The sequence below is a fragment of the Streptomyces cacaoi genome (assembly GCF_006539165.1).
Classification (GTDB): Bacteria; Actinomycetota; Actinomycetes; order Streptomycetales; family Streptomycetaceae; genus Streptomyces; species Streptomyces cacaoi.
The window spans coordinates 57672-167284 of record NZ_BJMM01000017.1 but is presented as its reverse complement, the minus strand read 5'-3'; the positions used below and the strand labels follow the sequence as shown (position 1 = coordinate 167284).

Sequence of the window (109613 nt, the reverse complement as noted above, 5' to 3'; positions counted from 1 at the left end):
ACACGAGCATCTGTCGCTGACCCGCATCACCGCACAGTCCGGCATCCCCCAGGGAGCGCGGCTGTTCGAGAGCGTCCTGGTCTTCGAGAACTACCCCGTCGACGACGAACTCGCCGCCCGGCACGGGCTGTCGCTCACCGAGGCACAGGCCAGGGAACAGGGCGGCAACTATCCGCTGTCGCTGACTGCCTACACCGGCGGCCGGCTCGTCGGGGAGAGCGGCCCCGGGGTCTCGCTGCGCATGGCCTACGACCGGGCGCACTTCCGCGACGCCACCGCGCACGCCGTCGCGGCCCGGCTCGCCTTCCTGCTCGACTCGCTGATCAGCACCGACACCCTGGGGCGGATCCCGCTCGTCACGGCCGAGGAGCGCACCGCCGTCCTCGCCGCCGGGGACGGCACCGGCCCGGGGACGGCGCGCACCAGCAGTCTGCCCGCGCTCTTCGCCGAGCAGGCCGCGCGCCGGCCCGAGGCGCCCGCCGTCGTCTCCGGCACGACACAGCTCACCTACGGGGAGCTGGACGCGCGGGCCAACGGGCTCGCGCACACGCTGCGTGCCCGCGGCACCCGCCCCGGCACGGTCGTCGGTGTGTGCCTGCCGCGCGGTGTGGAGTGGCTGGTGGCGCTGCTCGCCGTCACCAAGGCGCACGGCACCTATCTGCCGCTCGACCCGGCGCTGCCGGCGGACCGGCTGGCATTCATGGCCCGGGACGCCGGCGCCGCCCTGACCCTAGTGGCCGACTCCCCGGCCGCGCCCGGCAGTTCGAGCACCCCGGACGCCTCACAAGCCTCAAAAGCTTCGGACGCCTCACAAGCCTCAAAAGCTTCGGACTCCTCGGACGCCTCCGCAGACCTGGACGGCCGGGACGGTCCGGACGGCCCGGACGGCGACGGCGGTGCGGGGCGCGCCTTCGTCCCGGACGGCGCGCTCGGCATCTCCGCGCTGCTGGAGGCGAGCACCCCCTGCGCCGAACCGCCCCTGCCGGCCGACGCGGTGCCCGCCGACGCCGCCGCGTACGTGATCTACACCTCCGGCTCCACCGGCACCCCGAAGGGCGTCGTCGTCCCGCACCGGGGCCTGCGCAATCTGGGCGCCGCGCACCGGGAGGCCATGGGCCTGGACGAGGACTCCCGGGTGCTCCAGAGCGTGTCCATGGGCTTCGACGTGGCCATGGGCGACCTCGTCAACGTCTTCAGCGCCGGTGCCGTCCTCGTGCTCGCCGGACACGAGCCGGCCGTCGGCGAACCGCTCGCCCGGCTCCTGGACGAGCAGCGCATCACCCACGCCATGCTGCCGCTGGCCGCGCTGACCACCCTGCCCGGCACCGCGTCGCTGCCCGCCCTGCGCACCCTCGTCTCCGGCGGCGAGGCCATGCCCGAGGAGGTCCAGGCCCGCTGGGCACACGGGCGCAGACTGCTCAACGCCTACGGGCCGACCGAGACGACCGTCGCCGCCACCCTCAGCGATCCGCTGCCCGCCGCCGGCACCCCGCCGATCGGCCGCCCGGTCACCGGCGCCCGCACCTACGTCCTGGACGGCTGGCTGCGCCCGGTGCCGGCCGGGGTCGCCGGGGAGCTGTACGTCTCCGGGCCCGGTGTGGCCCGGGGCTACGCGGGCCGCCCGGCACAGACCGCCGCCGCCTTCGTCGCCGACCCGTTCACCGGCGGGCGCATGTACCGCACCGGGGACCTGGTGCGGCAACGGGACGACGGCCAGCTGGAGTTCCTCGGCCGCGCCGACGACCAGGTGAAGGTGCGCGGCTTCCGGATCGAGCTGGGCGAGGTCGAGACGGCGCTCGCCCGGCACCCCGGTGTCGCCCAGGCGACCGCGCTCGTCCGCGAGGACCAGCCGGGCACCCGGCGGCTCGTCGGCTATGTCACCCGCGGCGCCGCACCCTCGGCGGCGCCCCTGCCGGATGGTGCGTCGGCCGCGGGCGGTGACCCGGGCGGTGGCCCGGCCGGGGAACGCTCCGGGGAGCGGGCCGCCGAGCCGACCCCGGCCGGGCTGCGGGCCTTCGTGGCGCGCTCGCTGCCGGAGTACATGGTGCCCGCCGTCTGCGTGGTGCTCGACGCGTTCCCGCTCACGCCGAACGGCAAGGTCGACCGCCGTGCCCTGCCCGCGCCGGACCTGAGCGCCCTCACCGAGGAGTACGTGGCGCCCGCGACCGACGCCGAACGGGCCGTCGCGGACGCCTTCGCGGAGGTGCTCGGGCTCGAACGGGTCGGTGTGCACGACGACTTCTTCGCGCTCGGCGGCGACTCGCTGCTGACCATTCAGGCCGTCTCGCGGCTGCGCAGGGCCGGCTACGAGGCCACCGTGCGCACCGTGTTCGACACGCCCGTCGTCGGCCGGCTCGCCGAGCGGATCGGCACCGCCGCCGGCACGGCCACCGGCGACCCGGTGCTGCCCGTCCCGCGGGACGGCTCGGGGCTGCCGCTGTCCGCGGCGCAGCGCAGGCTGTGGTTCGCCGCCGAACTCGACCCGCACAGCACCGAGTACAACTCCGGCGGCGCCCTGCTGCTGCGCGGCCGGATCGACCTTCCGGCACTGCGCTCCGCGCTGGACGCCCTCGTCGCCCGGCACGAGCCGCTGCGCACCACCTTCGGCGAAGCCGACGGCACGCACCCAGCCGACGCAGCCGACCCAGCCGACGCAGCCGACGCGGTCCGCGGAACGGACGGAGCCGAGGGCACCGGCGCTGCCGACGGCGTCGAGGGCGAGGCCGTGCAGCGTATCCATCCGCCGGCGCCCGTCACCCTGAAGGTCCTGGAGTGCACCCGCGAGGACCTCGACCGGCGGGTGCGCCAGGAGCTGGGCCGCGTCTTCGACCTGCGCACGGGCCCGCTGCTGCGGCCCACCCTCATCCGGCTCGCGCCCGAGGAGCACGTGCTGGTCCTGGCGATGCACCACATCGTCACCGACGGCTGGTCGATGGGCCTGGTCATGCGTGAGCTGGACCGGCTGTACCGGGGGGCCGAACTCCCGCCGCTCACCGTGCAGTACGCCGACTACGCCGTCTGGCAGCACGACCGGCTCACCCCGGAGGCGCTGGATCCCGGCCTCGACTACTGGCGCACCCGGCTGTCCGGCGCGCCCGTGCTGGAGCTGCCCACCGACCGGCCCCGCCCGGCCCGGCGCACCTGGGCCGGCGCCGCCGAGGAGTTCCGGCTGCCCGCCGAGGTGGTGGAACGGTTCACCGCGGTGTGCCGGGAGCGCGGCGCCACCCTGTTCATGGGCCTGGTGGCGGCCGTGCAGCTGGTGTTCTCGCGCTGGAGCGGGCAGCGGGACGTCGTCGTCGGCACCGTCACCTCCGGGCGGTCCCGCGCCGAACTGGAGTCCATGATCGGGTTCTTCGTCAACACGGTCGCGCTGCGCACCCGTATCGACGAGGACGGCACCGTGGCCGGGCTGCTCGACGACGTGCGGGAGACCGTGCTCGGTGCCTTCGCGCACGAGGACGTGCCCTTCGACCGGGTCGTCGACGCCGTCGTCGCCGAGCGCGACCCCAGCCGCAGCCCCCTCGTGCAGGCCGTCGTCAGCATGGAGCCCACCCCCGAGCCGCTCGGGACGCCCGGCGGGCTCACCTGGCAGGACCAGCCGTTCGAGATCGACACCGCCCAGTTCGAGCTGGCCGTCGACTTCGCCGAACGCGACGGCGCCCTCACCGGCATCGTCAACTACAACACCGACCTGTTCGAGGCACGCACCGTCCGGCAGCTCATCGGGCATCTGACCGTCGCGCTCGACCGGATGAGCCGGCCCGAACAGCGGCTCGGCGACCTGCGGTTGCTGACCGACGCCGAGGAACAGCGCATCCTGCACGAGTGGAACAACACCGGCCTCGGCCTCGGCGGGGAGCTGCTGCCGGAGCTGTTCACCACGCAGGCCGGGCTCACCCCGGACGCCGTCGCCCTCGTCGACGGCGCCACCCGGCTGACGTTCGCCGAACTCGACCGCGCCGCCAACCGCATGGCGCACCGGCTGCGCTTCCACGGCGTCGGCCCCGACAGCGTCGTCGGCATCAGCGGAGCACGCGGAGCCGACGTGGTGATCGCCCTGCTGGGCACGCTCAAGGCCGGCGGGGCCTGTATGCCCATCGACCCGGGCTACCCGGATGAGCGCGTCCGGCACATGCTGACCGACTCCGGCGCGGTGCTCGTCCTCGCCCAGGACGCACTGACGGAACGGTTCACCGCGTTCGGCGACGTCGCCGTGCTCGGCATGAGCCCCATGAGCTACGAGGTGCTCCAGGAGTGGCCGGAGCACGCGCTGCGCTCCCCGCTGCACCCGGAGAACCTCGCCTACGTCATCTACACCTCCGGCTCCACCGGCCTGCCCAAGGGCACCCTGGTGCGGCACGGCGCCTTCATGAACCTCTTCGCCCACCACCAGGAGCGGATGTTCGAACCCACCTCGGGCGGGCGGCAGATGCGGATGGCGCAGACGGCTTCGATCTCCTTCGACGCCTCCTGCGTCGCCCTGCTGTGGATGGTCGCCGGGCACCAGCTGCACGCCGTCGACCACGACACCCACGTCGACCTCGCCGCCTTCCGCGGCTATCTGCGCGAGCACCGCATCGACGTCATCGACGAGGCCCCCACCTATCTGCGCGAACTCATCGCCGACGGGCTCCTGGACGACGAGGTGCACGCGCCCGGCGTCGTCGTCTTCGGCGGCGAGGCCGTCGACGGCCACATCTGGGAGACCCTGCGCTCCCACCCCGATCTGTACGCCTACAACCTGTACGGGCCGACCGAGTGCACCTGTGACTCGCTCACCTGGACCGCCCAGGGCAGCGACCGCCCCGTCATCGGCCGGCCCGTCACCAACGCCCGCGCCTACGTGCTCGACCAGCGGCTGCGGCCGGTGCCCGCCGGCGTCGCGGGCGAGCTGTACATCGAGGGCGCCGGGCTGGCCCGCGGCTACGTCGGCAAGCCCGGGTTGACCGCGAGCCGCTTCGTCGCCAGCCCGTTCACCGGCACCCGGATGTACCGCTCCGGCGACCTCGTGCGGTGGCGGCACGACGGCACCGTCGAGTTCCTCGGCCGCGGCGACGACCAGGTGAAGGTGCGCGGCTTCCGGATCGAGCTGGGCGAGATCGAGACCGTGCTCGCCCGCAGCGAGCAGGTCGCCCAGACCGTCGTCCTCGCCCGCGAGGACCGGCCCGGTGTCAAGCGCCTCGTCGCCTACGTCGTGCCGCACCCCGGCGCCGGGGACGACGGCGTCGACGTGGCCGCGCTGCGTGCCTACGCCGCGCGGGCGCTGCCCGACTACATGGTGCCGTCCGCGTGGGTCGTCCTGGAGAGCCTGCCGCTCAACCAGAGCGGCAAGGTCGACCGCGGAAAGCTGCCGGCGCCCGACCCCGCCGACGGCGGCACCGGCGCCGGGCACACACCGCCGCGCACCGCGGCGGAGCGGGCCGTGGCCGCCGTCTGGGCCGAGGTGCTCGGCCTCGAACAGGTCGGTGCGCACGACAGCTTCTTCGACCTGGGCGGCGACTCCATCCTCAGCACCCGGGTCGTCTCCCGGATGCGCGCGGCCGGGTTCACCGTCACGGTGCGCGATCTGTTCGACGCGCCCACCGTCGCCGGTCTCGCCGCCGCCACCGGCGACGGCCCGCTCCCGGAGGCCCCCGCGGAACCGGTCGTCACCCCGGCGCCCCGCGACGGCGACCTGCCGCTGTCCTACGCACAGCAGCGGCTCTGGTTCGCCGACCGGTTCGAGCCCGGCAGCACCGAGTACAACTCCGGCACCGCGCTCAACCTGCGCGGCCCGCTGGACGCGGCGCGGCTGCGCGAGGCGCTCACCGCGCTGGTCGCCCGGCACGAGTCGCTGCGCACCACGTTCGGCGCCGTCGACGGCCGGGGCGTACAGCTCGTCCACCCGCCCGCGCCCGTCGCCCTGCCCACCGAGGACTGCCCCCGCACGGAGCTGGACGCCCGGGTACGCGCCCTGTTCGCCGCGCCGTTCGACCTGACGGCGGGACCCCTGCTGCGCCCCACGCTGCTGCGCGTCACCGACGACGGCCCCGCACACGGGGTCGCGCACGGGGCCGGGGACGGACCGGTGCCCGACGGCGTGTCCGCGTCCGACGGCGCGTCCGCGTCCGACGGCGCGTCCGCGTCCGCATCCGACGAGCAGGCGCGGGAGCGGGAGCAGGCGCACGGGCAGTCGTCCGGGGACGAGCACGTGCTCGTCCTGGCGATGCACCACATCGTCACCGACGGCTGGTCGATCGGCCTGATCACCCGGGAGCTGGCCGCCCTCTACGAGGGCACCCCGCTCGACCCGCCGCCCGTCCAGTACGCCGACTACGCCGTCTGGCAGCGCACCCACCTCACGGGCCCGGCCCTCGACGAGGGCCTCGACCACTGGCGCGAGCGGCTCGCCGGCGCGCCCGTCCTCGATCTGCCCACCGACCGGCCCCGCCCCGCCGAGCGCACCACGGCGGGCGGCGGGCTCCAGCTCACCGTGCCCGCCGCCGCGCTGGAACGGCTCGACCGGGTCTGCCGGCAGCAGGGCGCCACGCTGTTCATGGGGCTCACCGCCGCCGTGCAGCTCCTGCTGTCCCGCTGGACCGGGCAGCAGGACGTGGTCCTCGGCACCGTCACCTCCGGCCGCCGCCAGGCCGAACTCGAAGGCGTGGTCGGCTTCTTCGTCAACACGCTCGCGCTGCGCACCCGGATCGACGAGGACGCCACCGGCACCGCCCTGCTGGCCGCCGTGCGCGCCACCGTCGTCGACGCCTTCGCCCACGACGAGGTGCCCTTCGACCGCGTCGTCGACGCCGTCGTCACCGAACGCGACCCCAGCCGCAGCCCCCTCGTCCAGGCCGTCATCAGCTACGAGAACGCCGAGGAGGCGCCCGCCGGCGCCGACGGGCTGACCTGGCGCGACCACCCGCTCACCGCCTACACCTCGCAGTTCGACCTCCGCGTCGACTTCGGCACCGTCGACGGCGAGATGCAGGCTCATCTCATCTACAACTCCGACCTGTTCGACGAGTCCACCATCCGGCGCATGTCCGGCCATCTGCTGACGCTCATCGACGCGCTCGGCCGGACCCCCGAGCGTCCGCTGGCCGGCATCGACCTGCTCTCCGACGAGGAGCGCCGGGAGCTGATCGGCCCGCCGGAGACCGGCACCGGCATCGAACAGATCTCACTGCCCGCGCTGTTCGAACAGCAGGTGTCCCGCCGCCCGCTCGCGCCCGCCGTCGTCACCGACGAGGGCACCTGGTCCTATGCCGAGATCAACGGCCGGGCCAACGCCCTCGCCCACCGGCTGCTCGCCGAGGGCGTCGCCCGCGAACACGTCGTCGGCGTGTGCCTGCCGCGCGGCGTCGACTGGCTCGTCTCCCTGCTCGCCGTCGTCAAGACCGGCGCCGTCTATCTGCCGCTCGACCCCGACTACCCGGCCGACCGGCGTGCGTTCATGCTCACCGACGCCGGAGCCCGGCTCGTCGTCACCGACGCCGCGCACGAGGCCCTGCTGCCCACCGACCGGGTGCGCACCCTCACCGTCGACGGCCCGCACCGGTCGCGCCGCCCCGGCGGCCGCACCCTGCCGGGACCGGCCGGGCCGGACAGCGGCGCCTACCTGATCTACACCTCCGGCTCCACCGGCCTGCCCAAGGGCGTCCTCGTGCCGCACCGTGGCCTGGCCGCGCTGCTGCACACCATCGACGCGCTCGGCATCGAACCCGGCTCCCGCGTCGTGCAGAGCCTCTCGTCCAACTTCGACCCGTCCGTCTTCGAGGTCATGATGGCCTGGCGGCCCGGCGCCGCCCTCGTCCTGCCCCGGCCCGGACGCCTCGTCGGCGACGACCTCGCCGAGGTGCTCAACCGGCACGACGTGGCGCACGCCATCATCCCGCCCGCCGCGCTGTCCGCCGTCGGCGACGCCGAACTCCCCGGGCTGCGCGGCCTGATCGTCGGCGGGGAGGCGCTGCCGCCCGAGCTCGTCGCCCGCTGGGCCGGCGGTCGCGCCATGTACAACGCGTACGGGCCGACCGAGTCCACCATCGCCGCCACCATCAGCGCGCCCCTCGACCCCGACCGCGGCAGCACCCCGCCGCCCATCGGCCACGCCGTGCCCGGCACCCGCACGTTCGTGCTGGACGCCCGGCTGCGGCCGGTGCCCGTCGGCGTCGCCGGGGAGCTGTACCTCGCCGGTGAGGGCCTGGCCCGCGGCTATCTGGGCCGCCCCTCGCTGACCGCGGGCCGCTTCGTGGCCTGCCCGTTCGGCGGCGGCCGGATGTACCGCACCGGTGACGTGGTGCGCCGGCTGCCCGACGGCCAGCTCGACTTCCTCGGCCGCGTCGACGACCAGGTCAAGATCCGCGGCTTCCGTATCGAACTCGGCGAGATCGAGCAGGCGCTGCTGGCCCACCCGGACGTCGAACAGGCCGTCGTCGTGGTCCGCGAGGACCGCCCCGGCGTCAAGCAGCTCGTCGGCTACCTCGTCCCCGAGGACGGCCGCACGCCCGGCGCCGACGCGCTGCGCGACCACATCGGCCGGACCCTGCCCGACTACATGGTGCCCTCGGCGTGGGTCACCCTGGACACCGTCCCGCTGACGAACAACGGCAAGGTCGACCGCAAGGCGCTCCCGGCCCCCGACCCGGCCGGTGACGGCGGCCCCGGCGAGGGCGGGCACACGCCCCCGCGCACCCCGCGGGAGCGGGTGCTCGCCACCGTGTGGGCCCAGGTCCTCGGCCTCGAACAGGTCGGCGTGCACGACAACTTCTTCGAGCTGGGCGGCGACTCGATCCTCAGCATCCAGGTCGTCTCCCGCGCCCGCGAGGCCGGACTGACCGTCTCGCCCCGCGACCTGTTCGCCGCGCCCACCGTCGCCGCGCTCGCCGAACTCGCCGCCGACGACACCGACACGGCCGGCGCCGACGACGCACCCGCCGCCGAAGGGCCCGTCACCGGCGCGGTGGCCCTCACCCCCATCCAGCGCTGGTTCTTCGACACCCACGCGACGGCACCGCACCGCTTCACCATGTCCGCCTACGCCGAACTCGCCGAACGCCCCGACCCCGACACCCTCCGCGGGGCCGTCGCCGACCTCGTCGACCACCACGACATGCTCCGCGCGCGCTACACCCGCGCGACCGCGGACGGGGGCGCCGGCACGGCATCCGACGCGGCGGCCGACGCCGGGTCCGCTGCCTGGCAGCAGCACATCGACCCGCCCGGCACCCGGACACCCGACCTCGCCTGGCACGAGGTGACCGGAGCCACCGCCGACGACCGCGAGGCCGCCGTCGCACGCGAACTCGCCGCCGCACACGCCGGGTTCGACCTGGCCACCGGGCCGCTGCTGAAGGTCCTCGTTTTCGACCAGGGCGAGCGGCAGCCCGTCCGGCTGGCGCTCGTCACCCACCACCTCGTCACCGACGTCGTCTCCTGGGGCATCCTCCTCGGCGACCTCGCCCGCGCCTACCAGCGCCGCGCGGCAGGCGAACCCGCCGGGCTCGGCCCCCGCACCACCTCCTTCCAGGAGTGGGCGGGGCAGCTCGCCGGGCTGGCCGAACAGGGCCGCTTCGACACCGAGATCCCCTACTGGCAGCAGGCCGAACAGGCACCCCGCCTGCCCGGCTCCGGCTCGCCCGCCAACACCGTCGCCTCCGAACAGACCGTCTCCGCCCGCCTGGAGCCGGAGGAGACCCGCACCCTCCTGACGACGGTGCCCGGCCTGTTCCGGGCCCGCGCCAACGAGGTCGTGCTCGCCGCCGTCGGCCGCGCACTGGCCGACTGGACCGGACGGGAACGGGTCGCCGTCTCCCTCGAAGGGCACGGACGCGAGGAGGCTTCGGCCGGAGCCGACGGCACCGATCTCTCCCGCACCGTCGGCTGGTTCACCACCCTGTACCCGCTGGCCTGGGACGTCCCCGCCGACACCGACTGGCGCCGCACCGTCACCGCCGCCAAACGGGCACTGCGCGCCGTCCCCCACAAGGGCCTCGGCTACGGCGTCCTGCGCCACCTGCGCGCCGACTCGCCGCTGACCGGGAACGTGCCCGACGTGAGCTTCAACTACGTCGGCCGCGCCGACGGCTTCGACCCCGGCTTCTACAGCCGCGTCCTGGACGACCCGTCCCGCACCCAGGGCAGCCGGGGCGAGCGCACCCATGTGCTCGACATCGTCTGCGGCGTCCAGGACGACCGCCTCACCCTCGGCCTGTCCTTCTCGACGGCCCTGCACACCACAGAGGAGATCCAGCGCCTCACCCACACCATCCGCAACCACCTCCGCGCGGTGTGCGGCCTGGTGTGAGCCTGTCCCCGGACCTCACCCTCGGCCGGGAGACGACGGTCCGTACGCCACATCCGGGCGCCGGTTGCGCGCAACTGCCGGCCGGCGCCGCCCGGAATCGGCAATCTCGCGCAAACCCGCGCCGGTGCGGCCCGAACCGCTGCATGCTGACCGTCCGACCGCGAGCGGAGGAGATGCCACCATGGCACTGGAGTTCATCGGCACCACCTCGAAGGACGGCGACTGCCCCACGCTGTACCGGGACACGGACACCGGGCACATCGTGGTGCAGGGCGACAGGCTCACCGATCCGGCACACCTCGCCCAACTGCGCGACGTGAAGCCGTCGGAGACTGAGAGTCGAAGCTCAGAATGAGAGTGTGAACCCCAACCTGATAGTGCACTTGACAGCGCGAACCCATAGATGAGAGGGATGGGGTCACCTTCGGGGGTGCTCACGTGTCGCCACGGCGATTAGCGCTGGTCACGGCTCCGCGGACGGGCGAGGCGTTCGAGTCGTGGGTGGGCCGGATGGCCCGCGTGAACCGGTGTCCGCCGGCCGAGGTCGCGACCATGATGGGGCTTGGCCTGCGGGGGGCTTCCGCGGATGTGCGGCCTCCCTTGTTCGGCGTGCGCTCCGACGACGTGGTCCGGCGAACGGTTTTCGCGGCGACGGGGGTGCCCGATGAGCGGGTGGACGCGATGCACCTGTCCGTCTTCGAGGGGGTCCGTTGAGTGTGCCAGCGGTGCTCGCGGCGGGACGGGCGCGGCGGCCGTCTGCGGGGCAGGAGTGGGCGGCGGTACATGGAAGCCGGGCGTGTCCGTGCTGTCTGCTGGTGTCGGGTGGGGTGTGGCAGCTGTGGTGGAAGCTGTCGTGTGCGGCGGTGTGCCCCGAGCACCGGGTGGCGCTGCTGGATCGTTGTCCGTCGTGTGGCTGGGTGCTGCGGTGGGGTGGGGATCGGCCTCGGGTCGTGTCGGCGCAGTGGGTCAGGCCGCCGACCTGCTGTGCGAACTCCGTTCGCGGGAGGCCGTGCTCGCAGTGGCTGCCCGCAGTTCGTGTCAGCCGGGCGGATGGCAGAACAGTCGAGGCGCGGCGGCGGTGGCTGGACGTCGCGTGCGGGCGGGTGCGTCCGGGGCTGGGGGCGTGGAGGCGGCGGCGGGTGAGTGGTTGGCGGCGTTTCGCGCGTGTGTGATCTTGTTGCGGCTGGGGCTGCCAAGGGTTCTGGGGCGTCTGCCGGGTGTGCCTGGCTGGTGTGCCCAGGTTCTGCTGGAGGAGCGTGTCGAGCGTGGGGTGCATGGTGGCCGGTTCGGGTGGGGGTCCGGCGTCGGCCGGGGCGGCAACAGGGGCAGCCGTGGCAGCCGCCCTGCTCCGGACTCAGATGGAACTGGTGGGTGCTGAAACTCGCGCTGCCCGGCAGCCCAAGGGCCCGCAGGGCCGCCGCCCGCGACACCCGCAGACTCGCCGCGACCGTGTCGACCCAGCTGACGAACGCCTCCCCCGGAAACGGGGCCGGAACCACCCCGAGCCGCCGGACCGGCTCCTCCTCAGCCAGAGCCCGGCCCTCCCCGCCCCTCTTCCCCGGCCGCGCTCTCCGCGAGGGGGCGCGCCGGTTTCTCCCCCTGGCGGGGCAGCCACGTCACACGGAAGTCCGGATGCCCCGCTTAGGGCAGCAGCAGGCACCGTACGGCGTACCTCGGAGACCTGCCCTCGCGTGTACGGGCAGCGGTGGCCGCGCAGGCGTCCAGAATCAGCCGCTGGGCCTCGATCCGCTGCCGGAGCAGATCGTCGTCCTCTCGCCCAGGCGCTGTTTTCATGGAGGCGCGCGTCGAGGAACCTCAGGCACGGCTCGGTGAAGGCGTCCGGCCCGGTGTGTTCGCGGGACCGCGCCCGACGGGTGAACGTCTGGGCGTGCCGCGGGCAGTAGGTGTCCCAGCCGTCGGTGTCGCCCAGCACGACGCCGTGCCCGGCCGGCACCCAGGCGGAGCAGCCGCTGTGACGGCAGCGGCCGCCGAACCGGTTCGCGGCCAGTTCGACCTCGCCCCGCTGCCCGGACTGCCTGGCGCCCCAGTTCGGCCGTGCGTGTCCGCTTCCGCCCGTCTCGCCATCGGCGGTGTCGGGGCCGGCCTCGGTGGCGATCTTCACGGCGGCGGCCACGAGCAGAGGGCGGTACCGCTCGCCGCTTCCGCCGGGCGCGAGATAGCGGTCCCAGGCCCGGTGGACCGCCTCGTCGGTCGCGGGCAGCCGAAGGGGCCGTACCGGCGACCATGCGTCCTGCATCGAGCGGTATAGCGCCCCGAGGACGTCCCGTGTCTCCTCTGGCGTCGTGGCGTGCGGGTCGTCGAACAGGTGGTCGATGTGCCGCTGGCAGGCGAGGCGCGAGGCGTCGCGGACCGGCTTGCCCCGCATGCGGCGGATGTCGCGCCCGCATGGCTGTGCCGGCGTACGCAGCCCGAGGCCCCGGGACAGATTCAGGACTGCGGATTCCCCGGCCACCCCCGGTGCAGGGGGCGGAACCGCAGCCGGAGCACTGCGAGATCAGGTAGCTCTGGTGCCGTACGCACGCGAACGACCAGATGAGCCGCCATTTCAGGAGCCAGCGGCCACCGTTCTCCCGCAGACACGACGGACAGGCGTTGGAGTGCTTGGGCAGCACGGTCCGCTGCCGGTACCGCCACGCGGCCCAGGCCCCGTACTCCTTCACCTCGTCCAGCGGCAGCGGCTCCAGCGCACTGCCCGCGTAGTGGGCGAGCGTCATGCTCCGCAGCCGCTGCCCCGTCACCCCGGTGCTCTGGCTCACCGCACGCACGACCGGGTCACTGACGCGGTAGCCGAACACAGCCGACACAGTGCTTGCACTGATCAGGCCCGCCATGCGCAGCGCCTCGGTCCGGGAGACCTGGTTGAGCCGCGCGAGCGCGTCCCCCCCCCCAGCTCAGCAGAGACTCACCGGGACGGGGATCGGGTACGAGCGCGAGTCGGCGTGGACTCATGTCCCAGGCTCCCTCCGGGGCATCGCGTATTCGAGCAGACGGCCCGGAGTGAGACGGCGACTGGGTCGACTGGGATACCCGAAGTGAGATCTGTCAGGTGACGAATAGCCGCGCATGGGCGTTGCGGACCAGGTCGGTGAAGCCATCCGGGTCCTGCAGCGGGAAGAGATGGCCGCCGGGGGCGTGTGCGAGGTGGGCGGGTGTGCTGGCGCCGCGAACGACCCTGAGGAATGCCTGTTCCTCCAGGCGGAAGAGAAGGTCACAGCGCCCGTTGACGAACCAAGTTGGAGTCCGCAGTCGGGCGACCAGGCTCAGGAAGTCCACGCGGCGCAGCTCCTGGACAGCCTCACCGAAGGCGTGCCGGGCGAAGCCGCCGGCGATGACGGCCTCGGCGCACTCGGGGGTGGCGTGGCGGCGGAAGAGGCGGGCGTTCACCGCGGCACTGTGCTCCTCGCTGCGGCGCTCGTCGATGCGTGCGGCGGCGGTGTAGGCGAGCGCCTTCCAGCCGCGCGCCCGCGCGGTCGAGCCGCACACCAGCAGTCCGCGCACGTGGTCGGGGTGGGCCGCCGCGTGGGCCATGGCCACGAAGCCGCCCAGGGACATGCCGACGACCAGGGGCCGTCGGCCCGTCGCCGTGTGTGCCTCGGTGACCACGGCGTCGAGTGCGTCGACGGCCGCGGCGAGCGTGAACGTCCTGCCGTGCAGGGTGCCGTGGCCGGGCAGGTCCGGGGCGCTCACCCGGAAGTCGGGCGCGAGCCGCCGGGCATGCGGGAGCCACATGGACGAGGACACGCGGATGCCGTGCACCATCACCACGGCGGCGGCCGTCTCACGACTGTCGAAAACGCGCAGTCCCGGCAGGCTCATGCCACACTCCGCACGGCGGCCGCCTGCTGCGCGGAAAGCCGTGCTGTGGCGCGCCGGAGCAGCGCTGTCCCCCGGTCGAGTTGCTCACAGGCGCCGACGTACTGGGGAGCCTCCAGTGAGCGTGCGGCCCGCTCGGTCAGGAAGCAGCCGGGGACGACGGCGGTCGCGCCCATGGAACGGAGGACCGTGCGCAGGGCTTCGTGGAGCAGCGTGCCGTGGCTGACCATGTGCCCGGTCGCCAGCGGCAGAACGGCCTTGCCCACGAGGCCGCGCCGGGGCAGCACATCGAGGAAGGCCTTGAGCAGGCCGGAGTACGAGGCCTTGTACAGGGGGGTGGCGATGACGACGCCGTCGGCCGCGGCGAGCAGTTGTGCCGCCGCGGTCAGCCGGGGATGATCGGCGTCGCCGTGCAGCAGGGCGCCGGCGGGCAGGTCCCGCACGGCGAGGTGACGGGTCTCGTGGCCGTCGCCCGCCAGGCGGGGCACGACCTGGGTGAACAGGACGTGTTCGATGCAGGAGTCCGGCAAGGTACTGCCGGAGACGGTCAGAAACGTGGCCATGGCAGGTCTCACCTCACGACGACGGACGGGGGAGCGGCTCCGGTGCGGGGTGCTCTGCGGTGCGGAGCGTCAGTTCGTGCTCGTGGGCGCGCCGGTAGCCGCGCCGGTCGTAGAAGTGCGAGCCCAGCAGCCCCAGCAGGACGGAGCCGAGCGCGTACGCTCCCAGGACCAGCCACGCGGTGGTCACCTGTGAGGCGTCACTGCCGTAGAACAGCAGGGACCGGATGCCTTCGACGACATGGCGGGCCGGCAGGAGCTGTCCGAGCGCGTCCGGGCCGGCTGGCAGGGCCTCGGGCGGGATGGCTCCGCCCGAAAGAGGAATGCCGATCAGGGTGACCACGAGGAGGGCGAGGATCTGGCCGGGGGCGCCGAGCACCGCGAATAGGGCGAGGGTCAGCAGCGTGACGGCGGCGCAGGCAAGGCCGCAGAAGACCACCAGCCGGCCGGGGGCCTGGGCGCCGAAATCGATGCTGACGAGGCCCACCTCGGTGACCACCGCTCCGGCGGCGAACCCCATGACGGCGCCGATGACCGCCTTGGCGAGGAACGTCGAGGAGCGGGCGATCCCGACGACCGGCTTCAGCAGCCGGCGGGGGCCGATCTCCAGGGGCAGGTAGCCGAGCCGAGCATCGACGAGCATGGTCAGCAGGCTGGCCGGCAGGAGCCCGGAGATGAGCAGTGCGACGGCGAGATAGAGCGGGATGGTGCCCCCGGAGGACGCCGAGCCGGCGTCCAGGGGCTGCTGCTGCGCCGTGACCTGGACGGGGTCGTGGAGGAGGGCGAGGAAGCCGGGGGTGGCGGCCGCGCTCTGGGGCTGAGCGCCGACGCGGGTGGGGTCGGCGGCACGGCCTGTGGTGGCCGTGGGGCCGGCGGTGGCCTTCTGCGCCGTCTTGGCGCGGGCGATGAGCTGGGAGCCCAACTGGGTGGAGGCCTTCGCCGCGGTCTTGCGCACGGCCTTGTCCGCCATCGAGGCCGCCATGCCGCCCACTCCCCGGTGGGTCAGTACGGTCAGCGCGGGACGTTCGGCGGAGCTGCCCGCGGTCAGCAGGGAGAGCGACTTCTCAGTGAAGTCGCGGGGGACGTCCAGTGCGGCGTAGGCGTCCTGGTCGGCCAACGCCCGCTCGGCGTCCGCCCGCTCGGCCACGACGGTCCACTCCACCCGGTCGTCCCGCGCGGCGGCACGGGTGATGCCCCGCACCAGCTGCGCCCCGAGGTCGACCTTCGTGCCGTCCGCCGCCATGACGCCCTCGTCCTCGGAGACGAGGATCAGGGGCAGCCGGTGCAGATGGCCCTCGGGGTCGGTGGCCGGGACCAGATAGCTGAAAGTGCTCAGGGCGGCCAGCACACAGCCCACCACCACGACCAGCCAGGCGCGTGGCTGCTTCCAGACGTTGCTGGCTCGCACGGCGGCATCCTCTTTTGTGTTCGGGTTTGTCGTCATCACTGCGTCACCGCACCGCCGTCGCACGGTCGGCCGGCTGGGTGAGTCCCAGCCGGCCGCGCAGCGTACGGCGGACGCGCTCGGCCCGCGGCGGCAGCACTCCGCGCTCACGCAGCAGGGGCAGCATCACTCGGGCGAAGATCTCCAGCGAGGCGGGCCCCGCGGGGAAGTCCAGCAGCAGGCCGTGCGGTCGCTCGGTGCGGATCAGCTTCTCCAGGAGGCCGGTGCTGTCCTCGGCGCGCGCGGACGGCGTCGGGGGCAGGGTCACGGGCATCAGACGCGGCAGGGGCGCGCCGCTGTCCTCGACGGCCACGTGCCAGTCGGCGGCCGACGGCGACCACGAGGTCAGGACGATCGGGTGCTGCTCCGGGGTGCCCTCGAAGCTCTGCCGTACGGCCGCCAGGTACGCCTCGGCGTCCGGCGTACCGGCATCGTTCAGCAGGAGCCCGGCGCGGCCCTCGGAGACGAGGTCGAGCGTGGCAAGCTCACGGGCAAGGTGATCCGGTGCGCAGGAGGCCGGGGATACCTCGGCGACCAGGCCGAGTGCGACGGTACGGGCGGCGACGTCCGCGAGGACGCCGACGGGCTCGACGGTGGGCCGGCCCGCAGGGTCGCTCCCGCGGACGACGAGCGCGTCGACGCCGGCCCGGTCCGCGGTGACCGCGGCGTCGGCCAGCGCCCTGAGGCTCGCGCGTGCGGGCCGGTCCGGCGCCACCGTGGCGGACAGGGCCGCGAACAGCCGTACGGCAGAAGGGTGTCGCTCAGGCATGGACGCCTCCCGGGGCGGGTGTGGGGTCCGGCAGGCCGAGGGTGCCGCGCAGGTCCCGGCCGTCGTAGGCGTTCGGGAACAGGCCGCGGCGCCACAGTTCGGGGACGACGTGGTCGACGAAGTCGACGAGCGGGCCGGCCTGCCCGGGGAAGGAGAGCAGGAAGCCGTCGGCCGCACGCTCCTCGTACCAGTGCTGCATGCGGTCCGCGAGGTTCGCGGGGGTGGCCCCCCTCGACGGCGTCAGCACCGGCCAGATCAGTACGTGCTCGGGGTTCCGGGCCGCCGCGCGGACGCCGTCCGCGAGTTCGGCGTAGCGGCGGCGGGCCGAGGGCAGGTCGTGCGGGGAGGTGAGGACGACATCGGCGTACCGGGTGGTGAAGGTGTCCCCAGCGGTGGGGTCGTCGGTACGGAAGAGCACCGGCTGCCGCTGTACGGGCGGTGCCATGCCGGGCATGCCGTCACGATGGGCGGCGTCCCACAGTCGCAGCGTCTCGTCTACGGCCGTCCCCTCCGGACCCGTGATGTGCCAGCCGGCCCGGCCCGACGAGAGGACGTCCAGCGAGACGTGTCGACGGGCCAGTCGGTGCGGGTCCCAGCCGCTCGGCGAACCGGGCGCGACGAGCCCGATGTGTTCGGTGGCCCCCGACAGTCCGGACAGCAGGGTCACCGGGTCCGGCGCGTCGGGCGCGCGTGGTCCCGGGGCGAGGAGCGCGTCGACGCGGCCTCGCTCCAGCTCCATGGCCAGGAACTCCTGGAACGGATAGTCGAGTCGGCCGGGCAGCAGGACGCCCAGCGTCAGACGCCCAGGCGGTGCGTGCAGCATGGCGGTGCCCCCTCGTTCAGCTCGTCTCGTACATGTCGTGGGCCGGGGTGGTGACCGGCGTGCGTCCCGCGGCGACGGACCGCACGAGTTCGCCCAGGAAGCGGGGCACACTGTCGCTCTGCCAGGGGAAGAAGTGATCCCCGGGCAGCACCCTGAGGCCTCCCCACAGCCGCGCGTGCCGCTGCCAGCCGACCACCTCGTGCGGCGGGTGGACCGGGTCCTGGCCCCCGGCGAGCGCGTACAGCGGGACGGGAACCTCGCGGACTTCCGTCCGCCGGGCACGGGCCAGCAGACGGAAGTCCGCCTGGAGCGGGCGCAGCACCAGCGCCCGCATCCCGGGATCGGCAAGCACGGGGGAGGGAGTGGAACCCAGGCCTGCCACATGGTCCACGAGTGCCTCGGGATCCTCGGCGAGGGCGCGACTGGCCGCCGAGTCGAGGAGGTCGGGCGGGCCCATCGCGGAGACGACGAGCACCTGCGGGGGAGTCCCCAGCCGGTCCAGCGCGACGCACAGCCCGTACGCCAGCAGGCCGCCCATGCTGTGCCCGAACACCACCAGCGGGGCCGACGGGTCGCCGAGCCGCGGCAGCAGATCCGCGACGACGTCCTCTGCGCGGTCCAGGGGCCGTTCGGGCAGTCGGCGGCCGTGCCCGGGCAGTTCCGGGGCGATCAGCTCGCCGCCCTCGGGCAGGGCGGACGCCCAGGGCCGGTAGACGTCGGCGCTGCCACCGGCGTAAGGCAGGCAGACGAGTCGGACGGTCGGATTCATGCGGTTCCCCCTGGGCCCTGAGCCGGACGCACGCACACCGCCTTCACAGCAATTGCAACGCAACGGTGCGTTGCAATTCTAGGGGTCGGATAAGATAGACGCAACACAACGTTGCGTTGGCTTCTTGGGGCCAGTGTGGAGGCACAGTGGTAGACAGCGTTACGGCCCAGGAGCGGGCCGGTGAGCGGAGTGGCCCTCGCCGCAAGGAGGAGATCTTCGCGGCCAGTCTGGAGCTGCTGGCCGGGCAGGGCTACGACGCCTTCACCGTCGAAGGGGTGGCCCAGCGGTCCGGCGTCAACAAGACCACCATCTACCGCTGGTGGCCGTCCAAGTCCGAGCTCCTGCGCGACGCCCTGCTGCAGTCCGGGACGCTCGCCTTCGATCTGCCCGACACCGGGAGCCTGACCGGTGACCTGACCGAACTGGCCGGCCGGGTCGAGGGGTTGCTCGCCGAGCCGGAGACGCGGGCGGTGGTGGAGGCGGCGCTGGTGGGCGCCGTACGCCATCCGGCCATGCGCGAGCTGGTGACCCAGTTCCTGGAGGACCGGCTCGGGCGCCACCAGCCGCTGTTCACCCGGGCCGTGGAGCGGGGCGAGCTGCCCGCCGACCTCGATCCGGCCTTGCTGGTCGACGCGGTGGCCGGCGCCCTGTGGATCCGGCTGCTGGTACGGCGAAGGCCGCTGTCGGACGACTTCACCGGGCAGCTGGTCGCGCTGCTCGCCGACGGGATCAGCGCGGCGCGGGAGCGGGCCGGGCGACGGCGCGGGTGACCTCGTCGAGGTGCGCGAGGACCTCGCGGTAGGAGCGGCCGGCGCCGACCTCGTAGTAGGGCAGGCCGATCTCGGCGCAGTACTCCATGACCAGCGGCCGGCAGCGACGCAGATGCGGCCGGGGCATGGTGGGGAACAGATGGTGCTCGATCTGGTAATTGAGGCCGCCGTAGAAGAAGTCGTGCAGGCGGGAGCTCAGGATGTTGCGGGAGGTCAGCACCTGGCGGGCGAGCCAGTCGGGTTCCTCGCCGTCGTGCACCGGCATGCCCTTGTGGTTGGGGGCGAAGACGCAGCCCAGGTAGACGCCGAACAGGCCCTGGTGCACCACTACGAACAGCACGGCCGACAGCGGGGAGAGGGTGGTGAGAACCACGGTGCCATAGGCGATCGCGTGCACCGCGAGCAGGGCGAGTTCCAGTCGCGGGCGGCGCACCACCCCGCGTCGGATGGCGATGACCGAGCCGATGCGCAGGCCGAGCGACTCCAGGCACAACAGCGGGAAGAACAGGCGGGCCTGGTGGCGGATAACGAAGGCCCGCAGGCGGGAGACGCCTTCGGCCTGGCGCGGAGAGAAGGCGACCACCCGACGCAGGATGTCCGGGTCGAGGTCCAGGTGGTTGGGGTGGTTGTGGTGGCGGGTGTGGTGGTTCATCCACCAGCCGTAGCTGAAGCCGAGGGCGAGATTGCCGTGCAGCAGCCCGAGGATCTCCATGGCCCGCCTGCTGTGGGTGACCTGGGCGTGGCCCACGTCGTGGCCGAGCAGTCCGGTCTGGCCGTAGGCGAAGGCGAGCAGGGCGGCGCAGGCGAGCTGCCACCAGGAGTCGCCGACCAAGGCGAAAACGGTCCAGGAGCCGGCCAGCAGGGCCGTGTTCGTGGCGAACTTGGCCGCGTAGTAGCCCCGACAGGGGGTGAGCAGGCCGGCGGTGCGTATGCGCTCCTTCAGCGGTGTGAAGGACCGTGCGTCCGTCGTGAGGTTCATGAGCCGCGCTGCCTCTCTGTCGGTCTGTCGGTCGGCCAGGCCGCGAGGGCCTGCTGCAGCCGGCGCAGCGTGGTGCGCATGCCGGCCCGGTTGGCGGCCGCGCGAGCCTCGGGCCGGGTGCCGGTGAACGCCAGGCCGAGCAGTTCCGTGACGCGAGCCCCGGGACCGCTCCGCAGGTCCTGCCAGTACTCGGTGACGCGCGTCCCCTCGCCGTCCGGCTCCAGCCGGTAGCCCCACAGGGCCACAGGCAGGCCGAAGGTGCTGACCCGGAACGCGAACTCGTAGGGCGCGTCAGCCACGGTGACTCTGCAGGTCGTGAACCACACCAGAGGGCCCTTGCGGTTGAACCCCACGAATCCGGTCCCCTCGCGCGCCGTCGTGCCGCGATGCCATACGTAGAAGCATTCCGGGCTCCACTTTCCCATGTTCTGAAGACGGGAGAGGGCCGCGTAGACCTTCGTACGGGGCGCGTTGACGACGATGCTCTCCTGCACTTTCCACAGGCGTTCCACAGGGTTCTCCCGGGTGGATTCTGAATTTCACTCAAGGAAAAGGCGGGCCGGGCTGGACCCGGCGGACTGTAGCGGCATACCGGCCGGTAATGCAATGATTCAAGCGGACCTCCCGACTCCCCTTCACCCGGGTAACTGAAACCCTAACCATTCACCAGGAGGTCACTTGACGCGATCGGGTCGTGACCGCAGTTTAGAACGAGTCGGATCGTTCAGAGTTTCGGTCCAGGTGGCCGCTATCTGGCCATTCTTGCACGTCAGAGACGTATCCGCGGGGGGCGGTGCGTCCGGGTCGGCGCGTGTTGACCTGTGATGCGTTCCCTCGTGGTCGAACCAGGGGGATACATGAACAAGATCGCCAACGCGGTCGGCAATGCGCTCTGTGACATCGCGTCCGTCCTTCAGTTTCTCTGGAACAGCTGGGACCGCGCCGGCCGATGAGCGAATTCCGTGCCGAGTGCGCGGAACTCGATCCAGGACCTCCCTCTCATGCGCCCGAAGGGTCGGCAACGGTGCCGCCGCGGGAACTCACGACCGTGTTCGGAATCCTCCACATGGTTGTCCGAGAGGTGGAATTGAACATTCCGCGACCGAGTTTGTCCATGCCTTCCTGCGGCCTTCGAAAAGGTGGATTAGAGTGAGTCTTCTCATACAGAAATGCGCCTCCTACACACGGGCCCGCGACGCCAGGAACGCCGGCCTCTACCCCTACTTCCTCAACTTCGACGCGCGGGACGCGGGCGTCGCCCGCATGGCCGGCGGGCGTGAGGTCGTCATGTGCGGCTCCAACGACTACCTGGGGCTCAGCACCGACCCACGGGTCGTCGCGGCCGCCGCCGAGGCCTCGGCCCGGTACGGCGCCGGGTGCACCGGCTCGCGCTTCCTCAACGGCAACCTCGACCTGCACGACCGCCTGGAGCGGGAGCTCGCCGACTTCTTCGGCAAGCCCGCCGCGCTGGTGCTGACCACCGGTTACCAGGCCAACCTCGGGGCCATTGCCGGGCTGTGCGGACCGGGCGACCTGATCCTCATCGACAAGGAGGCCCACGCTTCCCTGATCGACGCCGCCCGGCTCAGCCGCGCCAAGATCCAGTGGTTCGCGCACAACGACACCGCCGACCTCGCCGACGAGCTGCGGCGCACCGGTCACCGCGGCGGGGTGCTCGTCGTGGTCGACGGTGTCTACAGCATGGAGGGCGATCTGTGCCCGCTGCCCGACCTCGCTGACCTCTGCGAGGAGTTCGGCGCCACCCTCCTCGTCGATGACGCCCATGGCGCCGGTGTGCTCGACAAGGGGCGCGGCACCTGCTCCCACTTCGGTCTCACCGACGAGGTCCCGCTGATCACGCTCACCTTCTCCAAGGCCTTCGGCTCCATCGGCGGTGCGGTTCTGGGCGACGAGGAGGTCATCGACTACCTCCGCCACAACGCACGCGCGCTGATGTTCTCCGCGAGCGCCAGTCCCGCCAACACCGCCGCCGCGCTGGAGTCCCTCCTCATCCTGCGCGACGAGCCCTGGCGGTGCACGGCGGTCGCCGACAACGCCGCGTACATGCGCCGCGAGCTGACCGCGCTGGGCTACCGGGTCGGGGCCAGCGCCACCCCCATCGTGCCCGTGGACACCGGCGACGACCTGGCCACGCTGCACGCGTGGAACCTGCTGATCGAAGAGGGGGTGTACGTCAACGCCGTGCTGCCCCCGGCCGCCTCACCCCGGCTGCGCACCAGCTACACGGCCGTGCAGACGCGGGAACACCTCGACCGCGCGGTGGCCGGCTTCGCGGCGGTGCGGGAGCGGGTGCTGGGGTTGTCCGTGGCGGCCTGAGGGTGTTCGGCGGGGATGAGCTTGTCCCGCAGGCCGGGTCTGCTCACCGGAGCTGGTTCTCACCTGCTGCGGCTGGGGCTGCTTGCCGGGGCCCGTTGCGCCCGCTGAGGCCAGGTGTGCCTGTCGCGGGCCGTCCTGGCCTGCCAGGGCTGGGCGTGTCCTCCATGGCTGTCCGCCCTCCGCGGCCCGAACCGCTTGGACGGCTGCCCCACACACAACCGCAGTGGCCGCGCGCCCCAAGCGCCCGCACAGCCTGACCGCCACCACAACTGTTCCGCCCACAACAATTCCGGTGCCTGAGACCGAGTTGCGTGTCAGGACTTGTCCACCCGTAAGCCGAGTTGCGTGCCGTGACTCGTCCGCCCGTAACCCAAGTTGTGTACCGCAACCAATCCGGCCCGCCACTCCGGATCGCACGCCACAAGCGTCCCGTCAACCACAGCCTTCCAACCGCCACGACTGGGAGTCACCGCCATGCCCACCGCCCTCGTCACCGGAGCCACCGCCGGACTGGGCAGCGCCTTCGCCCGTCACCTCGCGGCGCGGGGCTACGACCTCACTCTCGTGGCACGTTCCGAGACCGCTCTCAAGGAACGTGCCGAAGACTTGCGTGAGCAGGGAGTCGACGTCGAGACCATCCCGGCCGACCTGACCACTGACGAGGGCTGCGGCGCGGTCACCGAGTGCCTCAGGGCCGCGCCCGCCGTCGATCTGCTCGTCAACAACGCGGGCATCGGCTACGAACGGCCCTTCCTCGCCACCGGCATCGCCGCCGAGGAGCGCCTGCTCGACCTCAACGTCCGCGCCGTCCTGCGGCTGACGGACGCCGCCCTGACCGTGATGACCGAGCGCCGCGCCGGAGCCATCCTCAACGTGGCCAGCGTCGCCGGCCTCGGCCCGGCCTGGCTCAGCTCCACCTACCCGGCCAGCAAGGCGTGGATCATCGCCTTCACCGAGTCCCTCGCCTCCTCGCACCGGGTCACATCGGCCGGGGTGCGCATGACGGCCCTGCTCCCCGGTTACACCCGGACGGAGTTCCACCAGCGCGCGGGCATCCCCACCAGCTTCCCGCCGCCCTGGTTGTGGCTGAGCGCCGACGACGTGGTCCGTACCGCCCTGGAGGACCTCGAGAAGGGCAGGGTCGTCAGCATCCCCAGCCTCCGCTACAAGATCGCCGCGTGGGGCCTGCGTCATGTGCCGCGCAGCCTCGCGCGCGCCGTCGCCTGGGACATCAGCAAGCCGGCTCACTGACCGGCCCGCGAATAACTCAACGACGAAGAGACGGACGAAGAGAGAGACCCGCATGACTGAGTGCCGCTCGGCACGGCCGGCCACTCCGGCGCAGCTGAAGCTCTACACCCATACCCAGCTCTTCACCAACAACGCGGCCTTCAACCTCGCCGGCGCCTACCGGATCACCGGCGACGTCGACATCGACCGGCTGCGCATCGCCCTCGCCCGGCTCGGCCGTGGTATCCGCGCCCTCAACACCGTCTTCGAACAACAGGGCGGGCAGGTCCTCGCCGTACACCGGCCCGGACCCGAGCCCTGTGCCGAGGACATCCCGCTGGTCAGGCTCAGTGGTGACCAGCGCGAGGAAGTCGCCCGGCGCCTGGCCGAGCGCGCCGACACCCCGCTGCCGCCGGACGCCCCCGAGCAGTACCACTTCACGCTCTACCAGGACGACCACGCCGTCTATGCGGCCCTGCTGTTCTCGCACATCGTTCTGGACGGCTACTCCTACTTCAACTTCGTCGCGGAGCTGGAGCGCCTGTACGCCGACCCGGACGCCGAACTCTCCCCGGCCACCCAGGACGACCCCTCCGACCTGGTCGCCCCTCTCCCGCCGCGCCCCGACGCGGTGGCCTTCTTCCGCAAGCATCTGGAGCACCTCACCACCTTCGGCGACGACCGTCTCCAGGGCCGCCGCGCCCCCGACGGAGGCCTGCTCGGCGAGGAGCGGCGTCTGCGTCTGGACGCCGCCGCCAGCGACTACATCCGGCAGCAGGCCAAGGACCTCGGATGCACGCCCTTCTCCTACTTCCTCGCCGCCTACCTGGTGGCCTACGCCCGCTGCACCGGCGGTCGCCAGCTGGTCACCGGGCTGCCGCTGGCGGGCCGTCGCGGACTGCGCCAGAAGCAGGCGTACGGCTACTTCGTGAACACTCTCCCTCTGGCCGTTGACCTCACCGAGCACGACACCTTCGCCGACCTGTGCCGCTCCGTGCAGGCCACGACGACCGGCATGCTGCGCCACCAGAACTTCGACCTCGCCGCCGCGGCCCGCGAGGTCTGCCCCCGGGCCGTCGGCGGCATCCTCAGCACCGACAGCACCTTCACCTACTACAAGGAGCCCCTCCAGCTGCGCCTGGCGGGCTGCGAGGTGGAGTGGCTCATCCAGCCCCGGCGACTGGTCAAGTACCCGCTGTCCATGAACGTGGAGGACTTCGGTTCCTCCTTCACCGTCAACGTCGAGTGCTCGCACGAGCAGTGGGCCACCGACCCGCTGTCCGTGATGCGCACCGTCCTCGACAGCGTCCAGGATGATCCCGGCATCGCCGTCACCGACATCCCGGCTCTCTCGCCGCAGGCCGAGGCCGAGCTCGACTACCTGGCCAACCCGCACACGGCCCGCCCGGCGTACGCGGTCGACCGGTCGCTGGACGCCTGGTTCACCAAGATCGCACGCCAGCTCCCCGGCCGCACGGCCGTCACCGCGGGCGACGACCGGCTGACGTACGCTGAACTCGACGAGCTGTCCGACCGGATCGCCGCCCGGCTCGTCCGGGAGGTGCCCGGACCGCACGTCGGCATCGCCATGCGCCGGGGCACCGCGCTGATCGCCGCGATCCTCGGTGTCCTCAAGGCCCGCAAGGCCTACGTACCGCTGGATCCGGGCTCGCCCGCCGCGCGCATCGAACAGATCCTGCACAGCTTCCCCGACGGCCTGCCCGTCATCGAGGACGAGGCGCGCTGGCAGGACCTCGGCACCACGTCCCTCCACGCCGGCGACCTCCTCGCCCCCGGCCCCGCCGGCCCCGTGCCGCAGCAGCCGGCGGATCCGGACGCCGACGCGTACGTCATCTTCACCTCCGGATCCACCAGCCGCCCCAAGGGCGTCCAGGTGGCCCACCGCAACGTGATGCGGCTGATGCGCTCGACCGAGGAGCACTTCGGCTTCGGGCCGTGTGATGTGTGGAGCCTGTTCCACTCATACGCCTTCGACTTCTCCGTCTGGGAGATCTTCGGCGCGCTGCTGTACGGCGGACGCCTGGCCGTCGTCCCCGAGACCGTCGCCAAGTCGCCCGACTCCTTCCGCGACTTCCTCGTACGGGAGCAGGTCACCGTCCTCAACCAGACGCCGTCCGCCTTCGGCCAGCTCCTGAAGGTGCTGCGCCCCGAGGACCGTGACGCCCTCGCCCTGCGGTACGTCGTCTTCGGCGGCGAGGCGCTGCGGTACGCCGCCCTGCAGCCCTGGTTCGAGCTCATGGGGCGCCGCGCCCGCCTGATCAACATGTACGGCATCACCGAGACGACCGTGCACGTCACCTACCATCCGGTCACCGAGCAGGACGCACAGTACGAGACTGCCTCCGCCATCGGACGGCCGCTGTCCGACCTGACGGTGCGCGTCGTCGACGAGGACGGACACCTGTGCCCGCCGTGCGTGCCCGGGGAGATGATCATCGGCGGCGCCGGTGTCACCCGCGGCTACCTGGCCCGCCCCGACCTGACGGCCGAGCGCTACCCGGTGCACGACGGCGCGGTCGTCTACCGCTCCGGGGACCTCGGCCTGGTCCGCCCCGACGGCACCCTGGTGCATCTCGGGCGCATCGACAAGCAGGTCCAACTGCGGGGTTTCCGCATCGAGTTGGGCGAGGTCGAATCGGCGCTGCTGTCGCTGCCCGGCGCCCAGGAGTGCGTGGTGCGTCTCGACGAACGGGACGCGGACCATCCCGCGCTCGTCGCCTTCCTCGCTGGCCGCGGGCTGCCCGGCGACGCAGAGGTGCGCTCCGTACTGCGCCGGCTGCTGCCGCCGTACATGATGCCGTCGCGCATCGTCCGGGTGGACGCGCTGCCGCTGACCGTCAACGGCAAGGTCGATGACGGGGCCCTGCCCTGGCCGCCGTCGGCCACCGACGCCGTGCCGCGGCCGGCGGCGGACTCCGTGTCCACCGCCGAATCCGCCTCCATCCCCGACTCCGCCTCCACCGTCGACGCTGTCGAGGACGTCTGGCGCAGCGTGCTGCCGGCGGCGAGGTTCGGGCCCGACGACAACTTCTTCGACATCGGCGGCTCGTCCATGCACGTCGTCGAGGTGCACCGGCGGCTGCAGGAGCGGCTCGGTGTCGACGGCCTGGAAATGATCGAGCTCTTCACGCACACCACCACGCGGCAGCTCGCCGCCCACATAGACGACATACGAGGGACCACTCATGCCTGACCAGCCCGATCCGCTCACCGGACCGCTTACCGGCCCGATCGCCGTCGTCGGCATGGCCGGCCGGTTCCCGGGCGCCGCGAGCGTGCCCGAACTGTGGGAGCTGCTCCTGTCCGGACGCGAGGCCGTACGGCGCTTCTCCACCGAGGAGATGGCGGCCGCCGGAGTAAGCCCGGCGGACGTGGACGCACCCACTCGCGTGCCCTACGGCGCCGACCTCGCCGACGCCGACCTGTTCGACGCGGACTTCTTCGGCGTCACTCCGCGCGACGCCCGCCGGATGGACCCGCAGCACCGGGTGTTCCTCACCTGCGCCTGGGAGGCCGCCGAGGACGCGGGCCTGGTCACCGGGCGCGGGGCGAACGTGGCCGTGTACGCGGCCGGGAGCCTGTCCACGTACCTGCTCTTCAACGTCCTGCGCTCGGCCGAGCACGCGGACGGCGCGCTGACCTACCCCGTCCTGCTCGGCAACGACAAGGACTTCCTCGCCACCCGCGTCGCCTACAAGCTCGGCCTGCGCGGCCCCGCGATGACCGTGCAGACAGCCTGCTCCAGCTCCCTGACCGCGGTGCACCTGGCTTGCCGGGCCCTGAACGACGGCGAGGTGGATGCGGCGCTCGCGGGGGGCGTGAGCATCTCCTTCCCGCAGACCGCCGGTTACGACTACCAGGAGGGAGGCATCCTCTCCCGCGACGGGCACTGCCGGGTCTTCGACGCGGAGTCGTCCGGCACGATCAAGGGCAACGGTTGCGGGGTCGTCGTCCTCAAGCGGCTGCCCGATGCCCGCCGTGACGGCGACCGGGTCTACGCCGTCATCCGCGGCAGCGCCCTCAACAACGACGGCTCGGCCAAGATCGGCTTCACCGCCCCGGGCACGGCTGGGCAGCAGGCAGTCATCCGCAGGGCGATCGAGGTCTCCGGGGTCCCGATCGGCGACATCGGCTACATCGAGACCCACGGCACCGGTACGGCGGTCGGCGACCCGCTGGAGCTGAGCTCGCTCGCCGCCGCGCACCGCGCCGCCGGCACGCCCGCCGAGGGCGCCCTCATCGGCAGCCTCAAGGCCAACCTCGGGCACCTGGACGCTGCCGCGGGGGTCACCGGACTGATCAAGGCCGCGCTCGTGCTGCACCACCAGACGGTGCCGCCGCAGATCAACATCGGCGAGCCGAACCCGTTCTTGCAGCTGGACCGCCTGCCGTACGAGGTGCCGCGCGCCGCGGTCCACTTCGACGCCGAGCCGCTGCGGGCCGCCGCGGTGAGCTCGTTCGGGATCGGGGGGACGAACGCGCACTGTGTCCTGGCCCAGGCGCCGGCCGCCCCGCTCGCCGATGAGGACCACGCGGCGACGCCGTACCCGGTCGTCCTCTCCGCACGCGACGCCGCCGCCCTCACCGACCTCGCCCGCCGACTGCGCGTCCACTTCGACGATCACCCCGGGATCCGGCTCGTGGACCTCGCGTACACCCTGTTCGCAGGCCGTACCCGGCACCCGGTGGCGCACACGTTCATCGCCGAGGACCTCGACGAAGTGCGGGCGGGACTCGACGCGCTGATCGCCGACGGGGCCAACGGCCGACTCCCGGACGGCGACGTGGCGTTCCCCCTCGCCTGCAAGATCTCCCTGCCGGGCCACCCCCTGCGCCCCCAGCGCCACTGGATCGAGCCGGACACCCCCCGGCCGGTCCCGCGGCAGCCGACCACCGAGCGGCGGCCGGGCGCACCGGTGCCGGTCTCCGTCACCACCGCGACGGAGACCGGCACCGACGACGGCCTGCTGGAGCAGGTCACCGCCGTACTGGAAGAGCACCTGGGGGTCCGCGGGATCGCCCCGGACGACGACTACCACGACCTCGGCGGGGACTCGCTGCTCGCCGTCGAGATCGTCAGCGTCTTCCGGAACCGTTTCGGCATCACCCTGGACCTCGATGCCTTCGGCGCCCTGCGCACCCCGAGCCGGATGGCCGAAGCCGTGCGCGCCGCCCGGGCCGGGGAACCGGCCGGACGCGGACTGGTCACGGTCCGCGAGGGCGACGGCGCACCCCTGTTCCTGGTGCACCCCGCGGGCGGCACCAACCTGCTGTACGTCAGGCTCGCCGAGGCCTCGCACTCCACCGTCCCGCTGACCGCGCTGTCCTTCCCCGCCGCCGAGGCCGGCCCGCGGCCCGCGACCCTGCGCGACCTCGCCGCCCTGTACGTCGAGCGGGTCCGGTCGGTGCAGCCCCACGGCCCCTACCGGCTCGGCGGCTACTCCTTCGGCGGCAACGTCGCTTTCGAAATGGCCGTTCAGCTCCAGGCCGTCGGCGAACGGGTCGAACCGGTGCTGATGCTCGACACCCACGTGCCCGAAAGCTACGTCGGCGGACGCCTGAGCCCCGGGGAGTTCCACGCGGCGTTCGACGTGCTGTCCGAACAGACCTCCCTGATGCGCGGCGTCGACGTCGGTGTCCTGCGGGAGGAGGGGTTCCTGACTATCTGGCAGGCCAACCACGACATGCTCAAGACCTACTACCCCGACCGCCCCTTCGACGGCGACGTCCTGCTGCTGCAGGCGGAGGAGCCCGAGCCGGAGGAACTGCTCGACGCCCTGCGCATCAACGTGCGCGACAAGTCGCTGTGGCAGGACCACATCACCGGACGGCTGCGCGTGCAGAAGGTCCCCGGCCACCACTTCACGATGTTCGAGGACGGCGAGCGGATCACCGCGCTGGCCGCCGCCTTCGACGACGCCGTCGCCCGGTACGGGAAGCGGTGAGGCCGTGCTCAGCTACGGCTCCTACATCGGCGGCACCGAACAGCCCGGGCATCAGTGGATCTACACCCTGCGCGCCTCCGCCATGCTGGACGACTTCTTCGGCGCCATCCGCCTCAAGCGTGGCCTGGAGCGGGGCCGCGTCCCGCTCGACGAGGCCGGTACCGACGTCGTCGGCCGGTGCGCCACCGCCGACGCCGACGACATGAACGTCGCCCTGGAACTCGCGGCCGGCGCCGCGCGGACCTGGGCGGCGGCGCCCCTGGAACGCCGCATGCGGGTCGTGGAAGAGTTCCACGACCTGGTGCGCACCCACCACGACACCCTCGTCGACCTGATGATCGCCGAGGGACACCCGAGGGCCCTGGCCCGCTGGGAGGCGGCCGGCATGCTCGCCAACACCGGCGCCGCCACCCGGTCCTTCCTCGCCGGACAGATGCGGTACACCGCGTACGACGGCCCACGCACCCTCCAGGTCCGCCGGGTCGCCGACGGGGTGGTCTGCCTCAACCCGCCGCAGAACGCCACCGTCGCCAACGCCCTGCTCGGCATCTGGGCGCTCGCGGCCGGCAACGCCCTCGTCGTCCGCGCGCCCCGCAGCGCGCCCCTCGGCGTGATGTACGCGCTGCGCGAGCTGATCGCCCCCGCCCTCGAACGGGCGGGGGCCCCCGCGGCCGCCCTGTCGGTGCTGTGCTCCGACGCCCGCGGCACCCTCGACCAGTGGCTCGCCAGCCCCCTGGTCGACGACATCATGTACTTCGGCAACAGCGAGCAGGGCATCGCCTTCGGCGCCGAGTGCGTCGCCCGCGGCAAGAAGCCCGTCCTCGAACTCGCGGGCAACGACATCTGCGTCGTCTGGCACGACGCCGACCTCGACCTCGCCGCCGAAGCCCTCGCCGAGGCCTTCTACGGCTCCGGGCAGATCTGCATGGTGCCCAACTGTGCCGTCGTCCACCCCCGCATCGCCGACGAGCTCCTCGCCCGGCTGCGGGAGCGGGCCTCCGCGATCAGGCCCGGCCCCCCGGAGGCACCCGACGCGCTGCTGTCGCCCGTCCTGCGCCCCGACAAGTTCTACGACGTCCTCGGCCAGGCCACCGAGACCGGCGCCGAGCTGGTGTGCGGCGGCCGCCGCCTGGATGTGCGCGGGCGGCCCGACGACACCCGGGGGCTCTTCCTGGAGCCCACGGTGCTGCGCGTGAACGGCCTGAAGACGGCGCGCAACCTGGACGCCGTACGCCATGAGACGTTCTTCCCACTACTGCCCGTGGCCGTGCCCGAGGAAGCCGACGACGCCGAACTCCTCGTGGCCGTCGCCGACTTCATCAACACCAACGAGTACGGGCTGCGCAACTCGCTGTGGTCCGGCAGCGAGCGGACTGTCGACGCCTTCCTGCGCCTGATCCGCAACGGCGGGCTGCTCAAGGTCAACGACTCCCACATCGGCTTCCTGCCCCTGCTGCCCACCCACGGCGGCACCGGACTGACCGGCGGCCCGGGCGGCGAGGCCAACTACCCGATCCTGCGCACCTCCCACCTGCAGGGAGTCAGCGTGGCCCGCGGAGTGCGGCCCGGCGCGGCCGTCTTCGCACAGGCCGGGCCGGACGACATCGACGTACAGGAGGTGTCCGCGTAATGCGCGGCATGGACAGCGCACGCGAGACATGCGAGAAGTTCCTGCCGGGGCTCACCGAGGCCCTGGCCGAAGTGCCCCTCATGGGACTCGAGTCGTCCGGCAGCCCCGGCCCGGAGCTCTTCCGCCGGCACGCCGGACCGGGCCTGCTCGTGCCCACGCCGTACGGCGGAGCGGGCGCGAGCGCGCTTCAGGCGGCACGGGTGTCCCGGGCGCTGGGCACCCTGTCGCCCTCCCTCGGCGTGGCCACCGCGATGCACAACTTCTCCATGGCGAGCCTCGTCGCACTGGTCGCCTCCGCCGATGCGAGCGGCCTGGAGTGGCTGGTCATCGAGGGCATCGCCCGCGACCGGCTGCTGGTCAGCTCCGCGTTCGCCGAGGGCCGCAGCGGGGCGGGCGTCCTCGACTCGGGCGTGCTCGCGGTGCCCGTCGAGGGCGGCTACCTGGTCAGCGGCAGCAAGAAGCCGTGCAGCCTGTCGGCGTCGATGAACCTCATCACCGCGAGCGTCGCCCTGCCCGGCGAGAACGGCAGCACCGAACTCGGCGTGGCCCTGGTGCCCGCCGACTCCCCGGGCATCTCCCGCCGCCCCTTCTGGCAGTCCCCCTTCCTGGCCGGTGCCGAGAGCGACGAGGTCGTCCTGGAGGAGGTGCGCATCCCTCAGGAGCTGATGCTGCGTCCTCAGGTCGAGCTGGGCACCGGCCTCGACACCCTGCAGACCGTCGGGTTCGTGTGGTTCGAGCTGCTGGTCACCAGCGTCTACACCGGTGCCGTGGCCCGGCTCGCCGAGAGTGCCCTGCGCACCGGCAAGGGCAGCGCCACCGACCGGGCAGCGCTGCTGACCGAGGTGGAGGCGGCGATCGGCCTTGCGGAGAACGTGGCCCGGATCGTCGACGAGCACGCGGTCGGCAACGACGAGCTCGCAACCGTCCTCACTGCCCGCTACGCAGTGCAGGAACTCCTCGTCTCCGCGGCCGACCGAGCCGCCGAACTGCTGGGCGGTCTGGCCTTCGCCACCACGCCCGACGTCGGCCACCTGCTGGCCGTCAGCCGTGCCCTGGCCTTCCACCCGCCCTCGCGTGGGGCCACCGCCCAGGCGCTGGTCGATCACCACGACGGCGCACCCCTGCGGGTGCGGTGATGGCGAGGACCGAAGGCCGGGAGATCGCCCGCTTCTACAAGCGGCACCTCAGCCGTGGGCGTGGAAAGCTCGGCGAAATGTTCGGCGGACAGGTCGAGGTCGCCTCCGCCGGTTCCTTGGTGCGCACCGAAGACGGGCGTGAATACCTCAACTGCGGCGGCTACGGCGTCTTCCTCGCCGGCGCCTGCCACCCGCGGATCGTCGCCGCCGTGGAGCAGCAGCTGCGCACCCACCCGTTGGCGACCCGGCTGCTGCTGGAGCCGCGGGCCGCGCACGCGGCGGCCGCCCTGACCCGGGTGGCGCCCGCGGGACTGGAGCGCGTGCACTTCACCAACTCCGGTGCCGAGGCCGTGGAGACGGCCCTGAAGCTGGCCCGCAGCCGCGGCCACCGGCGCATCGTGTCGACCTCGGGTGGCTTCCACGGCAAGACCCTCGGCGCCCTGTCCGCCACCGGGAAACCGCTCTACCGCGATCCCTTCACCCCCCTGCTGCCGGACACCACGCATGTGCCCTACGGCGATGCGGACGCACTGCGCGAGACGCTGGGCGCCGACGCCTCCGATGCCGTCGTGATCGTGGAGCCCGTGCAGAGCGAGGCGGGCGTCCTGGTACCTCCCGAGGGCTACCTCAAGGAGGTGGCGGCGGCCTGCACCGCCTCCGGCGCCTTCTTCGTCCTGGATGAGGTGATGACCGGCCTCGGCCGGCTCGGCGAGTGGTGGGGAGCCGACCGCGAGGACGTCACCCCCGACGTACTGCTCGTCGGCAAGGCGCTCAGCGGCGGCGTGGTCCCCGTGGCCGCGGCCGTCGCCACCGCCGAGGCCTTCGCCGCCTTCGACCGTGACCCGTTCCTGCACACGTCCACCTTCTCCACCGCACCCCTGGCCATGGCCGCCGCCGAGGCCGCGATCGGCGTCATCGCGGACGAGGGGCTCGTCAAGCGCGCTGCCGTCCTCGGCGGGCGCATCCTGACAGCGCTCAGGGCCACCGTGGCCCGCCACTGCCCGCACCTGGTGCGTGAGGTCCGTGGCCTCGGCCTGCTCATCGGCATCGAGTTCGACGAGGCGGGCCTGGCAGGAGAGTTCCTGCTGGAGCTCCTCGCCCATGGCGTGATCGCCAATCACTCCCTCAACGCGCACACCGTCGTACGTCTCACCCCGCCGGCAGTGCTCGACGAGCCCGAACTGGACCACCTGGACGACGCGCTCGACGGCGCCTTCCACGCGCTGGCCCAGCGCTTCCCGGCCGCCTAGTCCAGCAGCCCGCACCGAAAGGATTCCCACCCCATGCGTTCGGTGGAACTGCTCTACGGCGACACCCGCCTGTCCCCTCACGCAGCCTACGAGCGGGTGCGCGACTTCGCCCGCTACCCGGACCTCGTCGACACGGTCCGCTCCGTCACCGTCCACCCGGCCACGTCCGGCTCGCCCGTCCTCAGCGACTGGGAGGTCGACTTCCGCAACGGCGTCCTCGCGTGGAGCGAGGAGGACGTCTTCGACGACCGGGCCCTGTCCATCGTCTTCCGCCAGACCGAGGGGGATTTCGAGTCCTTCGACGGCCGGTGGGACATCACGGCCGGGCCGCACGGCAGCGCACTGGTCCGGTTCACCGCGACGTTCGACTTCGGACTGCCAAGCCTCGCCGGCATCGTCGACCCCGTCGCCGAACGCGTCCTGCGCGAGACGATCGAGCACATCCTGCGCACCCTGCTCGCCGACGACGCCGGCGGCGTTCACCGGCCGGTCGACGCCTGCGGAAGGGCCGCGTGATGGACGCCGACAACCGCTTCGAGACGCCCACCACCTTCGGGCTGCTGCGGGCCGAGTACTGCGCCGGCCTGGCCCTGAGCGCGGGCCTGTTCCTGTGGCACCTCGACGAGGTGCGCTGGCCGGTCGCCCTCGCCCTGTTCGCGTACATCGACGTCATCGGCTACCTGCCCGGCGCCCTGGCCCACCGCCGCGCGGCCGGGGGCGAGATCCCGCGCGTGTACTACGTCCTCTACAACGCCACGCACAGCTGGCTCACCGCGGGAGCGGTCGTCGCCCTGTGGGCCTGGCTGGTGCGCCCGGAATGGGCCCTGCTCGCGGTCCCCATCCACCTGTGCGGCGACCGCGGGCTGCTCGGCAACTTCCTCAAGCCCTTCGCCGTGGCCTTCGAACCCGAGCCGCACCCCGCCTTCGTACGTCTGGAGCACGACATCAAGCACCCTGTGTCGCCCACGAGTTCACACGACGCACGGCCCACTCGGGCGGCGCCGTGAGCGCCCCGGCCGAGGTGGCGTCCGCGTTCGACGTCCTCAGGGAGTACGCCGACCACCCCAGCGCGTTGCTCGCGGTCAACGCCGGCACCCGCCACTACCGCAGCGACACGGTGCCCGGGATCGTCGCCCACCGGCCCGGCCGCCGCCACCACATCCAGTTCGCCGCCCCCTTCGCCCCGCCGTCCGCCCGCGGCGATCTGCTCGACGACTATCTGCGACACCTGGGTCGGGGCACTGTGCTGACGGCCGTCCAACTCCGCCAGGAGGACCTGTCGCTGTACGCCCGGCGGGGCTTCGCGGTGAACCAGATCGGCAGTTCGTACGGCATCGACCTGGGCCGTTTCACGCTCCGCGGCAAACCCCTGGCCAAGGTCCGCCAGAACGTCTCCCGCGCCCGCCGTGAGGGAGTGACGGTCGTGGAGGCGGGCCCCGACGACCTCTCTGACCAGCGGTCCCTGGACGACATCGACCGGGCCTGGCTGAGGGCCAAGGGCCGGCACGTCAAAGAGCTGTCGTTCCTGATCGGCGAGCGCGGGGGCCCGGGAGGGCCGTTGCGCCGCACCTTCCTCGCCCGACGGCACGGGAGCACCGTCGCCTACATCACCTACTCGCCCGTCTGGGGCAGCCGCCCGGGATGGCTGTACGACCTCACCCGCCGCTCACCGCAGACGCCGGTCGGCACGATCGAACTGATCAACCTGACGGCGCTGACCGCATTCGCCGACGAGGGCGCGGGCTGGCTGCACCTCGGCCTGACCCCGTTCGCCGGACTCCACCAGGACCTCGAACCGCCCACAGTCTCCCCGCTGTTGACACGGGCGCTGCAGCAGGTGGCCCGACGCGGTGCGGCGCTGTACCCCGCCCGCACCCAGGAGGCCTTCAAGCTCAAGTGGGCTCCGCATGTGATCGAGCCCGAGTACGTGGCTTTCCAGGACCGGGTCCGGATGGGGGCCGTATGGCATCTGCTGCGGGCGATCAGCGCCGTATGAACCCCACGGCTCACCGAAACGGACTCCCAGCACGAAATGAGGATCACATCATGACCCAGCTCCCCGCGGTGCCCGTCGAGGCCGACTGGGATGCCGCTCCGGGCGTCCTGGAGGGTGCCCGCAGCCTGGAACTCACCCCCGCCACCTGCAATCTGCCGTACTGGATCGAGCACGTGGCCGGTTCCATGCTGCGTCGGCTGGCGGACGGCACGGTGCGAGCGGACGCCCCGGCCGAGGCGGTCACCCGCCCCGGCCCGCTGCACGACGCCCTCGTCGACGAGTTCACGTTCCGCACTCTGGCCGAGGAGAAGGCAGCCCGTGCGCTGTCCTTCCTTGTCTTCCACGCGCCGGACAACGACTGCCTGGAGTTCTTCTCCACGCAGCTCTTCGACGAGGCCCGGCACGCGCGCGTCTTCAGGGAGCACCTCCTCAAGGCAGGAGTACCGGCCGACGGAGTCGCGGGGGCGATCGCCCGAACCGCGGCCTCCTCGGGAGCGGCCGTCCTGGACCCGCTGGAGGAGTTCGGCCTGCACGTCCTGCGCGACCAGGGGGACTTCTACGGCGGTGTGCTCGTGCTGACGGTCCTGGTGGAGGGCGTCCTCGCGCCCGCGGCAGAACTGAGCGAGCGCAAGTGGAAGCTGCTCGACCCTTCCGCGGCCCTCGTCGAACGGGGTGCCAACATGGACGAGATCCGCCATCTCGCCGTGGGCAGCGCCGTCATCCGCGACCACCTCACCCGCCATCCGGACCAGCGGCCCCGCCTCCTGTCCCTCATCCAGGAGGGCCGCCACCTCTGGGAGAAACTGCCCATGGCCGAGGTGCTCTTCCGCCGCGAGTCCCTGTACCAGGAAGGCCTCGCCGAACACGGCCACCTGCTCGGCGACTACGAGATCTGGCCGGGCCGCCGCCTGGTGGACACCGGCGTCCAGGAGCGGATGGAGGCAGCGGAACGGTGGTCCCGCGAGACGCAGGAGGCACGGTTGACGTACATGCTGCTCGACGGGGCGCTGTGATGCGCGCTCCGAGGGAGGGCGAGGCCTTGTCGGAGGTGTGGCGGATTCCGTTGACGGGGGCTTCGAGCGGGGCGGCCCAGGAGACCGCACCAGCCCGTTTGCCGGAGGGCGCGCAGGAAACGCCCCCGCCCACGCTCTCGGCGCGCGTCAGTACCCCCGTCGGTCCGCCGCGCGCGGTAATCGTGATCTGGCCAGCACTCGGCGTGGACGCCTCCTACTACGACCCGTTCCGCGAACGTCTGGTGGCCCTGGGCATCGCCGCGGTCGCAGTCGACCTGCGGGGCCAGGGCGCGAGCGGCCCCCCGCCCGGGCGGGGCACGCGCTACGGCTACCACGAGCTGGCCTGCCGCGACTGGCCAGCGGTCCTCGACGCCGTACGCCGGCGCTTCGGCCCCGGCATGCCGCTCTACCCTCTCGGCCACAGCATCGGCGGCCAGGTCAGCGTTCTGCACCTGGCCCGCGAGCCCAAGTCGGTGGACGGCCTGCTCCTCGTCGCGGCCGGCTCGGTGGACTTTCGCGGCTTCCGCGGCACGGCCCGATACCGGGTGCTGGCGTCTACTCAACTCGTCGCCCTGATCTCCGCCCTCTGGGGATTCTGGCCGGGTCACAGGCTCGGCTTCGGCGGCCGCCAGCCGGCCCGGCTGATGCGCGACTGGGCCCGGATCTGCCGCACCGGCCGCCTTGCGCCCGCCGGAGCCGGCTTCGACTACGAGGCACATCTCGGCGAGGTCACCCTGCCGGTGCTTGCGGTTTCGGTGGCCGGCGACCACCTCGCGCCCGAGGGCGCGGTCGATCGGCTGTGCGGGAGCCTCCCGGCGGCCGATGTGACCCGCTGGCACTACCGACCCGACGGCGGGGACCGGGTGGATCATGTCCGGTGGGCCCGCTGCGGCGCGGCGATCGCCGAACGGATCTCCGGTTGGCTCGCGGAGAGGGAAGCCACGGCTCGTTGACCTTCGTGGCTGGAGCGGGACTGCCCGCAACAGGCGCTTCCGAGGCCTTCATGACCTCGAATCGTCGTGAAGGCCTTGTGACGGTTCGTTTTTCAAGCTTGTGGGATGGCTCAAGATCTTTCATCATGCAGGAACGAGACGGATCGTTCTGGGCGTCCGTCGCAACGGTGCACGCCGCGGCGATGCACGATCGGAGAAATCATCAACTCATGGGACAAAAGAGAATCCTCTCTCCCGTGTCGGATGAGCGAGGTCAGCGTATGCGGGACCTGGAGGCACGTGAGCGCATCCTCTCGACGACGCTGCGGATGCTCGGAGCCCTCGGCTATTCGCGGCTGTCGATCGGTGGCATTGCGCAGGAGGCCGCGGTCGGCAAAGCGACGATCTATCGATCGTGGGCCAACAAGGCGGCTCTGGTCCTCGACGCCGTACGCGTCCAATTGCCGGAGGTGCCCGTCGCCGACATCGGCGACAGCAAGGAGGAAATCGTCGCTGTGGCCGAGACGCTCGCGGAGATCTACGGTTCGCCCAAGGTCAGACTGGTCCTGCCGGCACTCGTCTCGGACGCGGCGGCCGACCCCGACCTCGGTCGGCGCCTGCGCGAAGAACTCATCGAGCAGCGCAAGAAGCAGTCGGTTGTGGTGCTCGACCGCGCGGTCGAGCGCGGCGCCCTTCCACAGGACACAGACATCTCCGCAGTGTTGGACATGTGGGCCGGACTGATGCTATTTCGCAGCCTGTTCTACAGCGTCAGCCTTGACAAGCAATCTGTACGCAATCTGGTAAGTGCGACGCTGGCCTCCCCACCGCGCACCACCTCCGGAGACCAACCGCCTGCCGGCTGAGGCGCTTCCTCACTCACTCCTGCTCAGTGCTCGTCTGCGGTCCTGGTGCGGTACGTGACCTGCCAGTACGTGGATGAGCGCGCGGCGGCCACCGACTTCGACCCGGTGGCCATCGAATTGCCGACGGCGCCGCCGCCCGGCAGCGCAACCACCGTGGCCTTGCGCGTTCTCACTCTGAGCCGGGCATGCCGGCCGCGGCCACGTCGGGCTATTCACCGCCGACAACGCCAAGACGATGGCTCTGATGCGACGGCTGCTCCGCCAGCACGGCCACGGTCCTCTGGCCGCAAGTGTCAAGAGCCGGTACAGCAGGACCATGCACGAGCAGCAGCTACCCAACGGCTGCGTTCACTGCGACGCGCTGGAGGGCAACTTTCCGTCCAGGCGAGGCACTGAGCCCGTCGCCCCCAGCGGCGCGGACGGGCTGGGCATGTTGCCGACTGCCGCCTGCCCGGTACTGGAGTGGCAGGCCATCGTCCACGACAACAGCGTTGGCGTAAGGGCCATCTGAGACTGCCGCACCACCGCCGGACGTCACCTCAACGGGCGGGCTAGGGATCCCCTCAAGGTCATTGGGCTCCGCGGTGGCCTCCAGCTTCGGCGTGATCCAAGAGTCCGCCCTTACGGGTGATGACCTGCACGCCGTCCGCGCGCGAGGCCGAGCGCCAGTCGAGACCTGCGGTCACGCGCTCCTTCAGAGCCGCGCCGAACGCCCTCGGGATCAAAGGCCGTCGAACCGCCGCGCAGTGCACGGCGCGGTCACCTCCGCGGGGCTGAGTCGAGATCACGCCAGCTTGAAACAGCGCACGCGCAGTGAGAAATCCCTGGTCAGCCCCACTCTCATCTCCCATGCCCCGGAATGACCTCGATCAGATGTGCATCAAATCAACAGTGGCCAGGTCAGATGGTGTGTCAAGTCTCATCTTCAGCGGCGGCTCTCGGAGACCTGCGTGGTCGTCCCCGCCGAACTGCTCGCCCGCTTCGCGCCCAAGGAGTAGACAGCGTGTCCGACCTGCTCTCGGGGCCGGCCATCACCGCCTTCTTCAGGGACGGCTTCGCACGCACCGCATGGCGGTGGGAGACCCGCCGCGCGTACGGCGTCCCTCACGAGACCGAGGACTTCCGGCGCTTCCTGCGCGGTGAGCCGGCCGTACCCGACCCGGAACGCCCCTGGCTGGCGACCATGCGCGCGCTCCGCGACGAAGGCAAGTCGGTGGGCCGCGTCCGCGTGCTCGACGACCCGCCGACCGACTATCAGCGGTGGCTCCTGGAGGACGTGCTCGACAGCGTCGAGGCGGGGGAGGACATCCGGTACCTCACCAGAGCCGACGCCGAGGGACTCGGGGTGTCCATGCGGGACTTCTGGCTCTTCGACTCCCGGGTCGTCGGTGTCTTCCACTTCGACGGAGACGTGTCCCTCGGCATGGAACTTCGCGAGGACGCCGGAGTAGCGGCCGCCGCCCGGCACATCCGCTCCCTCGCGGTGCCCCGTGCGCGGCCTGCCGCCGACACGGTGCGACAGGTACGTTCCTCCATGTGAGCACGGACTTTCAGGCCGCCCGTATCGCCCTCGGCGCGCGGATGAGGGAACTGCGCGTCGAGGCCGGACTGAACGGCCGGGGGATCGCCGCACGGCTGGGCTGGCAGGCGTCGAAGGTCAGCCGTCTGGAGAACGGCAAGCAGACCCCCGGCGCCCGGGACCTCGCCGAGTGGGCGCAGGCGGTCGGCCGCCCGGACACCCTGCCGGAGCTGAAAGGACGCCTCCGGGGGATGGAGACGAGGTATCGCACCTGGCGGCGGCAGCTGGCGGCCGGACACCTGCCGCGGCAGGAGGCAGGCATCGCCGAGACGCAGCGCACTCGTGTCGTACGGGGCTTCGAGGCGTCGGTGATTCCGGGCATGTTCCAGACCGCGGACTACGCACGCGGAGTGCTGTCCCGGTACGCCGACTTCCGCACCACACCGCGAGACACCGAGGCCGCCGTCAACGCCCGTATCCGCCGGCAGGAGGCCCTGTACCGGCCAGGGCGTGAGTTCCGCATGCTCGTCTGGGAGGGCGCCTTCTACGTTCTGCTCTGCCCCCGGGAGGTACTGGCCGCCCAGCTCGACCGCCTGATCTCCCTGCTGGGCCTCGCCAACGTGTCCCTCGGCGTGGTGCCGTTCGGCGCCCCGCTGACGATCGCGCCCGGCGACGGATTCTCCATCTACGACGAGCGTCTGGTCGTCTCCGAGACGTGGAACCTGGAGATGTGGCTGGAGGAGTCCGACGACATCGCGTTCTTCTCCAAGGTGTGGGCCGCCATGGACGAGGCGGCCGTCTACGGGCACCGGGCCCACCGGCTGATCGCGAGGGCGCGAGCGGCCCTCGATCACGCATAGCCACAACGCGTGACAACGTGGCGCACCGCGAGCGCAATCCCCCGCAACGCGCCGGACGCGTGGCGGCGCGCCTCCCTACGGTGCTGCGCATGGTGACGAACAACCCCCGCGAGGCGACGCCTTGCCCCGCTCACGGGCCCGGCGCCCGCCGCCGGCAGGCCCCCGGCCCGAAGGAGCTTCCCCATGTCCGGTGACGCGGGAGGCCCGCCCGTCGGCCGCGGCTGGTGCGTCGACTGCGAGCGGTACGTGGGCGACGCGATGGCCGTCGCCTACGCGCAGGGCAACTCCGGGCCCGGCAAGGTACTGGAAGCCTGTATCGCCCACGCCCGCGAGTACGCCGCGCTCTGGTTCGCCCCGCAGTGGCTCAAGGACGACATCGCCGCCCTCGACACCGCGGGAACCGCGCCGGACGCCGACCCGCGGGACCCGGCGTGACCCGGGCGGCACCGCACGGCTGCACCTAGCTCGAGCTGTCCGTCCGCTGCACGGCCGTGAGCGCGCGGACGACGAAGACCCCGGCCACGGCAGCGCCGACGAGGACCGCGTCGGCCGCCAGCAGGAACTGCGGGTCCGAGTAGGCGCGCACCATGACCTCGTCCGTGGTGCCGGTGTACATCAGCCCCACCCCGCTCAGCAGCCCCACGACCCACAGCCCCCACCACCAGTTCACCGAGCGCGGCAGCCGCTTCCCCGGTGCGCTGCGCTGGTGGATGTCGACGACGACCCCGCGCGGCACCCAGAGATTGATGATCGGCACGACCCAGCCGAGGTAGACCCACGGCAGGGAGTAGCGCGGAGGTTTTCCCGAGAGCGCCTGGGCGTTGTCCCGTATGCGCAGCAGCCACGCGAGGAACGCGACCGCGCACAGCAGCGTCACCGCGTCGCCCACGTCGGTGACGAAGTGGTAGGAGTTCTCCAGATCGGTCAACGGGCGGTGCCGGCCGCCGCCTTGGTGCGGCGGCCCGGAAGCCGGCTGCCCCGTCACGGCGAGCCGGATGTGCCAGACGGCCCGGAGCACCCATGCGGCGCCCGCCAGGACGAGGCCGGCGATCGCGAACCGAGCCGCTCCCCGGACCGGCTGCAAAGCCGCTGCCTGCGCTTCGTCATCACTCATCCGGGCATCCTGCCGCACGACGCTCTCCCGACGCCAAGCGGTGCCTTCGACGGGAGAGAGGGCCGGGGCCGTTCTCTTCCCACCCCGCCGCAGCCGCACCGTCGAACTCGATTGCGAGCGCGACCAGTTGGTGCTCACGGCTCCTCGGCGGGCGCGGGCGGTGGGGGACGGGGGCCTGGCCGGACGCTGTGCGAGGGTGTCTCCGCACGGGGCCGGCCGGGTGCCGGTGCGGGCCGGAGGTCGTCGGGACGGGACGGAGAGGGTGCCATGGTGCTGTCGCGGGAGGGGGAGGGAGCCGTGGTGGCGTCGCCGGGCGGTGACGCGGCCGCGGTGGTGCCGCGGATCGGGGTCGTCGTGGTGACGATGGGGGACCGCCCGCGGGAGGTGGAGGCGTTGCTCGCCTCCGTGGAGAGGTAGGACGTGGCCCCGGCCAGGGTCGTCCTGGTCGGCAGCGGGACGCCGCTCGCGGACGTGCCGCACGCGGTGACGAAGGTCCCGCTGGCCGAGAACCCGGGTTGCCCGGGAGCCCGCAACGAGGGGCTGCGGCTGCTGTGCGACTCGGGCGAGGTGGATGTCGTCGTGGAGCTGGACGACGACGGGCTGCTGATCGCCGACGATGTGTTCCGCCGGGTGCGGGAGCTGTACGCGGCCGATCCGGCCCTGAGCATCGTCTCGTTCCGGATCGCCGACGAGGAGGGCGTCACCCAGCGCAGGCACGTGCCGCGGCTGCGGGCCGGCGATCCGATGCGCGGCGGTCTCGTGACGACCTTTCTCGGGGGCGGTCACGCGTTGTCCGTCCCGATGCTCCGGGAGACCGGGCTGTGGCCGGCCGCGTTCTTCTTCGGGCACGAGGAGACCGACCTCGCCTGGCGGGCCCTGGACGGCGGGTGGCGGGTCCTGTACGAGCCGGGGCTCGTCCTCCGGCATCCGCGGACGTCCCCCGCGCGGCACGCCGTCTTCTACCGGTACACCGCGCGCAACCGGGTCTGGCTGGCCCGCCGTCGGCTGCCGGCGCCGCTCGTGCCGGTCTATCTCGGGGTGTGGGCGGTGCTCACGGCGGTGCGGGCCCGTTCGCTGTCCGGGCTGCGGGCGTGGTGCGGCGGCTTCCGCGAGGGGCTGCGTACCTCGTGCGGGCCGCGTCGGCCGATGCGCTGGGCCACGGTGTGGCGGATGGCGCGGCTGGGGCGGCCGCCCGTGCTGTGAGGTGTCACCGGTGGGGCGTTCGCCGGGCTCGGGGGCCGGTGCGGGTGCACATGTGGTGGGGCCCGGGTGAGGGTGTGGAGCGGCCCGTGGTGTCGCACGGGTCGGTGCGCACCACGGGCCGGCGCACGAGGAGCCGACGGTCAACTCCCTTGAAGGCCGCGGGAGTTGTCCTCGTGCCGGGGCCGAGGTTACGGGCCGGCGCGGGGGTGCGCACGCCCCTGGGCTGCCCCTCGGACGGTGGAGCCTGCTCCACTTTCAGAAGTGAATCCTGCGTACTTCCCGGTGCGTTGGCGGGTGGGTAGCTTTTTCTCATCGGACGACGCCAGGAGGTCACCGCAATGCTCGCCACCACCGAAGCCACCCCGAAGGTCGACGGCCCCAGCACCGCTTCTCCCTACGCGCTGGAGATGGACGCCGTCTCGGTGCGCCACGGCGACGGCCCCGCGGCCGTCGACGCGCTCAGCGAGGTGACGATCGGGTTCGCCCGCGGCAGCGTCACCGCGATCATCGGTGCGCCCGGCGCGGGCAAGAGCACGCTGGTCGAGTGTGCGACGGGGGTCCGGGAGCCCACCGGGGGCTGGGTCGGGACGCACGACGCCGTCGTCACGGCCGACCCGGCGGAGTGGGCCGCGCTGCCGCCCGCCGACCCGGCGCGCGCCGAACTCCTCGTCGCCGACGACCTGATGGCCGCCGAGCACCTGTACGCGATGCTCGGCGCCCAGGGCGACGGCCGCACGGTGGTGGTCACCACCTCCTCGCCCGCCGTGGCGGCCGCGGCGGATGTGGCGCTGTTCCTGGTCGGCGGCCGGCTGGTGGACGCGGCCTGCGGCATGTCGGCGCAGGAGATCGGCGCCCAGCTGGAGAGCCTGACGCACGAGCTGACCGTTCCGCTCCAGATGTCGCTGAGCGCCTGAGACCCGGCGGACGGACGCCCGGAGGACGGACGCCCGGCGCCGGACCCCTCAGCTCGTGGCGGTCAGCTGGAGGTGGGGGATGTGCGGGCGCTGGTGGCCGTCGAGCAGGGCGGCGCCCAGCGGGGTCAGCGAGTGCAGTGCGGTGTTGAGCCGCCGCTGGGTGGTGATGAGCCCGGCGCTGCGCAGGACGTTGGTGTGCTGGCTGGCGGAGGCGGCGGAGATACCGATGCGGCGGCCGAGTTCGGTGGTGGTGCACGCGTCGGTGAGGCTCTTCATGATGGCCGCCCGGGTGCGTCCGACGAGCGGGCCGAGCGAGTCGGCACCGCTGCGCGGGACCAGCACCGAGGACAGCGGCGAGGACGCCGGGTCGACGGCGACCGGGTAGGCGAGCACGGGCGGACGGTTCTCGTCGGCTCCGGCGATGAGCACGGGACCGTCGACGAGGAACAGCGAAGGGGCGAGCAGCAGCCCGGTGCCCTGCGGTGAGACGTCGTAGCGCCGGTGCCCGGGGATCTCCAGGACGCCGGAGCGCCAGCGCACCGAGGGGTGCAGCGTGGAGAGCAGCGCCTCGATGCCGCCGCTGAGGACGCGGCGGCCACGGGCGGCGCAGTCCGCCTCCAGACAGGCGTGTATCCGCTCCCAGTAGGGCGCGATGGCGACCTTGTGGAATTCCTCCAGCATTCCGGCGATGTTCTGCCGCCTGCTGTCCAGCGGACGAATTCCCTTCCCGGGTGCGGAATGCGCACCGGCGGGGCTCTCGACCATGTGCAGGAGATCGGGAACCGGACGTATCGTGCGGGCCAGTGTCAGCAGGCTCCGGGCGCGCCGGCTGAGCCGGTTCGTCGTCCGCTGCCGCCAGGAGTCGAATTTCTCTCCCCCGCCGTTGCGGGCCAGGAGTTCCAGCGCGAACAGGGTTTCCGAGAGCGGTTGTTCGGGAACCCTTACCACCGTGCGCGCCAGGTCCTGGCCAGTAAAGTGCACGCGATGCATAGCGAATGCACACTCCCCGTGAATGTAATGCTCGCTCGTTGCTCGTTCGTCTTGCTGAACTGTTGCTGCACGGGGGAGGGGGCGGGCCGGACGCTGCCGCCGTGCCGGAGGGGGCCGGCGCGGCCGTGGTGCCGGTTCAGTGCGGCGAACCGGCGCCTGTCGTCCGAGGTCGCGGGTGGAACGGGCAGCGCCACCCGGCGTCCGTGGTGGAGCCGGAGTACTGGCGCGCTTCGGAGGCGTCGCCGAACTCGGCCAGATTGGGATTGATCGACTGCTGGAGCCGTTCCTCGCGCTCGCGGATGCGCCGTTGCAGGCCGTAGTAGACGCCGCTGCGCTTCAGGCGGTCGAACTGGTGGTGCGAGTTGAAGGCGAGGGCCGGCTGCGGATAGCGCCGCGAGATCCGGGACGCGTCGGCGTGCATTCCGACCACGAAGAACGGGTGGCCGGCGACGCTGAAGGCGAAGTGCGGTGATTCCGGGTCGCTCTCGACACCCTGGGCCCAGGCGTGTCCGCGCGCCACGTCGAGGTCATGCAGAGCGTTCAGCTGCTGCCACAGCAGCGCCTCGAACGCTTCCTCGTCGATGCCGTGCGGCCCCTCGAAGGTGACGACGAGGGACGCGAAGTTCTCCGTGGGGGACAGGTCCCGGGCGACGAATTCGGTGACGGCCGTGTGCAGTTCGGCCGTGGTCGCCGCGTTTCCCATGGTGCCGAGCGCGACACGCTTCAGCGTTTTCCTGCGTACCGCGGCCTTTGCGGCCAGGCACGAGAAAGTGTCCCCCGTTATCCAGTTCTCCAGAGGCCCGCGGTCCGGGCTCGACATGTTTTCCCCCTAGCTGGAAATGCATTACGTAGGTGTACATGCACCTCCTCCCCGTGCAGCGTCAACAACCTTAAGCAGCGGCTTCAATGTTGGCAATGTGAATCTTTCGGGTCCGGAACTGTGAATTCCTCCGCCGGTTGTCCGTGAGGAATTCATGCCGGAACCCTGTGGAATGCACGGCTCCGTGGGGGCGCGCGGGGCGTCGTCGACGGCGCCCGGAGGCATCCGGGGCGTCCGCGCAGCGCGTTGAGGTGCGCGGGAGGTGCGGTGGAGGCGTGCGGGAGGTGTGGTGGAGGGCTGCCGGAGCGCGGCCCGGAGCACCGGAGCGGCCGTGCGCCGCGCACGCTCCTCGCGCGGGCCCGGCGGCCGGACGTCAACGCGGGCCTGTTACAAGGCCGTTGAACTGATCCCCGCGGTGGCCGAGAGGCCGTTCGCACCGGTCAGCGCCGTGTTTCGGCCGCAACTGAAAGTCATGGCGCCTGGTGGACGCGCCCGCTTAGCGTCCGACGGCAGGACGGCGGCGCCACCCCCGAACGGCAGCCGAGCCGTCGTCCCCGGCGGTCCGCCCGGACGCCGGTCCTTCCCGTGCAGCAGCAGCTCAGCACCGCACCACGGCCCCGGGCGGCACCACCGCAGCAACCGCACTCTCCAGCAGCAACCGCACCAGCACCGCGACAGCGCCCGCGTCGGCACCGGGCCACCGGGCCACGGAACCGCGCGGGGCACCGGGTGGGGTACCGGGCCGCCGCGCCGCACCGGGGCGCGCCCGTCCGCTCGCACCGCCTGCACTGCCCGCACCGGCCGTGCGCCGCACGTGTCCGTACGGCACGCGCCGGCCGCGGGTCCGACCGCCCGGCCGCCCGTGCCGGTCCGCCGAGGAAGGCAACATGACCCACCGAACCTCCGACGACGTCGGGCGGCCGCCGGCCGGGCCCGAGCGCCCCGGCGCCCCCGGCACCCCGGACACCCCGGGCACCCCGGACACCCCGGACACGATGCCCCGCACACCGGCCGAAGAACCGGGCCCGCACGCCGCGTCCGGCCCGGGCTCCGGACCCGGCTCCGGCACCGCGTCCGGCCAGGGCCCCGGCTTCGGCGCCGCCTCCGGCTCCGACGCCGCGTCCGGCCAAGGCTCCCGTGCCCCATCCGGCTCCGGCTCCGGGGCCGCCTCCGCGTCCGTGCCGACCGCCGAGCATCTGACCGTGCCCGACCGCGCCACCGCCGCTTCCCTGGCCCGCCGTTACGACATCGTCCCCGTCTACCAGGAGTTCCTGGACGACACGCTCGGCCCGGTCACCGCCTTCGCGCAGCTGTGCGGCGACGACGGGCCGGGCTTCCTGCTGGAGTCGGTGCCCGTCTCCGGCGGCGTGGCCCGCTACTCCTACGTCGGGCACCGTCCCGAGCCGCTGGGGATGCCGGACAGTGACCCGCTCGCCGCGCTGGAGCCCTATCTGGCCGCCGACGAGGCGCCGGTGCACGGGCTGCCCCCGTTCCACGGCGGCGTCGTCGGCTACGTCGGCTACGAGGCGGTCCGGCACTTCGAGCGGCTGCCCGTCGCCGACGGGGTCTTCCCCGGTGCCGCGGGCACGCCGGAGCGCCCCGGGCTGCCGGAGTCGGCGTTCCTCGCCGTCGACGACCTCGTCGTCTTCGACCACGCGACCCGCCGGGTGCAGCTCGTCACCCTGCACCGGCCCGCGCAGGAGAGGTACGACGCGGCGCTGGAGCGGCTCGCGCTGCTCGGCGAACGGCTGCGTGCCGCCCGGCCGTCCGGGTTCACCGGGCTGCCGCTGGAGCGCGCCGGCACGACGGCCGGCACCCTCCCCGAGGGCTGGACACCGAACATGACCCGGGAGGAGTTCTGCGCGAAGGTGGAGCGGGCCCGCGAGTACATCGCGGCGGGCGACGCCTTCCAGATCGTCCTCAGCCAGCGGTTCAGCAGGCCGCTGGCCGCCCGGCCGCAGGACCTGTACCGGCATCTGCGGGCGACCAACCCGTCGCCGTACATGTACCACCTGAGCCTGGGCGGCGGGCGGCACATCATCGGCGCCTCGCCCGAGCTGCTGGTGCGCACCGAGGGCGGCCGGGTGGAGACCCGTCCGCTGGCGGGCACCCGGCCGCGGCACCCCGACCCGGAGCAGGACGCGCGGCTGGAGCGCGAACTCCTCGCCGACGACAAGGAACGTGCCGAGCACGTCATGCTCGTCGACCTGGGGCGCAACGACATCGGCCGGGTCACCGAGACCGGCTCGGTCGAGGTGGAGCAGCTGATGAAGGTGGAGCGCTTCTCCCATGTGATGCACCTGTCCTCCACCGTCTCGGGCCGGCTGGCCGAGGGCCGCACGGCGATGGACGCGCTGCGCTCGGCGTTCCCCGCCGGCACCCTGTCCGGCGCTCCGAAGATCCGCGCCATGGAGATCATCGCCGAGCTGGAACCGCAGCAGCGCGGCGTCTACGGCGGTGCGATCGGCTGCGCGGGCTTCGACGGGCCCGCGGACTTCGCGATCGGGCTGCGCACCATGGTCGTCGCCGACGGGCAGGTGCACCTCCAGGCCGGCGCGGGCGTCGTCGCGGACTCCGACCCGGAGGCCGAGTACCGCGAGACGCTGCACAAGGCCGGCGCGATGATCACCGCCGTCCACCGGGCGGAGGCACAGGCATGAGCCCCTTCACCGCCTGCTTCCGGCCCCGCGTCGCGGTCGTCGACAACTACGACTCCTTCACCTACAACCTGGTGCACCACCTCGGCGAGGCCGGCGGCGCGCCCACGGTCTTCCGCAACGACGCCGTCAGCTGCGCCGAACTGGCCGCCTACGACGCGCTGGTGATCTCGCCCGGGCCGTGCACACCCGCCGAGGCGGGCGTCAGCACCGAGGCGGTGCGCGAGCTGAGCGGCCATATGCCGGTGCTGGGGGTGTGCCTGGGACACCAGTGCATCGCCGCCGCCTACGGGGGAGAGGTGGTGCGCACCGCGCCCATGCACGGCAAGACGTCCGCCGTGCACCACGACGGCGGCGGGATCCTCGCCGGGCTGCCCGACCCGTTCACCGCCACCCGCTACCACTCGCTGACCGTCGCCGAGGACCGGCTGCCCGCCGAGCTGGTGCCGGCGGCGCACGCGGACGACGGCACCCTGATGGCGCTGCGGCACCGCGAACACCCCACGTTCGGCGTGCAGTTCCACCCGGAGTCGGTCTTCAGCCCCGAGGGCAAGCAGCTGATCGCGAACTTCCTGGAGTGCGGCGATGATTGACCTGCTCAAGACCGTGGTGCGGCGCCCGCTCACGCAGGACGAGGCGGCGGCCGCGATGCGCGTCATCATGCGCGGGGACGCGACCGGCGCACAGATCGCCGGGTTCGCGCTCGCCGTGACGGTGCGCGGCGTCACCGCCGACGACCTGGCCGGAATGGCCCTGGCGGCCCAGGAGTTCGCCACACCGGTACCGCTGCGCCCCGCGGACACCGCGAGCGCGGACGGTACCGGCGGCGCCGACGGGCCCGATCTGCTGGACACCTGCGGCACCGGCGGCGACGGCCTGAACACCTTCAACATCTCCACGGCGTCCGCGATCGTCGCCGCCGCCTGCGGCGTGCCCGTCGCCAAGCACGGCAACCGCAGCGCCTCCTCGTCCTGCGGCAGCGCCGACGTCCTCGAAGAGCTGGGCGTCCGCATCGACCTGGGGCCCGCGCAGGCCGCCGCCTGCCTGCGCACCGCCGGCATCACCTTCCTGTTCGCACCGGTCTTCCACCCGGCGTTCAGGCACACGGCCGGGCCGCGCCGCGAACTGGGCGTGCGCACCGTCTTCAACCTGCTCGGCCCGCTGTGCAACCCCTCCGGCGCCCGGCTGCGCACCCTCGGCGTGCCCGATCCGGAACTCGTCGAGCCGATGACACGGGTGCTGGACCGGCTCGGGGTGCGGCGCGCCATGGTCTTCCACAGCGAGGACGGCATGGACGAACTGAGCACCACGGCGCCCGCGCTCGTCGCCGAGCTGCGCGACGGCGAGTGCACCACCCACCGCTTCGACCCGGCCTCCACCGGGCTGCGCCCGGCCACCCCCGCCGATCTGGCGGGCGGCGACCGCGCGGTGAACGCCGCCGTCATCCGCCGCCTGCTGGACGGCGGGACGGGCCCGGCCCGGGACATCGTGCTGCTGAACGCGGCGGCGGCGCTCCGGGTGGCCGACGCGGCCGGCGACTGGCCCGAGGCGCTCGGGCTGGCCGCCGCCGCGCTCGACGACGGCGCGGCCGGTGCGCTGCTGGAGCGCTGGTCGAAGACGTCCTGGCAGGAAGCGGCCCGCACGGAGGTTCCCGCATGAGCACCGCCGACATCCTTCGCACCCTCGTCGCACAGGCCGAGGCGCAGACCGCGCGCCGCCGTGCCGAACGCCCCGAGGCGGAGCTGGAGGCGCGGGCCGCCGCCGCGCCGCCGCCCCGCGACCTCTTCGCGGCGCTGCGCGCGCCGGGCCTGTCCGTCATCGCCGAGATGAAGCCCCGGAGCCCCTCGAAGGGCCCGCTGACCGACGACTACCGGCCCGCGGAGCGCGCCCGCGCCTACGCGGCCGGCGGCGCGGCGGCGCTGTCCGTCCTCACCCACGAGGAGGGCTTCGGCGGCCGGCCCGAGCACCTGGCCGTGGCCAGGTCGGCGGCGCCGCTGCCCGTGCTGCGCAAGGACTTCGTCGTCGACGAGTACCAGGTGCTGGAGGCCCGTGCCCTGGGGGCGGACGCGCTGCTGCTGATCGTCGCCGCGCTCGACCCGCAGCGTCTTGCCGAACTCCTCAAGTACGCCGAGGAGTTGGGCATGCAGGCGCTGGTGGAGGTGCACGACGCCGAGGAGACCGAAGCGGCCCTGGCGGCCGGCGCGGCCGTCGTCGGCGTCAACCACCGCGACCTGCGGGACTTCTCCCTCGACCGCACCCTCTCCGCACGGCTGCGCGGCCGGGTGGACGGCGACCGGGTGCTCGTCGGCGAGAGCGGCATCGGCTCGGGCGAGGACGCCCGCGCCCTGGAAGCAGCCGGAATCGACGCTGTCCTGGTGGGGGAGCTGCTCATGCGCTCCGCTGACCCCGCCGCCACGATCGAGGAACTGAGAGGACGACGGTGAGCGGCACACACCCCACCACGGTTCACGCCCCTGCCCGCACCCCGGAGCCCACCGCCTGGAGCCCCGGCTCCTGGCGCGCCCGCCCCGCGGCCCAGCAGCCCGAGTGGCCCGACCCCGAGCAGCTCGCCCGGGTGGAGAACACCCTCGCGCTCCAGCCTCCGCTGGTGCTGCCCGCCGAGATCATGGAGCTGCGCGGCGCCCTCGGCGACGTCGCCCGCGGCAGGGGCTTCCTGCTCCAGGCCGGGGACTGCGCCGAGCGCTTCAGCTCCTGCACGGAGGACGGCGTCCGCAGCAAGCTGCGCGTCATCCTCCAGGTCGCCATCCTGCTCACGTACGGGGCGGGGCTGCCCGTCGTCAAGGTCGGCCGGATCGGCGGCCAGTTCGGCAAGCCGCGCAGCAAGCCCACCGAGACGGTCGACGGCGTCGAACTTCCCGCCTTCCGCGGGGACATCGTCAACGCGCCGGAGTTCACCGCCGAGGCCCGCCGCCCGGACGCCGACCGGCTGCTGCGCGCCTACCACCACTCCTCGGCAGCGGTGAACGTGCTGCGCGCCCTCACCCACGGCGGCTTCGCCGACCTCGACCAGGCGCACGCCTGGAACCAGGAGTTCGTCCGCCGCAGCGCCGCGGGCCGCCGCTACGAGAAGACCGCCGACGAGATCACCTGGGCGCTGAAGTTCATGGCCGCCTGCGGTGTCGACGTCCGCTCGCAGACGGAGCTGCACCAGATCCAGCTCTACACCTCGCACGAGGCGCTGCTGCCGCACTACGAGCAGGCCCTCACCCGCTTCGACGAGCAGCGCCGCGCCTGGTTCGACACCAGCGCGCACATGGTGTGGATCGGCGACCGCACCCGCCAGCCGGACGGCGCCCACGTCGAGCTGCTGTCGGGTATCGGCAACCCGGTGGGGCTCAAGGTCGGCCCCGGCACCACCCCGGCGGACCTGCGCGAGCTGTGCGAGCGCCTCGACCCGCAGCGCGCACCGGGCCGTCTGGTGCTCATCGCCCGGCTCGGCGCGGGCAAGGCGGCCGAACTGCTGCCGCCGCTGCTGCGTGCCGTGCGGGACGCGGGGCACGAGCCGGTGTGGGCCTGCGACCCGATGCACGGCAACACCTTCGTCTCGGAGAGCGGCTACAAGACGCGGCGGCTGACCGACATCACCGCCGAGGTCGCCGAGTTCTTCGCCGTCCACCGGCAGGAGGGCACGCACCCGGGCGGTATCCATCTGGAGTTGACCGGCGACGACGTCACCGAGTGCCTCGGCGGCGATCTCGCCGAGGTCCTCGACGACCAGCTCTCCAGCCGCTACGAGACCGCCTGCGATCCGCGGCTGAACGCCGTCCAGTCCATCGAACTGGCCTTCCGTGTGGCCGAGTTCCTGCGCGGACACCACGGCGCCTGACGCCCGGGGCCCCGGGGCGGCCGTCCGCCGCCCGGGACGCGAACTGCGTCATTCGTCCCAGGCTGAAGTTCCTTGTTCCGCCACGGGGCCCCTTGACACGATCCCGACCGCCCACTCACAGCACCGAAAGGGACCCTCATGCCGCTAGCGATCGAGGCCGAGGGGCTGGTGAAACGGTTCAAGGACACGACGGCGCTGCGCGACGTCCACCTGGCCGTTCCCGCCGGCACCGTGCACGGGGTTCTCGGACCGAACGGAGCCGGAAAGACCACCGCGGTCCGCATCCTGGCGACGCTGCTCACCCCCGACGCGGGCCGCGCCCGGGTGGGCGGCCACGACCTGCTGAAGGACCCGGTGACGGTCCGCCGCTCCATCGGCCTCACCGGCCAGTACGCGGCGCTCGACGAGGAGCTGAGCGCGCTGGAGAACCTGGCGCTCATCGGCCGCCTGATGAAGCTGTCGTCGGGCCGGGCCCGGGCCCGCGCGAAGGAACTGCTGGGCAACTTCGGCCTGACCGACGCCATGGAACGGCCCGTCAAGACGTACTCGGGCGGTATGCGCCGCCGCGCCGACCTCGCCGCCAGCCTCGTCGGCCGGCCCTCGGTGCTCTACCTGGACGAGCCGACCACCGGCCTGGACCCGCACAGCCGCAACGAGGTGTGGGACACGGTGCGCGGCCTGGTCGCGCAGGGCGTCACGGTGCTGCTGACCACCCAGTACCTGGAGGAGGCCGACCAGCTCGCGGACCGCATCACCGTCTTCAACCACGGCACCGTCGTCGCCGAGGGCAGGCCCGACGAGCTGAAGCGCCGCGCCGGCGGGCAGACCCTCCAGGTGCGGCCCACCCGGCGCGAGCACGTCGACACGGTGGCGCAGATCCTGCTGGGCCTCACCGGCCACATACCCGCCCGCGACGAGGACAGCGGCCGGCTGACCGTGCCGCTCCTCGACCCGATGGTGATGTCGGCCCTCGTGCAGCACCTCGCCGAGGCGGGCGTCGCCTTCGACGAACTGGGGCTGCGCCTGCCCACGATGGACGAGACGTTCCTCGCCATCACCAGCCCCGGGGGCCGCCGCGCCCCCCTGGAGGAGACGTTGGGGGGACGGCCGGCATGACGATGCCCGCGATGCAGACCCCGCCTCAGCCGGCACCGCCGCAGCAGCCGCTCGCACAGGGCACGCAGCGGCGCCGCATCGGCCCGCTGGAGGCCGTCGGACAGGCGTTCAGCCTGGCCTCGCGCAACACCATCAAGCTGAAGAAGAACCCCGACACCCTCGTCGACGTGACCTTCCAGCCGCTGCTGATGCTGTTCATGTTCACGTTCCTGTTCAGCGGCGCCATCGCCGACGGGGACCGCAACGGCTACCTCCAGGACCTGGTGCCGGGACTGCTGGTGTTCTGCCCGCTGTTCCTGACGATCGGCACCGGCGTGGCGCTGTGCACCGACATCCAGAAGGGCTTCTTCGACCGGCTGCGCAGCCTGCCCATCGCCCGCTCGGCACCGCTGGCCGGCATGGTCATCGGCGATGTCGTGCGCTATGTGCTGTCCATCGCGATCGTCCTCGGTGTGAGCACCCTCATCGGCTTCCGCATCCAGACGAACCCGTTCGAGGTGCTGCTGGCCGTCGCCCTGATGATCGTCTTCGGGCTGTGCCTGTGCTGGATGTCGATCTTCGCGGGCATCATGATCCCCACCCCGGCGGCCGTGCCCGGCATCCTGGTGTGCGCCGTGATGCCGCTCAGCTTCGGCAGCAACATCTTCGCCCCGGCCGAGACCATGCCCGGCTGGCTCCAGGCGTGGGTGAACCTCAACCCGGTGACGCTGATGACGGACGTCAACCGCGAACTCCTGCTCGGCAAGGGCGATCTGTCGTCCCTGCCCGGCGCCCTGGCCTGGATGGCGGGCTTCCTCGTCGTCTTCTTCCCGCTGACGATGCGCGCCTACCGGCGCCGCCTGGGCAACTAGCCCGCGCCCGTCCGGCACCCGCGCCCCGGCCCGCCCGGCCGGGGCGCCGTCGTGTGCGCGCCCTCGTGCGCACCCTCGTGTGTCGCCGGGTGTGCTGCCGGTCGGCCCAGCCCCCTGGCGCGTTCGGACCATCCCCGCGCACGGGGCGGTTTGCCCCGCGGCGCGACGGGGACTGAGGACTGCGGTCTTCGAGGAGGGCGACCGCATGAGGCGTGCAGGGCCGCGGAAACGCAGGGACATCAGAAGGCAGGCGCTGGGCCGGGCGGCCGAGCGGGGGTTCGGCGCGCTGGACGACAGACTGCCGGCGGCGGCGGGCGGCCGGGCCCTGCTGCGCAAGGCGTTCCCCTCGCACTGGTCGTTCCTGCTGGGCGAGTTGGCCCTCTACAGCTTCGTCGTGCTGCTGCTGACCGGCGTCTATCTGACGCTGTTCTTCGACCCGGACATGGAACAGCTGCGCTACAGCGGCCCCTACGAGCCGCTGCGCGGACAGCCGATGTCGACGGCGTACGCCTCCACGCTGGAGATCAGTTTCGAGGTGCGCGGCGGGCTGCTGGTGCGGCAGGTCCACCACTGGGCGGCGCTGGTGTTCCTCACCGCGATCGGTGTGCACATGCTGCGGATCTTCTTCACCGGCGCGTTCCGCAAGCCCCGCGACATCAACTGGCTGATCGGCCTGACGCTGTTCCTGCTCGCCCTGGTGGAGGGCTTCACCGGCTACTCGCTCCCCGACGATCTGCTGTCCGGGACGGGGCTGCGCATCGCGCAGGGCATCATGCTCTCCCTGCCCGTCATCGGTACCTACGTGGCGATGTTCGTCTTCGGCGGCGAGTACCCGGGCCACGAGATCATCGAGCGGCTCTACCCGGTGCACATCCTGCTGCTGCCGGGCCTGCTGCTGGCCCTCGTCGCCGTGCATCTGATCCTCGTCGTCGTCCTCCAGCACACCCAGTGGCGCGGGCCGGGACGCAGCAACCGGAACGTGGTGGGGCACGCGATGGTCCCGCAGTTCGCCGCCCGCTCCACGGGGCTGTTCTTCATGGTGGCCGGGCTGCTGGGCGTGCTCGGCGCCGTCGCCCAGGTCAACCCGGTGTGGAACTACGGCCCCTACACACCCGAGCAGGTCTCCACCGCCTCCCAGCCGGACTGGTACGTGGGCTTCCTGGAGGGCTCCCTGCGGCTGATGCCGCCCTTCGAGACGACGCTGTGGGGCCACACCCTCATGTGGAACGTCCTGGTGCCGGCGGTGATCCTGCCCGCGCTGCTGGTCGGGCTGCTGTACGCCTACCCGTTCTTCGAGCGGTGGGTGACGGGCGCGGACGACCGGTTCGAGACGGCCCACCTGTGCGACCGGCCGCGGAACCGGCCGGTGCGCACCGGACTGGGCGTCGCCGGCCTCACCTTCTACGGGGTGCTGCTGGCCGCCGGCGGCAACGACGTGCTGGCCCACACCTTCGACGTCTCCCTCAACGGGCTCACCTGGGCCTTCCGCGGGCTGCTGGTGCTCGGCCCCCCGGCCGCCTTCCTGCTGACGAAGCACCTGTGCCTGGCGCTCCAGAAGCGGGACGCGCTCCACCTGGCCGAGGGCCGGGAGACCGGGCAGGTCCGCCAGTCCGTCGAGGGCACCATGACGCCCGGACACCGCCCGCTGCCCCCGGAGGAGCGCTGGACCCTCGCGGCCCAGCGCTTCCCCCGCCCGCTGGTGCCCGGCCCGGAGGGCCCGTACGGGCGCCGCGAGCGGCTCCGGGTGGCGCTCAGCCGCTGGTACTACCGTCACTCGCCGCCGCGGGAGTGGCAGACCGCGATCGGCCACCAGCGGCGGCCGGGACCCGAGGGCGCCGAGGACGGGCAGGGCGCCGGGGGGCCGGGAGCGGCGGCCGAGCAGGGCACGGGGGAGGGGGCGGGCGCCGTCACTCCTCGTCCCCCGCGTACTGGAAGGCGAAGCCGGACACCCCGGCGCCGGTGACGCCCACCCCGATGAGGAACAGCCACAGCCCGATGACGACGCCGGAGGCGGTCACCGCCACGCCGAGCGCCGTCAGCGCGGGAAAGGCGCTGGAGGCCGGGAAGAAGCCCAACCGGCCGCCGCGCTCGCGCACCTGACCGTCCCGGCGGTCCTCGGGCCGCCGGCCGCCGCGCCGGTACTGCACCGTCAGGAAGAACGACACCAGCGAGGCCATGAGGAACGCGATGAGCAGCGCCGAGGTGCCGGCCGGGTCCTCCCCGTAGACCGCGTAGGGCACGGTGACGGCGGCGAAGAACGCGGCGACCCCGCCGAACACGACCGCTTCCGCCCTCATGACGACCTCCGCTCCGCCGCGTCCGCCGCGCCTGCCGTGCCCGCTCCGTCCCCGGTGCCCGCGGTGCCCGCCGTTTCCCCGGTGTCCGCGGTGCCAGGCGTGTCGCGCGGCCCGGACGGCAGGGGCACCGGCCGTTCCTCGTCGGCCTCGGGGTGGTTGATCCAGAACGCGGGGGAGTCGGAGCGGATGCGCGGCAGGGCCAGGAAGTTGTGCCGGGGCGGCGGGCAGGAGGTCGCCCACTCCAGGGAGCGGCCGAAGCCCCACGGATCCTCGACGCCGACCTTGGACGCGTGCGTCGTCGTCCACCACACGTTGTAGAGGAACACCAGCGTCGAGACGCCCAGCAGCAGCGCCCCGAGGGAGGAGATGCTGTTGAGGGCGGTGAACCCGTCGGCGGGCAGGTAGTCGGCGTAGCGGCGGGGCATGCCCTCGGCGCCGAGCCAGTGCTGCACCAGGAACGTCACCTGGAAGCCGATCAGCGTGAGCCAGAAGTGCGCCTTGCCCAGCCGTTCGTTCAGCAGCCGGCCGGTCAGCTTCGGCCACCAGAAGTAGAAGCCGCCGAACATGGCGAACACGACGGTGCCGAACAGCACGTAGTGCAGGTGGGCGACGATGAAGTAGCTGTCGGTGACGTGGAAGTCGAGCGGCGGCGAGGCGATCAGCACCCCGCTGAGCCCGCCGAGCAGAAAGGTGACGAGGAAGCCGATCGCCCACAGCATCGGCGTCTCGAAGCTGAGGGAGCCCTTCCACATGGTGCCGATCCAGTTGAAGAACTTCACCCCGGTCGGCACCGCGATCAGGAACGACATCAGCGAGAAGAACGGCAGCAGGACGGCCCCGGTGGCGAACATGTGGTGCGCCCACACCACGGCGGACAGCACGGTGATCACCGCGGTGGCGCCGACCAGCCCGATGTAGCCGAACAGCGGCTTCCGGCTGAAGACCGGCAGGATCTCGCTGACGACGCCGAAGAACGGCAGCGCCACGATGTAGACCTCCGGGTGCCCGAAGAACCAGAACAGGTGCTGCCACAGCACGGCGCCGCCGTTGGCCGGGTCGTAGACGTGGGCGCCGAACTTGCGGTCCGCCTCCAGCGCGAGGAGCGCGGCCGAGAGCACGGGGAAGGCCAGCAGCGCCAGGATGGAGGTGAACAGCACGTTCCAGGTGAACAGCGGCATCCGGAACATCGTCATGCCCGGCGCACGCAGACAGAGGATGGTCGCGATGAAGTTGACCGAGCCGAGGATGGTGCTCAGCCCGGCCACGACCAGCCCCATCGTCCACAGGTCGCCGCCGATGCCCGGGGAGAAGACGGGCCCGTTCAGCGGCGCGTAGGCGAACCAGCCGAAGTCGGCGGCGCCGCCCGGGGTGAGGAATCCGCTGACGACCATCAGCCCGCCCAGCAGGTACACCCAGTAGGTGAAGGCGTTCAGCCGGGGGAAGGCCACATCGGGCGCGCCGATCTGGAGCGGCATGACGGCGTTGGCGAATCCGGCGAACAGCGGGGTGGCGAACAGCAGCATCATGATGGTGCCGTGCACGGTGAACAGCTGGTTGTACTGCTCCTGGGAGATCAGCTGCATCCCCGGCTGCGCCAGTTCGGCACGCATCATCAGTGCCATCAGCCCGGCGCCCAGGAAGAAGCAGAAGGCCGTCACGAGGTACAGGTTCCCGATCACCTTGTGATCGGTCGTCGTCAGCCATCGCAGCACCATCACTGCCTCCACCCACGCGCACGGCCGTCCCGGTCCAGCGACAGGGGTAGCCGCGACCCGGCCCCCGGAAACCGGATCGGTGTGCCGTCAGCCCGCCGCGCGACGCGCCCGCACGCCGCGCCCGCCGGGCCGACGGCCGGTCACCACCCGGCGCGCGGGCAGGTTTCCGGGAGGTTACGCCACCCCGGGGCGCGCTACGGACCGCCTCCACCAGCCGCTCCGTGCGGCCCCGGGCGTGCTCCGCCACCCTCCCTCCGCCTCGTTGAATCCCGTATGACGGAACTCTTGTTCCGCTTTCCCGGGGTGCTCTACCGTCGTCCCGCCCCGCGCGGCTGACCTCGTACGGGTGCCACCGGCGCGCCGCCGGGCGGCCCACCGCCGCACCGGCGCACACGGAGCGCGCCGACCCGATCTGTTGCCGGGCGGAGGAGACGGGCGAGGCGAGATGACGAGCGCACCAGACGAGGCAGCAGCCGGCGCCGAGGAGCGCGGACGCACCCGGCGGGACGCCACCGGGGACACACCCCGGCCGGACGACGGCGGACCGGACGCCGGTCGGCAGGACTTCGGCCGGCCGGGCGCCGCTCCGGGCCCCGCGGCGGACACCCAAGATGGTGCCGCGGACACGGACGGCGCCGCGCCATCAGGCAGCGGCCACGGCCCCGGCGGCGGCCAGGGCGGCAGCGGCGGCCATGGCCCCGGCAGCAGCGGCACCGACGACCGCACCGACGACCGCACGGACGACGGAACCGGCCCGGGCAGCGGCGGCGGCCAAGACGGCAGCGGCCCCGGCGTCGGGCCCGACGCCGGCCACGGGCAGGGCCCCGGCCCCCGCTTCGGCCGGCGGGGCTTCCTCGCCGGCGTGGGCATCCCCGCGGCGGGTGGCGCGCTGGCCTGGGGAGCCGCGGGCCCGGACGCGTGGGCCGCCGGCCGGGGCGACGGCCGGGGCGAAGGGCCGTCCGGCGGCCGTGAAGGCGGGCCGCAGCCACGGCACTTCGAGGGCAAGCGGCAGCTCCTGGTGCCCGAGGTGGTGCTGCTGCCCAAGGGGCCGGTGCGCGAGCACGCGGTCCTCGTCGAGGACGGCCGCTTCCACACCGTCGGCCCCGCCCGGCAGTTGACGCGCGCCCACCCGGGGCTGCACCCGGTACGCCTGGAGCGGCATCTGCTGATGCCGGGCTTCGTCGACGCGCACACCCACCTCGTGCAGAGCTTCGGCAAGGCCCGCACCTTCGGGCAGCCCTCGGAGATCTTCAAGACGATCTGGGAGCCGCTGGAACACGCCCTGGACGAGGAGAGCGCCTATCTGTCGGCGAAACTGACGGTCCTCCAGGCGCTGCGCGGCGGCTTCACGACGCTCGCGGACGCCGGGAGCCGCGCCCCGGTGGACTCCTCCGTACTGGCCCGGGCCACCCAGGAGGCGGGCATCCGCTGTGTGCTCTCCAAGGTGGTGTCCGACGGCAAGGGCGGCCCGGAGCATCTGCACAGGTGGGACGGGCACCGGCTGGTGCACCCCTCCCTGGCGGTCCCCGTCCCGGAGGACGCCACGGACCGGGTGCTGAAGAGGACCGCCGACCTGTGCGCCGAGGCGAAGGCGCCCTTCCAGATCCACCTCAACGAGCATCTGGCGTCCGTGGAACGCTCCCTCAAGAGCGTCGACCGGCGACCCCTCGCCCATCTGCACCACGTCGGCGCGCTCGGCCCGCACACGCTCGCCGCGCACACCACCCTGCTGACCCCGGACGAGATGCGGATGCTGGCCGACACCGGCGCCGCCGTCAGCTACAACCCCGTGGCCAGCGCCTGGAAGGGCAACGCCGTCGCGCAGGCCACGATGATGGCCGCCTGGCGGATCCGCTTCGGCCTGGGCACCGACAGCACCCGCGGGGACGGCTTCCGGCTGCTGGACGCCGCGGAGTCCGCGCAGCGGCTGACCTCGGGGCTGGCGACGGGCGACTCCTCGTGCGGCACGGGACGGCTGTGGGTGTCAGCGGCCACCGCGGGCGGCGCCGACGCCGTCGGTCTCGGCGCCCGCACCGGGGAGATCGCCGAGGGGAAGGCCGCCGACTACCTCCTGGTCGACCTCGACGTCCCCGAACTCACCCCCACCTTCGACCTGGACTGGGAACTCGTCCGCCTGGCGGGCAAGGACCAGCTCACCGCCGTGGTCGTCGACGGCCGGCTGCGCCTGTGGAAGGGCCGGCCCGCCGGCTGGGACGCCGACGCCCTCGTCCGGCGCGTCACCGAGGTCGCCCCGGAGGTCTTCCGCCGCGCCGGCATCGACCGCGTCACCCCGCGCGGGCTGTGAGCATGCCCCCCGCCGGGGAATGATCGTTGCCCCTGGCAAGGTTACTGACGGGGGATGAGGAGCCGATGGGTCCGTATCCCCCGCAGGCATGCTCAAGCACGAACAGGCAAGCGCGAAGAAGGAACATGAACGACGTCACCGACAGCGAGAACTACACCGTCCCGGTTCTGCGAGAGCTCTCGGCGAGAGGCGAGCGTGACGTGCTCGTCATGGGGGAGCGGAGAATCAGCGGTACCGAGGCCGTGGACACGGTTCTGCGCTGTGCCGCCGCCCTGCGGGAGAGCGGAGTGGCGGAAGGCGACGGCGTGGCGCTCTTCGTGGAGAACTCCCCGGAGGCGGTGCTGCTGCAACTGGCCGTCCACTTCGCGGGCTGCCGGCTGGTGTTCGTGCCGCCCGAGCCCGGCAACAGCGAGCTGGAGGCGCTGCTGCGGCGCGCCGATGTCGCCATGCTGCTGTTCGACCCGGTCTTCGAGGACCGCGTCCGGTGGATCACCGACCGGATGGACGTGCCCCGCCTCCACGGCATCGGCCCGTCCGCCCTCGCGCCCGACTTCCTGACGGCGGCGTCCGGCACCGCGCTCCTCCCGGAGGGCGGGGCCGCCGACGGCCGCCATCTCGCGACGCTGCTCTACACCGGCGGCACCACCGGGGTACCGAAGCTGGTCGTCCACCGCAGCGGCTACTACGGCCTGTACGCCGAGGCCGCCGCCACGTTCGCGGAAGATGCCGAGGACCCGGACGGCGCCGCGATGCTGGTGTGCACGCTGGTGACCCACAGCAGCGGCCACAGCGCCTTCCTGGTCGGCTTCCTGACCGGTCAGACGGTCGTGCTGCTGCGCACGTTCGACGCGGACGCGGCCGTCCGTGCGCTGGAGCGCGAACGCATCACCGGCGCCGTCCTCGTGACACCCATGCTGTACGAACTCCTCGACCACCCCGACTGCCTCCCCGGCCGCTTCCCCGCGCTGTCGAGGATCACCTACGCGGGCGCCGCCGCCTCCCCGGCCCGGCTCCGGCAGGCCCTCGCCTGCTTCGGCCCGGTGCTGCACCAGATCTACGGCGCTTCGGAGAACGGGCTGGTCACCCAGCTCCTCCCCGAGGAACACGACCTGGACCGGCCCGGGCTGCTGGCCAGTTGCGGCCGCCCGGCACCCGGGGTCGAGGTCGAACTGCGGGACGAGGAGGGCAAGCCGGTGCCCGAGGGCCGGCCCGGCGAGCTGTACGTGCGCAGCCACACGGTCATGGAGGGCTACTGGAAGGACCCGGCCCGCACCGCCGAAGTGCTCGACGACGAGGGCTGGTTCCGCAGCGGGGACATCGCCCGCCGTGACGAGGACGGCTATCTGTACCTGGTCGACCGGGCCCGCGACATCATCGTGACGGGCCGCACCGCCGACAACGTCTACTCCCGGCTGCTCGACGACTTCCTCACCGAACAGCCCGGCATCAAGGAGGCCGCCGCCATCGGCCTGCCCGGCGCCGACGACAGGGAGACGGTGCACGTCGTCCTCGTCCCCCGGGACCCGGCCGAGGAGCCGGATCTGCCGCGGCTGACCCGGGACATCGTCGACGCGCTGGGCGAGCTGTACACGCCCGCCTCCTACTCGGTCACGGGTTCCCTCCCGCGAACCGCCGTCGGCAAGACCGACAAGAAGGCACTCCGCACGGCCCTCCTGACGGCCGGTTCGTAACCCCGGCGGGCCGGGGCAGCACCGGAGGCAGTACCGGAGACAGGGGGCCGCGGCCGGCCGCGCCGCGGCTCCCCCCTCCGGGTCCGGTGCCGATTCGCACAGGTAACGGCCCGCACAGGTGGCTGAGTTCGCCCGGCGGGACGCCGGATAGGCTGCGGCCGTAGTGATCATCCGGGCCGCGGGGCCGCAGCCGTTGGTCCGGGCCGCGCGAGCAGTTGTCAGGGGAGAGATTCACATGGCCACGCCGTCGTCCCACCCCCGGGGCCAGACCGATGCCTTCGGGCCGGGTGGTCTCCGCCGCCTCCACGGGCCCGAGTGGGAGTCGGACCCCATGCAGATCTTCGACGAGCTGCGCAAGGAGCACGGAGCGGTCGCGCCCGTGCTCATGCCCGGGGATCTGCCCGCGTGGCTGGTGCTGGGGCACCGGGAGAATCAGAAGGTCGCCGGCACGCCGTCCGTCTTCTCCCGGGACTCCCGCCACTGGACGGCGATGCGGGACGGGCTGGTGACCCCCGAGCACCCGCTGTTCCCGCTGACGTACTGGCAGCCGCTGGTCGTCTTCGCCGACGGCGAGGAGCACGCGCGGCTGCGCAGGGCCATCACGGAGAGCCTCGCCCGCTTCGAGGCACGCGGCATCCGGCGCATCGTCGAACGCCACGCGAAGGACGCCATCGACGCCTTCGTGGCGGACGGCGAGGTCGACCTCGTCGAGCAGTACGCGAACATCATCCCGCTGAAGACCGTCACCACCCTGTTCGGTATGGAGGGCGACTACAACGAGCCGCTCGTCCACGCGGCACGCGACATGATCTCCGGCTCGGCCACCGCGGCCAAGTCCGGCGAGTTCGTCACCCGGGCCCTCGACGAGCTGGTGCAGCGCAAGAAGTACCGGCGCGGTGGCGACCTGCCCTCCGTGATGTTCGACCACGGGCTGACGGAGGTCGAGGTACGCGAACAGCTGCGGCTGCTGATGAGCGCCTCCAACGAGCCGACGGCGCAGCTCATCTGCGACTCGATCGCGGAGTTCTTCGGCCACCCCGCCCTGCGCGGCAGGCTGTCCGGCGGGCATCTGACCCTGCCGGAGGCCATGCACGAGGTGCTGTGGAACAAGCCGCCCATGATGATCAACATCGGCCGCTGGGTGACCGGGGACACCGAACTGGCGGGCCAGCGGCTCCGGGCCGGCGACATGATGCTGCTGGGCCTCGCGGCGGGGAACTTCGACCCGGCGGCACGGGAACTCCAGTGCCCGGTGCGGGGCAACCGCTCGCATCTGGCGTTCAGCGTCGGCCCGCACGAGTGCCCGGGCTCCACCATCGGCATGGGCATCGCCGAGACCGCGATCGACGCCCTCCAGACGCACCTTCCCGGGCTGCGGCTGACCCTGCGGCCGGACGAACTGCCGCGCCGCGCCTCGCTGATGATCAACAAGGTGGTCCGGATGCCCGCCGTCTTCGAGTCGGCACCCCGCCCCCGCCCGCAGACCGCCGGCCCGCTCCCCTCGGTGACCACCTCCACCGCCCCCGCCGTGCCCTGAGCCGGTGTGCCGCCGGTGCGCCGCCCGGTGCGCCGCGCCCCGCGCCGGGCGCCGGGGGAGCGGGACCGGCAGCCGCGGCGCGCCTCCAGAAGGTCACTGAGGGTGGCTGTGCGGATCCACCCGGTGCTGAGCTGGGCCGATGCCCCTGCCTCTTCGTGACAGCCCATTCACCGCGAGCGTCCACCCGTGGTGTGATCATGATCGGCCGTATGCGAAAGACCGTGCGAGACGTGCGGCGGATGGCAAGGAGGAGTGCTGTGGGTTGGATGCAGGAGGTGCCGAGCGCGCCGGGCCGGTGGCCGCTGCTGGGACATGCGGTGCCGATGGCACGCGACCCGCTCGCGTTCCTGCTGTCCCTGGCCGAGACGGGCGACCTCGTACGGATCGGCTTCGGCGGTCTCCAGGTGCTCGTCGTGACCAGCGTCGACGTGGGCCGCGAGGTGCTCACCTGGTCCGGCCGGCAGGTCACCAAGGGGCGGCTGTTCGACAACATGCTGCCGCTGGTCGGCGACGGCCTGGCCACCGCCGACCGGGAGACCCACCGCCGCCACCGGCGGATCATCCAGCCGCAGTTCAGCGAGAAGCACCTGGCCCGCTACGCGGAGACCATGACCCAGCAGGCCGAGCGGTTCACCTCGTCCCTGCGTGAGGGCCAACGGCTGGACGTCGGCAAGGAGATGAGCGAATACGCCATCAACACGCTCGTCGCCACCATGTTCGCCCGGGACCCCGACCCGCGCGCGGTGCAGACCGTACGGGAATCGGTGGGCGTCGTCCTCGACACCATGCTCGTCCGGGCCGTGATGCCCCCGTGGGCCGACCGGCTCCCCATCTCCCCCAACCGCCGCTTCCTCGCCGCGTCCCGCCGCATCCGCGCACACATCGAGGAGCTGATCGAGGCCACACCGCGCACCGGCCTCGAAGACGGCGGCGACCTGGTGTCCACCCTGCTCGCCGCGCGCGACAGCGAGACCGGGGACGGCCTCACCGACGCCGAGGTCCGCGACGAACTCGCCACGATCCTGTTCGCCGGCACCGAGACCACCGGCACCACCATGGCCTGGGCCCTGCACGAGATGGCCACCCATCCGGAGGTCCAGGAGAAGGTCCTGGCCGAACTCCACTCCGTGCTGGGCGAACCGCGGCCGGTCACCTACCAGGACACGCTCCAACTGCCCTACCTGCGCAGCGTCCTGGAGGAGACACTGCGCCTGCACGGCGTGACGCTCCTGATGCGCCGCACCCTGGAACCGATCCAGCTGCGCGGCGTGGAGATACCCGCCGACACCGAGATCGCCTTCAGCCTCTACGCCCTGCACCGCGACCGGCGGCTGTTCGGCGACGACGCCGAGGAGTTCAACCCCGAGCGGGGACACGACCCCAGGAAGAACGTCCCGTTCGGCGCCGGCACCCGCAAGTGCATCGGCAACGACTTCTCCTGGACGGAAGCGATGATCACCCTCGCGACCCTCCTCCCCCGCTGGGAACTGACCCCGGCCCCCGGCTACGCCCCCCGCGAGGCCCTCTCGGCCATGCCCCGCCCCGCGGGCAAGTTCACCATGCAGGTCCGCCCCCGAACCCGGCCGTGACCTCTGCCGCCGGCCCGACCGAAACCCTCGCCCGGGCCGGCGGCGGGTCCCGCCGAGCTCCCGGCCGGCCCCGTGCCGTCCCCCGAGGTCAGCCGGCCCCGCCGGCCCCCGCCCCCGGCGCGGCCCCCGGCGTGCCCTCCGCCGGGACGACGCCCTCGACCATCCGCAACCCCCGGGCCGTGTCCACGTATTCGCGGGCCCGGTGGATCAGGCCGTCGCGGAGTTCGAAGACGAAGCAGAAGTCGTTGGTGTAGGGGCGGCCGTCGGCGAAGGTCGCGGTCATGGTCAGTTCGGTGACGACCCGGTCGCCGTCGGCGTGGATCGCGTGGACGGTCACGCCGACGTCCCGTGTGTACAGGCGGGGGAAGTCCTCGGCGAAGAAGGCCACGACGGCTTCCCTGCCGACCATGTGGTGGGTGCCTCCGAGCACGGCGACGCTCGGATTGTCCGGATACGAGAGCCATTCGGCGTCCTCGGTGAGGACCGCGGCGATCTGCTCGCGATCGTGGCCGGCGAACGCCGTGAAGGCCCTTTCGACGATGCGGCTGCTCGGAGAACTCATGAACACAGGCTCGCCGTGGGCCCGTTCGCGCGTCTTGGAGAAATGTCGCGGCCGGCCCTCTTCCTAGAATGGGCCGATGCGATCCCTTGCGCGCGAGGGCGGGGCGGTGGCCAGGTGGGACGTCGCGAGGGCGGCGCGGCCCGGCCGGTGCGCCGGTGCCGGACTGGCCGGGTTCCGGGATCTCGGCACGGGCCCGGTCGCGGTGGGGCTCGTCCCACGGCCGGCCGTCACGCTGGTCGTGGAGTTCGGCGACGGACCGTTCTCCGTCGTCGACGGGTCCGGCCGGCAGCACCGCGGAAGCCTCGCCGCCGGGCTCGTCCCTCCCGGTGGGGCCCGGCTGCGGGGCGAGGGCGTCACCTGCGTCGAGGTGCATCTGCCGCCGCCGACCGCCTTCCGGGTGCTGGGCATCCGCCCGGCCGAGCTGGCCGGCGGCGTCGTCCCCCTCGACGCTCTGTGGGGCCGGGACCTCGCGCGGCTCCGGGAACAGCTGTGGGCCGCACCGTCGTGGCGGGAGCGGTTCGCGCTGACGGACGCCGTGCTGAGCGACCGGAGCGGAACGGGCCCTTCGGCCGATCCGGAGGTGGCCCGGGCGTGGCACCGGATCGTCGCCGCCCGGGGCCGGATCCGGATCGGCGAACTGGCGGCCGAGGTCGGGTGGAGCCGGGGCCGGCTGTGGTCGGGGTTCCGGTCGCAGATCGGCCTGACACCCAAGCGCGCCGCGATGCTGGTCCGCTTCCGGTACGCGGCGCACCGGCTGGTCGCGGGCGCGAGCGCGGCCGCTGTCGCGGCGGAGTGCGGCTACGTCGACCAGTCCCCTCTCCACCACGAGACGGTGGCGTTCACCGGACTGACCCCGGCGGCGCTGGCCGGCGACCCCGGCGTGACGGTGGACGACACCGGCTGGACGGACCCGCGGCCCGGCGGCCGGTGAACTCCGTTGCATGGCCAGCCCGGCGGCCCGGCGGCTCGGCGGCCCGGTGGCCCGGCGGACTCCGAGGCCCGCTGGCCCGTGGGTGCTGGGCCCCGTGCAGCCGTCGCCCGGGCTACCGTCTGCACCTCTCCGTGGCCAGGACGCCGCCCGCCTCCCCGCGCACCCGCACCGTGACGTCCCCGGTGCGCACGGAACGCATGGCTCCGGCGGCGTCGGCGGCCGTGCACACCAGTTGGCGCAGGGCCGCGCGGCCCAGGTCGCCGTCGGACGGCACGGTCACCTCGACCGGGCCGTGGGCAGGGGAGGTGACGTGCGGGGCGCGGGTGCGGTGCGGGAGGAAGCTCACCAGGCCGCGGGCGCGTTCGGCACCGGTGGGGCCCTCGGTGAGCAGCTCCATGGCGGCCCGTGCCTGCTGTGCGTCGCCCGCGCGCGCGTCCGAGCGCGAGACGCGTTCGAGGCCGGTGGCGGAGTAGAAGTACACATGGATCGCGGCCACGTCACGGCTGTCGGGACGCGTCAGTCCGCTCGCCGGGGAGCCGGCCGGTGCGGGCCCGCTGTCGTCGATGCCGCACCCGGTCAGCGGCGCCAGGGGCAGCGCGAGCAGCAGCAGCGGCGCGAGCCGTGCGGGCAGGGCGGCGCGTCCGGTGACGGTCACGGGGACTCCGGGGTGCGGTGCAGAGGGAGGTCCAGGGTGAACTGTGCGCCGCCGCCCGGCGCTTCGGCCGCGGTGAGGGTGCCGTCGTGGAGGCGCGCGTTCTCGGCGGCGATGGCCAGGCCCAGACCGCTGCCCTCGCTGCGGGCGCGGGCCGCGTCGCCCTTGGTGAAGCGGTCGAAGACGTGCGGCAGCACGTCCGGGGGGATGCCGGGCCCGCCGTCGGTGACGGTGAGGACGAGCCGGCCGCCCTCGCCGCGGGCCCGGATGTGCACGGGAACGGAGGGCCCGCCGTGCCGCAGCGCGTTGCCGACGAGGTTGGCGAGCACGACGTCGATGCGGCGCGGGTCGAGGCTCGCGCGCAGCCCCTCGGGGACGTCGGTTCCGACGCGGTCTTGCCAGTGGCGCAACGCGAGCGTCTTACGGACGAGTTCGCCGACGTCGACCTCGTCCCGGTGCAGGACGGCGGCGCCCGCGTCGAACCGGGAGATCTCCATGAGGTCGTCGACCATGCGGGTCAGCCGCCGCGTCTCGTCGGCGACGAGGCCGAGCGCCTCGGCGGTCTCCGGCTCCAGCCGGCCGGCGGCGGCCTCCTCGTCCAGCACCCCGGTCACGGCGGTCATGGCGGCGAGGGGGGTGCGCAGCTCGTGCGACACGTCCGCGGCGAAGCGGCGGGCCCTGGCCTCCATGGCGCGCCGGGTGTCGGCGTCGGCCTGGAGGGTGGCGGCCATGCCGTTGAACGTGCGCCCGAGGTCGGCGAGTTCGTCGTTGCCGGACACGTCGATACGGGTGTCCAGGGCGCCTGCGGCCATCTTCTCGGAGGCCGAGCGCAGCCGCCGCACCGGGCGCAGCACGCTGCGTGCCGCGAAGAGCGCGGGGACGGCGGAGAGCAGGACGACCGGCAGCGCACCGGTGCGCGCCGCGTCGACGAGCGAGGACACGTCCTGTTCCTCGGAGGCGAGCGAGAACGAGGCGTAGACGACGAGCCCGGAGCGGCGGGACGGCTCGTCCGCTGTCATGACGGGGAGTGCGAGGGCCAGCCACGGGTCGTCGCCCCGGTGGAAGCGCTGCACGACCGCGGTGCGGGCCGTGGCGCCCGCCTTGCGGAACCCGGCGGGCAGCGGGACGGGACGGCCCGTGGCCGGGACCAGGGGCCCGTCGCGGTAGGAGGCGGAGGTGTGCCAGGCGCGCGAGCCGCCGGACCGGTCCAGCTGGAGCACGAGGGACCGCAGTTCGCGCCGGTCCGGCCGGGCGGGCAGATCCGGTGCGAGCGAGGCGAGTTGGCCACGCAGATCGCGTACGGCGCTGTCCTGCGCGCGGTCCAGGATGGCGCTGCGTGCCTGCCGGAAGGTGAGCGCGGCGGCGGCGAGTGCGCTGAGCGCGGACACCAGGAGGAACACGACGACCAGCCGGGTGCGCAGGCCCCGGGAGAAGAGCCGGCGGCGCAGCCCCCGCAGGGGAAGCCGCCGTCGCAGGCCCCCGGCCAGGAACCGGCGTCGCGCGTCCCCCCGGAGGAGCCGGCCGCTCACAGCGGGCCGAAGCGGTAGCCGAAGCCGCGCACGGTCTGGATGTAGCGCGGCTTGCGCTGGTCGTCCTCGATCCTGGCGCGCAGCCGCATGACGCACGCGTCCACGAGCCGGGCGTCACCGTAGTAGCTGTGCTCCCACACGTACTCCAGGAGCTGCTGCCGGCTGAAGGTCTGCCCCGGCGACGCGGACAGGAACAGCAGCAGCTTCAACTCGGACGGCGCGAGGGAGAGTTCGGCGCCGTGCTTGGAGACCCGCAGCCCCTGCCGGTCGATGCGCAGATCACCGGCGACGGTGCACGCCTCCACCGCACCGGTGGCGGACTGGGACGGCGCGACCCGGCGCAGCACCGCGCGCATCCGGGCCTCGATCAGCTCGCCGCTCGCCGGTTTGACGACGTAGTCGTCCGCCCCGGCCTCCAGCCCCACGACGACGTCCATGTCGTCACCGCGCGCGGAGAGGATCACGATCGGCACCTGGCTGACCTCCCGCACCCGCCGGCACACCTCCAGGCCGCTCATACCGGGCAGCATCAGATCGAGCAGGACGATCTCCGGGGCGAAGGACGCGAGCGCCTCCAGCCCGTCCTCGCCCGTGCTGACCGCTTCGGTCTCGTGGCCGCGGCGGCGCAGCCCCAGCGTGACCCCGTGGCGTACGGCCGGGTCGTCCTCGATCAGCAGAACGCGTGTCATGGCGCGGCCTTCTCCTCCTGCTCCTGGTCCTCTGTGCCCTGCTCACCCTGCCCGATCCGGCCCGCCGACCCGCCGTCCCTCCGGTCGCCGTGGCCCCTGGGGCCGCTGCCCGCGGTCCGCTCCGGGGCCCCGAGAGGCGCGGCGGTCCCCGTCTCGTCACAGCGGACGGGCCACGGGGCTCCGGGGATCCCCGACTCGTGGATCCGTACGACCACATCCAGCGGGTCCTTCCCGCCGGGCACGCCCGGTGCGTTGGCCGCCGTGCACACCAGCTGGCTCACCGCCACCCTCGGCAGCTCCGCCACGAGCCACGGCAGATGCAGATCGACGGCGCCGGCCGTCGCCTCGGCCCGCACCCGGCCCCTCGGCAGCCTGCTGACCAGGCCGCGCGCCCGCTCGGCGCGGCTGGGACCCGCCAGCAGCTCGTCCATCGCCGTCTGTGCCCCGGCGTGCGGCGGCGCCGTCCTGGCCACGGGCCAGATGCCGTTCCGGGTGAGGTAGTACAGCCGCAGCGGCGGCGGTCCGCCCGCTGCCCGGGCGCCCCGGGCCGGCTCACCGGCCGCCGCCGGACCGGTGTCGGCGATCCCGCAGCCCGTGAGCCCCACCAGCCCCACCGCCACGAGCAGCCCGGCAACCACCCGGCCCAGCCCCGGGACACGCCCCCGCACACCACCCATCCCGACGCCACCCCTTCCTCGCTCCGACTTCCTCACTCCGACGCCTTCCGCACCGTCCGCACCGTCCGCACCGTCCGCGCCGCCTCGTCTTCTGTGCCGTCCGCACCGGCCTCGCCTTGCGCGCCGTCCGCCCCCTCAGCGCCTTGCGTGCTTTCCGCTCCTGCCTCGCCTTGCGTGATCTTCCCGCACCACCCGAGCCTGCCCCACCGGCCCACTTCCGCCGGGCGAACCTGCCCTGCTGGCCCACGCCTGCCGGACGAACCCGCCCCGCTGGACGGTCGGGCTCCCCATGGTTTGGCTGCCGCTTCCGGAACGGCCCGACCCCCTCCAGCCGAGGCATCGCCCCCGGCCGACCCCACCCACCGCTCGGACCGTGCCAACCGCCCCTACCCCGCGGCCAGTTCTCCGACGTCCACCGTCCCGGCCCCCATCGGCGGCTGCGGCAGGGCCGCCCACACCCCGACGGTCACGGCGACCGCGGCGGCGAGGGCGATCAGCCCCCGGCGGCCGGTCGTCCAGGGCGTCCGGTACCGCACCGGGTCCTCCACCAGGAGCTTCGTCGCCTGTGCGGCGGCGAGCGACACCGCCACCACGAGCGCCGTACGGCCCCACCCGCCGAGGCCCGGCACCTCCGGCAGCAGCAGAAGGACGGGCCAGTGCCACAGGTAGAGGCTGTACGACAGTTCGCCGAGCCGGCGGGGCAGGGCGCTGCCGAGGAGGGTGCCGGCGCGGCCTTCCGGTGCGGCGGCGAGCAGGGAGATCAGCACCGCGCAGGCCGCCGCGTGCACGAAGAGTCCGCCCTGGAAGAGCCCCGGCGCGTGCTCCCCGTCGGTGCGCACCCAGGCGATGCCGAGCCCCCCGGCCAGCGCCGCGCACACCGCACCGGACAGCGGCCCGGGCACCCGGGCGGCCAGCGACCGCACCGGCGCGGTGGCGGCGAGCGCGCCGAGCAGCAGGGCGAACGCCCGGGTGTCGGTCCCCTCGTAGGCCCGGGTGGTGTCCACGGCCTGGCCGAGGTCGAGCATGAGGAACAGCGAGCCGAGCGCACCCGCGGCGGCGAGCACGGCGACACGGGCGTGCCCGCGGCGCCCGCGCCCGACGACGGCGACGACCAGCGGCCACACGAGATAGAACTGCCACTCGACCGCGATGCTCCACAGGTGGGTGAGGACCCGGGTGCCGGAGGCGTTCCAGTAGCCGATCTGCTCGGTGATGTAGTGCCAGTTGACGGCCTGCGCGGCGGCCCACGGGGCGTCCTCGCGGGCGAACCGCAGCATCGACGGCCTGCCGGACGCCCAGGTCAGTACGAGGGTCACGGTGCCCACGACGGCCAGCGCCGGCAGCAGCCGGCGTGCCCGGCGGGCCCAGAAGGCCACCGGTGCGATGCGGCCCGTGTCCGCCACCTCCCGCAGCAGCAGGCCGGTGATCAGGAACCCGGACAGCACGAAGAACAGGTCGACACCCAGGAATCCGCCGCCCAGATGCCCGGCGTGGAAGAGCAGCACGGCCAGGACGGCGAACCCGCGCAGCCCGTCGAGCGGCGCGAGATGGGCACGGGCCGCCGCCGTGGGGGAGCGGCGCCGGGCGCGGCCCCGGGCCCGGCGGCGGTCACGGGAGACGGGGGCGGGAGCGGTGGCGGGGGAGACAGGCACGGCGGTCCTCGCGCGCTTCACTCGCAGCCGAGCTTCGCGTACCGCTCGTTCCCGGTCCACGAGCCGTCGGCCCACTTCTCGGGCGGAGCCGGGGTGAACCCGTACGCGCTGCCGAGCCGCTTGGTGAACCACTGGGCGAAGGCGGCGGAGCCCTGCTGGCACGAGTGGATGCCGTCCTTGGAGCGCTGTGCCTTCGCCGCGGACGCGTCGGTGCCCCACAGCGCGGAGGCGTCGAGGAGCCGGACGTGGTCGCCGCCCTTCGCGGCGGCCCGCGCGGCGGCCCGGGGCGCGCTCTCGATCGCGTCCTCGTGCTGTCGGTAGAAGTCGTCGATGGTGAACGGGGGCGCCGTGACGAGGACGAGATCGGCGCCGGCGTCCCGTGCGGTCCGGGCGAGCTTCTCGTACGCCGCCTGCTGCTGCCGGGGGCTGCCCCAGTCGTAGGTGGTGATCTGGTAGGCGATCACATCGGGGTGGAAGTCCCGGATCTGCTCGGCCAGCCGCTTGTGCGTGTTGGCCGCGATCTTCTTGGCCATCCGGTCGCCCTCGACGACCGTGCCGCCGCCGTCGGAGGACGCGTCCTGGAACCGCACGCCGCCGGCCTTGAGCGCCGCCGCCAGCGGCGGTGCCTCGGCGGCGGCTATGGAGTCCCCGAGCCACAGCACCTTCTTGCCGGTGTCCTGCGGCCCCTTCGCGGCGGTGTGCGCCCCGGACTTCGCGGCCCCCGCGTCACCGGTGCCGCAGCCGGCGAGGGCCGCGGCGGCCAGACCGGCTGCCGCCAGCAGGAGGGGGACGGTCGCCCGGCGGCGGCGCCGAGGGGCGGAATGCGGCGGATGGGAGGTGTTGTCGGTGTTCATGCCCTCAGCGAACCAGCCCCGTCGGCCGGTCGGCCGCGCCGTCATCGCTTGCTCACATGATGGGGAACGTCCCGTCATCCACGGTGGGGAACGTCCCGTCATCCACCACGGCCGGACGACCGCGCCCGCCCCCTGGCCAGGCCGCCAGGGGGCGGGCCCGGCCAGCCGGTCGGGTCCGGGCCGGGAGGCCCGGGGCGCCCGGAAGCCGGGGGCGAGGGAGCGTGGTCAGGCCCGCGCGGAGGCCGAGGGGGCGTCGAGGTGGCGTGCGCGGTGGTGCCCCAGTGCCTTGTTCAGCCGTCCCGCCAGCCGTGTGACCGCGCTGCGGGGCAGGAACCGGGCGGTCCAGGTGGTGACCCGCATGAGCGGGCGGCCGGGGTAGGCGTTGACGGCGCCCTTGGCGTAGGCGTCGAGGGTCCGCGCGGCGACGCGTGCGGGCGGGTCGGCGAGTGCGGGGTTCATCGTGACGGTGGTGTCGTCGAAGAACCCGGTGGCGGTGGCCCCGGGGTGGGCCGCCATGACCCGCACCCCGCTCCCGCGCAGCTCTGCGGCGAACGCCTCGGTGAACGACAGCACGAACGCCTTCGAGGCGGCATAGGTCGCCTGGTACGGCATGGGCTGGAACGCCGCCGTGGACGCGATGTTGACGATGCCGCCGCTGCCCCGCGCGGCCATGCGGCCACCGAGCACATGGGACAGCCGCATCAGCGCGACGACGTTCAGCTCGACCGAGGCGACGTGCCGCTCCACCGCGGAGTCCAGGAACGGTCCGACGGCGCCCGCTCCCGCGTTGTTGATCAGCAGGTCGACGGCGTGCCCCCGCCGGTCCAGCTCGGCGACCAGCCGGGGCACCCCGTCGTCGGCGGAGAGGTCGAGCGCCAGGGTGTCGACCTCGACGCCGTGCTCCGCGCGGATCTCTTCGGCGATCCGCTCCAGCGCCTCGCCGGAGCGTGCCACGAGCACCAAGTGGGCCCCGCGCCGGGCCAGTTCGCGTGCGTACGCCTCTCCGATGCCTTTCGAGGCTCCCGTGACCAGAGCGGTGATGCCGGACCAGACGCCCATGTGTGTTCCTTTCCGTGCGTCGGGCCGCCGCGCGGACGTGCCGGAGCACCGACGTCGACTGTCTACTTACTTCGACTCTCGAACTACGGCAGGACCGTAACAGCTTCGACCCTCGAAGCACAGTGCTAGCCTTCCGCCATGAACGACCAGCCGCTGGAAGCGGTGGTGCGCGCCAACCACGAGCTGTTCATGCGCACCGCCGACCGCCTCGCCCGCCCGCTGGAGGAACTGGGGCTCACCCACGCGACGGCTCAGGCGCTGTGGGCGATCGACCCGGACGGGCCGCCGCCGTCCATGAAGACGCTGGCGGCGCGGCTGTTCTGCAACGCGCCCAACCTCAACTTCGTCGTCAACCAGCTGATCGGCCGCGGCCTGGTGGAGCGCGGCACGGACCCCGCCGACCGGCGCGTCCGTGTGGCCGTACTGACCGAACAGGGCCGTCAGGTCCGCCGACGCGTCGTCGAACTGACGCTCACCCGGACCCCGTTCGCCGACTGCGAGGCCGAGGACCTGGAGCGCCTCGCCGCGATCCTGCGACGGGTGTCCGAGCGGGCGGACTGAACGGTCCCGGCGCCCGCGAGCTCCATGGCCGCGGCGCGTGGACCCGCCCGCGAGTCCCACGGCCACGGCGCATGGACCGCCGCAGGCCCACGGTGCGGCCGACCCCGGATCGCGGCGCGCGCACCGGTCGATTGCGGCCGGAGCGGCGTCGGGCGGCCCCTCGCGGGTTTGCGCGTTACTCAGCCGAGGAATGAATTACCTATGCGAGTAACGAATGAAGCCGGCGAGGTGAACAGTACGACGAGCGGCGCGACGAGCCGGAAGACGAGCGGCGGCACGGGCGGCGCGGCGGAGGACGCGGCGGGCGGCGCGGCGGCGGACGGGGCGTCCCCGGCGGCGTCCGCACGCTCGCTCGCCGCCAGTGCACGACGGGCACAGATCGTGGAAGCGGCCATCGAGACCCTGGCCGAGAGCGGCTACGCACAGACGTCGTTCACCCGGATCAAGGAGCGGGCAGGCATCTCCAGCACCCGGCTCATCTCCTACCACTTCGGCACGAAGGGGGAGTTGATGGACGCCGTGCTCGAAGAGGTCGGACTCCGCGCACACCGGGCCATCACCCGGCGCGCCGAGGGCCGGACGACGGCGCTGGACGCGCTCACGGCCCGGATCGAGGCCCAACTGGAGTGGGCGGCCCGACACCCGTCCGCCGTACGCGCGATGACGGAGATCTGCCGGAACGAACGCGACGCGGACGGCACGTTGCGTCACGGAACGGAGGTCACGGAACGGGCCAACGTCGACGCGCTGGAGCCGATCCTGCGCGCCGGCCAGGAGAACGGGGAGTTCCGCCCCTTCGACACCGGCCTGATGGCCCTCACCCTGAAGTCCGCCATCGACGCGGCGATCGTCCGTATGGCACGCCCGCCACGCCTCACCCTGGCCGAGTGCGTCCGCGAACTGACCACCCTCGCCCGGGCCGTCACCAGGCGGGAACCGTGACCGCCCCCGCCCCCGCCCCGCGCCCCGGCGGCCGTCGCCTCCTGCTCCAGCTGCTCGTCGACGTGGCCGCACCCGTCGCCCTCTTCTACGTGCTGCGCGACCTGGGCGCGAGCACGTTCGCCGCGCTGCTGGCCGGCGCCGTGCTGCCCGTGGTGGCCGCCGGGCTGTACTGGCTGCGCGACCGCCGGCTGGAGGGGATGGCGGCGTTCATGGCCGGGGTGATGCTGGCGGGCATGCTGGTCTCGCTGATCAGCGGCGGCACCCGGTTCATGCTGGCCAGGGACGGCTGGGTGACGGCCGTGGCCGGCCTGTTCTTCCTCGGCTCGACCGCCGCGCGCCGCCCCCTGGCCTACCTGGGCGCCCGCCCCCTGCTGGAGGGCCGCTTCCGCTCCGACGGCACCCCGTGGGAGACCCTGTGGCAGACCGAACCGGCCTTCCGCCGCATCTGGCGCGTCTCCACCGTGATCTGGGGCCTGGCCCTCCTCGCCGACGCCGCGGCCCGCATCGCCCTGTCCTACACCCTCCCCCTCGACACCGTCCCGGCCCTCACCGGCCTCCTCTGGCCCGCCACGCTGATCCTCCTGCAACTGGTGAACGGCATCTACTACCGAGCAGCGGGCCTGTGGCACCTGACGTCGGGCCGGGGACGGCACACGGCGGAGACGGCCCGGGCCGTGCGGGGGTGAGCGCGGGGGCCGGCGGAGTTTCCTCGCCCACGCGGGGGTGGAGCCCTCTTCCGCCCGCGCACACGGCCGGTTGTCCAGCTCCCCGCGTAAGGGGGGCTTCAGTGCTGGCGCCCGCTGAACGACGAAGCTGAGCGAGACGCACAAGTGCCCGCACCGGCGAACCCCTTGCGGGTCCGGCACCTTCTGTGAGCAGTGGGGATGACCTCACTGTGTCAGCGTCGACCCGCTTGCCGAAAACACGTGGGTGCCGATGTCAGTGGGGCCGCTACCCGCGGGCCGTAGCCCTTCCGCGCAGCGCCGCGAGCCACACATGTTCAGCGTGCACCGGGTTTTCTGGAGTGTGCTGGAGAAGACCAGGGTCGAGCAGGCAGGCGGGAGGGTGAATGCCTCGGCTCGGTCGCCCATCGTCCAGGCCTCGGTGAGATCGTCCGCGTGGCCCGCTGCGCACTGGTAACCGTTCCGTCGGTCGCGTCACCAACACGCAGCGGGCGCGGAGTTCCTCGCAAGGGGCGACTGACAGGCTGCGCAGCTCCACTTCCGTAGGCCGCCGTCCCCGAGGGGTCATCTCGTCCGCTTCAGGAGCGGCAATGAGGGATCCGCTCCTTTACTGACCGGCGTCATCGTCCTGATCGGTGGCATGTGGCAAGGGGAGAAGCGCGGGCCCCGGCTCAGGGGCGCGGGTCCGCCGCGCGCAGCAGGTCGACCAGGCCCTGAATCGCGGCCACGTCCTCATCGCTCACCGGGTCGATCTGGAATGCCTCGTGGAAGTGCATGAGCGGGTTGCGGATGCGTTCGCGGACGTCGGCAAGCCGGGTAAGGAACACCCAGCGGTCGATGTTCCACACCATGCGCTGCCAGCGGTCGTCGTCGTCGAGGAGCTTCTCGTACTGCGAGACGAGCAGGGCGCCCGCCGTGATGGTGTCGTGCTTGTGCAGGTTCCGCGATGCGATCCCCCGCGCGTACAGGTGCAGGTCGTCCGAGGAGAAGACCTCATCAACCCGTCGGCGCAGCCTGCGTTCCACCTCCTTCAGGAGCGTGTACGGGCGCATCTCCTGCCCGAACCGGTCCGTGACATCGGACGTCGTCACGATCCCGGTCAGCGTGCCGTCGGCCTCGCCGGCGAAGACGTAACCGGTCTCCGAGATATAGCCGACCCAGTCCAGGAGCGGATCGCGGAGCCCCGCCGTGCGCGCCGTGTGGTCCATGGCGTCGGTGATTGTCGGGTCCGTGCTGGACAGGTAGGCGGTGCCGATCGTCTTCCAGCTCACCGCACCGAGGCAGCGGTTTGCGTCGTCGACCACAGGCAGCTGGCTGAGATCGTCCACCACCATCCGGGACATGGCGAGAGACAGGCTGTCGTCCAGGGCGACAGTCACGATCCCGCCCTTGGCCGAGGGGATGGCGCCGAGGTTGAGGGTGAGGGGCTGCGGCTCCTCAACGTTTTCGAGCGTGCGGTATTGCAGCGCGTCCCGCGAACTCTGGGGAGTTTCCGGCGTGCTGCCGACTGACAGCACCTCGATCGTCGTATCGAGGGAGCCTTCCGTGAACGGCGGCGATGTGGAGAGACCGAACTGGGCGAGGTCGCTCCGGATGAGGGCGAGAACCGCAGCGTTGCGGCTGCTGGCGTCCCATACGCCGATGAACTGTCGGATCGTCATCATCACGGACTCGCCGGACCGGAGACGTTCGGCGAGGTCGGCGGGGCCTTTCAACTCCCTGATGGCCTCGTCTTCTTCGCTACTGCCTGGATCTTCGCCCTCCTGCGCGAGCGACTCGAGCCGCGAGGCGGCGTCGAACCTGCTGAGCTCGCACACGGTGAGCAGGGACCCGAGGGTGGCGCGCAGGTCGGGGCGGATCGCTTGGCGGGACACGTCCGTGCGCAGCCAGTCCACCGCCCGTGTGTGACCGAGGACGGGGGACCCGTCAGCACGAAAGACATAGGGCCCGGTGATCCGGCCGAGGGCGACCTTGCCGTTCTTCAGCGGGACGACGGCCAGGTCGCCTTCGCTCATCTCGTACAGGAAGCGCCACAGTTGGCCGGTCCAGTTGCCGATCAGGGAGGCGTTCTCGTGCGGATAGGTTCGCAGGACGCGCGTTCGGAGCCTGTCCCTGTTAGGGCAATCGCTGATGTCGCCCAGTTCCGACCAGCCCAGGATGAGCAGCTTGTCATTGAGGAAGCCTTGCTCGTACGCGCCATCCTTGCCCGCCCGGGTGAGCCATGCCCTCGTCATGCCGTCCTCTCATCGATCCGTCGTCGACGTCTGTAAACGTAGTCAAGCGACGTGAATCCCCATGTCGGCCGTTCGTCCTGCTGCCGGAGCCGTGCCCGACCTGGTATCCGCCCCGGGGAGAGGACGCGCTGTGCCCAGGCCGTCCGCCGCGTCCCGGTCACATACCACGGGCGCCGAACCCACCGTCCCACACCCGCTGAACGGGGCCCGCAGCACTTCGAACCTGCCACATCCTACGAAGCCCGTGAGGGATGCAGAGGTCCGAGGACGTGGAGCGGCAGAAGGAGCACCGGGGTGCCGGGGTCGTGGTGCTGATGCGCTACACGCTGCGGCTGCTGACGGCACAGCAGTTCAGCGCGCCGCCTCACTGGTTCTGCGCGGCGGAGGTGCTGCAAGGAGGCGTACGAGGGTGCTGACGGCCGCGCGCCCGATCCCCGGTGGGCCGCCACGCCGTTCCGAATCGGGCTGTGGGTGGGCAGCAAGGTCTCGCCCAGCAAGTTCGGGGAGGGGGCCGACCAGGTCGGCTCGGCGCGGGGCAGCGCCGTTGGGGCGGCACGCGCGAACGTCGTGCAGGTGACCACCTGCCCCTGGTGCGGCGAGGAGCTGCGACCCGACCGGGTCGTGGTGGACGATCCGGTCCGGCGCCGCGTCCTGCTCTACCGCCCGCGCGGTGAGGGCACCGGGGCCTGCCCGTTATCGCGCCGCAAGGCCGACGGCGAGGGCATCCCGATGCTGACGGTGGACGAGGAGATCTACCGGCTGCTGCCGAGCCTGCTGATCGTCACCGTCGACAAGTTCGCGCCGCTGCCGTGGTACGGCCAGGCCGGCCTGCTTTTCGGCCGCACCACCCAGTGGTGCTCCCGGCACGGATACCGGCACGATGACCTCGACAAGCAGCACGCTTGCGGCAATTGGCACAAGGCGCGGGGCAGCCGGGGCAAGGATGTGTCGGAAGCGGCTCCCCGACTCCGTCCGTCGGACCTGATCATCCAGGACGAGCTGCATCTGATCTCCGGCGCGCTCGGCACCACCGTCGGACACTTCGAGGCGGCCGTCGACCAGTTGTGCACGCGGACATGGAAGGACGAGGACGGCGCGGAGCACCAGGCTGGCCCGAAGATCGTCGCGTCCCGCCACCACCAAGCACGCCGCCGACCAGGTGCGCGGCGTCTTCGGCCGCAAGGTCGCCGTCTTCCCGCCCCATGGGGCCGGGGCGGAGGGCGCTCCCCGCACGCGCGAGGTTGGTCCCGCGCGCATGGCGTGGTCTGGTGTGCCGCCTGCGCAGGTGGCCGGGTGGGCCGGGGCAGTGTCCCAGTCCTGCTCGCGATCTGGGCTCGATGCGTCTCGGGGCAGTTCGAGGAACTGAAGTCGAGGCTCCTGGCCCGAGCTGTCGTGTTGGAGGACGGCCAGGACATGTCCCGGGCCCGGGAGAACTTCGACACGTAGGCGAAACGGCCACCTGCCGGGCCCCGGTGACAGCCGGACAGCGCCGGGCCGTCCTTCGGTCGCCGAGGGAGGGCGCCGGTGCTTTTCCATGCCCGCGCACCGGCCTCCGACCAGCAAAAAGCCCTCCCGGAGGAGGGCGGTCGGTGGCGCCCCCGGCAGGAGCCACCCGCAAGGGCTGGTCGTGATGCAGCCGCCGGGGCCTGCGGGGATTCGCTTGTCGTGACGGCGTCGATGTGTCTTCCGAAGACTCGCGTTGGTTGACACCGCGAGTCCCTGCTGGAGGACTCATGTTGAGCTGAACGACCCTTGGCAGGGCACCACTCAGACGGGAACGAAGCGGATAGAGGAGCGCTTGGGGCGCTCGTTGCGTTGAGGGGACCTATAACCTGGGACGGTTGCAGGTCAGGTGCCCGCATAGCTGTTTGCGCAGTAGCGTCTGCGGCATGGGTGGCCCCGTACCCAGGGCCTCCAGCGCAAGACGTCGGCAGTCGACCACCGCAGGGGCGTGACGTCGGGCACCCTCACCCCTAACCTGGGAAGCTTGAGGCGAGCTCGCCGCTGACCTGGTCAGCGGCTGGGTATTTCGCTACGCTCCCAAACGGGTAGGTCCCGCCGCTGGGTGCGACGGGACTCTCGTGGTGACTGTCAGTCTCCTTGGCTGCCAAACCGTATTAGGGGGCTGGCGGTCACACTGTCCAGTTCCGTAACCAGTTCAGGACGCGTACGAGCTGGTATACGGCGTTGCTCACCACGGCGACGGTGGAAGCGATCTTGCGAAGCTTCTTCCGTCGCGGTTCGGGCGGCGGCTTCGGACTGTTCTCGTTGTTCTCGGGCACGGACATCACCCCCTTCCAGGGGGCTGACGGGCCAACGGAGCCCCAGCGTCGGAGGCCGCTTGTGGCGGTTCCGGGCAGGACGGGGCACCTGTGAGGAGCGCTCCGGGTACTAGCCTCCACCAAGGCGTTACGGACTGTACGCATGTCCTGGCCAAGGCTGCAACCTACCCCGCACGTGTAGCGGGATACACGATAGACTTCTCGCGAGCGGGGGCGACGAGAAGACAGCGAGGTGTGCATTGCCGCGCATACTGAGGCTCGGGGAGTTGGCTGATGTCACACCGAGTCCTTCCAGTGATCAGTTCGAGGGGCTGGGCGAGGGGCTTAGCGGTACGCCGGTGATCTCCCCTGCGGATATCGTCGATCAGAAGATCGCGGAGCGATCGCTGCTGCGGGCCTTGGGCGATGTGCCGGACGCCTTGGAGCGGTTTCGGGTTACCCCGGGTGATGTGGTCATGGTCCGCCAGGGTGCGGTAGGGCGTATTGCCTTGGTGACGGAGCGCTCGCGCGGCTGGCTCTACCACTTTGCCTGTATGCGTATCCGCCCGCGCCATGAGCTGGTGGAACCTGGCTACCTGGCTGCCTATCTGTCGCACCCGAAGGTGCTTGACCAGCTCCTCGCTCGTGCCAACGTAGGGACCGTCGTCACTGTCACGGCCCATACAGTCGAGGATCTGCCGGTGGCAGTGCCGCCGCTGGCCGAGCAGCGGCTGCTGGCCGGTGCGCTGGCCGAGGTGGATACACAGATGGACAACCACCGTCAGTCTTTGGCGCGACTGCAGGCCCTGCGCCCGGCACTGATCACGCACCTGCTCGGCGGCGAGGTCCCCGGAGAACGCCTGCCCATACCGACCGCCCCGCCGGGAACGGAACGGCGCACGGCGCGAGGGCCGCGCCCAAGGAAATTGTCGTAGACCGCCCCTAACCTTGAGGCGGTCAGGCCAGACACCCGTCCGACGCGGCGCCCGCCGTGCACAGCGCGAGGTGGCTTGAAGAACAAGGAGAGACGTTCGTGGCTCAGCTCACGTTGCCGCAGTTGGAGAGGCACCTGTATGCCGCTGCGGACATCCTGCGCGGCAAGATGGACGCTGCGCAGTACCAGGACTACATCTTTGGGATGCTGTTCCTGAAGCGCGCCTCGGATCAGTTCGACGTGGCGCGGGACGGCGTCGTTGAGCGGTTCATGGACTTGGGCTTGGAGCGAGCCGAGGCGGAGCGACGGGCCGAGTCCCCGTCGGCGTACCGCTCGCACGAGTTCTTCGTTCCTGAGGTCTCGCGCTGGAAGACGATCAAAAAGGCGTCGCGCTCCGACCCGGCAGAGGCGCTGAACGTCGCCTTGGGCGGTCTGGAAAACGAGAACCGGGCGCTGGATGGTGTGCTCGGCTACATCGACTTCAAGCGTGGCTCGGGCAACACCAAGCTGAGTAAGCCTGTCCTCCAAGCGCTGGTCGATCACTTCGACCAGTATCGGCTGAGCAATGACGACTTCGAGTTCCCCGACTTGCTCGGCTACGCATACGAGTACCTGATCGGCGAGTTCGCTGACGAAGGCGGCAAGAAGGGAGGGCAGTTCTACACTCCCCGCTCCGTCATCCGCATGATGAACCAGCTCGTACAGCCTCGCGAAGGCATGTCCGTTTACGACCCCTGCTGCGGCTCAGGCGGCATGTTGATCCTCGCCAAGGAGTATGTGCAAGAGCACGGCGGGGACGCTGCCCACGTCTCCGTCTTCGGGCAGGAAGACAATGGAAGCGCATGGGCCATGGCCCGCATGAACCTTCTCCTGCACGAGGTCGCCGACGGTGACATTCGGCACGGCGACACTCTTGCTGACCCCAAGCACACCACTTCCAGTGGCGAGCTTATGCGCTTCGATCGGATCCTCACCAACCCACCCTTTGCGCAGAACTACCGCCGTAAGGACATGCAGCACTCAGAGCGGATGGGCTACGGCTGGTGCCCCGAGTCGGGCAAGAAGGCCGACCTGATGTTCATCCAGCACGTGCTGGCTGTCCTCAAGTCCGACGGTATCGCTGCCTCGGTCATGCCGCACGGCGTCCTCTTCCGCGGGGGCGAAGAGCAGAAGATCCGCCGCCAGATCATCGAGGACCGGCGGCTGGAGGCAGTCATCGGGGTCGGGCCCAACGTCTTCTACGGTACCGGCATCCCAGCCTGCATCCTCGTCCTGCGCGGCCGCGACGGCACACCCCGAGACCGCCGGGACGGTGTGCTGTTCATCAACGCGGACCGTGAGGTCACCGCTGGCCGCGCCCAGAACCTCCTTGAAGCCCAGCACGCCGAAAAGATTGTCTCGGCATACCGGGATTGGCGGAACATCGAGAACTTCGCACGCGTCGTGCCCTTCGAAGAGCTGGAGAAGAACGACTACAACCTCAACATCCGCCGCTACGTCGACAACACTCCGCCCCCCGAGCCGCAGGACGTCCGTGCACATCTGTACGGCGGCGTTCCGAAGAGCGAGGTCCGCGACCGAGCCCGACAGTTCCGCGCGTTCGGTATCGACCCCGGAAGCCAACTTTTCCGCGAGCGGAATGAGGACTACTACGACTTTCCCGAGGAAGGCTGTGAGGCCGTCGCCGACCGGATTCCCGCTCTCGCCGCAGGACGAGAGGCTGAACTCGGCGCTGCATTCGACGCATGGTGGAAGGAGCACCGAGGCCGACTCGACGAGCTCCCCAAACATCAGCAGCTCGCCGACACCCGTGCCGAACTTCTCGATACCTTCGCCCAGGCCCTGGAACCACTGAAGGTCCTGGACAAGTACCAGCTCGCCGGCACCGTGGCCGCCTGGTGGTTCGACTCCCGCAACGACCTGCGTAGCCTGGCCCTTACCGGCTTCCCCGGCGTCATCGACCGTTGGGTCACCAGCATCGAATCCGCCTTCGCCGAACCGCCAGAGGGCGCCGATGCTAAGACCAGAGCCCGCATCCGAGCCGCCCAGCGCAAAGCCCGTGAACACCGCCTTGTTCCTGAGCTGATCCCTGCCTACGTGGAGCGGCTGGAGGCGGCGGAGGCGCTCGTCGCGGAACTCGACGCTCAGGTCAAGGCGGGCTCCCCGCCGAAGAAGATCAAGGGCGCAGATGGGGATGAGGAGGAAGAACCCGACCTGAGCGGCGTGCTGCCGCCCAAGGAACTCGCCAAGCTGAAGAAGCAGCTTACCGCCGCCAAGAAGGACCTCATGGCGGTCAAGGCCGGCTTCCTCACCGAGCTGCGCGAAGCCGCCGAAAAGCTAACCGCTGACCAGGCCCAGCACATCGTCCTCGGCTTCCTGAAATTGGACCTTCGCGCTCGCATGGAGCGCTTCGTTGCCACTGACCGCCGCGCCATGATCGATGCCTACCGCAACTGGGGGGACAAATACGCCGTCACGTTGCAGGACCTGGAACGGGAGCGGGAAGCGTCCGCGAAGCGACTGCGGGGGTACCTGGAGGAGCTGGGCTATGCGTGACGGTTGGCGCCGGGTGGCACTGGGAGACATTCTGAAGCTGCGCTCGGAACGCACGCATCATGTTTCCACTCTCCTGTCTGTCACGGCGGACCGTGGGGTTATTCGACAGAGCGAGAGTGGCAGACGTGATTCGTCGAGTGCAGACAAAAGTCTGTACCTGGACGTGCACCCAGGAGACATCGTGTACAACACGATGCGGATGTGGCAGGGCGTATCGGGAGTAGCAGGCGAAGCTGGAATTGTGAGCCCAGCATACACAGTGTGTTGTCCTGAAGGTGAAATTCATGCCCCCTTCATAAGCTACTTGCTTAAGACTCCACGCTTGGTGAGCCAATTCTATCGTAACTCGCAAGGGCTCGTGAGCGACACTTGGAACCTTCGGTATCACGAGTTCAGTTCCATTGAAATCATGCTGCCCCCGCTTGAGGAGCAGCGGCGCATCGCCGAGATCCTCGATGACGTAGACGAACAACTGGCGATTTCTCGTGCGGTGCTCGCGAAAGAGGAGAGACTTCAGTGGGCGGCACTCCGGGAGCGCCTAACCGTCCCGGCGCTGGGAGCTGGCGAGCTAGGCGCCTACCAACGCAATGATGGGTATCCTCGCTGGGTTAAGATCGCGGATGTATGTCGCGTCTCCTCGGGCCTGACGCCCGCGCGGGCTGAGGGAGATCTCTACTACGCGGAGTCCGGAATTCCTTGGGTTAAGACTCTCGATCTTAACGAGGGACTTCTTAGGGCGACCAGCGAATCTGTAACAGACATCGCTGTCAGAACTTTCGGGATGCGAGTTTACGCACCCGGAACTGTATTGGTTGCCATGTACGGAGGATGGGCCCAGATCGGTCGTACCGGACTCCTCGGTAAATCGGCAGTGATCAATCAAGCAATCTCAGCTTTGGAAGTGAAGGGCGGGAAAGAGGTAGATCCCTGGTACCTCGTTGTTGCCCTCCAGTCTCTCAGGGGGGCTTGGAGGCGTGTTGGTATCAGTACTCGAAAAGACGCCAACATTACAAAGAGTGACGTCGAGGAGTTCATGATTCCGTTGCCGTCGTATCCGGATCAGGCGATGCTGGCCAGTGTCGCAGCAGGTTTTCGGAACAGGGCTGAGCGTGCGCGGTCTGCTATCGAAAAGCTTGAGCAGTTCAAGAAGTCGCTTCTTGGTCAGTTGGTTGGCTGCGAAGTTTAGGGATCCTTGGGTTTCCGGTAACAGTGGGAAGTTCGGAAACGTCTGTGTCGCTTTGTGAGTGCGGAGGGCAGCATCGTGGCCGAGTCCGGTCCTGAGTGCACGTTTGTCGAGAAGCCGCTGATCGCGCAGCTGACCAGCGGGGACATGGGGTGGAGACATGTGCGCGGGACGACTGGTATTGAGTTGCAGCCGCCAGGGGCGCCCTCGTATGTCAGGCGCGGCTACGACGACGCCATGCTCGAAGGGATCTTGCGGGCGAAACTCGTCGAGCTGAACCGGCGGCCGGATGGCAGGCCGTGGGTGGATGAGGCGCGAGCGGATCAAGCAGTGTCGGCGCTGACACGGGGTGCGGTAGAGGCCGGTGGCGGGCTGGTGGCGGCGAACGAGGCCGCTACCCAGCATCTGCTCGATGGTGTGGACGTTCCGGGGTTCGAGGACTGGGACGGGGGCCGCAACCAGACGGTGCGGTTCATCGACTGGCAGCACCCGGAGCGGAATGACTTCCTCGCCGTCTCGCAGTTCCGCATGACGGTCCCGGGCAGCGGCGGCGAGACGATCACCCCAGACCTGGTGCTGTTCGTGAACGGTATCCCGCTGGTCGTCATCGAGGGCAAGAAGCCCACTGCTATGGGCGGCAACATATACAATGCGGTCGAGCAACTCCAGCGCTACGCGAACCGACGGGAGTCCGCCGTCCCGGAAGGTAGCGAACGGCTTTTCCGCACCGTGCAGTTGACGGTGGCTACCACCGGGGACCGGGCACGACTCGGCACCTTCACCGCGCGCCGGCAGGACTACGTGGTGTGGCGGGACCCATACCCGCTCGTTGCCAAGGACGTTGCCGCGCGCAGTTACGTTCCCGAGGATCGGAGCGCGGCTGCCCAGAAGGTGCTGGCGGCCGGAGTTTTGCATCCGCACCGGCTGTTGGACATCGTGCGGAACTTCGTGCTCTTCCGGGATGTGGAGGTTGCCGAAGGGCGGACGGCTCGGGTGAAGATCGGGCCGCGGTATCAGCAGTACCGGGCTGTCGCCAAGGCTGTCGCGCGGTTGCAGCGCGGTGAGACGAAGGCGGTGCACGGCAAGGACGACAAGCGGGGCGGGATCGTCTGGCATACCCAGGGCTCGGGCAAGTCGCTGACGATGGTCTTCCTGGTGCGCAAGCTGCGTTCCACGCCGGGCCTTGAGCACCTGAAGGTGGTCGTGGTTACCGACCGTAAACAGCTCCAGAAGCAATTGTCGGAGACGGCAACCCTGACCGGGGAGAAGCCGGACACGGTCACCCGGGCCGATCAGGTGCCTGCGGTGCTTGCCCGGCACGGTGCCGGCCTGGTCTTCGTGATGATCCAGAAGCAGCAGGACGCGGAGAAGACTCGTGCGGAGCGTGCCAAGTCAGCGGCGAAGAAGAAGGCCGCGGGTTGGGGGCTCGTCAATGAAAGCGAGGACATTGTGATCCTCGTGGACGAGGCGCACCGTTCGCACAGCTCCGGCCTCCACGACAACCTGACGGAATCGCTGCCGAACGCGGCACGGATTGGTTTCACCGGCACACCGATCCTAATGAATCGCCGGAAGCTGACAGAGACCACCTTCGGGGAGTTCATTGACAAGTACCGCATCGCGGACGCCGAGGAGGACGGTGCGATCGTCCCCATCTATTACGAGGGACATATCGCCAGAGGCGCGGTCGAGGACGGCGCTGCGCTGGACGAGGCGATGGAGGAGCAGTTCGATGAACTGACCGACGAGCAGTACGAGCAACTCCAGAAGCGCTACGCCACCTCTACCGCAGTTCTCAGCGCAGACGACATGATTCGCCGTAAGGCCCGCCACATGCTGCGCCACTACGTGCAGAGCGTGCTCCCGGAGGGATTCAAGGCACAGGTCGTCGCGCACTCCCGGGGCATCGCTGTGGGCTACCGCGAGGCGCTCCAAGCCGCGCGGAACGAGCTCGTGGCCGAGGTGGAGGCACTTTCGGAAGAGCGACTTCAGCGACTACTGGAGAAGAAGCCTGAGGAGCTCAAACCGAAGCAGAAGACATTGGTGGCCGCGCACGAGAACCTACGCCTGCTGAAGGCCATCGACTTCGTGCCCGTCATCTCCGAGGGGCAGAACGACCGCTCGGCCTTGAAGGAGTGGACGAAGGAGTCGACGCACAGGAAGGCGGAGAAGTCCTTCCTCAGCCCCTTCCCAGACCCTGATCAGCTGGATGGCACCCGTCGCCCGGTCGCATTCCTCATCGTGCGAACCATGCTACTGACCGGGTTCGACGCCCCGATCGAGCAGGTCATGTACCTGGACCGGCGGATGAAGGAGGCCGAACTCCTCCAGGCTGTCGCCCGCGTCAACCGCACTGCCGACGGCAAGAGTGCCGGGCTGGTGGTGGACTACGCAGGAGTCGCCACCGCCCTCAAAGAAGCGATGGACCAGTACGCCGCCGACGAGCGCGAAGGCAAGCCCATCGATTTCGAGGCCGAGGAACACAAGCTGGAGACCCAGTGCACGGCACTGCGCCAGCACTTCGACCTCCGCCGCGACCTCACTAACCCCGACGACATCGTGGCCGTCAACCGCCTGGTGGACTCGCTGGAGGACGACCAGCGCCGGATCACCTTCCGGGCTCTGCTTCGCGACTTCCTGGAAACCTACACCGTCGTCACCCCTCGAGAGTCGGCCCGCCCGTACGCGAAGGCAGCACGTCTGTTCACCTTCGTCGCGCAGCTGGCCCGGCAGCGTTTCAATGAGGACGACGGCTTCGACCCAGCCGCGTACGGCAAGAAGGTCCGGGAGCTCATCAACCAGCACGTACGGTCGCTCGGGGTGGACAAGATGATCGAGCCCACTCGGCTCACCTCCGACGACTTCGAGACCAAGGTTCACCAGCTTCCCGGCAGTCGTGCGAAGGCATCCATGATGCGGCACGCGCTTCGCAACCACATCGACCTGAACTTCGGCAAGAACCCCGCCGCCTATGCAGCGCTGCGCAAGCGGGTGGAAGAGATCCTTAAGAAGCACGCCGACGACTGGGATGCCCAGCTGGCTGCCTTCCAGCGCCTCTTCGAGGAAGTCAAGGAAACGGAGAGCGGCGCGGGCTCGAACTTGCCCGATGACGTGCGCAGTCTCACCCCGCTGGAACAGGCCCTGTATCAGCAACTCACCAGTGCGCTGACCGACGGGGTGATCGGTGACGAGATACGCGGTGCCTTTGTCGCCCTCGCCCAGAAGGTGCACGACCTGGCATCGCACTACAGCGCCAAGCCCGACTTCTGGACCAACCCCGCCGCCCAGCACGACTTCCGTACTGAGATCTGGATGGAGGCCGTGGCCTGCCCTCACACCCGTGAGAAAGCCGACCCTCTTGCCGACGCACTCCGCGATATCGTCCACCACAACCGCAAGGATGTCGGCCGCCACCGTGCCTGAGGTGCCCTACACGGTGGCCGAGAACGACAGCCCGCTGCACCTCGGCGGGCTGATCATCCACTTGGTCCCCGCCTCGGGGCGAACCGGCGTCCGGGTCACCGTAGAACGCGACGCCCGCATCATCGCTCGGGTTCCCGCAGATGCCGACCGCGACAAGCTTGCTGCCCTGATCCGTACACGACTGGCCTGGCTCTACACCAAAGTCAATGCCCGCCGAGTCGAAGCAGCCGAACGACCCCGACGACGGTTTCTCGATGGCGAAGGCTTCTGGTACCTCGGCCGCAACCATCGGCTCAAACTCATCGACGACCCTGCAGCTTCCCCTGTCGCGCTGAAGGCCGGACGTCTCCACTTGCGCCGCGACCACCGAGACACGGCTGCCCCAGCCCTTGTCTCCTGGTACGTCGTGCGAGGGCGAGCCTGGCTGCCCCACCGCGTCCACTCCTGGGCCCGGCGCATGGACGTGCCGGACGCCGAGCTGAATGTCCGTCCCCTCGGCTACCGCTGGGGTTCCTGCTCGCGCCGGGGCACAGTCAATGTCCACTGGGCCACAATGCAATTGCCTGCCCGGCTGATTGACTACGTTCTTGTCCACGAGCTTGCCCATCTCGACCATCCTCATCACACTTCCGGGTTCTGGCGTGCCGTCGGCAGGGTCATGACCGACTACGAACGTCTCCGGGCCGAACTCGACGAGTGGGGCGCTGGCATCTGGCTGCCCGACGAGAGCTGAGCAGACGGAAATCCCCCGGCGATCGGGTCAGCCCTGGAGGCGCGGGATGAGCACTCACAGAGGACGGTTCTCCCGGCGCGGTGCCAGTCCCGACAGACGTACTGTGAATCCGCGGAGAGAACCTCACAGCCGGAGGACGCATGCGAAGAGAGGCGCGGCTTCCGACGTAACGGTCACGAAACGGATGTTTGCGTAGAGGCTGCGGACAGCAATGAGGCAACCGAGGGACTACAGGGGTGAAGGCGGACATACGGCAAGGTAGCGCTTAGCCTCAAATACCGTTGGCGGGGCCGACCAACGATTGCCCAGCCTTATGCGACGCACAGTTCTCGGCGATCGAAGCTGAGGCCCCGGCGGCAGGAGAGTGTATGCCGATGCAGATGACGCTCTTTCGTCAGCTCGTCCACGAGCGTGGCTGGACGACGGTGGAGACCTTCGCCGTGCACTTCGCCAGAGCTGCTCGGGAGCTCGCGGAGCAGGCGAAGGAACCCCGGTTGGCGAGCGTCAGCGTAGCTCGCCGCAGCTTCGACCGCTGGGTGGCCGGGAGCCTGAAGACGATGCCACAGCGGGACACGCGGAGAGTCCTGGAGCATCTGTTCCAGATCCCTGCCGCGCGGCTCTTTGCTCCGCTCGACGGCGACCCGTCGGCGGACTCCACCATCCCGCGCCAGGAATCGGTTGATTCCCCGGCGCCCATGGCCCCGCCACCAGCCCCCTTCCACCAGGGTTTCGACTCTCCGTTCGAGGTTGCCACCCAGGCTCAGAACTTAGCCCGCTCCAATGCCGACAGCGCGCTCCTGAGCCAGGTGAAGGCTTCGCTCGACAGCATCGTCGGCCGGTACGAAGCTCTCGGGCCTCAGCACTTGGTCGGAGAGACCCGGCTGCTGCGAACCATGCTGCACACCTTGCTGGGTGGGCAGCAGCCGCCCCGAGTGCGAGCCGAGCTGTTCGGGCTGGCAGGACGTGCCTCGGGCCTCTTGGCCTACATGGCGGTCAACGCCGGCGCGGGACTGCAGGTGGCGGAGGCGTACTGCGGAGAAACCGAGACCCTCGCGCGAGAAGTCGGAGACACCCGCCTGCAGATGTGGGCTGCTGGCACGCGGTCGCTCGGCTTGTACTACCACCGGCACTATGCGGACGCGGACGCCGCAGCAGCAGCGGGTATTGCTCTGGCTCCCAACAGCGGGCAGGCCATTCGCCTGCTTGCCAACGGGCGAGCGCGCGCCCAAGCGCGCTTGGGGGACAGAAGCGGTGCGGAGAAGTCGATCGGGCGGGCGCTGGAGCTCTCCGACCGTCAGCCCTCGCTTCCTGCGGGTCTCACTCCCTGCATCGCTTTCACTGAGTACAGCCCAGCCCGCACACTGGCCAACGTGATCACTGCCAGGCTCTCCCTCAACGACACACGCGACGTGTTGTCGTGCGCCGAGGAGATCGAGGGGCTGGTCGAGCAGTCGGATTCCGAATGGAGTCGTGCCCTGGTGCGCCTCGACGTCGCCACAGCGCTCCTCCAACAACAGCGGCCCGAGGTGGAGCACTCCATGGAGCTCGGCCGCAGCGCTCTGCGGGCAGGCACTACCGCGCCGATCAAATCGGTGTGGCAGCGTGCGAATGAGCTGTACGAACGCGCCCAACACTGGCACACCGAATCCGCGGTAGGGGACTATGCCGATGAACTGCGAGCGTGGCGCTCCAAGCCCCAAGCTGAACTGGTCGTCTCCGGGCCGGGCGGGGCGTCCGTGCCAGAGAAGTGAGGAGACACGTGACAACACTGTTGGAGGCCGACCCAAGGGCATTCCCTTCCAGCCCGCCGGCCGATCTGGACGACCATGAGCTGATCGTCAAGAACGACTGGCACGCCTTCGCTGCCTTGGAGCGAATGACCGACCACTGGGCCCGTCCTGGTTGGTCCGATGACAGCCGGGCGTACTACTGGATGCTCACGTTCTCCGACTGCCCGCGCTTGCTCAGCCATGCCCAACGCTGCCAGAACGAACTGGCCGACCTGGGCATGGACCCGGTGCCAGACGATGGCCTACACGTGACCATGGTGCGTATAGGGGACACCTCACAGGTCACCAACGACCAACTGCACCGTCTCACCGACTTGGCGGCACAGCTTCCCCTCGCACCGTTTCGCATTCGCGCGACTCCCCTTGCCGGCTCCCGGGGCGCGATCCGCTACTCGCTCTCACCCTGGATGGCGCTGATACGCCTGCACGCAGCCCTGAGCGCGATCGGCCGCCAGACGGGCGTTCCCGGAGGGAAGCCCACCGCCGCCTTCCGGCCACACCTCGGTATCCAGTACAACAACCGCGACCGACCCGCAGCGCCTGTGATCGCCAGCGTTGCGCACTTGCGTACACTCCCGCCCGTGCATCTCGACATCACCTCGGTCGACCTAGTTGAACTGCGCCGGGCGAAGGGACAGCAGCGGGCCTACCGATGGGATGTGCAGCGGACGGTCCCACTGGGCCACCACCACAGCCCTGCCGGTCAGGGAGGCGGCGTGCCCTTCCTGTCGGCGGGGGAGTAGTAGGCCTGGGGCTGTTTCCCCAGTGCCCAGCATTCTGACGATCGCGCGGACAGCGTGCGGATACCGTGCCGATGGTCGTCCCGCCTCTGTCCGGATGGCGGGGACCACCGAATGTGAGAGACCCATGACCGAGTCCCTCGGCCTCGCGCAAGCGCAACCGGCGACTCCGTAGGACGTTGCGGTTCGTGGTCACGTGGCCCTACTGGGCAGGACGAATACGGCAATCACGGCCTTGCCGATCTCGACTCGCTTGACCCTCCAGGCTGTGGCGCACTGCGCAACGATGAACAGGCCATGGCCGGTCTCGGGCAGCGAATACACGTCGATGCCGTCGAGCCCGAGCTTGTCCTGACTGACGAGTGGGGCGGATGGCGCTGAGGGGATGACCGTGGTGTCAGTTCCTCGATCGGTGACCTCGATTATGGCCCCGTGTTCGTAGACGCCGAGTGCGAGAGACACTGCGCCTCCGGCATGGCGAACAGCGTTACCCACGATTTCGTCAGTGACCAGAACGGCGTCGTCGACCCGGCCCTTCTGAGCCCGGCCGTTCAGCACTTCCCGTACTGCTCGCCGGGCCAGCGATTCGGGTGCGGCGAGGTGGCTGAGGTTGAACTGGCGAGTGTCGACCAGCCTCCCCAGGGCCGGCTCCTCGATCAGCTTGGTTGTCGGAGTCATTTCTCGTATCTCCATGTCGATACGCCTGTGGCGCGGGTCGTGAGACCGACCCGGCCGCCACTGTCTCCGGATCACCGGTGGCACCGGTACGCCAGAGCGCTGCCGCATTGAGGTCATCTCCGGGAGCTGGCATGCGACAGCACGGTCTCTCACAAACCGCCCACCCCCGGCCGGGGCCGTGTTGCTCCTCCCGTAGATGAGTCGCTGTTCCGCGATGAAAGTGGCTCCGCATCGAAGTGGCGCAGTTATGGCTGCGCTTTGGCGTACCGATGCCGTCGGATCGCGGCCATGGTGGGGGTCTCCAGGGGGCTGATGCGGCACGTGCGGCGCGTAGCCGCCCCCTCAAGGGGGACGTCCTGGCTAGCGTCGCAGCCAACCGGTGGGCCAACAGGCCCGCTTGATCGTCCAGTTGCCACCGAAAGAACTGAAGGTACCTCTTCCATGACAGATGTGACCGTGGACCCCGACGAGGCCGCACAGCTCCGCACCGAGATCATCGACCAGTTGCGGGGCGAGGACTGGATCACCTCCCCTGAGGTCGAGACGGTGATGAAGAAGGTGCCCCGCGAGCGGTTCTGTCCCGCGGACACCCCGCTGGAGAAGGTCTACGACCCGTACTCGGCAGTGTTCACCAAGGTCGACGAGCACGGCGTCCAGCTCAGCAGTGTCTCCGCGCCGCAGATCCAGGCGCTGATGTTGGAGCAGGCCGAAGTGCGTCGCGGCATGAGCGTCCTGGAGATCGGCTCGGGCGGCCTCAATGCTGCGTACCTGGCCGAGCTCGTCGGCCCCGGCGGCGAGGTGACGACCGTCGACATCGACCCAGAGGTCACCGGTCGTGCAGCGCGACTCCTCGCCGAGAACGGCTACGGCCAGGTGCGTGTCGTCACTGCCGACGCGGCCGAGCCGATCCCGGACCTTGGCAAGGTCGACGTCATCATGGTCACCGCAGGGGCCTGGGACATCCCGCCTGCCTGGACGGGCCAGCTCAAGCCCGGCGGTCGCCTCGTGGTGCCGTTGCGTATGCGGGGCCTGACCCGCTCGATCGCTTTCACTCTCGTCGGCGATCACCTGGAGTCGGAGTCCGCAACAATCTGCGGCTTCGTCCCGATGCAGGGCTCCACCGGGCATCAGGAGCAGCTACTCCTGGTCAATGGCACGCCAGAGATCGGGCTGCGCTTCGATGACGGACTGCCGGCCGAGCCCAGCAAGCTCGACAACGCCGTGACGATGCCGCGCTACGAGATGTGGACCGGCGTGACCATCGGTCTCCGGGAACTGCTGGACACGCTCCAGATGCACTTGGCCATCTCACTGCCCGGCTTCTGCATCATGGCCGTCGACGAGGACCTGGACACCGGCATCGTCGCCCCGGTGAACAAGGGCTACGCGCTCGCGGCCGTCGAAGACGACACCTTCGCCTACCTCGTCACCCGCCGCACGGAGGACAACAAGCACGTCGAGTACGGCGTGCATGCCCTGGGCCCCCACGCGCAGCAGTTCGCCGAGAAGATCGCCGACCACCTGCGCGACTGGGAGGCCAACCGGCGCGGAGGACCCAGCCCGGTCATCCGTGTCCATCCGGCCGACACCCCTGATGACCAGATCGGCGGAGACCAGGTCATCGACAAGGTCCACAGCCGGATCTCCCTCTCCTGGCCCGCGGCGTGACCGTCGCCTGCCAGGCCGTCCCGCACAGCATCGAACAAGGAGAGTGATTGATATGAGCCCCACCGCTGCGCTGGCCGAGAGGCCGCGGGTCGTCGCTGAGGACGACTTCGCCCCGTTGGACGTCAAGGTGGTAGTCGCCACCCATCCGATCGGCAAGCTCATGTGCTCCACGGGGGATGGCTGCGGAAGCACCTGCTCAGGTGGCTCGTCCGCCTGCAGCTCCTTCATCGAGGACCCGGCCTGATTCATCGCCGGTGGAGCGGGGGGCGTCGAACGGCGGTGTTCGGCGCCCCCTCGCCCGCCTCAGTTTTCATGACCTGCCGGAAGGAAGGAGCGCCCATGGCCCACACCCTCAGGTACCAATGGACGGGCACAGCCATGCTCCGTGCCACTACAACACCGAGCCCCGCCGATGTGCCGCACGCCCTCGACCTGGACGACGCGGCGACCACCCGTGCCTGGCTCGTGGAGATCTGGGCGCGGCCCGACGTACGCAACGCCCTGTTCGCCGCCAGCCCGGTGCTCACCCGATCTGTCGAGAACATCGTCCGCGGCCGGGCCACGTCGACTCGGCAGATTCGCCGGGCCGCTCTGTCCGTCGTGTCCTATCTCCTGCGCTGGCAACGACGGCCGACGCCCTTCGGTCTGTTCGCCGGCACAGCTCCACTCACCCTCGGAACGACAACCCACGTGCATTGGGGCGCCGAGCACCGGGTGCACCTACGGGCCGACGGCGAGTGGATCAGTGACGTCATCCGGGGCCTGGAGCAGCACCCCGAACTCCTCGAACGTCTCTCGCTGGTCGCCAACAACACCGCCCAGGTCCGAGGTGATCGGCTCACCGCGCCCGGCCCGCCCGCTGACGGTCACGCTCGTCTCATGGCTCCCGTCGAGATATCCATGCGGCTGTCCCGACCGGTCAACGCAGCAATGCGTGCCGCTCGCACTCCGATTCGCTATCAGGACCTACGCGATCGCCTGACCACCATGTTTCCGGCCGGGGCGGGTGGGGAGATCGACCAGGTTCTGCGGGAACTCATCGCACAGAACCTCCTGATCACCAGCCTGCGCCCGCCCATGACGGCCCCTGACGCGCTGGATCATGTGTGCACCGAGCTCAAGAAGGCCGACGCACATTCCTTCCCTGACATCGATGCGCAGGCGCGCGACCTGTACGAGCTACGCGACGACCTTGCCGCGCACGCCGAGCCGGCAGCCAGCACCGATCTGCGCACCATGACCGCCCGGATGGCCGCCCACTCGACCGTCGCCCCCGCCCCGATGCTCGTGGACACCGTCCTGGACTGCGACGCGCAGCTCCCTGCGGCGGTCGTCGCCGAAGCGCAGAAGGCCGTCGAGGTCCTGCATCGCGTCAGCCCGCTGCCCTACGGCTATCAACAGTGGCGCGACTACCATCGCCGCTTCCGTGCCCAGTACGGCGTGGGCGCAGCCGTGCCCGTCCTCGACCTTGTTGCCGACAGCGGCCTGGGCTGGCCCGCCGAATACGTCGGCGCCGAGCGGGGCAAGCCCCCCACACCCGTCACCGAATGCGACGCGCTGATCCTCAAGCTCCTCCAGCGGATGCACATGGAAGGCCGGAGCGAACTTGTCCTCGACGACGCCACGATCACCGAACTCGCGCAGGCCGCCGGAACCGACGAACCTCTATACGGAGATCGCAGCGAAATCGCGTTCGAGGTCCACTCACCCTCCACTCGTGCCCTGGCCAGCGGTGCGTTCAGTCTCGAAATCACCGGCGTTCCCCGCTCTGGCAGCAGCATGCTCGGCCGCTTCGCGCACCTGATGCCCGCCGAGCAACGGTGTCTGCTCGCGGATTCCTACACGGCACGCACCGACGCTGTCACTGCGCAGCTCTCCTTCGGACCGCGCCGACGCCGCAACGAGAATGTGGCGCGCACCGACCAGCTCCTTCCGTACGTGATCCCGCTCGCCGAGCACCCCGCAGAGAAGGGTGAGCCGATCGATCTGGAGGACATCGCTGTCACTGCGGATGCCCGCAATCTGCACCTCGTACAGCTCTCCACCGGTCGCCCGATCGACGTACGGGTGACGCACGCGCTGGAGGCGGGCATCCAGACCCCGCCCCTGGCTCGGTTCCTCTCCGAGGTCGCAGGCGCCCGACGCGCGGTCTACAAGAAGTTCGACTTCGGCGCAGCCGCCCACCTGCCGTATCTGCCGCGTGTCCGCTACGGCCGCACCACCTTGACCTCGGCTCGCTGGCTGCTCAACGCCAAGGACCTGCCCGGCCGACGGGCTCCATACGAGAAGTGGGAGGCGGCATTCGCCGCATGGCGCGTACGCCTGAACGTCCCGAACCGCGTCTCCTTGACCGAGTTCGACCAGCGGCTCCCCGTCGACCTCGATCACCCTGTGCAGCGCCGCCTCGTTCGCGCCCGACTCCACGACGTCCGCGAACTGGAACTGCGCGAGGTCGCTGACGACGGCCAGTACGGCTGGATCGGCCGGGCCCACGAGATCCTGCTCGCTTTCATACGGATAGCACCCGCGGCCTCCAGTACACCGCTTCCTTCGCTCCGAGCTCACCAGCCCACTCCGCCTGTGCAGCTCCCCGGTGAGGGCGAGGTGTTGCGGATGCATCTGCACACCCACCCCAACCGGTACGACGAAATCCTGGACCGGCAACTACCGCGCCTGTTTGCTGCACTCGACCAGCCGATGTGGTGGTTCACCCGACACCGGGAACTCGCCCGCCCAGAGGCCGGACAACATCTCGCCCTCACTCTGCACCTCACTGGCGACTACGGGGCAGCGGCCGCCGCAGTGAACGGCTGGGCGACCGACCTTCACCACCAGCGCCTGCTGTCCAGCCTCACCTTCGAGCCCTACCGGCCCCAGACCGGCCGATACGGGATGGGGCAGGCAATGGACGCCGCGCACCGCGTGTTCGCCGCCGACTCCACCGCAGCCCTCGCGCAGATCCGGCTTACATCCAGCTACGACATCGCACCCCAGTCGCTCACCGCTGTGAGTCTCGTCGACATCGCCGCGCATCTGCTCACGTCCCGAGACGACGCATGGACCTGGTTGATCGAACGCACTCCGGCCCACGGGCGACCCGACCGGACGTTGAGGGAACAAGCCATCCAGCTCTACGACGCTGAACAGCAAACGCTCGCTCTTCAGGGCGGCGCAGAGATCGTCGAGGCATGGGAACAGCGCGCCAGAGTCCTCACCGCATACCGCCAGGCCCTTATCGAGACGGAGCACGACCCGACGACGGTCCTGCGGTCGCTGCTCCACCACCATCAGGTGCGCGCGCTCGGGGTCGGACCCACTGCGGAAGCCGCCACCCTTCACCTCGCCCGCACCATCGCCCTGCGTCACCGGCCGATCCGGGTTGAACGATGACGACGGAGCTTGAACAGGCCCAGGCCCTCACGCAGGAGTTCGCCGCGCACCTGGCGCAGCACGCCGCACCACCCGAGGACGAACCTTGGGCTGAGCAGTCCCTCGCCGAGGGCGCCGCCGGCATCGCCCTGTTCCACATCGAGTACGCCGCGCAAGGCCGATCACCCTGGTCGCCCGCGCACCGCTGGATCGCTCAGGCTGCAGCCAGGGACATCAGCGCAGCCGACACCACCGGCCTCTACCTCGGTGCCCCGGCCCTCGCCTTCGTCCTGAACACCGTCCCCGACACCGTGCGACATCTCTACCAGGACGCTTACTCCGCCCTGCACGACAACGTCATCGCCCTGGCGCACCGCCGCGCCGACGCCGCTCTCGCCCGGCTGCATCGCGGCACCCTGGCAACCTTCGGCGAATACGACACCTTCTTCGGGCTCACCGGGATCGGCGCCTACCTGCTGGGCAGCGCTCCCGACAGCAGCGCGATGGAACGCGTTCTCAGCTACCTTGTCGCGCTGACCCGTCCCCTCGACAACAACCATCCCACTCCTGGCTGGTGGGTAGACCATGATCCTCACCGCGAACACACCATGCCGGGCGGACACGGAAACCTGGGCGCAGCGCACGGCATCACAGGCCCACTACTGCTGCTGGCCCAAGCCGAGCGCCACGGCGTCCGCGTCGAGGGGCAGGCGGGCGCGATCCGTGCGATCTGCGACCACCTCGACACTTGGCGGCTGGAGGGCGAAGCAGGCCCGTGGTGGCCCGAACCCCTCACGCTCGCCGATCTCGAATCCGGCCGCTCCCACCAGCGTGCACCCGGCCGGCCGAGCTGGTGCTATGGCACGCCCGGCATTGCGCGAGCTGGGCAGCTCGCCGGTATCGCACTGAACGACCCGGCACTCCAGCTCACCTACGAGGACGCATTGCACCAGTGCCTCAGCGACCCCGGGCAACTCGCCCAGATCTCCGACACGACCCTGTGCCACGGCTGGGCGGGCCTGTACCAAACGGTCTTCCGGGCAGCCCGCGACGCCCGTACACCCCATCTGGCTGCCCTCCTCCCGGCTCTCCGCAAGGACCTGATTACCCACGCCCGCCCGTCGGTGGCCAAGGGACTCGGCCTCCTGGAGGGCGATGCCGGATGCGCTTTGGCCCTCACAACGGTCTCCGCCGACCGGACACCAACCACTGGATGGGACGCATGTCTGCTGATCAACTGACGCCTGTGGCCTGGCCCCCGACCCCTGGGCCGGTGGGCCGTGCTGTCCTCGATGTCATCGCCGGGCAGTCCGTCGACGATGTCGCGCAGAAGGCGGGCATGGAGCCCATAGCACTCGCCGACGCGGTCGAGGTCTTCGAACGGGCCGGGCACACTGCACTCGCACGCCAAGAGCTGCTGCGCACGAGTTGGTGGCAGTTCTACGTCGAGTTCCCCGACTGGGCGCACGCCGAGCAGACAGCAGCCACGCACATCGCACCCTTACTCGCCTGCATGGAAAAGCGCGGTGTGATCTCGCTGTGGTGGTTCATCCGAAAGCACCCCTGCTGGCGCCTGCGTCTTTACGGCGGCCCGGAGTCCCAGGTGCGCATGGAACTCGGTGCCCAACTGGACGAGCTGGTCGAGGTCGGTCACCTCAGCCGCTGGCGGCCGGGCATCTACGAGCCGGAGACTGCCGCCTTCGGTGGCGCTGCCGGCATGCTCAACGCGCACCACCTCTTCACAGCCGACAGCCGTCACATCCTGTCGCTCGGCGGCCGCACCGACGTGCCCCTCGGCCGCCGTGAACTGTCCGTGCTCCTGTGTGCGGTCATGATGGAGGCCGCGGGCCTGGAGTGGCAGGAACAAGGAGACGTCTGGGACCGCGTCATCAACGAAGAGCACCGCTCCACCACGGGAAAGGTGCTCGAAGACCGCCTTGAGGGAATGACCCGGCAGATCCGGCAACTCCTGGTCAGCGACACCAGCCCGGACGGTCCAGTATTTGGCAAGGGAGCCCCTCTACACCGGGTTTCCGAATGGGCCGCGGCCTTCCGGCGCACGGGAAACGCACTCAAGGAAGGCGTAACGGCAGGCGTTCTCGATCGAGGCATCCGCCGAGTCTTGGCCTACCACGTCATCTTCCACTGGAACCGGATCGGACTGTCCCTCGGCGCTCAGAGCGCTCTCGCGCTCGCGGCCCGCAATGCGATCCTTGACCCGCCTCCGGACGCAGCCGAGAGGTCGTACGAGCTGTGACCTGCTCGCTGCCTGAGGACCCCCAGGGCTTCAGAGCAGGTCAAGGCTGACCAGGGCTGTTCTGGACGAATGCCGAGCCAGCTTGTCACCCGTTCGGTGGGTTGCAATTCCGCTCTTGCGCCGCTCGACGGTGTCGTCGTCGTGACCTGATTGGCGATTTGCCGGAGGTGCGCGATGCCGCCCTTGACCCTAACTGTCTGTCTGCTGATCTCCTTCGTTGCACTGGGAGGTGCACCATTCGCCTACGGGCCCGTGCGGACCTGTTTGGAGCCCGGCCCCGGTAGGCATCGCCGCGGTGGCGGTCGTCACGCCGCTCGCTGGAGGGCACGGTGAGTGCCCCGGCCCGCGCGGGACGCGGCGTGGTCGTCTATCGCTGGGCCGAGGACACGCGACTCCCTGCTGCGGGAGCGCGCCTCGCGCTGGGGAGAACCCTCGCTCACCTCGGCGTTGAAGAAGAGACGCGGGAGGATGCACAACTCGTGGTGTCGGAGTTGGTGGCCAACGCGAGTGAGCATGCCTGCGGGCCGTACGAGGTGCGGCTTCAGCGCATCCTGTCCGAGTGGGTCTGTGAGGTCGAGGACGGTGACCCTGAGTTGCCCCAGCTTCCGCAGTTGCCGCTCAACCCCCTCTTTTCGCCGGAGGAGGGGAGTCGTGGCGGTGGCCTGGACTCGCTGTTGAGCTTGCTCGGAGAGCGGGGCCGAGGGTTGCAGGTGGTTCATCAGCTGACTGGCGGTGGGTGGGGGTTTTGCCGGACAAGGGAAACGAAGGTTGCTTGGTTCGTAGTCGGTGCTGTCGCGCCTTGAGCTGAGTCGGGGTGGTAAGTGGTGGTATCGCGCTCACCGCCCTGAAAACCCCAACCGTGCAGGCGTGGTTCAGCAACGGGCGCTTTTCGCGAGCTGCCACGAGGACCGAATAGGTTGCGAGGCGGATGTCGGCCGGGCTACCTGGGCCCTGCACTGGGCTCAGCGGCGCTGGCGAGGACGGTCAGGGCTGGTTCCTGGAGTCTGTTTGCAGATGGGGGTGCAAGCAATGGCGACAGGTTGACGGCCACTATTCACTGCTCTCGATACTGCTGGCGCCTCCCGCGTCGAGACGGTGATCGCATCGGGGGTCGATCCGGGTGTCGTCCTTGGAAACGACGTCCCTCGCTGCCTCATATGTGCAGGTCAGAAGCCCAACGAGCCACCTTTGAGCGAGCCCGACTGTATATATCGGTGCAGACAAGCATCCCGATCTCCGGGTACGGCGTGCGGGCGCGGGCCCCACGTGCCATGGCGATGCGCGTCCCAGGTTGCCCGGTATCGGCCACGTGCCAGTGCTTCGTACCCCGCCTTCGAACCGGTCCTTCCAGGGTCCCCCTGCGGGCGAGGTCGCCGCCGAACCGTGCCTGGGCCAGGGGTCCCGGGCGACGACGCCGTACGCCATGTCGGTGACGGGGACAGCGGTTTGCAGAGCCGCAGCGCCTGAGCCAGCGCGTCCAGAATCCGGGCCGATGTCGCGTCCCCCGGCCTGCTCCAACCGCGTGTAGTAGTCGACCGACGTAGGGGCGAGGTCCTCCACCTCTTCGCGGCGCGGCAGCACGGTGCCCGCGGACGCTGTCGCGAAGCGGTACCCGGGAAGTACGGTCAGAGAGAAGGCGCCGACGGTCAGGTACCCCGGGGGTTCTGCAAGGCAGGAGTCTGGAAACTGCCTCAACCAGCTCAAGCTTGAGGTAAACCTGCACGGAGAGCCGCTGTCGCACGCTGTATAGGGGGAGATGTGACCGACACCGCTCAGCCACCGGGCCAGCCCACCGGTGTGCCTGCAGCGACAGACGCGGCGGCTTCCACTGCCGCTCAGAGCGCGCAGCCTGATGACTGCTCCGTTGACTCCAACGCCGCTGCACGGCGAGCCGCGTTCGGGAAGCTCGGTCTGTGGTTTGTCTGTGCGGTGGTGTTTGCTCTGGCGCCCACGGTTGCTCGTTACTTGAGCGAGCAGTCGCTGAAGAACCAGCCAAGCACCAGCTTCTACGAGTTGGCCAATAACGCAGATTTGTACGTCGTTTGTATCGGCCTTACGGCTGGCGCGCTGGGGCAGGCTTTCATGAGGAAGGGAAGAGGGCTGAGCCCGGCGCTCATCGCGTGGAGTCTTTTCAACATGCTGGTGTTGTTCTTTACTAGTTGGATGGCTGCTGCCAGTGACCTCCCCGGTGTGGACGAAGAGATCGTGGGTCGCAACTCACTCTTGTTTTTGCTAGCGACTGTCATTAGCACGGGTACCAGTACCTATCTCGCAGAGCTGGAGACGTCATGAATGTCGCCTCGTCTGGTGTTGAGACAGTTTCCAGCGTCTTCTCGGTGGCTGCTCTGGTCATTTCTTCGGTGGGCGCTGTCGTCACCGTGCTTGCGAGACGTTTGGGCGGGCGAGCGGGGAACAGTTTGGCCCAGCGGTGGTTTCGCACCGTCCTGAAATTCAAGGTCGAGAGAGACCGACACACTCCAGGGTCGCCTGATTGACCACAACTGGCCGGCACTCGCAGATGTTTGCGAGAGGCGACAGATGACGAATAGCAGGTGACACCTTCGAACGGCTAGGAAGCGTCCCTGACGACTGCTGGTTTGGGTCGGGCCGCGTCTCCACGAGCGATCGCTGAAGATCCGTCCTATGGCCGATCAGTTCGAGCTTCCCGGGACATCCCCGCCCTCAATGACGAGGACGTTGCCGAGACGCTGGAGGGCGCCGTCGAGCTCCGCGGTGGCTGCCGGTGTCGAGTCGATCCGCATCAAGCAGGCCGCCCGGCTGGAGGCCGCGCAGCAGGCCACCGCCGAAATCGATGACATCGCCGCCAAAGTCCGCGGCAGCGGCCGAGACCGCCGCGAACGAGGGCCAGGAGAGGGCGGAGGCGGAGACCGCCGAGACTGAGCCGGAGACCGAGCCCGAAGCCGAACCGGGACGCGTACCGGCGACCGCGACCGCCTCCGCCCTCACCACGGCCCGCCCGCAACCTTGAGCTATGTGCGCCGCCATCAGCCCCGCGTCCTGCCCGACCCGACGCCGACCACTAGCATCACCGCACGTCGCAGACCGTCTACGAACTGACGGACGTGGCGGACCCCGACATACTGTGGCGCGTACTGCGTGAGGTGTGCGTCGCCCCCGTCGGTTGTATGTGCGATCAGTTGTTGGTGTCGGCCGGTGTGTCGCTTTGGGACGGGACGTACTGGTAGCGGCGGGGGTTCTCGCTGACCTGCCGGGCGATGCCGTTCTTGACCAGTGCGGTGAGGCTGTTGGCGGTGGCGCCGGAGCTGTGCTCAAGGTGTCGGCTGATCTTGGTCGCGGTGAAGGCCTCGTCGGGGTGGGCGGCCAGGAACGCGGTGACCACTTCCCGCAGTGCCCCTGGCCGCAGCCTGCCGCTGTCGGTGACGGTGTCGGACGGCCGCCAGTGTCCGCACGGGGGGGCAGAACTTCCCAGGTTCGGGACGGGTGATGTCCGTTGGTGGCTGCGAGGTGCTGGCTGCTGGGGCGGGTTCGCCAGTCGCGACACGCTCGGGCCGGGACTCCCGGCCTTCCTCCCGTGCTGGTGCGCTATCCCCGGACTGTGAGGTGGGGGACCGGGTATCGAGCGATGCTGAGGCGGGGTGCGTCTCGGGCGGGTTATCGGCGTGCTCCGGGTCCGGGGCCAAGGCGGGCACTGACTCTTCCTGAAGGGGTTCGGGTTCTGTGACCTCACCCGGACGCACCTCATGGTCCGGGCCCGGGCTTAGCGGTGCTCCCGCCTCCCGGCCGGTGGCCGGGTGCACTTCCGCGGAATCGCCGCTCCCCGAATGCGGACGCTTCGGTTCGGCCTTGGGCTGCTCTTCTTGGGCACTGCCCGTCTCGGGAGCGGCGGTGTCCGGTGTGGGTTCGCTTCCTTGGCCGGGGAGCGGGCGCACCTGGCCAGGAGCGGCCTCAGGGGTCGGGTGCCAAAGGTTAGGGGTTGTTTTGCCAGGTGCGTTGTTGCCCTTCTCGCCTACGGCGATCCCCTGGTCTTCCAATGTGGCGAGGGCCTTGCGGGCGGTGGAGCGGCTGAGTCCGGCGGATAGGGCGAGGGTGGCGGCGCTGCAGCCGGGATTGTCGGTGAGGGCTTGGAAGATCTGGGCGCGGGCGCCGGTCAACTTGCTCGTGGCGGTCGCCGGTCAGGGGCGGGCCGGTGTCTTGGTGCTGTCTGTCATGAGGGAACCTCAATCGGTGTGCAGTGGGTTGGGGTTCCCCGGCCGGGGTGCGGCCCCCGGTGCACTGTGGGTGCGGTGTGGGGAGCGCGGGCGGTACGGGCCGCGTGTGCGGTGCGGTGGGTCCCGCTTCGCTACGACCATGGACGCTCGATGCGCGGCACCCCGTCAAGCGGCATCACCCCAGTTGAGAAGAGAACTTGGAGACGCTGGCGGGTGCGGCCGTAAGGGCGACCGGGGCGCCGGCAGGTGCACGGTGTCCCGTGAGTCAGCCCGCAGGGGGACAGTCCATCGCCCCTGATGGACGCGGCCCGCTTGGGTTCCGGCGGCTGTTACTGCGCGTTCCGGTGCGTGGTCGCCTGGCGTGCGTTCAGCGTGTCGTCGGGCTGCGTGCCAGCAGCAACGACCGCTGGCGTTGTCTGGCGGTGATGGCCCTCTGGTGGGTGGCGATGGCTCCGCGACCTATCCGTGCAAGTGGGGCAAACCGGGGGCACATCGTGAGCCGCTGCGAGGAGGGCGTCATTGACTGCTGCGAAGACCGGCGAGAGAAGCTTGTCAATGGCTTGGTGCTCCCGGCTGGCCAATCGTCGTCCTCGGCCTGTCCACTCGCCGCCACGCTCGCAGGAATGTGAGCGGACGGGCAGCCGCGTTGGGTCCGCTCTCGTGGGATGAGCAGTCAGCTACTACGATCACGCTGGGTCGAATACAACCAAAAGCCAGCCTCTTTCCACCGGCGCGATCGACAGAGGACCCACTGGTCCGGCAGCGGCTCGCGAGTGGCTCGCCACTGGCTCGCTTCCGCTCTCACCTGCACAAACCAGCTCGTTATGAAGGGGCGCTGAGACCGTCTGCCGGGAGGGCGGAGCAGTGAAAATGGGGCGCTGCAAGGCTCGAAGGCGCCACGAGCGGTGACAATCTCGCGCGCAGTTATCTCTATCTAAGGCATAGCGCGATAAGGGATCGCCTTCCACAAGAACCACCGCCTTGCACAACCACACCGATTACCGCACCCCCAACTACCTGTGAACCGCCACCGCCGACGCAGTTTCACGACCGCAGTCGCGCCGGAGGTCAACCTGTCGCTTGCCGCTTCAGGTCGCTAGCGAACCCATGGAGGGGCGTTGATGCCATCGTCCTCAAGCCATCGTGAAATTGGTCGCGTCCAACCAGAAAGAGACCTTGAAGAGGACACCGATATCGAGCGTCCATGGTCGCTGGACGGCCTCCGCACGGGAAACCCATCCAGAGCAGGGGCAGCTCCGGTGCGTGTAAGCGTGCGGTGCATCGTCGTCGACGGTCCGGATGGCGAGGCCCTCCGCGCTCAGCAGGTGCACGCGATCCGGACTGCGCTCGCCTGGCTGGCGGAACGTCCTGCAGCCGGAAGCTGCTCCCAGGGGCTGTCATCCCGTACGGAGGCTGTCTCGAAGCGGGATTCGAACTAAGGGAGATCGAATGACCTCAGTGGCGACACCGGAGCGTCCGTGGGGTGAACCCGCTCCTGGCATGCCCTGGGCTGCGTCGGCGGCCCCGCAGTCCGCGAGCCAGGCCACTGTTCCGGTGGCCTGGCTCGGCCGCACCTCCACCGAGGACTCCCAGGACCCCACACTCTCGCTGCCCAGACAACTGAGGAACGCGCGGGCCGCACTGCCGCCGGGCTGGATGATCGTCGCTCACTTCTACGATGTCGAGTCCGGCCGCAAGGACCTGGACGTACGGGGTCAGGGCGTGGCCCACGAGCGCTTTGCCATCCCCATCCCACGCGACGGGGGAATCGCAGACCTCCTTGCCGAGGCGGAAAGCCCGGACCGTCGCTTTGCCGCCGTCATCTGCGAATCGATCGAACGAGTAGCTCGGCGGACCTATTACGGCACGAAGATCGAGCATGAGTTGGAGCAATGCGGCGTCGCGCTCTGTGCCGCTGACGAGCCGATCTCCGCCGACGGGAAGGGCAAACGCGCCACCCCGACACTGACGCGCCGAGTGAAGCAGGCTGTGTCCGAGTGGTACGTGTTGCAGATGCTGGAGCTGTCCTGGGACGGCTTCATCGAGCACACCCAGCAAGGCTGGAACGTTGGCAAGCCGCCCTACGGCTACAACGCCCAACGCGTCCCGCACCCCGTCCCCGCACGCCGCGAGCAAGGGGCCACCAAACACCGCCTCGTGCCCGACCCGGAACGCGGCCCGGTCGTCACCGAGATCTTCCGGCTACGGGTCCTGAAACGGCTCAGCTTCCGCCAGATCGCCGACTGCCTAAACCACGATCCAGCCACGTACCCGCCGCCCCAGCCCAACCGGACGGACACCGCCAGTGGGCGGTGGACAGCTGCTGGCGTGCGCTCGATCCTGGAGAACCCGAAATACACCGGCTATCAGGTATGGAACCGCAAGGCCCGGAAGTCTCGCGGCAACCGGGCCAACCCAGTCTCCGAATGGATCTGGTCGCCGAAACCCACCCACGAGCCCCTCATCACACGGGCCATGTTCGACGCCGCATGGCCCGCCCACCGCGCCCACCCGGGGTCCCGCAAAGAAGAAGCTGCTCGCGCGGGACGCTCCACCGCACGTGAGTACACGCTGCGGTCCTACGTGCGCTGTGTGCTGTGTGGACGGCGAATGTTCGGCAAGTACAGCAAGGGACGGTGTTATTACGCGTGCCAGCCCAAGAAGGACCACCACGCCGATGCGGCCTGGTACGCCACCCACCCCAAAGCGATCTGGATCAGTGAGCGCGTGCTCCTGGAAGCCGTCCATACCTTCTTCGAAGACCGCATCTTCGGCCCCCGCCGGGCGGATCTACTGGCGGCACAGCTCTCACAGGCGCTCCCCGAGCGGGGAGCGCCTGTGGCCGACATCGGCGCGCTGCGTCGTGAAGGAGAGCGACTGGCCCGCGGGCAACGTCGTCTGATGGAACAACTGGCGGGGGAGGACGACGGCGATCCGGAGACGGCGGCAGAGTTCCGCAAGAGCATTCGAAAACAGTTCGACCGCCTGGAGCGGCAGCGACGTGACGTAGCCGCCAAGATCACCGAAGCTGAGGCTGCCGCCACAGCAACTCCCGGGGCCGATGGGACTGACGCCCTTGGCCTTCTCGACATGCTGCCGCACCTGAACACGCGGATGGCGGATCTACCGGCCACCGTCCAGCGCGCGCTCTACGACGCCTTCCACCTACAGGTCCGCTACGACCACCGCGATCGCGGCGCCGAGGTCCGCGTCACCGTCGCCGCGCCGCTCCTCGGTGAGATCACCGGGATCGCCGAGCGCGCCGCGGCGACGTCACCGGGCGCTGACCAGCCCTTCAGTGTGCGCCCCCGGCAGGACTCGAACCTGCGGCCAAGCGCTTAGAAGGCGCCTGCTCTATCCACTGAGCTACGGGGGCCTGCCTGTGTCGCGGGTGGGCGGGCTCGCACGTCCCCGGAGTGACCACGGCGGGGTCAAGGATAGGGGGACGGGTGGCTCGTCCTGTTCGCTTCACGTCCGCGACGCCTTGTGGAGGTTCAGTGAAGCGGTCCCGATAATCGCAGGCGGGTGCGATTTCTGCAGCGCTTTTGGCGCTGTGAGTGGCGGGTGTTGCGCAGTCGTTATGGGTGCGGTCCGCATGGAGAAGGGCCAATCGGGGCGAACAGGGCGAACGACGCCAACGCGCGTCGAAAGCATCCATTTTTCCCGGGATCTACCGTGAATACGCTTCAAAACCGGAGCAAAATTGGGCATTCTGCACCTGTGGCGATCTTGGACGTACGGCCTGACCTGCTCGACGCGCTCACCGCCCTGCGCGACCGCGTCGCAGCCGCCCGCTTCCCCCTCCCGCTGCCCGGCGCCGAAGGCGCCCGCCGCGACCGCAGCGAACTGCTCGCGCAGCTCGACGACTATCTCGTGCCGCGCCTGCGCACCCCCGAGGCGCCCCTGCTGGCGGTGATCGGCGGCTCCACCGGCGCGGGCAAATCGACGCTCGTGAATTCACTCGTGGGGCGCAGGGTCAGCGAAGCCGGAGTGCTGCGGCCCACCACCCGCACCCCCGTGCTCGTCTGCCATCCCGAGGACCGCCCCTGGTTCGCGGGCAGCCGGGTGCTTCCCCGCCTCGAACGCGTCTGGGTGCCCCGGCAGGACACCCCCGGCACCCTGGACGCCTCCCACGGCACCACCGACCCCCTCGGCCCGGGCCTCCCCGGCTACGACCGCCACCGGCCGGCCTCCCACGGCGACACCGACGAGGACCCGCACGCCGCCCCCGACGGCACCGGCACCGGCACCGGGCCCGGCTCCGACACCGGCGACGACGACCACGGCACGGTCCTGCGCCTGGAGACCGACACCGCACTGCCCCGCGGGCTCGCCCTCCTCGACGCACCCGACATCGACTCCCTCGTCGCCCGCAACCGCGACCTGGCCGCCGAACTCATCTGCGCAGCCGACATCTGGGTCCTGGTCACCACCGCCGCCCGGTACGCCGACGCCGTCCCCTGGCATCTGCTGCGCACCGCCAAGGAGTACGACGTCACCCTCGCCACCGTCCTCGACCGCGTCCCGCACCAGATGGTCGCCGAACTCGCCGGCCGCTACGCACTCATGCTCGAACGCGAAGGGCTCGGCCACGTCCCCCGCTTCACCATCCCCGAACTGCCCGAATCCGCCGGCGGCTCCGGGCTGCTGCCGGTCTCGGCCGTCAACGGGCTGCGCGAATGGCTCGAACACCGCGCCGCCGACCCCACCGCACGGCAGGAGGCCGCCGGCCGCACCGCCGCCGGCGCCCTCGGCTCCCTCCGCTCCCGCATCGCGGCGCTCGCCGGCGCCTGCGCCGCCCAGTACGCCACCGCGCTGCGCCTCACCCAGCAGGTCGACGCCGCCTACCGCACCGCCGCCGAGCGGCTCCGCACCCGGCTGGCCGACGGCGAACTCCTCGCCGGCGACGCCGCGGCCCACTGGCGCGCCTACCCGCGCGACAGCCGCGCCGAAGACCTCGCCGACGCCCTCACGGACGGCCTCGTCGTCCTGCTGTCCGGCGCCGTCGCCGCCGCCGACGAGCGCATCACCGCCGCCCGCGCCGCCGACCCCGCCCTCGCCGGGGCCCTGCCCCTGCCCGCGGGCGGCCAGGAGGAACGCGGCACCATCGGCGTCCATGTCCGCCGGTGGCGACGCTGCGTCGAAGAGCTCGCCGACGAACACGTGCGCGCAGCGGGTCGCGCCGGGCCCGA

85 protein-coding genes, 1 tRNA gene and 3 pseudogenes (1 of these 89 only partly in view) are annotated in these 109613 nt (G+C 71.0%); 58 read left to right on the top strand and 31 right to left on the bottom strand.

What is annotated here, in order from left to right; translation table 11 throughout:
• The coding region (locus SCA03_RS17720; RefSeq protein ID WP_141275492.1) for a non-ribosomal peptide synthetase at positions 1 to 10285 on the top strand (10285 nt) is incomplete at its 5' end.
• A gap of 181 nt (positions 10286 to 10466) precedes the next feature.
• Positions 10467 to 10640 carry a hypothetical protein gene (locus SCA03_RS35135; RefSeq protein ID WP_169729597.1) on the top strand — a complete coding sequence of 58 codons (174 nt, stop codon included), beginning with the start codon at positions 10467 to 10469 and terminating at the stop codon, positions 10638 to 10640.
• 1286 nt (positions 10641 to 11926) lie between these two features.
• Here the strand turns inward: SCA03_RS35135 and SCA03_RS35130 are convergent.
• The 8 genes and pseudogenes from SCA03_RS35130 to SCA03_RS17680 all read right to left on the bottom strand — a co-directional run bounded on the left by SCA03_RS35130 (position 11927) and on the right by SCA03_RS17680 (position 18484).
• Entirely contained in the window at positions 11927 to 12079 is a 153-nt protein-coding gene (locus tag SCA03_RS35130) for a hypothetical protein (RefSeq protein ID WP_158102230.1), read from the bottom strand.
• Positions 12076 to 13167: pseudogene (locus tag SCA03_RS37265) on the bottom strand (TniQ family protein); the annotation flags it as partial. The gene SCA03_RS35130 and the pseudogene SCA03_RS37265, both read right to left, overlap by 4 nt.
• A 181-nt stretch (positions 13168 to 13348) precedes the next feature.
• Positions 13349 to 14122, bottom strand: a complete 774-nt coding sequence (locus tag SCA03_RS17705) for an alpha/beta fold hydrolase (protein WP_086814046.1) — start codon at positions 14120 to 14122, stop codon at positions 13349 to 13351.
• The gene (locus tag SCA03_RS17700; protein ID WP_030893454.1) at positions 14119 to 14682 is read right to left on the bottom strand and encodes an NAD(P)H-dependent oxidoreductase; all 564 of its coding nucleotides are present in this window, start codon (positions 14680 to 14682) and stop codon (positions 14119 to 14121) included. The genes SCA03_RS17705 and SCA03_RS17700 overlap by 4 nt, the downstream gene beginning before the upstream one ends.
• 13 nt (positions 14683 to 14695) lie before the next feature.
• Positions 14696 to 16087 carry an ABC transporter permease gene (locus tag SCA03_RS17695; protein WP_158102229.1) on the bottom strand — a complete coding sequence of 464 codons (1392 nt, stop codon included), beginning with the start codon at positions 16085 to 16087 and terminating at the stop codon, positions 14696 to 14698.
• Between the two features lie 43 nt (positions 16088 to 16130).
• Positions 16131 to 16892 carry an LLM class flavin-dependent oxidoreductase gene (locus SCA03_RS17690; protein WP_030893452.1) on the bottom strand — a complete coding sequence of 254 codons (762 nt, stop codon included), beginning with the start codon at positions 16890 to 16892 and terminating at the stop codon, positions 16131 to 16133.
• The gene (locus SCA03_RS17685) at positions 16885 to 17715 is read right to left on the bottom strand and encodes an LLM class flavin-dependent oxidoreductase (protein ID WP_086814042.1); all 831 of its coding nucleotides are present in this window, start codon (positions 17713 to 17715) and stop codon (positions 16885 to 16887) included. Before SCA03_RS17685 ends, SCA03_RS17690 begins: the two co-directional genes overlap by 8 nt.
• Before the next feature lie 16 nt (positions 17716 to 17731).
• Complete coding sequence (locus SCA03_RS17680) at positions 17732 to 18484, bottom strand: thioesterase II family protein (protein WP_086814040.1); 753 nt, start codon at positions 18482 to 18484, stop codon at positions 17732 to 17734.
• Between the two features lie 146 nt (positions 18485 to 18630).
• Here SCA03_RS17680 and SCA03_RS17675 point away from each other — a divergent pair, with 146 nt between their 5' ends.
• The gene (locus SCA03_RS17675) at positions 18631 to 19254 is read left to right on the top strand and encodes a TetR/AcrR family transcriptional regulator (protein WP_037851870.1); all 624 of its coding nucleotides are present in this window, start codon (positions 18631 to 18633) and stop codon (positions 19252 to 19254) included.
• Here the strand turns inward: SCA03_RS17675 and SCA03_RS17670 are convergent.
• Together SCA03_RS17670 and SCA03_RS17665 are read right to left on the bottom strand one after the other, a co-directional pair.
• Positions 19214 to 20233: a fatty acid desaturase family protein gene (locus SCA03_RS17670; RefSeq protein ID WP_086814038.1), complete on the bottom strand. Its 1020-nt coding sequence runs from the start codon at positions 20231 to 20233 to the stop codon at positions 19214 to 19216. The genes SCA03_RS17675 and SCA03_RS17670 overlap by 41 nt on opposite strands.
• Positions 20230 to 20745, bottom strand: coding sequence for an SRPBCC family protein (locus SCA03_RS17665; RefSeq protein ID WP_086814036.1), 516 nt, complete (start codon positions 20743 to 20745; stop codon positions 20230 to 20232). Before SCA03_RS17665 ends, SCA03_RS17670 begins: the two co-directional genes overlap by 4 nt.
• Before the next feature lie 637 nt (positions 20746 to 21382).
• Here SCA03_RS17665 and SCA03_RS17660 point away from each other — a divergent pair.
• From SCA03_RS17660 to SCA03_RS17600, 13 genes are all read left to right on the top strand, one after another.
• Complete coding sequence (locus SCA03_RS17660) at positions 21383 to 22570, top strand: aminotransferase class I/II-fold pyridoxal phosphate-dependent enzyme (protein WP_211293488.1); 1188 nt, start codon at positions 21383 to 21385, stop codon at positions 22568 to 22570.
• Positions 22571 to 23044: 474 nt separating this feature from the next.
• Positions 23045 to 23821 (top strand): SDR family NAD(P)-dependent oxidoreductase, encoded by a 777-nt coding sequence (locus tag SCA03_RS17655; RefSeq protein ID WP_086814034.1) that lies wholly within the window; start codon positions 23045 to 23047, stop codon positions 23819 to 23821.
• Positions 23822 to 23873: 52 nt separating this feature from the next.
• Positions 23874 to 27014, top strand: a complete 3141-nt coding sequence (locus SCA03_RS17650) for a non-ribosomal peptide synthetase (protein WP_158102228.1) — start codon at positions 23874 to 23876, stop codon at positions 27012 to 27014.
• Positions 27007 to 29766, top strand: coding sequence for a polyketide synthase (locus tag SCA03_RS17645; RefSeq protein WP_086814031.1), 2760 nt, complete (start codon positions 27007 to 27009; stop codon positions 29764 to 29766). The genes SCA03_RS17650 and SCA03_RS17645 overlap by 8 nt, the downstream gene beginning before the upstream one ends.
• 4 nt (positions 29767 to 29770) lie before the next feature.
• Positions 29771 to 31396 carry an aldehyde dehydrogenase family protein gene (locus SCA03_RS17640; protein ID WP_230988783.1) on the top strand — a complete coding sequence of 542 codons (1626 nt, stop codon included), beginning with the start codon at positions 29771 to 29773 and terminating at the stop codon, positions 31394 to 31396.
• Positions 31397 to 31404: 8 nt separating this feature from the next.
• Entirely contained in the window at positions 31405 to 32532 is a 1128-nt protein-coding gene (locus tag SCA03_RS17635; protein ID WP_308697935.1) for an acyl-CoA dehydrogenase family protein, read from the top strand.
• Entirely contained in the window at positions 32532 to 33782 is a 1251-nt protein-coding gene (locus tag SCA03_RS17630; RefSeq protein WP_086814027.1) for an aspartate aminotransferase family protein, read from the top strand. The genes SCA03_RS17635 and SCA03_RS17630 overlap by 1 nt, the downstream gene beginning before the upstream one ends.
• Positions 33783 to 33815: 33 nt before the next feature.
• On the top strand, positions 33816 to 34298 hold the full coding sequence (locus tag SCA03_RS17625) for a type II toxin-antitoxin system RatA family toxin (RefSeq protein ID WP_086814024.1): 483 nt from the start codon (positions 33816 to 33818) through the stop codon (positions 34296 to 34298).
• Positions 34298 to 34789, top strand: a complete 492-nt coding sequence (locus SCA03_RS36290) for a hypothetical protein (protein WP_230988782.1) — start codon at positions 34298 to 34300, stop codon at positions 34787 to 34789. Before SCA03_RS17625 ends, SCA03_RS36290 begins: the two co-directional genes overlap by 1 nt.
• Positions 34786 to 35778: a DUF2156 domain-containing protein gene (locus SCA03_RS17615; RefSeq protein ID WP_086814022.1), complete on the top strand. Its 993-nt coding sequence runs from the start codon at positions 34786 to 34788 to the stop codon at positions 35776 to 35778. The genes SCA03_RS36290 and SCA03_RS17615 overlap by 4 nt, the downstream gene beginning before the upstream one ends.
• Before the next feature lie 50 nt (positions 35779 to 35828).
• Complete coding sequence (locus SCA03_RS17610; protein ID WP_086814021.1) at positions 35829 to 36791, top strand: VlmB-like protein; 963 nt, start codon at positions 35829 to 35831, stop codon at positions 36789 to 36791.
• Positions 36791 to 37744: an alpha/beta hydrolase family protein gene (locus SCA03_RS17605; protein WP_141275490.1), complete on the top strand. Its 954-nt coding sequence runs from the start codon at positions 36791 to 36793 to the stop codon at positions 37742 to 37744. The genes SCA03_RS17610 and SCA03_RS17605 overlap by 1 nt, the downstream gene beginning before the upstream one ends.
• Positions 37745 to 37749: 5 nt before the next feature.
• The gene (locus SCA03_RS17600; RefSeq protein WP_230988785.1) at positions 37750 to 38589 is read left to right on the top strand and encodes a TetR/AcrR family transcriptional regulator; all 840 of its coding nucleotides are present in this window, start codon (positions 37750 to 37752) and stop codon (positions 38587 to 38589) included.
• Positions 38590 to 38612: 23 nt separating this feature from the next.
• Here SCA03_RS17600 and SCA03_RS35125 read toward each other — a convergent pair whose 3' ends face one another.
• A complete protein-coding gene (locus tag SCA03_RS35125; RefSeq protein ID WP_158102226.1) occupies positions 38613 to 38762 on the bottom strand; it encodes a hypothetical protein in 150 nt (49 codons plus the stop codon).
• A gap of 143 nt (positions 38763 to 38905) precedes the next feature.
• On the opposite strand from SCA03_RS35125, the gene SCA03_RS17595 reads away from it, so the two are divergent.
• From SCA03_RS17595 to SCA03_RS17580, 5 genes are all read left to right on the top strand, one after another.
• Positions 38906 to 39100: a hypothetical protein gene (locus tag SCA03_RS17595; protein ID WP_141275488.1), complete on the top strand. Its 195-nt coding sequence runs from the start codon at positions 38906 to 38908 to the stop codon at positions 39098 to 39100.
• Between the two features lie 364 nt (positions 39101 to 39464).
• Positions 39465 to 39587, top strand: a complete 123-nt coding sequence (locus SCA03_RS36830) for a hypothetical protein (protein WP_268932831.1) — start codon at positions 39465 to 39467, stop codon at positions 39585 to 39587.
• Positions 39588 to 39592: 5 nt separating this feature from the next.
• On the top strand, positions 39593 to 40129 hold the full coding sequence (locus tag SCA03_RS17590) for a DUF6879 family protein (protein ID WP_230988781.1): 537 nt from the start codon (positions 39593 to 39595) through the stop codon (positions 40127 to 40129).
• Positions 40126 to 40968, top strand: a complete 843-nt coding sequence (locus SCA03_RS17585; RefSeq protein ID WP_030893437.1) for a helix-turn-helix domain-containing protein — start codon at positions 40126 to 40128, stop codon at positions 40966 to 40968. The genes SCA03_RS17590 and SCA03_RS17585 overlap by 4 nt, the downstream gene beginning before the upstream one ends.
• 183 nt (positions 40969 to 41151) lie before the next feature.
• Positions 41152 to 41403: a hypothetical protein gene (locus SCA03_RS17580; RefSeq protein WP_086814013.1), complete on the top strand. Its 252-nt coding sequence runs from the start codon at positions 41152 to 41154 to the stop codon at positions 41401 to 41403.
• A 25-nt stretch (positions 41404 to 41428) separates the two neighbouring features.
• On the opposite strand, the gene SCA03_RS17575 is transcribed toward SCA03_RS17580, so the two are convergent.
• On the bottom strand, positions 41429 to 42082 hold the full coding sequence (locus SCA03_RS17575) for a DUF4328 domain-containing protein (RefSeq protein ID WP_086814012.1): 654 nt from the start codon (positions 42080 to 42082) through the stop codon (positions 41429 to 41431).
• A gap of 267 nt (positions 42083 to 42349) precedes the next feature.
• On the opposite strand from SCA03_RS17575, the gene SCA03_RS36285 reads away from it, so the two are divergent.
• The 3 genes from SCA03_RS36285 to SCA03_RS17565 all read left to right on the top strand — a co-directional run bounded on the left by SCA03_RS36285 (position 42350) and on the right by SCA03_RS17565 (position 44199).
• Entirely contained in the window at positions 42350 to 42499 is a 150-nt protein-coding gene (locus SCA03_RS36285; RefSeq protein ID WP_230988780.1) for a hypothetical protein, read from the top strand.
• 3 nt (positions 42500 to 42502) lie between these two features.
• Positions 42503 to 43285 carry a glycosyltransferase family 2 protein gene (locus SCA03_RS17570; RefSeq protein WP_230988779.1) on the top strand — a complete coding sequence of 261 codons (783 nt, stop codon included), beginning with the start codon at positions 42503 to 42505 and terminating at the stop codon, positions 43283 to 43285.
• A 338-nt stretch (positions 43286 to 43623) separates the two neighbouring features.
• On the top strand, positions 43624 to 44199 hold the full coding sequence (locus SCA03_RS17565) for an ATP-binding cassette domain-containing protein (protein ID WP_030890110.1): 576 nt from the start codon (positions 43624 to 43626) through the stop codon (positions 44197 to 44199).
• A gap of 48 nt (positions 44200 to 44247) precedes the next feature.
• On the opposite strand, the gene SCA03_RS17560 is transcribed toward SCA03_RS17565, so the two are convergent.
• Together SCA03_RS17560 and gntA are read right to left on the bottom strand one after the other, a co-directional pair.
• On the bottom strand, positions 44248 to 45189 hold the full coding sequence (locus tag SCA03_RS17560) for a winged helix-turn-helix domain-containing protein (RefSeq protein WP_063764732.1): 942 nt from the start codon (positions 45187 to 45189) through the stop codon (positions 44248 to 44250).
• A gap of 136 nt (positions 45190 to 45325) precedes the next feature.
• Entirely contained in the window at positions 45326 to 46009 is a 684-nt protein-coding gene (gene gntA / locus SCA03_RS17555) for a guanitoxin biosynthesis heme-dependent pre-guanitoxin N-hydroxylase GntA (protein ID WP_086814011.1), read from the bottom strand.
• Between the two features lie 1137 nt (positions 46010 to 47146).
• Between gntA and SCA03_RS17550 the strand changes: the two are divergent.
• The 8 genes and pseudogenes from SCA03_RS17550 to qcrB all read left to right on the top strand — a co-directional run bounded on the left by SCA03_RS17550 (position 47147) and on the right by qcrB (position 56443).
• A pseudogene (locus tag SCA03_RS17550) lies at positions 47147 to 48669 on the top strand (anthranilate synthase component I family protein).
• Complete coding sequence (locus SCA03_RS17545) at positions 48666 to 49259, top strand: anthranilate synthase component II (protein WP_030890121.1); 594 nt, start codon at positions 48666 to 48668, stop codon at positions 49257 to 49259. The pseudogene SCA03_RS17550 and the gene SCA03_RS17545 overlap by 4 nt, the downstream one beginning before the upstream one ends.
• 16 nt (positions 49260 to 49275) lie before the next feature.
• Positions 49276 to 50325, top strand: coding sequence for an anthranilate phosphoribosyltransferase (gene trpD, locus SCA03_RS17540; RefSeq protein WP_086814921.1), 1050 nt, complete (start codon positions 49276 to 49278; stop codon positions 50323 to 50325).
• On the top strand, positions 50322 to 51110 hold the full coding sequence (gene trpC, locus SCA03_RS17535) for an indole-3-glycerol phosphate synthase TrpC (RefSeq protein WP_086814919.1): 789 nt from the start codon (positions 50322 to 50324) through the stop codon (positions 51108 to 51110). The genes trpD and trpC overlap by 4 nt, the downstream gene beginning before the upstream one ends.
• Positions 51107 to 52513, top strand: a complete 1407-nt coding sequence (locus SCA03_RS17530) for a class II 3-deoxy-7-phosphoheptulonate synthase (protein ID WP_051857087.1) — start codon at positions 51107 to 51109, stop codon at positions 52511 to 52513. The genes trpC and SCA03_RS17530 overlap by 4 nt, the downstream gene beginning before the upstream one ends.
• Positions 52514 to 52651: 138 nt before the next feature.
• Positions 52652 to 53629: a daunorubicin resistance protein DrrA family ABC transporter ATP-binding protein gene (locus SCA03_RS17525; protein ID WP_030890133.1), complete on the top strand. Its 978-nt coding sequence runs from the start codon at positions 52652 to 52654 to the stop codon at positions 53627 to 53629.
• An 11-nt stretch (positions 53630 to 53640) separates the two neighbouring features.
• A complete protein-coding gene (locus SCA03_RS17520; RefSeq protein WP_051846800.1) occupies positions 53641 to 54480 on the top strand; it encodes an ABC transporter permease in 840 nt (279 codons plus the stop codon).
• Between the two features lie 205 nt (positions 54481 to 54685).
• Entirely contained in the window at positions 54686 to 56443 is a 1758-nt protein-coding gene (qcrB, locus tag SCA03_RS17515; RefSeq protein WP_141275487.1) for a cytochrome bc1 complex cytochrome b subunit, read from the top strand.
• Here qcrB and ctaF read toward each other — a convergent pair.
• Both ctaF and ctaD read right to left on the bottom strand, forming a co-directional pair.
• Positions 56388 to 56777, bottom strand: coding sequence for an aa3-type cytochrome oxidase subunit IV (gene ctaF / locus SCA03_RS17510; protein ID WP_030890141.1), 390 nt, complete (start codon positions 56775 to 56777; stop codon positions 56388 to 56390). The two genes, qcrB and ctaF, sit on opposite strands and share 56 nt — an antisense overlap.
• On the bottom strand, positions 56774 to 58492 hold the full coding sequence (ctaD, locus tag SCA03_RS17505; RefSeq protein WP_086814963.1) for an aa3-type cytochrome oxidase subunit I: 1719 nt from the start codon (positions 58490 to 58492) through the stop codon (positions 56774 to 56776). Before ctaD ends, ctaF begins: the two co-directional genes overlap by 4 nt.
• Positions 58493 to 58937: 445 nt before the next feature.
• Here ctaD and SCA03_RS17500 point away from each other — a divergent pair, with 445 nt between their 5' ends.
• The 4 genes from SCA03_RS17500 to SCA03_RS17485 all read left to right on the top strand — a co-directional run bounded on the left by SCA03_RS17500 (position 58938) and on the right by SCA03_RS17485 (position 65614).
• Positions 58938 to 60797, top strand: coding sequence for an amidohydrolase family protein (locus SCA03_RS17500; RefSeq protein ID WP_086814962.1), 1860 nt, complete (start codon positions 58938 to 58940; stop codon positions 60795 to 60797).
• A gap of 125 nt (positions 60798 to 60922) precedes the next feature.
• Positions 60923 to 62488: an AMP-binding protein gene (locus SCA03_RS17495; RefSeq protein ID WP_086814961.1), complete on the top strand. Its 1566-nt coding sequence runs from the start codon at positions 60923 to 60925 to the stop codon at positions 62486 to 62488.
• A gap of 331 nt (positions 62489 to 62819) precedes the next feature.
• The gene (locus SCA03_RS17490) at positions 62820 to 64025 is read left to right on the top strand and encodes a cytochrome P450 family protein (protein WP_141275486.1); all 1206 of its coding nucleotides are present in this window, start codon (positions 62820 to 62822) and stop codon (positions 64023 to 64025) included.
• Between the two features lie 266 nt (positions 64026 to 64291).
• The gene (locus SCA03_RS17485) at positions 64292 to 65614 is read left to right on the top strand and encodes a cytochrome P450 (RefSeq protein ID WP_078875174.1); all 1323 of its coding nucleotides are present in this window, start codon (positions 64292 to 64294) and stop codon (positions 65612 to 65614) included.
• Between the two features lie 88 nt (positions 65615 to 65702).
• Here the strand turns inward: SCA03_RS17485 and SCA03_RS17480 are convergent, their stop codons facing one another.
• On the bottom strand, positions 65703 to 66176 hold the full coding sequence (locus SCA03_RS17480; RefSeq protein ID WP_141275485.1) for a nuclear transport factor 2 family protein: 474 nt from the start codon (positions 66174 to 66176) through the stop codon (positions 65703 to 65705).
• A 76-nt stretch (positions 66177 to 66252) separates the two neighbouring features.
• Here SCA03_RS17480 and SCA03_RS17475 point away from each other — a divergent pair, with 76 nt between their 5' ends.
• Positions 66253 to 67107 (top strand): helix-turn-helix domain-containing protein, encoded by an 855-nt coding sequence (locus SCA03_RS17475; protein ID WP_086814395.1) that lies wholly within the window; start codon positions 66253 to 66255, stop codon positions 67105 to 67107.
• A gap of 112 nt (positions 67108 to 67219) precedes the next feature.
• Here SCA03_RS17475 and SCA03_RS17470 read toward each other — a convergent pair whose 3' ends face one another.
• The 7 genes from SCA03_RS17470 to SCA03_RS17440 form a co-directional block, all read right to left on the bottom strand.
• Positions 67220 to 67762: a GerMN domain-containing protein gene (locus tag SCA03_RS17470; RefSeq protein WP_086814394.1), complete on the bottom strand. Its 543-nt coding sequence runs from the start codon at positions 67760 to 67762 to the stop codon at positions 67220 to 67222.
• On the bottom strand, positions 67759 to 69207 hold the full coding sequence (locus tag SCA03_RS17465) for an ATP-binding protein (RefSeq protein WP_030893411.1): 1449 nt from the start codon (positions 69205 to 69207) through the stop codon (positions 67759 to 67761). Before SCA03_RS17465 ends, SCA03_RS17470 begins: the two co-directional genes overlap by 4 nt.
• 77 nt (positions 69208 to 69284) lie before the next feature.
• Complete coding sequence (locus SCA03_RS17460) at positions 69285 to 69977, bottom strand: response regulator (RefSeq protein WP_086814393.1); 693 nt, start codon at positions 69975 to 69977, stop codon at positions 69285 to 69287.
• A complete protein-coding gene (locus tag SCA03_RS17455) occupies positions 69974 to 70645 on the bottom strand; it encodes a GerMN domain-containing protein (RefSeq protein WP_174864500.1) in 672 nt (223 codons plus the stop codon). Before SCA03_RS17455 ends, SCA03_RS17460 begins: the two co-directional genes overlap by 4 nt.
• Before the next feature lie 395 nt (positions 70646 to 71040).
• Positions 71041 to 72306 (bottom strand): acyltransferase family protein, encoded by a 1266-nt coding sequence (locus SCA03_RS17450; protein WP_086814397.1) that lies wholly within the window; start codon positions 72304 to 72306, stop codon positions 71041 to 71043.
• 17 nt (positions 72307 to 72323) lie between these two features.
• Positions 72324 to 73160: an SGNH hydrolase domain-containing protein gene (locus SCA03_RS17445; protein ID WP_086814396.1), complete on the bottom strand. Its 837-nt coding sequence runs from the start codon at positions 73158 to 73160 to the stop codon at positions 72324 to 72326.
• A gap of 225 nt (positions 73161 to 73385) precedes the next feature.
• Positions 73386 to 74219: an SDR family NAD(P)-dependent oxidoreductase gene (locus SCA03_RS17440; RefSeq protein ID WP_086814391.1), complete on the bottom strand. Its 834-nt coding sequence runs from the start codon at positions 74217 to 74219 to the stop codon at positions 73386 to 73388.
• Positions 74220 to 74357: 138 nt separating this feature from the next.
• Between SCA03_RS17440 and SCA03_RS17435 the strand changes: the two genes are divergently transcribed.
• The 3 genes from SCA03_RS17435 to SCA03_RS17425 all read left to right on the top strand — a co-directional run bounded on the left by SCA03_RS17435 (position 74358) and on the right by SCA03_RS17425 (position 76408).
• Positions 74358 to 74780, top strand: a complete 423-nt coding sequence (locus SCA03_RS17435; protein WP_030893401.1) for a MarR family winged helix-turn-helix transcriptional regulator — start codon at positions 74358 to 74360, stop codon at positions 74778 to 74780.
• Between the two features lie 228 nt (positions 74781 to 75008).
• Positions 75009 to 75722, top strand: a complete 714-nt coding sequence (locus SCA03_RS17430) for a TetR/AcrR family transcriptional regulator (protein ID WP_230988778.1) — start codon at positions 75009 to 75011, stop codon at positions 75720 to 75722.
• Positions 75719 to 76408, top strand: coding sequence for a VC0807 family protein (locus tag SCA03_RS17425; RefSeq protein WP_141275483.1), 690 nt, complete (start codon positions 75719 to 75721; stop codon positions 76406 to 76408). The genes SCA03_RS17430 and SCA03_RS17425 overlap by 4 nt, the downstream gene beginning before the upstream one ends.
• A gap of 668 nt (positions 76409 to 77076) precedes the next feature.
• Here SCA03_RS17425 and SCA03_RS17420 read toward each other — a convergent pair.
• A complete protein-coding gene (locus SCA03_RS17420; RefSeq protein WP_086815014.1) occupies positions 77077 to 78639 on the bottom strand; it encodes a DUF8426 domain-containing protein in 1563 nt (520 codons plus the stop codon).
• Positions 78640 to 78890: 251 nt separating this feature from the next.
• Here SCA03_RS17420 and SCA03_RS35120 point away from each other — a divergent pair, with 251 nt between their 5' ends.
• The 9 genes from SCA03_RS35120 (at position 78891) to SCA03_RS17380 (ending at position 92262) form a co-directional block, all read left to right on the top strand.
• Positions 78891 to 79055: a hypothetical protein gene (locus tag SCA03_RS35120; protein WP_158102267.1), complete on the top strand. Its 165-nt coding sequence runs from the start codon at positions 78891 to 78893 to the stop codon at positions 79053 to 79055.
• Positions 79056 to 79110: 55 nt separating this feature from the next.
• On the top strand, positions 79111 to 80085 hold the full coding sequence (locus SCA03_RS37000; RefSeq protein ID WP_086815015.1) for a hypothetical protein: 975 nt from the start codon (positions 79111 to 79113) through the stop codon (positions 80083 to 80085).
• A gap of 1102 nt (positions 80086 to 81187) precedes the next feature.
• Positions 81188 to 81835: a restriction endonuclease subunit S gene (locus SCA03_RS17410; RefSeq protein ID WP_158102268.1), complete on the top strand. Its 648-nt coding sequence runs from the start codon at positions 81188 to 81190 to the stop codon at positions 81833 to 81835.
• A gap of 98 nt (positions 81836 to 81933) precedes the next feature.
• Positions 81934 to 84390, top strand: a complete 2457-nt coding sequence (locus SCA03_RS17405; protein WP_086815018.1) for a type I restriction-modification system subunit M — start codon at positions 81934 to 81936, stop codon at positions 84388 to 84390.
• Between the two features lie 181 nt (positions 84391 to 84571).
• Positions 84572 to 85576 carry a restriction endonuclease subunit S gene (locus tag SCA03_RS17400; protein ID WP_158102269.1) on the top strand — a complete coding sequence of 335 codons (1005 nt, stop codon included), beginning with the start codon at positions 84572 to 84574 and terminating at the stop codon, positions 85574 to 85576.
• Between the two features lie 75 nt (positions 85577 to 85651).
• On the top strand, positions 85652 to 88996 hold the full coding sequence (locus tag SCA03_RS17395) for a type I restriction endonuclease subunit R (RefSeq protein ID WP_141275482.1): 3345 nt from the start codon (positions 85652 to 85654) through the stop codon (positions 88994 to 88996).
• Positions 88974 to 89729, top strand: coding sequence for a M48 family metallopeptidase (locus tag SCA03_RS17390; RefSeq protein ID WP_086815021.1), 756 nt, complete (start codon positions 88974 to 88976; stop codon positions 89727 to 89729). The genes SCA03_RS17395 and SCA03_RS17390 overlap by 23 nt, the downstream gene beginning before the upstream one ends.
• 374 nt (positions 89730 to 90103) lie before the next feature.
• Positions 90104 to 91480 carry an NsdA family TPR-like regulatory protein gene (locus SCA03_RS17385; protein ID WP_086815031.1) on the top strand — a complete coding sequence of 459 codons (1377 nt, stop codon included), beginning with the start codon at positions 90104 to 90106 and terminating at the stop codon, positions 91478 to 91480.
• A gap of 8 nt (positions 91481 to 91488) precedes the next feature.
• Complete coding sequence (locus SCA03_RS17380; RefSeq protein ID WP_230988777.1) at positions 91489 to 92262, top strand: 2'-5' RNA ligase family protein; 774 nt, start codon at positions 91489 to 91491, stop codon at positions 92260 to 92262.
• A 189-nt stretch (positions 92263 to 92451) separates the two neighbouring features.
• On the opposite strand, the gene SCA03_RS17375 is transcribed toward SCA03_RS17380, so the two are convergent.
• The gene (locus tag SCA03_RS17375) at positions 92452 to 92937 is read right to left on the bottom strand and encodes an ATP-binding protein (protein ID WP_086815022.1); all 486 of its coding nucleotides are present in this window, start codon (positions 92935 to 92937) and stop codon (positions 92452 to 92454) included.
• A 441-nt stretch (positions 92938 to 93378) separates the two neighbouring features.
• Between SCA03_RS17375 and fxlM the strand changes: the two genes are divergently transcribed.
• The 7 genes from fxlM to SCA03_RS17340 all read left to right on the top strand — a co-directional run bounded on the left by fxlM (position 93379) and on the right by SCA03_RS17340 (position 102523).
• Positions 93379 to 94605 (top strand): methyltransferase, FxLD system, encoded by a 1227-nt coding sequence (gene fxlM, locus SCA03_RS17370; protein WP_086815023.1) that lies wholly within the window; start codon positions 93379 to 93381, stop codon positions 94603 to 94605.
• Positions 94532 to 94849: an FxLD family lanthipeptide gene (locus SCA03_RS37260; protein WP_371863953.1), complete on the top strand. Its 318-nt coding sequence runs from the start codon at positions 94532 to 94534 to the stop codon at positions 94847 to 94849. Before fxlM ends, SCA03_RS37260 begins: the two co-directional genes overlap by 74 nt.
• A 95-nt stretch (positions 94850 to 94944) precedes the next feature.
• On the top strand, positions 94945 to 97995 hold the full coding sequence (locus SCA03_RS17360) for a lantibiotic dehydratase (protein WP_086815025.1): 3051 nt from the start codon (positions 94945 to 94947) through the stop codon (positions 97993 to 97995).
• A complete protein-coding gene (locus tag SCA03_RS17355) occupies positions 97992 to 99215 on the top strand; it encodes a lanthionine synthetase C family protein (protein ID WP_086815026.1) in 1224 nt (407 codons plus the stop codon). The genes SCA03_RS17360 and SCA03_RS17355 overlap by 4 nt, the downstream gene beginning before the upstream one ends.
• A complete protein-coding gene (locus tag SCA03_RS17350; protein ID WP_086815027.1) occupies positions 99197 to 100231 on the top strand; it encodes a thiopeptide-type bacteriocin biosynthesis protein in 1035 nt (344 codons plus the stop codon). The genes SCA03_RS17355 and SCA03_RS17350 overlap by 19 nt, the downstream gene beginning before the upstream one ends.
• A gap of 329 nt (positions 100232 to 100560) precedes the next feature.
• Positions 100561 to 101034: an ATP-binding protein gene (locus SCA03_RS17345; RefSeq protein WP_308697923.1), complete on the top strand. Its 474-nt coding sequence runs from the start codon at positions 100561 to 100563 to the stop codon at positions 101032 to 101034.
• A gap of 955 nt (positions 101035 to 101989) precedes the next feature.
• A complete protein-coding gene (locus tag SCA03_RS17340; protein ID WP_141275481.1) occupies positions 101990 to 102523 on the top strand; it encodes a hypothetical protein in 534 nt (177 codons plus the stop codon).
• Positions 102524 to 102882: 359 nt separating this feature from the next.
• On the opposite strand, the gene SCA03_RS35115 is transcribed toward SCA03_RS17340, so the two are convergent.
• The 3 genes from SCA03_RS35115 to SCA03_RS37255 form a co-directional block, all read right to left on the bottom strand.
• Complete coding sequence (locus SCA03_RS35115; protein WP_158102270.1) at positions 102883 to 103050, bottom strand: hypothetical protein; 168 nt, start codon at positions 103048 to 103050, stop codon at positions 102883 to 102885.
• A gap of 335 nt (positions 103051 to 103385) precedes the next feature.
• Positions 103386 to 103592: a hypothetical protein gene (locus tag SCA03_RS17335; RefSeq protein ID WP_086815029.1), complete on the bottom strand. Its 207-nt coding sequence runs from the start codon at positions 103590 to 103592 to the stop codon at positions 103386 to 103388.
• Positions 103522 to 104364 (bottom strand): helix-turn-helix domain-containing protein, encoded by an 843-nt coding sequence (locus SCA03_RS37255; RefSeq protein WP_107428956.1) that lies wholly within the window; start codon positions 104362 to 104364, stop codon positions 103522 to 103524. Before SCA03_RS37255 ends, SCA03_RS17335 begins: the two co-directional genes overlap by 71 nt.
• A gap of 1356 nt (positions 104365 to 105720) precedes the next feature.
• Between SCA03_RS37255 and SCA03_RS36995 the strand changes: the two are divergent.
• Positions 105721 to 106851, top strand: a pseudogene (locus SCA03_RS36995) (recombinase family protein); the annotation flags it as partial.
• Positions 106852 to 107229: 378 nt separating this feature from the next.
• Here the strand turns inward: SCA03_RS36995 and SCA03_RS36270 are convergent.
• Both SCA03_RS36270 and SCA03_RS17320 read right to left on the bottom strand, forming a co-directional pair.
• The gene (locus SCA03_RS36270) at positions 107230 to 107523 is read right to left on the bottom strand and encodes a hypothetical protein (protein ID WP_230988775.1); all 294 of its coding nucleotides are present in this window, start codon (positions 107521 to 107523) and stop codon (positions 107230 to 107232) included.
• 201 nt (positions 107524 to 107724) lie between these two features.
• Positions 107725 to 107797 (bottom strand) — tRNA-Arg (locus SCA03_RS17320).
• A 344-nt stretch (positions 107798 to 108141) separates the two neighbouring features.
• Between SCA03_RS17320 and SCA03_RS17315 the strand changes: the two genes are divergently transcribed.
• Positions 108142 to 109613, top strand: partial view of a dynamin family protein gene (locus SCA03_RS17315; RefSeq protein WP_107428957.1) — the 5' portion only. Its footprint extends 337 nt past the window's final position; 1472 of the gene's 1809 nt are visible here — the first part of the coding sequence; the start codon lies at positions 108142 to 108144; the stop codon falls past the right edge of the window.

Excerpts from the sequence above, each read along its gene's own strand:
- SCA03_RS35120 (WP_158102267.1), top strand. The coding sequence starts at position 78,891 with ATGCAGAGGTCCGAGGACGTGGAGCGGCAGAAGGAGCACCGGGGTGCC.
- SCA03_RS17645 (WP_086814031.1), top strand. The coding sequence starts at position 27,007 with ATGCCTGACCAGCCCGATCCGCTCACCGGACCGCTTACCGGCCCGATC.
- SCA03_RS17595 (WP_141275488.1), top strand. The coding sequence starts at position 38,906 with ATGCACGAGCAGCAGCTACCCAACGGCTGCGTTCACTGCGACGCGCTG.
- SCA03_RS17685 (WP_086814042.1), bottom strand. The coding sequence starts at position 17,715 with ATGCTGCACGCACCGCCTGGGCGTCTGACGCTGGGCGTCCTGCTGCCC.
- qcrB (WP_141275487.1), top strand. The coding sequence starts at position 54,686 with ATGAGGCGTGCAGGGCCGCGGAAACGCAGGGACATCAGAAGGCAGGCG.
- SCA03_RS17485 (WP_078875174.1), top strand. The coding sequence starts at position 64,292 with ATGCAGGAGGTGCCGAGCGCGCCGGGCCGGTGGCCGCTGCTGGGACAT.
- SCA03_RS17565 (WP_030890110.1), top strand. The coding sequence starts at position 43,624 with ATGCTCGCCACCACCGAAGCCACCCCGAAGGTCGACGGCCCCAGCACC.
- gntA (WP_086814011.1), bottom strand. The coding sequence starts at position 46,009 with ATGTCGAGCCCGGACCGCGGGCCTCTGGAGAACTGGATAACGGGGGAC.
- SCA03_RS17625 (WP_086814024.1), top strand. The coding sequence starts at position 33,816 with ATGCGTTCGGTGGAACTGCTCTACGGCGACACCCGCCTGTCCCCTCAC.
- SCA03_RS17525 (WP_030890133.1), top strand. The coding sequence starts at position 52,652 with ATGCCGCTAGCGATCGAGGCCGAGGGGCTGGTGAAACGGTTCAAGGAC.
- SCA03_RS36285 (WP_230988780.1), top strand. The coding sequence starts at position 42,350 with ATGGTGCTGTCGCGGGAGGGGGAGGGAGCCGTGGTGGCGTCGCCGGGC.
- SCA03_RS17435 (WP_030893401.1), top strand. The coding sequence starts at position 74,358 with ATGAACGACCAGCCGCTGGAAGCGGTGGTGCGCGCCAACCACGAGCTG.
- SCA03_RS17390 (WP_086815021.1), top strand. The coding sequence starts at position 88,974 with ATGTCGGCCGCCACCGTGCCTGAGGTGCCCTACACGGTGGCCGAGAAC.
- SCA03_RS17545 (WP_030890121.1), top strand. The coding sequence starts at position 48,666 with ATGAGCCCCTTCACCGCCTGCTTCCGGCCCCGCGTCGCGGTCGTCGAC.
- SCA03_RS17520 (WP_051846800.1), top strand. The coding sequence starts at position 53,641 with ATGCAGACCCCGCCTCAGCCGGCACCGCCGCAGCAGCCGCTCGCACAG.
- SCA03_RS17575 (WP_086814012.1), bottom strand. The coding sequence starts at position 42,082 with ATGAGTGATGACGAAGCGCAGGCAGCGGCTTTGCAGCCGGTCCGGGGA.
- trpC (WP_086814919.1), top strand. The coding sequence starts at position 50,322 with ATGAGCACCGCCGACATCCTTCGCACCCTCGTCGCACAGGCCGAGGCG.
- SCA03_RS17445 (WP_086814396.1), bottom strand. The coding sequence starts at position 73,160 with ATGAACACCGACAACACCTCCCATCCGCCGCATTCCGCCCCTCGGCGC.
- SCA03_RS17355 (WP_086815026.1), top strand. The coding sequence starts at position 97,992 with ATGACGACGGAGCTTGAACAGGCCCAGGCCCTCACGCAGGAGTTCGCC.
- SCA03_RS17475 (WP_086814395.1), top strand. The coding sequence starts at position 66,253 with ATGCGATCCCTTGCGCGCGAGGGCGGGGCGGTGGCCAGGTGGGACGTC.
- ctaD (WP_086814963.1), bottom strand. The coding sequence starts at position 58,492 with ATGGTGCTGCGATGGCTGACGACGACCGATCACAAGGTGATCGGGAAC.
- SCA03_RS17650 (WP_158102228.1), top strand. The coding sequence starts at position 23,874 with ATGACTGAGTGCCGCTCGGCACGGCCGGCCACTCCGGCGCAGCTGAAG.
- SCA03_RS17375 (WP_086815022.1), bottom strand. The coding sequence starts at position 92,937 with ATGACTCCGACAACCAAGCTGATCGAGGAGCCGGCCCTGGGGAGGCTG.
- SCA03_RS35135 (WP_169729597.1), top strand. The coding sequence starts at position 10,467 with ATGGCACTGGAGTTCATCGGCACCACCTCGAAGGACGGCGACTGCCCC.
- SCA03_RS35130 (WP_158102230.1), bottom strand. The coding sequence starts at position 12,079 with ATGAAAACAGCGCCTGGGCGAGAGGACGACGATCTGCTCCGGCAGCGG.
- SCA03_RS17500 (WP_086814962.1), top strand. The coding sequence starts at position 58,938 with ATGACGAGCGCACCAGACGAGGCAGCAGCCGGCGCCGAGGAGCGCGGA.
- SCA03_RS17560 (WP_063764732.1), bottom strand. The coding sequence starts at position 45,189 with ATGCATCGCGTGCACTTTACTGGCCAGGACCTGGCGCGCACGGTGGTA.
- fxlM (WP_086815023.1), top strand. The coding sequence starts at position 93,379 with ATGACAGATGTGACCGTGGACCCCGACGAGGCCGCACAGCTCCGCACC.
- SCA03_RS17610 (WP_086814021.1), top strand. The coding sequence starts at position 35,829 with ATGACCCAGCTCCCCGCGGTGCCCGTCGAGGCCGACTGGGATGCCGCT.
- SCA03_RS17655 (WP_086814034.1), top strand. The coding sequence starts at position 23,045 with ATGCCCACCGCCCTCGTCACCGGAGCCACCGCCGGACTGGGCAGCGCC.
- SCA03_RS17480 (WP_141275485.1), bottom strand. The coding sequence starts at position 66,176 with ATGAGTTCTCCGAGCAGCCGCATCGTCGAAAGGGCCTTCACGGCGTTC.
- SCA03_RS17700 (WP_030893454.1), bottom strand. The coding sequence starts at position 14,682 with ATGGCCACGTTTCTGACCGTCTCCGGCAGTACCTTGCCGGACTCCTGC.
- SCA03_RS17495 (WP_086814961.1), top strand. The coding sequence starts at position 60,923 with ATGAACGACGTCACCGACAGCGAGAACTACACCGTCCCGGTTCTGCGA.
- SCA03_RS17605 (WP_141275490.1), top strand. The coding sequence starts at position 36,791 with ATGCGCGCTCCGAGGGAGGGCGAGGCCTTGTCGGAGGTGTGGCGGATT.
- SCA03_RS17690 (WP_030893452.1), bottom strand. The coding sequence starts at position 16,892 with ATGCCTGAGCGACACCCTTCTGCCGTACGGCTGTTCGCGGCCCTGTCC.
- SCA03_RS17350 (WP_086815027.1), top strand. The coding sequence starts at position 99,197 with ATGTCTGCTGATCAACTGACGCCTGTGGCCTGGCCCCCGACCCCTGGG.
- SCA03_RS36290 (WP_230988782.1), top strand. The coding sequence starts at position 34,298 with ATGGACGCCGACAACCGCTTCGAGACGCCCACCACCTTCGGGCTGCTG.
- SCA03_RS17385 (WP_086815031.1), top strand. The coding sequence starts at position 90,104 with ATGCAGATGACGCTCTTTCGTCAGCTCGTCCACGAGCGTGGCTGGACG.
- ctaF (WP_030890141.1), bottom strand. The coding sequence starts at position 56,777 with ATGAGGGCGGAAGCGGTCGTGTTCGGCGGGGTCGCCGCGTTCTTCGCC.
- SCA03_RS17360 (WP_086815025.1), top strand. The coding sequence starts at position 94,945 with ATGGCCCACACCCTCAGGTACCAATGGACGGGCACAGCCATGCTCCGT.
- SCA03_RS17630 (WP_086814027.1), top strand. The coding sequence starts at position 32,532 with ATGGCGAGGACCGAAGGCCGGGAGATCGCCCGCTTCTACAAGCGGCAC.
- SCA03_RS17420 (WP_086815014.1), bottom strand. The coding sequence starts at position 78,639 with ATGACGAGGGCATGGCTCACCCGGGCGGGCAAGGATGGCGCGTACGAG.
- SCA03_RS17635 (WP_308697935.1), top strand. The coding sequence starts at position 31,405 with ATGGACAGCGCACGCGAGACATGCGAGAAGTTCCTGCCGGGGCTCACC.
- SCA03_RS17460 (WP_086814393.1), bottom strand. The coding sequence starts at position 69,977 with ATGACACGCGTTCTGCTGATCGAGGACGACCCGGCCGTACGCCACGGG.
- SCA03_RS37260 (WP_371863953.1), top strand. The coding sequence starts at position 94,532 with ATGACCAGATCGGCGGAGACCAGGTCATCGACAAGGTCCACAGCCGGA.
- SCA03_RS17490 (WP_141275486.1), top strand. The coding sequence starts at position 62,820 with ATGCAGATCTTCGACGAGCTGCGCAAGGAGCACGGAGCGGTCGCGCCC.
- SCA03_RS17670 (WP_086814038.1), bottom strand. The coding sequence starts at position 20,233 with ATGAACCTCACGACGGACGCACGGTCCTTCACACCGCTGAAGGAGCGC.
- SCA03_RS17580 (WP_086814013.1), top strand. The coding sequence starts at position 41,152 with ATGTCCGGTGACGCGGGAGGCCCGCCCGTCGGCCGCGGCTGGTGCGTC.
- SCA03_RS17705 (WP_086814046.1), bottom strand. The coding sequence starts at position 14,122 with ATGAGCCTGCCGGGACTGCGCGTTTTCGACAGTCGTGAGACGGCCGCC.
- SCA03_RS35115 (WP_158102270.1), bottom strand. The coding sequence starts at position 103,050 with ATGTCATCGATTTCGGCGGTGGCCTGCTGCGCGGCCTCCAGCCGGGCG.
- SCA03_RS17680 (WP_086814040.1), bottom strand. The coding sequence starts at position 18,484 with ATGAATCCGACCGTCCGACTCGTCTGCCTGCCTTACGCCGGTGGCAGC.
- SCA03_RS17440 (WP_086814391.1), bottom strand. The coding sequence starts at position 74,219 with ATGGGCGTCTGGTCCGGCATCACCGCTCTGGTCACGGGAGCCTCGAAA.